Raw genomic sequence first — 115,343 nt, forward strand, 5'->3', positions numbered from 1 at the left:
GCCCCTCGCGGCGCGCCCCCCCCCGCCGCGCCCCCGCCCGCCTCCGCACGCCCCCGCCGCCCCCTCCCGCGCGCGCGCCGCGCGTAACCCCTGCAGATCGAATCGGCCGGGGCCGCGCATCGGCGGAACGACGCCGAAGTGTCTGGCGACCGTCACGGAATTGCAGGAGTTATGCTCGGCGGCCGGCTGAGAGCGCCGATTCAGTGGCAAAGTTCGGTCTCAGAACAGGCCGGTGGCGGATTCAGGAGGTCCTCACGCCGGCGAATGCCGCATCGCTCACCAGCGCGGGGTGCTGCCGGATGACGGCGGATCTCCGGAGTTGGCCACGGAGAGGCGCGGTCGAGGTGACCCGGACATTCGAAAACTGGCTCACTGGCGCGGTGATACGCCCATCATGCGGTGCAAGCCCGACGAATAGGGTCGGCATTCAACTTGTGTCACCTGAGCGCGTGAAATCAACGTAACGTTGATAGATGGACTTCGCGCGTCCGTTCCAGAGGCGCGAAGCCAGCACACGAAAGGTTTCGCGTTGAGCGACGAATGCATTCACGGCCTGGCCAACGGGCTCTGCGCCAGCTGTTTCCCGAAGGCTGCTCCCGAGCCGAGCACCGCAAGCAGGGTGACCAAGCCCCGCGCCAGCCGCGCCCGCGAGGCGGCGACTCCCACCGCGCTGCGCAGCGCACCCGTCGCCACGGCGCCCGCGGTCAAGGCGGTCCGATCCGCCACGAGCTCCGGCGGCAATGTCGCTGAGCAGCGCATCTACCACGTCACCCACATCAGCAACCTCCCCGGCATCCTGGCGTCGGGCGCCCTGCTCCCGGATGCGAGCGAGGCCAGGGACGCCCCGGTTCTCGACATCGCGTCCGAGGGCTACCGCGAGGCCCGGCGCAGCGTCGTCGTGACGAGCGCGGAACGTGAGCGCACCGCCGCCGAATTCGTGCCCTTCTTCCTGTCGCCGGACTCGCTGCTGTGGGAGAGCATCCGTTCGCACGAGGCCGATCCTCGTCTGGCGCCCACCGCCGACGACTGGGTCTCGTTCGATTTCGTCGTTCTGGTGAGCACGGTCGGCAAGGCCGGCGAGGCCGCGGGGGCCGCTGTGGCCGACGGCGACGCGGCCGGGCCGCTGACCCGGTTCGGTACGACGACCGAAGCGCGCGAACGGATGCTGCGCGCCCTGCGGGCAGACAAGGACTCAGACGCCATCCTGGCCGCCGAGTTCCTCGTTGAGGAATCATTCCCGTTCGAGTTGGTCACACTGATCGGTGTCGCAAACGACAAGGTGCGCGACGCGGTCAAGGAGATCCTGTCGGCATCCGGCTTCCGTCCCAAGGTGGCGGTCTACCCGCCGTGGTTCCGGCCGTCCGAAGACCTCGCATAGGTCGAGCGTCGGCCCGGGCTGGTGCCGCATCCGCGCGCACCAGCCCGCACCCTGTGACCCCTCACGGCGCGGGACCGCGGCGTCACCATGCGCGGCAAACGCCGCGGGGCTGGGTACTTGCTGCTGCGGTGCTGGCTGCTGCGGTGCCCGGTGCCGGTGGGGGTGCTGGCGGGGTTACTCGGCGTCCAGGTCGGTCTCGAGCAACGCGACGAGGGATGCGAGCGCGTCGTCGGCGCCCTCACCCTCCGCCCGGAGCACGACGGTGTCGCCGTTTGCGGCACCCAGGCTGATCAGCGACAGGATGCTGGTGGCATCCATGGCGTCGTCGGCCGGCTCACCCTCGAGGCCGATGGTGACTTTCACTCCCGCCTTCCGGGCAGCAGCGACGAAGATTCCAGCGGGGCGTGCGTGCAAGCCGACTCGGCTGGCGATGGTTGCGGTTCGTTCAGTCATGATGGTTCCTTGTACTCGGGCGGAAACGGCTATCGGATATGGGCCGGGCATCGGATGCCGGCGTGCCTGGTCGATGGGTCAGCGACGACGGTGAGCTGCCCCGTCACGCGGTCACCAATGCGGACTCGGATTCGGATTCGGATTCCGTCCGCCGCACGGCGTAGCGCTTGAGTGCGATGACGGACAGGGCCGACACGATGACGCCGATGATGATCGCGAGGACGAACAGCAGCACGTTGTCGATCGCGAAGAACACGAAGATCCCGCCGTGCGGCGCCTTGGACGTGACATGCCACGCCATCGAGAGCGCACCGGTGGTGGCGGCGCCGAGCATGCTGGCCGGGATGACCCGCAGAGGATCCGCCGCAGCGAAGGGGATCGCACCCTCGGAGATGAAGGATGCCCCGAGCAGCCACGCCGCCTTGCCGTTCTCCCGCTCGGCCAGGCTGAACAGCCGGCGGTCGAGCGTGGTCGCCAGCGCCATGGCCAGCGGCGGCACCATCCCGGCCGCCATCACGGCGGCCATGATCTCCCACGGCGCCTGGTTGGTGATCGACGCCGCCCCGAGGCCCGCGACAGCGAACGAGTAGGCGACCTTGTTCACGGGGCCGCCGAGATCGAACGCCATCATCAGGCCGAGGATGATGCCGAGGACGATCGCCGACGCGCCGGTCATGCCGGTCAGCCAGGTGTTCAGCGCCGTCGTCAGCCACGCGATCGGCCCGCCCAGTACGAGGAACATGAGTCCGGATGCCACGATCGAGGCCACCAGCGGGATGATCACCACGGGCATCAGGCTCCGCAGCCAGCGCGGAACGGTGAGCTTCTCGAAGCTGGCCGCGGTGAAGCCGGCCAGAAGCCCGCCGACGATTCCGCCGAGGAACCCGGCGCCCATGAAGCCGGCAACCGCGCCGGCCACGAAACCGGGGGCGATGCCGGGCCGGTCAGCGATGCCGTAGGCGATGTACCCGGCCAGGGCCGGCACCAGGAACCCGAGCGACAGGGCGCCGATCTTGAACAGCACGGCGCCAAGGTAGATGCCCAGGCCGCCATCCGGCAGGTCGAACAGGCTGTTCTGCAGCACCACGGTGTCGGCGACCTTGGTGATCTCATATCCACCGAGCAGGAAGCCGAGCGCGATCAGGAGTCCGCCGCCGGCGACGAAGGGGATCATGTAGCTGACACCGGTGAGCAGTGCACGCTTGAGCTTCTGGCCGATGTGATCGCTGGACTCGCTCGCCCCTTCGGCTGCGGGGTCGAAGCTGCCGCTCACCCGCCGGGCGTTCGGGTTGTCGGCTGCGGCAATGGCCTCCTCGATCATCTTCGCCGGCTCGTCGATTCCCCGTTTGACGGGCGCGTTGATCACGGGTTTCCCGGCGAACCGTTCCCGGCCCCGCACGTCGACGTCTACCGCGAAGATGACGGCATCCGCTGCCGCGATGATGGCCGGGTCGAGCGGCGTCGCGCCGGCGGACCCCTGCGTTTCAACCTGGAGGTCGACTCCGGCATGCTTCGCGGCCGCCACGAGCGCATCGGCGGCCATGTAGGTGTGCGCGATCCCGGTGGGGCAGGCGGTCACGGCGACCAGTCGCCGGGTTGCGGTCATCGTCGAAGCGGATGTCCCGGTGCCGGTTCCTCCGGACGGAGCCGCCGGCGACAGCGCCGGCTCCCCGGCCGAATCGGCGGGCACCGCGACCGGCGAGACGACGGCTGTGACGATGGCCACGATTTCCTGGTCGGACTGAGCTGCCCGCAGCGACGCGGTGAACTCGGGCTTCATCAGGGAACGCGCCAGCTTGGAGAGCAGTTTCAGGTGCGACTGGTCTGCACCCTCCGGCGCAGCGATGAAGAACACCAGGTCGGCGGGGGCGTCGGGTTCGCCGAAGTCCACGGGCGGTGCCAGCCTGGCAAAAGCGAGGGTGGGCTCGTTCACGGCGGCCGAACGGCAATGCGGTATCGCCAGTCCGCCGGGGATTCCGGTGGACGTCTTGTTCTCGCGAGTGATCGCATCCGTGTACAGGCCGTCGACTTCGGTGGCGCGGCCGGCGGCGACCACGAGTTCGGCGAGGTGCCGGATGACGCCGGCCGGGGTGGCGCCGAGGTCCGCGTCCAGCGCGACGAGCTGCGGGGTGATCAACGTGCTCATGTCATCCTCCTATGGATGAGAGGGTCAATGCCGTCACGATGATGGCATCGGGGTGAGTCTGGTGGAGCGCCGGGACGGTGGACCCGGGCAGGGAGGCGGCGGCCGCGCCGTGGGCGGCGGCCTGCCGGAGGCTTTCAGGGGCGGATGCACCGGTAAGGGTTTTCAGAAGGTAACCGGCCAGTGCCGAGTCACCAGCGCCCACGGTGCTGCGGGCTACGATGGGGGGTCCGACGGCCAGCCAGCATCCGTCGGCGGTGACCAGCGCGGCGCCGTGGGAGCCGAGGGTGGCAAGGACGGCGCCGACGCCGGCGTCGACGAGGGTGCGCGCCACCGTGGCGGCGAGCGCCGGATCCGCTTCGAGGGCGGCGGCGTCGGGGAAGCCGGTGAGCTCGGCGAGCTCCTCGGCGTTGGGCTTGATCAGGTCGGGCCCGGCCGGGATGGCGGCGGCCAGCGGCGCGCCGGACGAGTCGATGGCCACCCGGGGTGCCCGGTCGCCGAACCGGCGCCGGAGTTCGCGGGTGATATCGCCGTAAAACGTGGCGGGCACGCCGGGCGGGAGGGAACCGGCGAGCACCAGCCAGTCGGCACCGTCGGCCTCTCGCACGGTGAGCTCGATCAGGGCGCCCTGCTGCTCCTGGCTGAGTTCCGGGCCGGGCTCGTTGAGCTTGGTGGTCGCGCCGTCGGGTTCGGTGATCGCGATGTTACTGCGGAGGGTCGCGCCGATCGGCAGGGCGAGGTGCGGGATGCCCTGAGCCCGCAGCGCGACCAGCACCGGGTCGCTGTCGTCGCCCGGGAGGATCGCGAGGCTCGGCACACCGGAGGCGGTGAGGGCGAGGCAGATATTCACGCCCTTGCCGCCGGGTTCCTGATGGGCGGCAACGGCACGCTGGACGGCGCCGCGGGTGAGCGGCTCGGCCAGTTCGACCGTGCGGTCGAGGCTCGGGTTGGGGGTGAGGGTGACGATCACGCGATCACGACCTCGACGTCGGCCGCCTCGAGGGCGGCGGCGAGGACGGGGGAGGGCGCCGCGTCCGTGATGAGGGTGTCGATGTCGGCGAGGTGGGCGAAGCGCACGAGGGTCTCCTCGCCGAGTTTCGAGGAATCCGCCAGGGCGACGACCCGGCGGGCTGACCGGACGAGAGCGGTCTTGACGGCAGCTTCGACGGCATCCGGTGTGCTGAGCCCGAATTCGGCGTCCACCCCGTTGGTGCCGATGAAGGCGATATCGGGGCGGAGGTCGTCGAGCTGGCTGATGGTACTCGCCCCCACGACGGCCCCGGTGAGGCCGCGCACCCGGCCGCCGAGAATGTGCAACTGCAGTTCGGCGTTCATCGCGAGGATCGAGGCGATCGGGAGCGCGTTGGTGATCACCAGGAGCTGGTCGCCGGGGCTGGCGGGACTCCAGCGAGCAAGGTGGTCGGCCAAGAGGCCCGTGGTCGACCCCGAGTCAAGCAGCACCGACCCCGTCGGGCTCGCGGGGATCATCTTCGCTGCCGCCGCCGCAATGCGTGACTTCTCGGCCTGCCGGGTGGTGCGGCGTTCCGCAAGGCTCGGCTCCGACATGCTGAGCCGGTCGAGGGCGACCGCGCCGCCATGCACGCGGCGCAGCATGCGGCCGATTTCGAGCGAGTCGAGGTCGCGGCGCACGGTCTCTGGCGTGATCTCGAAGCGGGCGGCGAGATCGGCCACCGTCACTCGTTTGCGGCTGGAAACCAGATTGGCGATCAACGCCTGGCGTTCCTCGGCGAACATCCTGTCTCCATCGTCTCGGCTGTGAGTCCCGCATGTGCGAGTTGGTTTGAATGAGATTACGTTTGGTTGTCTGTGTTTGTCAAGGGAAAAGAAGACAAATAAAGAAACAGATGCCTGCACCGGCTGGGCGGCCCCGGGCGAGACTCTGTTCTCCCGACCTCTCACGGGTGGGGAGGGATACCGGGGCTACAGTCGCCACCCGTCCGATGGGCGAGGCTGCCCGATGCGCGGCACCGCCCTGATGTGGGTACGCATCCCGATGGGCGGCAGGTGCGCCGCTACGCGGCAGGCACGCCAACCGCATAGCGGCGCAACTGCCGCGCGACGCCGAGCCGGCTAGCGGTCGCGGCCGTCGGTGCCGACCAGCACGGGAAGGTCGAGCGCCGACGTGGCTGGTTCGTAGCTCGCGTCGAACGGCATCTCGTCGGTGTCGAGCAGCGGGTTCTCGTCCTGCCCGGCAACCAGCTCACGGGCTTCGGCCACCGTGTCGACGCTCGGCATCGACCCGTTCAGCGGTCGCTGCGCGGTCTCCTTGAGGAAGAAGATCGCGGCGCCGCCGATGATCGAGGTGCCGACCAGGTAATACGCCGGCGCCATGTCGTCGCCGGTCCCGGCGATCAGCGCGGCGATGATGAACGGCGTCGTGCCGCCGAAGATCGCCACGGCGAAGTTGTAGGCGATACCCATCGCTCCGTAACGGCTGGCGGTGGGGAACAACGCCGGAAGCGCCGACGCCAGGTTCGCCACGTAGAAGGTGACCGGGAACGCGATCAGGGCGAGGCCGAGCAGGGTGGCCCAGATCGATCCCTCTCCGATCAGCAGGAACGCGGGAATCGCGAACAGAATCGTGCTGCCGGCGCCGATCCACAGCACGGGGCGGCGTCCGATCCGGTCGGAGAGGCGCCCGGCCAGCGGGATGCACAGCGACATCGCCACGAGAATCGGAATCGTCAGCAGCGTGCCGTGCAGCTCGTCGTAACCCTTGGTCTCGGTGAGGTAGGTGGGCATATACGAGGTGAGGGCGTAGCCGACGGTGTTCGCCGCCGCCACCAGCACCATGGCCAGCACGATCTGGCGCCAGTGCGCCTTGACGATGGCCAGGGGGCCGGCGGGAGAAACCGCGGTGACCGACCCGCCGTCGCCGGCTGCGGCATCCGCTGTGGCGAGGGTCTGGGCGTCGAGGGTGGCCTGGAACGCGGGCGACTCCTCCACCTTCATCCGGAAATAGATGGCGATCAGGCCGAGCGGCCCGGCGATGAGGAACGGCACGCGCCAGCCCCACTCCTCCATGGCGCCCTGACCGAGGGTGACCTGCAGGATCGACACGACGGATGCGCCGATCGCGAAACCGAGATAACTCCCCATGTCGAGGAGGCTGGCGAAGAAGCCGCGACGCTTGTCGGGCGCGTGCTCACTGACGAACGTGGTCGCCCCTGCGTACTCGCCGCCGGTGGAGAAGCCCTGCACCAGCTTGGTCAGCACCAGGAGCACAGACGCCCACATGCCGATGGCGGCATATCCGGGCAGGAGCCCGACGGCGAGTGTGGATGCGGCCATCAGGATCAGGGTGGCGGAGAGCACCTTCTGGCGCCCGACGCGGTCGCCGAGCCAGCCGAAGAACACGCCGCCCAGCGGGCGGGCGAGGAAGGTGGCGGCGAAGGTGCCGAGGAGGAACAGGGTCTGCACCGTCGTGTCGGCCTCGGGGAGGAACACCGGACCCATTGTGGTGATGAGATAACCGAAGACCCCGACGTCGTACCATTCCATCGTATTGCCGACGATGGTGCCCCCGACGGCCTTCTTGAGGGTCGGCTGGTCGACGACGTTGACGTCGGACACGGTGAGGCGACGGCGGAGGAGCGGCTTGCGGGCACGGCCGAGATTCGGCGTAGTGCGGGTGGAATTGGAACGAGTGCTGGTGTCTCTGGGCATTTGCTCTTCTCTCGTGGAGATCATTTGCTTGCGACGGAAACGTGCCCGGGTGCGGACAGAATCGCCCAGCCTACCCCGAACGGGGGGTATCTCTGATTCGAGGTTCGCAAATCGCGGGGCGCGCAAACGGGAGTGTCGGTGGTCGCGGCTAGCGTTGAAGACATGAAAATCCTGCACACCTCGGACTGGCACATCGGGCGCACCTTCCACGGTCACTCGACGCTCGAGCACCTGCGGACCGTGCTCGGTGCGCTGGTCGACATCGTGCGCGAACGCCAGGTCGACGTGGTGGCGGTCGCCGGTGACGTGTTTGATTCGTCCACTCCCGCGGCGGAGGCGTACACGGTGTTGACGGATGCGCTGGCTGCGATCCGCGAGGCGGGCGCGAAGGTCGTGATGACCAGCGGCAACCACGATTCCGCCACCCGGCTTGGCTACCTCTCCGACTTCGCCGGACTGGCCGGCATCCATATCCTCACCCGGCACGAGCAACACGACAAGCCGATCACGCTCTCAGACGAGCACGGGCCGGTGCAGTTCTACGGCATCCCCTACCTGGAGCCGGCGCTGATCCGGCATCACTACCCCGAGACCGAGCTGCGCAACCACGAGCAGGCGCTCACCTTCGCGATGGACCGGATCCGTGCCGATCTCTCGGTGCGTGGCGGCCGTTCGGTGGTGCTCTCGCACTGCTTCGCGGTAGGCGTTGGTGCCGGACAGAACGGTGCCGGCGGCGCTGCCAGCGCCGCCGGCAGGGATGGGGAACGGGACATCACCGCCGGTGGCCTCGACTACGTACCGCTCGGCGTGTTCGACGGTCCGGATTATGTCGCCCTCGGCCACATCCACGGGCGCTCCACACTCTCGGTGCCGGTGCGCTACTCCGGTGCCCCGCTGCACTACTCCTTCTCCGAAGCGGGAAAGCCGCGCGGTGGCTGGCTGGTCGAACTCGGTGAGTCCGGCCTGGCATCCGTCGAATGGGTCGACCTGCCGGTGCCGCGCGCGCTCCGCGTGATCAGCGGCAGCATCGACGAACTACTGGCGGATGCCGCGCTGGCCGACCACGAGACCGCCTGGGTTTCCGCGATCCTTACCGACCAGGTGCGACCGATGGACTCGATGCGCCGCCTTCAGCAGCGCTTCCCCTTCTGCGTCACCCTTGAGCACCGCCCGGCCGTCACCGCCGCCACAGTCGTCGCCTCCTACGCCGAGCGGGTCAACAAGAAGACCGATCGGCAGATCTTCGCCGGGTTCCTGGAGCATGTGCGCAACGGCGTCGGCCCGAACGAGAGGGAGCTGGACCTGATCGGCGAAGTCATCGCCGAGGTCTCTGCATCCACCGACGGCGCGGCCACCGACGGCGACGGCGCCGCGGCTCCGTCGGCACAACCTGCCGCCGCCCGGGTCGCCGGAGGACTGTCCGACTCCGAAGCGATCGTCGGGGGAGCCGCAGCGTGAGGATCAAGCACCTCACCGTGTGCGGTTTCGGCCCCTACAAGGCCGAGCAGACGGTCGACTTCGAGGGGTTCCGCGACGACGGCCTGTTCCTGATCAGCGGCAAGACGGGAGCCGGGAAGTCGAGCATCCTCGACGCCATCTGTTATGCCCTCTACGGCAGTATCCCGCGCTTCGAAACCACCCAGCAGAAGCTTCGCAGCGACTATTGCGACGTCGACGACCCCACCTTCGTCGAACTCGAATTCGCGGTCAACGGGACCGACTACCGGGTGCGGCGCACCCCGGAATACGCACGACCCAAAGCCCGCGGAGACGGCACCACCCTGCAGAAGCCGACGGCGGAACTGTACCGCCGGGTGGACGGCGACTGGGAGGGCGTTGCGGCGCGGCCCGTCGACGTCGGCAACGAACTCGACCAGATCCTCGGACTGTCGAAGGACCAGTTCCTCCAGGTGATCCTCCTCGCCCAGAACCGATTCCAGGAGTTCCTGCTCGCCCGCAACGACGACCGTCAGGCCGTGTTGCGCAGCCTGTTCGGTACCCGGCGATTCGAACAGATGGAAGAGGCCCTGATCGAACGCCGGAAGTCCGTGGAGGCCGAGCTGGGGTTCGCTCGCCAGAAGCTGGCCCAGCATGCGGTGCACGCGGCCAGCCTGCTGCCCGGCCAGGAACACGAGCCCGAGGCGCCCGATCTCGCCTGGTTCACCGCTGCGCTCGCCGGGCTGCGGCACGAGTTGGATGCCGCATCGGAATCGGCGGGGCTCGCCGATGCCGCCGTCACCGCGGCGGAGATCGTTCACCAGTCCCTCGCCGACCGGCGGAAGCTTCAACAGCGTCGGGACGGCGCTGCCGCCCGACTCCGGGAGCTGGAGACGGAGCAGCCCGATGTCGACGCCGACCGGGTGACACTCGCCACCGCATTGCGTGCCGCGGCCGTGTGGCCGCACGTGCTCGCGCGGCAGGAGGCGCAGGCCGACCGGGACGAGGCGGCATCTGTCGAGGTGGCCGCACGCGAGGCCTACCGCCCGTTCGAACCGGCGAACGTCGCCGCGATCACCGGTGCTGCCCTCAAGTCCAGCATCGACCGCACGACCAAGACCCTCGGCGGCCTCGAATCGGTGCTCGCCGATGAACTGCAGCTGCCGGCGCTGGCAGTCGAGATCAGGGCCCTCCAGTCGTCGTTCGACGAGTGCGATGCCGCCGTCACCGACGCCGCCGAACGAATCCAGGCGCTCCCGGGCCGCATTGAAGACGTCGGTGTGCGCCTGGCGCACGCGCAGGCGCGAGCCGGCGGCGAGGCCGACATTTCCGATGTGGTGAAGCGGTTGACGGATGCCCGTACCGCGGCGAAGCAAGCCGAAGCCCTCGCGCCACGCCACGATGCCGCCCTGCGCGCCGAGACTCGTGCCAGCGGCGACTACGCGGCGGCCGCGGCCCGGATCCATGAGCTGATGCAGCGGCGGCTGGCCGGTCATGCGGGCGAACTGGCCGCGGGCCTGCTCGAGGGCGAACCGTGTGCGGTGTGCGGGTCCCCCGACCACCCGGCGCCCGCGAGACCGAGCGGCAACCCCGTCACCGGTGACGACATCGAGCGGGCACGTGTGGCGGCCGACGCGTGCAAGGCGACGATGGATTCCGCCCATAGCGAGGCGCGGACTCTCGGCACCCAACTCGCCGAAGCGCGCACCCTGGCAGGCGAGAAGACGTTCCGGCAGCTGGACGACGAGCTCGATGCCGCGAAGGCGACGTTGGAGGACGCCCGCGCGGCCGGGCGTGAGGTCACCACGCTCGCGGATGAGCAGGCGCGCCTGCGCGGCGAACTCTCCACAGCCCAGACCGGCCTGGAGAAATTGCGCGCCGACCGCGATGCCGCCGCCGCCGAACACGCCGCCCGGCAGTCCGCCCGCTCGGCCATCGAGCAGCGAATTGCGAATCACCTCGCCGGCCATGACACCGTCTCCGACCACGTGCGTCACCTTCTGCAGCATCTTGACGCCGCGAACGCACTCGCGGACGCCATCACCGAAAGCCGCGCCCAGGCGAAGACCCTGGCCGCAGCCGTGGTCGGCCTCGCCGCCCAACTGCGAGAGTTCGACTTCGACGACGAGGTGGCAGTGCGGGCCGCCCGCCTGGAAGCCGGCGATGTGACCGCGCTCGAAGCCAGGATCCGCGCCCACGAGCAGGCAGTGGGCACCGCCAGGTTCACGCTCGCCGAGCCCGAACTTACCGGTCTCCCCGCCACGCCCATCGACCTTGCCGAAAGCCAGGATGCGCTGGGTGACGCCCGGGACCGGCGTGACCAGGCGCTGGCGGCGCAGGGTTCCCTCGCGGAACGCCATACCCAGCTCACGGCAGTGGTGCGGTCAGCGCGCGCACAACTCACGGAATCCGCGGGGCTGCACGAGGCATACGCGCACCTGCGCCAACTGGCCGGCGTCGTGCAGGGCAACGAGCCCAACACCAAGCGGATGCGCCTGGAAACCTACGTGCTCGCCGCGCAGCTCGAGGAGATCGTCGCGGCGGCCAACACCCGACTGCGAATGATGACGAGCGGGCGCTACCTCCTCGAACACGACGATTCGGTGCAGTACCGCAACACCCGCTCGGGCCTGGGGCTCTCCATTCTCGACCAGCACACCGGTCGCGCGCGGCCCACGCACTCGCTCTCCGGCGGGGAGACGTTCCTCGCGTCGCTGGCCCTTGCCCTCGGGCTGGCGGAGGTGGTGACCAACCAGGCGGGCGGAATCACCCTCGACACCCTCTTCATCGATGAGGGCTTCGGGTCGCTCGACAGCGACACGCTGGAGATCGCGATGGGCACGCTGGACAGCTTGCGCGCCGGCGGGCGCACCATCGGCCTGATCAGCCACGTCGACGCGATGAAGGAACAGATCCCCGCGAAGCTGCGCATCACCGTCACCGACCAAGGCTGGAGCGAGATCGAACCCGCTTACGAGCTGGCCTGACCGACAGCTGGGACGTCGCGCGCCCCGTGCCGGACGCCCGGAGACAAGGACGAACCCGGCGGCCTGCACGGTGGACCGCCGGGTTCCGGGTGGGGATCACCCACGCTTCCAGTTCAATCTATCGAAAGCGGTGCCTACCCGACAGAGTTGAGCAGTCGGCTCGACCCGCTCAGGGAGAGTGTCACGACCGACAGCTTTCCGGGTTCCGGACCGGTCGGACCGAAGATGGCGGCGTTGTGGGTCACGTAGACCTTCCCGTTGCGCAATTCGATCGCGGCAGGTGAGGTCACCGGGATCGACGACGCAGCCACGCTGGTGTTCGGCAGGATCACGGACACCTGGCCGGTGCCCTTCGGGCCGCCGAACATCTCATTCACGGCGATGGTGCCCGTGATGTTGTCGACCGCCAGTCCGGTGGCTCCGACGAGCCCGGTGGCGACAGTGATGATCTCACCGGTTGCCGGGTTGATCTTCACGATGCTGCCGCGTGCGCCCAGGCTGGCGTCTTCGGGGCCTCCCGGAAGGGAAGTCACGTACAGCCATCCGCCGGGGCCGATCTCAACGTCAGTCGGAACGGCCTCGAACGCGTAGCCGTGCCCGGCCGCGCACGCGGGCCAGCCGAGACCCGCCGCCATTTCGGCGGAGACGGTCACCGGCGCGGTGGGCGGCAGTACCGCAACCGTGGAGACGGTGCCGTCCATGCCGACGCGGAGAATGTCGTTACCGCCGGCGTCCGCGACGTACACCGCGTTGCTGGTCGCGGCCGACGCATACACATGGGTGTCAACGACACCGGTGTAGAACCCCTGCGGAGGCGTGTCGGGTCCGGGAGGGCCCGACGGAGGCGGCGGGAACTCCGCCATGCACTCGGGGGTCAGGTCGGTGAAACCGTAGTGGTTCACCTGGTCCGGATTGTTGGTCGCCTCATACAGTCCGAGGTCGGCCAGCTGCGTCGGGGTACCGCCCGGAGTCAGCTTCATCAACGAGAACACCGCTGTCGGCTGGTCGCCCTGGGAGAAGTAGACCACGCCGCCGAGCGACGACACCGCACCGATCTCCATTCCCGGTGCGGAGGCAACCGTCGTGCGCTTACCGCCCGGAGTGATCCGTTCGAGTGTGCCGGCGAAATTCTGCGAGACGTAGACGTTGCTGGTTGCGTCAATCGCGAGGCTCAGCGGTCCCACGAGGTTGTTCGCGATGGTCGAGACCTTGCCGATCGAAATGGACGGTGCTGCCGACGCCGGGGACGCCACGGCCAGCGTGACGAGCGCGGCCGAACAGGCGACCGCGACGAAGATCCGTTTTTTCACCACGTGCTCCTTTGCTACCGAGATGGCCGGGCGGCGTGCCGATCGGTCGGGGTCGCCTGATCGATGAAACCCGTCGGGTCGAGCCACCATGGCGACCGGTCGACGTGTCGCCCGGTGCGACGGAAAACATGTCGCGACGGCACCCTAGTACGGGGGACACGGGTTTGTCGAGGTTTACTCAGGTATTCCCGCCATCAGTCCTCGAGCAGGCCGCGGATGTCGTCCGCGGTCAACGCCGAACTGAACATGGCGTCATCGTCCATCACCGAGCGGAACAGTTTCGCCTTCTTGTCCTTGAGCGCCATGACCTTCTCCTCGATGGTTCCGGTGGCAATCATCCGGTACACCATGACGTTCCGGGTCTGGCCGATGCGGTGGGTGCGGTCGACGGCCTGCGCCTCGGTCGCGGGGTTCCACCACGGGTCGAGCAGGAAGACGTAGTCCGCCTCGGTGAGGTTCAGGCCGAACCCGCCGGCTTTCAGGCTGATCAGGAAGACCGGCGCGGTGCCGCTCTTGAACCGGTCGATGACATCAGACCGGTGGAGAGTCGAGCCGTCCAGGTAACAGTAGGCGATGCCTTGCGCGTCGAGTCGCTCCGCCGCTTTTTTCAGGAACGACGTGAACTGGCTGAAGATGAGTGCGCGGTGACCCTCGGCAACCACGTCGTCCAACTGCTCGAGCAGCGCATCGAGCTTGCTCGAGGGCACGTGTGCGTACTTCTCGTCGACGAGGGAGGCGTCGAGGCTCAGCATCCGCAGAAGGGTCAGTGAACGGAAGACGATGAACCGGTTCTTGTCCATATCGTCGATCAGCCCGAGCAGTTTCTGCCGCTCGCGCTGCAGGAACGTGTCATACAGCTTCCGGTGCCGTGGCTCGAGGTCGATCTGCAGCAACTGTTCCTGCTTGGCCGGGAGGTCGCCGGCGACAAGTTCTTTGCTGCGCCGCATCATCAGCGGGCGGATGCGTCGGCGCAGCTTGGCGAGCAACTCGGCGCTGTTCGGGGTGGTCGCCCGCGACGCTTCGCCGTTGTTGCGCACTCCCTTATCGGCGCCTTCGATCGGGCGCTGGTAGACCTCGGTGAATTTGCGGGCCGACGGGAACAGGCCGGGGGCGACGATGGAGAACAGCGAGTGAAGCTCGAGGAGGTTGTTTTCCATCGGAGTACCCGTGATGGCCAGCTTGAACGGGGCATTCAGATCGCGGGCGCTGATGTGCACGCGTGCCGCGCGGTTCTTCACGAACTGCGCTTCGTCGAGGATCAGGCCGGCCCATCCGTGCGCCTGGTAGGAGTCGAAATCGAGGCGGAACAACGCGTACGACGTGACCACCACGTCGGCGCCGAGCGCCGCATCCGTCAGCGGGGTGCCGCTCTTCGCCGCGGTGGCGGCGATGCCGACGACGGTCAATCCCGGGGCGAAACGCGCGGCCTCGGTGAGCCAGTTCGAGACGACGGAGGTGGGGGCGACCACCAGGAAGGGGCGCCTGTCATCTCCCTGCTCCCTGGCGTGCAGGATCAGGGCAAGGGTCTGCAGCGTCTTGCCCAGCCCCATGTCGTCGGCGAGAATGCCCCCGAGTTCATGCCGCCACAGGAATGTGAGCCAGTTGAAGCCGTCGCGCTGGTACGGGCGGAGAGTCGCCCGCAAACCAGTGGGCAGGGGAGTGGGAGTGGCGAGGGTGTCGAGTGCGGCCAGTTCATTCAATCCGCTGACCGCTGCACGCCAACCCTCCGCCTGCTCGGTCGAGTCGGCGAGATCTTCGAACTCGGCCCAGAGGCCGGCCTGGTAGCGGCTGATGCGAAGCCCGGTCTCCCACTCCGCGAGCGATTGGGCCTCGTCGATCAGCTCGCGCAGCTGCTCGAACGCGGGGTGCTGGAGCGACAGGTAGGAGTGGTCGATCAGCAGCAGTTTCGTCTGCCCGGTGGCCAACGCCTTGAACAGCGGCCCGAATGGCACCTGTTTGCCGTCGATGGTGACGATGACGCCGAGGTCGAACCAATCCCGCTGGTCGGTTTCAACCGTGGTGACAGTGAGCGTGGGCGGCGCGGTCAGTTCCCGGTAGTCCGGCTTGTCTCCGACGACGTCGACCCGCACGCCGTCGAGCGCCTCGATCCGCGGCAGGTCTTTCTCGGTGAACTCGGCTGCCGTCACTCCCTGCACGGTCAACGTCGGCTGCAGCAGCTCGGGGCGGAGCAGGGCGGTCACCCGGGCCAGGGCCTCCTGCTCGACGGTCTCGTCGCGGCCGTGCTGGTCGGCAATGGTGGCACGCAACGGCTTGCGGCTCGGGACCGGGGTGTCGTGGTACTCCCATTCCCAGTCCAGCCGCACGGTGTGCTTCGGCAGGAACGTGGCAGTGAGCACGAGCTCGGGTGGCGCGATCTCGGGGAATTCGACCGAGGCATCCGTGCTGGTGACCGGGATCGTCTTGCGGAGTGCCGGGTAGAAATCGGCGAAGAACTCCGGCACGTCGGGGGCAGGGACGGTCACCAGCGGCGGCTGGCCGAGGAGGCGGTGCTGCTCGGCGCTGAGCGTGTCAGCGGTGGGGGCCAGGGTGATGGTGGACGGAGTTGCCAGGTCGTAGCTGTAGACCCCGTGGTCGGCGATCGCGCCGGCCCGGTCGGAGGGGTGCGCGGTCCCGTCGATGATGAGCGTCGTCGTGAGCCGAAGGCCGGCGCCGGGTTGTGTGGAGGCGTCGAGGCTCACGTCCGCGCGGTGGCCGATGACGACGGTGGTGTCCTTCTTGCTGCCGACGAAGCCGATGCCGAGGCGCACCGCCTCGGCGAACAGCGGCCACAGCAGCGGACTGTTGAATTCGTCGAGGTAGCACCAGTCGGGGTCCTGCCCGGCGTACGCCTGCGGGGTGGCCCGGTGGAGTGCGGCGAGCTGGCAGAACCAGCGGTGCTGGGCCGGGTTGAGGTTCATCCGGTTGACGCCGTATATGAGGTTGTTCCAGGTGAGTCCGGCGCGCACCCACTTGCCGGAGGCCCCCAGCGTCACCGGCCGCACCCCGAGCCGTATCTGGCCGGACGCCCCATCGGCCGCTCCGGCCGCACGGATCTGCGGACCGCGCCAGCGTTCCTCGGTGCGCGGGGCTTCCTCACGAACCTCGAACTGCAGGCTCATGGTCACGGGGGGCTTGAGAAGTGCCGGGGCGAAGGTGGCCGGGTTGGCGAAGCCGGGAATCCTGCGGCTCGCGGCCGTGGGCGGCGGCTCGGTCACAACGCCGACCACTCGCTTCCACTCGGGGGCGCGTGCGGTCTCGGTGGGGGGCCGCCCGCCGCCGACCCCGGCGGCCTGCTTCAGGTGGGCGGCATTGCTGCTCAGGAGGGTGGCGGCGACGTGCTTGCAATCCCAGTCCATGGGGCAGGTGCACGTGCTGTCCACCGGCTTGCTGTACCCATTCCGAGTGGCGTGCAGCTCGATTTCGCAGTGGTACGGGCGAGGTTCGCTGCCCTGCACGGTGGCACGGAGCACGCCTTCGCCGGCGTCCCATTCGAGGGCGGTGACCGCGCCGTTCCGGGCATACGCCTGGGCCCGGTCGAACGATGCCTTGCCGACCAGGCGGATGATGTCGCCCATGTCCACGAGCGGGAACGCGTCTGAGGACATTCATAAATGCTCTCATGAACGAGGGTGCAGAATCTGGTGCTCTGGTGTTCCTAGGCCGCCGGGGTCTGGCTGGCCGGCGCCGGCGCATCCGTTGTCTGGTCGGAGGCCCTCGGCAGGGTCCGGCCGAGGAAGTAGTCCGGCCGCCGCGCCCACCAGATCAGCATCAGCACCACCCCGAGCAGCAGCCCGCCGATTCCGACCACCGCCTCGGCGCCGATGCCGAAGATGGTCACGTTGTTGCCGTTGTCGTCGGTCAGCCAGTCGGGGGCAGCGAACTGGATGGTGCCGTAGATGAATACCGCCAAGAGCATCAGCCCGCCGGCCAGCGGGAAGATGCCGCGCATGACGAGGTTGCGGAACGACGAGGTGAGCGTCTTGCGGTAGTACCAGACGCAGGTGAAGCCGGTGAGCCCGTAGTAGAACGCGATCATCAGGCCGATCGACCCGATCAGCGCGTTGAGCAGGTTCGAACTGATCAGGGTGAAGATGAGGTAGAACGCCATCGAGGCCAGTCCCATGCCGATCGTCGACCAGGTCGGTGTGAGAAAACGCGGGTGGATGCGCGCGAATTGCTCGGGAATCGCCTTGAAAACAGCCATCGACAGCGTGGTGCGGGCGGTGGGCAGGATGGTGGTCTGGGTCGAAGCGGATGCCGACGTGAGGATCGACGCCGCCAGGAACAAGATACAGATGTGGCCGATCACGCTGTCGCCGAAGAGTGCCGGGCCGATGGCTGTGAACACGTCGTTGGCGTTCGCCTCGTTGCCGAGCCCGATTCCCTTGGTATCGACCCCGGCGAAGGCGACGGCCGCGACGGTGACCAGTGCGTAGGTGACCAGCAGCAGGATGGTGCTGATGACGGCAGCGCGTCCGGGGGTCTTGCCCGGGTCGCTGGTTTCCTCGTTCACCGAGACGGCGGTGTCCCAGCCCCAGTAGATGAAAATCGCGGTGAGCAGGGCCGGAGCGATGATGCTGCCGAAATCCAGCCCGAACGGGTTGAACCAGTCGAGCGCGGGAACGATCGAGTAGCTCTCACCGGTGCCGGTGTAGACCCGTACCAGCGCGAACGCCGCGAACAGGATCAGCACGATCACCTCGATGCTGAGCAACACCATCTGGATGCGTGCGGACAATTCGATGCCGCGGTAACAGATGTAGGTCATGATCGCGATCCACGCGAGCCCCGCCACCGTGGACCAGAGCACGCTGTCGGCGAGGTCGGCGACGGCGGGGAGGCCGAATCCGCCGATGAATGTGAACGAGTACGAGCCGGCGACCGCAGCGAGGTTGGCCATCACGATGACGTCGGCGACGATGATTCCCCACCCGCCCATCCAGCCGGTGACGGGACCGAATGCCCGGGTCGCCCAGGTGAAGGTGGTGCCGCAGTCGGGTTCGGCCCGATTGAGCTCCTGGTAGGCCACCGCGATGAAGTACATCGGGATGAAGGCGAGCAGCACAATCCCGGGGGCATGAACGCCCGAGAGGAGTGCGCCGCCACTGGCGACGATGAATCCCAGGCTGGCGGCGAGGCTGTAGGCCGGGGCCGTCGAGGACACGCCGACCACGACGCTTGAGATCAGCCCGAGGGCGCCGTCTTTGAGCCCTTTGCTCTCGACCCGGTCTGAACGAGGTGGCACGGTGGACGTCATCAGCGGATTCCCAACGCAGCAACCGTCACGCAGGGCGGCTGGTTCGAATCATCGCGGTCGTTCGGTGGCGAGCGATCTGAATACCGGAATGGTAACGCGTCCGCTGCTTCCGGTAAACCGGGTGGAGCAGCGAATCCTCGAAGCCACTCCGCGCTGCTATTCCGCCATGTACGACTCAGTCGTCTCGCACATGCCGTCCGCGCTGCTGCCCGGTTTCGGTTGCGCCAGGAACGGCACGGGCTCCCGTGCCGGCTGATGCGTCGGTGGAGGGGTTGGTAGCGACGTGTGTTGACGCGTCCGTCGAGGCGTCGGGTGTTCCGTTGGCATCAGTTCCGGCGTCCTCGATCGTGTAGGCATGCGGGTCGTCTGCGGCCACGCCCGGTTGGCCGACTGCCTCTGCGCTCTGCTCGCTCTCCGCGTCGACCATCCCGCCCTGTCCGGTGTCCGGCCGTGATTCGGCGAGCGCGGTGTCGGCGTTCGGTCGCTGGTACTGCTGGAGTCGGCTGCGGCCGGGAGCCGGCGATTCCTCGTGGCTTCCATGCGCGGCCACGGGCATTACACCGTCGTTACCGTTATCACCGCCGTTACCGGCGGCGTCCGTTGCCTGCGCGGTGTAGTAGCGGTACAGGGCTGCTTCGTTCTCCGGGGTGAGTGGTTCGCCGGCGTCGATCCGGGGAGCGTCCTTGATGATGTCCTTGTCGATCGCGACGCGGATGACCTCGTTGTCCCAGGTCGCACCGTCGAGCGGAACGAACGATTCACGGCGGCCGAACAGGCCGGTGTGAACGGTGATCCAGTTGGGCATCCCGGTTTCCGGGTCGACGAACACTTGGCCAACTGTGCCGATCTTGCGGTCGTCAGGGCCGTTCACGGGTGCGCCGGACATGCCGCCGATGTTGCTGTCGTTGATCAATTCGACTCCTTGTCGTAGTGGATGCGGTTTCCCGGGAGGATGCGGTTACCGGCCGAGGCCGACGCGGTCGACGCGGCGGTGGAACCGCATTCCGGCGAGTCCGCCGAGGATGGCGCCGCCGAGGCTGGCGAGTGCGACAAGAATCGCTGTGACCACACCGGCCGTGGTGAGGTCTCCCTCATTGATCGGAAGCCTCGGGAACGCGTTGACGTCGGCGAGGATGTTGAATTGCGCCCCGGCGATGGCGCCGATCACGGCGACGACGATGGCGATCACGACCGCCCAGAGCCACACGGCGATGCCCTGCTTGGCGCCGTTGAAGCGGGCCATCCGGCCGGCGACATAGCCGCCGGAGTAGTAGGCGATGAGGGCAATGACGATGAGCGCGATCGCGCCCACGAGGCCGACCGTGGTGGCGTTCTCATTGGCGGCCTGTCCGGCCTCCTCGGCGCTGCCGGTGACGCCGAGTCCGACGGCCGCGCCGGCCGCGGCCACCAGGGCAGTGAGGAGCACCGCGGTGCCGGTTGCCGTCAGCCAGCCGAAGAATGCCGAGCCGACCTTCACCCCGCCGAAGCGTTCCTGCTCGCGGGCGAGAACATCTTCACGCAGCGAGGGCTGTGAGTCGGCGGGAACGGCTGCCGGTGCAGGTTCCGGCATGGACGATGCCGGCACCGCAGCGGGCTCCCGGTAGTCAACCCGTTCGGTGGGCTGGTCGCTCACGCTGTCGTGGCGTTCTGGGTAGTCCGGTGTACTCATGGTGAATCCTTTCCATCGGTACTTCCAGTGAAGGCCGGTCTTGCACCTGCCACAAGGGGGAGCCCACGACCGATTGATCGCTGCCAGTATTGATGCGTGACGTACATTCCCGCAGAGCTCCGATATGACTCCATGCCCTACCGCCGCACCGGAAAGAGCGGCCTCAAGCTGCCGGCTATCTCCCTGGGCTTGTGGCAGAACTTCGGCCACGACAAGCCGTTCGAAACCCAGCGGGACATCCTTCGCCGCGCGTTCGACCTGGGCATCACGCACTTTGACCTGGCGAACAACTACGGCCCGCCATACGGGAGCGCCGAGTCGAACTTCGGCGAGCACATGCTCAAGGACTTCGCTCGGCACCGCGACGAACTCGTCATCTCGACCAAGGCCGGGTACGACATGTGGCCCGGGCCGTACGGAAACTTCGGATCGCGCAAGTACCTGCTCTCAAGCCTCGACCAGTCGCTGGAACGGATGGGACTGGACTACGTCGACATCTTCTACTCCCACCGCGCCGATCCCGACACCCCGCTCGAAGAGACAATGGGCGCCCTGCACACGGCCGTGACCAGTGGGCGTGCGCTCTACGCCGGCATCTCGTCCTACTCGCCTGAGCGAACCCGCCGGGCGGCTGAGATCCTGGCGGACCTCGGCACGCCGTTGCTGATCCACCAGCCGTCGTATTCGATGTTCAACCGTTGGGTCGAGGACGGGCTGCTGGACACCCTGGACGACCTCGGCGTCGGGTGCATCGCCTTTTCCCCGTTGGCGCAGGGGCTGCTCACCGACCGCTACCTTCGTGGGATCCCCGATGACTCGCGGGTGGCGCGCGAGGGTTCGGCCCGCAAGGACATGGTGAACGATGACACTCTGGCCGCGATCAGGGCACTCACCGGCATCGCCGAATCGCGTGGCCAGTCCCTCGCCCAGCTGGCGCTGGCCTGGGTCTTGCGGAACCGGGAGGTGACGACGGCGCTGATCGGCGCATCATCCGTTGCCCAGCTGGAAACGAACGTGGCGGCGCTGCAGAACCTTTCGTTCACGGATGCCGAGTTGGCCGAGATCGACAAACACGCCACCGACCAGGGCATCAACCTCTGGGCGTCATCCAGCGCAGTCGCTTAGGAACCACCCAGCCGCCGAATCGCCCAGCCGCAAAGTCGCCCGGCCGCGGAGTCGCGGAGTCGCCCATTCGCCCACTTCTGCTGTCCTGATCCGTCTGTGACAGCAGAAGTGGGCGACTCGATGCCTTCTCTCCGTGGATGGCGTGCTACAGGCCCTCGGTAAGCCCGCCGGCCGCGATTTCGTTCTGCGTCGCGGGGTCGAGTCCGTCGCGCAGGTTTTCGTCGAGATCGGCGCGGTAGGCCGATTCCTCTTCGGCTTCCTGGCGGGCGTCGGCGTCTTCCTCAGCGTCCTCCTCGTCGGCCCGAGCTGCCGCTTCGGCATCCTTACGTCCGCCCGCGGCGTTGTCGCGGTCGACCGAAAAGTCCGGGTCGCTGCCCGACGCAGAGCCGGTCCCGGCTCCCAGCCCGGTGGCTGATTCGTCGTCTGTGGGGTCGCTCATCAGGTGTCTCCTTCGATCGTTACACCTGACGCTAAGCCGAATGCGATGGATCACCAAGGGGTGATAGCCATCGCGCCACGGATGCCGTCGCGCCACGGATGCGGGTGGGTGACGGATGCCGTCGCGCTGAGGATTTTTCCACGCGCGGCGGGCGTGCCATGCGCGCGTGGCGAAAACCTCAGCGCGAAGGAATCCGCAGGGCGGTTGGTGCAGCGCGGGCGGCGGTGGCGGTTGGCGCGGTGCGGGCGGAGGTCAGGGCGGTAGGCGCGGTGCGCGGGGCGGCGGCGGGCGACGGCAGCGCGGGTGGCGACCGGCGGGCGCGATGCGGCGGCGGGCGCGCCGCGGATCGGGTGACGGAGACCCGCCAGCGAGACCAGCGAGAGAGGATGGCCGTCGTCCCGCGGGACGACGGCCACCCTCTCAGTGCGGTGTGTTACTCGATACTGTGCTTGGCGTCCTGCGCCTGGCCCTTGAGGTCTTGGGCGGCACCGGTGCCTTCGTCCTTGACCGTCTCAGCGGCATCCGTTGCGGTGTCCTTCACTGCGGCGAACGCCTCCTGGGCGGGCTCACGAAGGTGGTCAGCAGATTCCTTCGCCACGTCCTTCAATTCGGAGACGAGCGGGGCGGCGGCGTCCTTCACCTTCTCCGCGGCGCGCTTCTCCGGGTCAGTGGCCGGAAGGAAGGACGACGCGAGCCATCCGGCTCCGAAGGCGATCAGGCCGACCGCGAGCGGGTTGCCCTTCGCCACCCGGGCCGCCGACTTCGGCGCGTTGGCCACGGCCTCGCCGGCAGAGCCGACGGCCGATCCCACGGATGCCTTGGCGTCGTCAGCGGTTCCCATCACGCGATCCTTCACGCTGGACAAGGCGCCCTTCACTTTGTCGGTCTGCCGCTGGGCGATCTTCGACGGGCTGACCTTGTCGGCCAGGGCGTCGACGTCTTCACTCAGCTCGGACCGGGTCCGTTCGATGTCGGAACGGATCACGTTGGGGTCAGTCATCGGTTTTCCTCATTTCGTGTCACTACGTCGGGTATCTTCTTGAGGCTGTCTACCGTCTTCGGCATGCCTCGCATCTGGTCGATCTCCTTCTTGCCCACCATTGCCAGGATTGCGGCAACGATGCCCCAGATCACGGCGACGACCAGTGCGGACCAGGCGTTGCCGATCAGGTAGCCCAGCGCCCACCAGACAGTGATGGACAGGAACAGGAGCGCCATGATGGCCGCGATTCCTGCGCCGCTGAACATTCCGGCGCCCTTCCCGGCGCGCGTGGCGGACTGCTTGAGTTCGGCCTTGGCCAGCTCGACCTCCTGCCGCATCAAGGTTGAGACGTCACGGCTGACTTCGGCGAGCAACTCGCCCAGCGACTCGGAGGACGCCCGTTGTTCGGATTCAGAGCGGAACTCGTCGGCCATCACAGGCCGCCTGTCGGGTTCACGCCTGGCGCTCCGCTCTCAGGGGCAGAGAGGTCTCCGCTGAGGCTGCCGTAGACCGGTAGATCTGTCGCGGGCACGCCGCCGACGGGGGCGTTGCTGCCGTAGACCGGCGCACCGTTGGCCGGTGTCGACGAGGGCCGGGAGGCCGCGTCGGAATCTGAATCGGAGTGCTCGGTCAGTGCGCGCGTCAGCCGACCGGCCAGGATGCCGGCGCCCGCGGCCAGTGCGATGAAGACGCCGGGCCGCTGCCGGGCGAATCCCTTCACTTCCTCGAGGATCGAGCCGGGTTCGCGGGCGTCAAGCCAGTCCGCGACCGAGCTGGCCCTGGCCGAGACTTGGTGTACCAGGTCGGTGGCCATCCCGGGGTTCTCGGCCTTTTCGGCCATGCTGGAGAGTTCCGTGCCGACCGAACGGAGACCATTAGCCACGCGTGCCTGCTGGGCGGCGGCCTGGTCCTTGAGCTCGGTTCCGGCCTCGCGCACGAGGTTCTTCACTTGTGTTCCGGTCTCGGCCGCGACCTTCTTGGTCTCCTCCTTGGCGACCTGCGCCACGTGCTGGCCGGCGTCGGCGGCCTGGCCGGCCAGCTTCGACGCCTCGTCCTTCACCTCGCCGGCGGAGGTACCGGCGCCGGAGCTCATGTCGGTGCCGCCAACGGTCTCGACAGCAAAGTCGTCGTCGAGGTCTGCGCTCGACAGTCCGGTGCTGGAGCCCATTCCGGTGGATGAATCTTGGGGCGGAATGTCCGAGGGATAGTTGTTCGTCATGTCAACCCTGTTCGTCGTGAGGGGTGCGGTGGAAGCCGCAGCCCGATGGACACACCGGTCGTCCGATCGATGTTTGGGCCCAACGTAAGCCCGGCGTTCAAACCCGCCAACCCCCTTGCGCCGACGAAAAAGATCCGTAAGTTGGAGCGTTTACCGGCGTGTTATTCCGCGGCCGGAACGCCTTCACCCGACGGATGCGCCCCGGCGACGTCGATCACCCAGGCGTAGTCGAACGCCCGCTCGCGCCAGGCCGAGTACCGGCCGGACACCCCGCCGTGGCCGGCCGACATCTCCGTCTTCAGCAGGGCATCGGCGCCGACCTCGCGCAACCTGGCCACCCACTTTGCCGGTTCGACGTAGAGCACCCGGGTGTCGTTCAGGCTGGTCACGGCCAGGATCCGCGGATAGTGGGTGGCGTGCACGTTCTCGACCGGTGAGTACGACTTGATGCAGGCATACGCCTCGGGGTCGTGCAGCGGATCGCCCCACTCGTCCCACTCGATCACTGTCAGCGGCAGGGACGGGTCCAGGATAGACGTCAGCGGATCGACGAACGGCACGTCGGCGAGGATCCCCGCGAACAGTCTCGGCGCCATGTTCGCGACCGCGCCCATCAGCAGGCCACCGGCGCTCCCGCCGTGCGCAACCAGTCGGTCGGGGGCGGTGTAGTCGTTGTCGATCAGGAACTCGGCGCACGCCACGAAATCGGTGAAGCTGTTGCGCTTGTGGTGTTTCTTTCCGCCCTCGTACCAGAGCCGGCCGAGCTCGCCCCCGCCGCGCACGTGCGCCACCGCGAAGATCATGCCCCGATCCAGCAAGCTCAGCCGCGGGATTCCGAACCCCGGGTCGATGCTGTGCTCGTAGGAGCCATAGCCGTACAGGAGCGTGGGAGCCGGCCGACCCGGCGCAACCAGGTCCTTCCGGTACACCAGTGAGATCGGGATGCGCGTACCGTCATCGGCGACGGCCCATTCCCGACGCTGCTCGAACAGGTCTGGGTCATATCCGCCCAGTACCGGCTGCTGTTTGCGCAGGTGCAGTTCCCCGGTGGCGACCACGTAGTCGTACACGGTTGAGGGTGTGACGAAGCTGGTGTAGCCGAGCCGGATCGTCGGCTGCTCCCATTCCGGGTTACCGGCGAGGCCGACCGTGAACAGGGGCTCGGAGAACTTCAGCTCGGTCAGCCCGTCGTCGTGCTTGGCGCCCCTGCGGGCCACGGCCACCCGGGAGAGGCCTTCCTTGCGGTACTCCACCACCACGAAATCCCGGAAGGCGTCGACGCTCTCCAGTCGGATCTCCTCGTGGTGGGGCAGCACCGTGCGTCGCTCGCCCTGCGGATCCGCCGCGGCGACGCTCACCAGTTCGAAGTTCATCGCGTCGTCATTGTGCACGATCAGCAGCCGGTCCTCGCCGCTGATGACGGCGTGCTCCACGTCGTATTCGACGTTGTCCTTACGCGGCCAGACCACCCGGAACTCGCCGGTCGGATCGTCGGCGTCGAGCAGCCAGCTCTCACTGGTCACGCTCGAACCGGCCCCGACCAGGATGAACTTGCGGCTGCGGGTGGTGCCGACGCCGACCCAGAACCGTTCATCCGGTTCGTGAAAAACCGAGAAGTCGGCGGATGCCGGAGCGCCGTGGGCAGGACCGGTTCCCACCTCGTGACGCCAGATGGTGTCCGGGCGCCAGGCTTCGTCGACGGTCGCGTAGAAGATGAACCGCCCGCTGGGGTCGAAGATCGCGCCGCCGCCGGTGTTCGGGATCTCGTCGGGGAGGTTCTGCCCGGAGGCGAGGTCGCGAACCCGGATGGTATATCGCTCATCGCCGGCCGTGTCGACGGCATACAGCAGCAGGTTGCCATCGGTGCTGAGGTCGAAACTGCCGAGGGCGTAGAACTCGTGATCGGCAGCCTCGACGTTGTCGTCCAGGATCACCTGTTCGCCGGCGAGCGAGGTGACGGCGCCCTCGTCGATCACCGGGGGAGTCCAATCATCCGGCGCCGCGATCGGTGCGCGGCAGTGGATGCCGTACTGCTTGCCCTCGACAGTGCGGGTGTAGTACCACCACTCCCCGCGGCGCACCGGGACGCTCAGGTCAGTCTCCTGGGTGCGGCCCTTGATTTCTTCGAAGATCTGTTCCTGCAGTAGTTCCAGGTGCCCGGTGCGGGCATCGGTGTAGGCGTTCTCGGCCTCGAGGTGGGTGACGACCTCCGGGTTGTCCTTGTCGCGCAGCCACTCGTAGTTGTCGACGTAGACGTCGTTGTGGTGGATGCGCTCCACCGGCTTCTTCGCGGCGACGGGAGGAAGAGTCATGCTCTTCAGCGTAGTTCGCCGAGACGACCGGTGCGCTGTCGGAACTGTTGCGTTGTGTGACGGCTCGGGGCGAGATTCAGAGCTTCGGAATCTACACTCCTGAGAACGCAATCCCGCACGCAAATCGGACAGGAGGTCAGGATGACGAATCTCACACCAGGAGTGGCGGCAGTCATGCAGTGCACACACGCCCACGGCGAGTCCTGCGCGAGCAGCGCCCCCGGCCACACCCTGTCCGCACTGCAGGAGCGAGTCGCCGCCGCCACACCGAGCAAGTGGCGGGACGGACTGGTCAGCCACGTCAGCGCGGGCGGCTGGGTCGGGGTTGAACTGCTGCAGCCCAACGAGGCGGGCGCGGGCGAGACGGTCGGGGGCGAAACCGTGTGGGTGTGGAGCCATTCCGACCTGACGGCATCCGTTTCACCGGGACTGCCGGTCGCCGTGCACGCGATTTACCACACGCTCGCGGTCGGCCGTGAGCGGTTCAACGTTCTGGTGGCTGCGCTGGGCTGAGCGCCTTCGAATTCTTAGCTGGTTGGCATCATGCTCTTCATGGCGTCCATCATCTTCTGACACGCCATCGCGCACTGGCGGCAGGTCTCCGCGCACATGCGGCAGTCCTCGTTCATGTCGGCGTGCTTCATGCATTCCTCGGCGCAGGCGGTGCACATCATCATGGTGGCGTCAAGCATCGCCATCATGCTCTGCATGTGCATACCGTTCGGGCGCATCATCGACCGCATCATGGTGTTGGTCATGTCCGCGGTGTTCATGCACATGCCCGAGCACATCGCCATGTCCTCACCCATCATTGAACCGGCGCACATCGTGCACGCCTGCTCACAGGCCGAACACGCCTCGATACACTCCTGCATCATCGTCATGTCCATGCCCGAATCGGGCATCATCTTGGCGTGATTCTCCATCATCTGCATTGCCATATTCATCGGTTGCGACTCTCAGCCCCGGGCTGCCGAGCACCAGCGGGTACCGGCGCTTGAAATGCGACAACCCGTTCTGCCACGGATGCTACGCCTGACGGACACCAATGTCAGCCGTCAGTACGAATCAGGATTGAATGGAGGCATGAGTTCTGTGATCCCCGAAAAATACGTCCACCTGCTGACCGAACCGAATTTCGGCAGTCTCGGCACGATCCGGCCCGACAACACGGTGCAGGTGAACCCGATGTGGTTCGAATACGACGGTGACGTCATCCGTTTCACGCACACCACCAAGCGGGCCAAGTTCCGGAACCTCAAGCAGAACCCCTCGATGGCGATCGCCGTGATGGATCCGGACAAGCCCACCTCGTACCTCGAGGTGCGCGGGAAGCTCATCGACACCATCCCCGACCCGGAGGGCGCGTTCTACGTACGCCTCGGCCAGCGGTACGGCAACGCCGCGCAGCAGGCGCCGGCGGACAAGGCCGACCGGGTCATCCTGGTGATGAGCGTGGAGAAGACCACGCACCAGTAACGCCCGGGCCTAGAACGGGAACAGCAGCCGGTGCAGGAACTGCTTGGTGCGTTCGTGCTGCGGATTCCGCAGCAACTGAGACGGATGCCCGCGCTCGATGATGCTTCCGCCGTCGACGAATGCCACCTCGTGCGCGACCTCGCGGGCGAACTCGAGTTCGTGGGTGACGATCACCATGCTCCAGCCCTCGAGCGCCAGTTCCTTGATCAGCCGCAGCACATCGCCGACCAGCTCAGGGTCAAGCGCCGACGTCGGCTCGTCGAACAGCAGCAGTTGCGGCTTGAGGGCCAGCGCCCGAACGATGCCGACCCGCTGCTGCTGGCCGCCGGAGAGTTCGAACGGGTAGCTGTCCCGCTTCTCGGACAGCCCCACCCGGGCCAGCAGGGCGAGCGCTTCCTCGGTCACCTCGGCACGTGGGCGGCGTTGCACGCCGACCGGCCCCTCGATCACGTTCTCCAGCACGGTCATGTGCGGGAACAGGTTGTAGTGCTGGAAGACCATCGCCGACCGGTCACGGAGCGCGGCGAGTTCCTTCTTCGACGGATGCCCCCCGAAGTCCACCCGCACCTCGCCGGCCACATCGACCACGCCGCCGTCCGCGATCTCCAGACCGTTCAGGCAGCGGAGGATCGTGGTCTTGCCCGAACCGGACGACCCGATCAGCACCAGCACCTCGCCGCGGTCGACCGCGAGGTCGATCGAGTGCAGCACCCGGTTGGCGCCGAAGCTCTTCTCCAGCCCGGTCACCGTGAGCAAAGCGGATGCCGCAGCGCCGGCGGAGGCACCGGCCGCGTCGGGTCCGGTGGGCTGGCCGGGTCCGGTGGGCAGGTCGGGTCCGGTGGGCAGGTCGGGTCCGGTGGGATGGTCAGTGGGCGACATAACGGTCCAATCGCTTCTCGAGCACGCTCTGGCCGCTGGAGAGCACCAGGCAGATCAGCCAGTAGATCAGCGCCGCCTCGAGGTAGAGCAGCATGAATTCCTGGCTGAAGGCAGCCACCTGCTGTGCCTGCCGAAACAGCTCGGTGACCAGGATCAACGACGCCAGCGACGTGTCCTTGACCAGGCTGATGAAGGTGTTCGACAGCGGCGGCACCGAGACCCGTGCGGCCTGCGGCAGGATGATCCGGCCGAGCGCGCGACGGTGCGACATGCCCACCATGTACGCGGCTTCCCATTGCCCGCGGGGCACCGACAGGATCGCAGCCCGGATCACTTCGGCCGCATACCCGCCGACGTTGATCGAGAACGCAACGATCGCGCTCGGCCATGGGTCGATGAGCACCCCGACCGACGGCAGCCCGTAGAAGATCACGAACAACTGCACCAGCAGGGGAGTGCCGCGCACGATGGAGATGTACACCCGGGCGATCCCGGACACCCAGGCCCGCTTGGACAGGCGCATCAGCGCCAGCGCGAGCGCCAGCACCAACCCGATCGCGAAGGAGATCAGGGCGAGCGGGATGGTGCCCTGCACCGCGCCGGAGAGGATCGGCCACAGCGAACTCAGGAACAGGTCCCACGGGGACTGGGTCATGGAGGCGACTCTACTGCGTCGTCACGGGCGCCGACGCGCGGGCCAACCCGCCGGTCACTTCACGTGCCCGGCGCCGCGTGACCCGCCGAGCTCGCCTCACTCTGAGACGTCTTCGCCGAAGTACTTCTTCGAGATCGTCGCGAGGGTGCCGTCGGCGCGGAGGTCGTCGAGTGCGGTATTGACGGCATCCGTCAGCGTGGTGCTGCCCTTCTTGAAAGCGAACGCGCTCTCGGACTTCTCATCGGTCTCTGCGGCGACCTTCAGGCCGTTGGCGCCTTTGTCGTTCTTGTAGTCGAGCCAGGTGAGCTTGTCGTTGATGGTCGCGTCGACGCGGCCCTGCTTGACCAGGTCGACCGCCTGCGCCCAGCCTTCGACGCCTTCCACGGTCGCGCCGCTGTCCTTGGCGAGGGTGTACCAGTTGCTGGTGAGCGACTGGGCGGTGGTCTTGCCGGCGAGCGACTTGAACGAGGTGATGCTGGTGTCGCCGTCGGGAACCACGACCACGCCCGTGGAAACGGTGTAGGGCTTGGAGAACTCGTACTTCGCGCTGCGCTCCGCGTTGATCGTGACCTGGTTGCCGATCACGTCGAAACGGCCGGCCTCGAGGCCCGCGAAGATGCCGTCCCACTGGGTCTCTTCGAAGGTGGCCTTGACGCCGAGCTTGCCGGCGACAGCCTGGGCGACCTCGACGTCGTAGCCGGTGAGATCGCCGGATCCGCCGGCATGGAAGGAGAACGGCCGGTAGGTGCCCTCGGTGCCGATCGTCAATACGCCGGCCTTCTGCACGGCGGCCAGCGAGTCATCGCCCGTTGCACTCGAGGAGCGTGCGGCGCCGCCACCGGATGTTGCGCAGCCGGTGAGCGACACGGCGACAGCCGTCAGGAGTGCAGCAGCGATGAACTTAGCTTTCATGGGGGAGCCTTTACCGAGAGATCGTATGCGCACGCATGAAGATGCGTGCTGGTCTTTCAGCGTAACAACGGGAGTTGCCCGACTTATTCCGTTTACCGCGGGTTACGTGTCGGCCTGGTTGGGTCATGGCATGCTGGTCGCTGTGACCACCCCGACAGCGGATGCGACGCGAACCAGACCACGGTTCAGTTGGGGCCTGGTGCCGGCGGCCGGTGTCGCGGCATCCGCTGTGCTGTTGTTCTGGGTCCAGAATCCGCTGGCCGGCTACGTGACGCTGGTGGCGAGCCTGTCCCTCGCCTTCGTGACCGACCGGCCGCTGTTCCGCAGCCTGCTGCTGATCGCGCTCGGCCTCGCCATCATCAGCACGGTGTCGCTCGAGGCCGATATCAGTTACGGGCATATCGCCGTGATGGGGGTCGCGCTCGCGCTCGCCGTGGTGGTGCCCTACCTGCTTGACCGGTTCGCGTTCCGGGACCGGTTCATCCGCTTCCCGATCCGGACCGGCAACCGCTGGACCACTCTCGAGCGGGCCTGGCTGGGCATCGCGGTCGTGCTGGCCTGGGGGCTGCTGCCGACGTACTTCATCAGGTCGGGGTCGTACCAGAACTGGCCGGCGATCCACGAGCCCGACGAAATCGGCCGCCTGTTCGTGGGCGTGAACGCGGTCGGCATCTGGGATGAGCTGTTCTTCATCTGCACGGTATTCGCGCTGCTCCGACCGCACTTCCCGCTCTGGCAGGCGAACCTGCTGCAGGCGGTGATGTTCGTGTCGTTCCTGTGGGAGCTCGGCTATCGCAGCTGGGCCCCGGCGTTCACGATCCCGTTCGCGCTGGTGCAGGGCTGGATATTCGCCAAGGTGAAGTCGCTCACCTATGTGGTGTGCGTGCACCTGTTGTTCGACCTCGTGGTGTTCCTGGTGTTGTTGCACGCGCACAACCCGGAGTGGCTGCCGATCTTCCTGTATTGAGCCGGGTGCGCCGCTGGGCCTTGCGCTCGTGGCGCTTAGTGGGACGCTGGAACGAAACGAAGGTGCCGAGGGAGGCGTTCCGATGTCGGATCCAGAAGGTCAGAAGTCCGAGGGCGGTCTCGGCAAGGACGGCACGATCCCGAATTCTGACACCGGAGTCGCTGCCGGTTACCAGCCCGGCGGGTCCCATTTCGAGCCGGAGGAAGACGGCCCACTCGAAGACGCCGGTGACGGCGCGGTCGGCGACCACACGGCCGCCGACGGGGCCGCCCACACGGCCGACGCCCTGGATGCCGACGCTGACGCAGATGCGGTCGATGAGAATCCCGTCCGGAACGACGTGGACGCCGACGACGACATTCCGTCGCACGACCCCGAGGCCCCCGGGGACCCGAGTCTCGACGACCTGTAGGCCCCGGAATTGGCTGGTTGCTACGACCGCAGTGCGAGGGTGAACGGCAGCACAGCGGACGCCCCGGCGCGGCGCAGCAGGCGCGCGGCCACGGTCAGGGTCCAGCGGCTGTCGGCGATGTCGTCCACGAGGAGCACCGGGCGGTCGCCGAGTTCCTGCAGTGCCTGGGCGAGTTCGGGCCCGACCGCGAACCGGTCCCAGACGTTCGACAGCCGGTAGGCGCTGTTGCCGCCCGGCTCCCCGGTCGGGCCGCCGTTGGCGAGTTCGAGTGAACCGACCCACGAAAGCCGGCCCACCTCAGCGAAGGTGCGGGCGACCGAGTCGACCAGCAGCGGATGCTTCCGGCTGGGCATGCTCACCACCGCCGCGGGCCGCTCCTCCCACTTCCATTCGGCGAGCACCCGGATACAGGCCTGCACCATGGCCGGGGTCGCCGGTGCGTCGGCAGCGGTAGGCGCGAAGATGTCCCGCAGCGGTCCGCCCCAGCCGAGGTCGGTGAGCCGCGCGAGCGCCCGTCCCGGTGCGGCGCGTTCGGCGGGGGCGATGTTGCCGCGGACCGGTATGCCCAGGTTTGCCACGCCCGTCGGCCACTGGGCGCGAGGTTCGACGACCACTCCCACCCGATCGAGCGAACTCGCGGCGGCGGATGCGGCATCCGCTGCCACCGAGGTCGGGAACCAGGCGCCGGCGCAGTTGTCGCAGCGGCCGCACCGGGCGGCGGTCTCGTCGTCGAGGGAATGCTGAAGGTACTCCATGCGGCAACCGGCGCTGCGTTCATAGTCGATCATGTGCTGCTGCTCGGCAACGCGGGCGGCGGCGATCCGGTCGTAGCGTTCGGCGTCGTAAAACCAGTCCTGGCCGGTGGCGACCCAGCCGCCCTTCACCCGGCGGACGGCGCCGTCGACGTCGAGCACCTTCAGCAGCAGCTCCAGCGGGCTGCGGCGGATGTCGACCCTGGCCTCCAGGGCCGGCGTCGACATCGGCTGGTCACCGTTGGCGCGGAGGGCGCTGATCACGGAGGTGGCGCGGGACTCGCTGGGCATCGACGATGTGGCGAAGTACTGCCAGATGGCTTCGTCCTCGGGGCCGGGGAGCAGCAGCACCTCGGCGTTGGCGGTGGCGCGGCCGGCGCGGCCGACCTGCTGGTAGTAGGCGACCGGGGAGCTGGGCGCGCCGAGGTGCAGGACGAACCCGAGGTCGGGCTTGTCGAAGCCCATGCCGAGGGCGCTGGTGGCCACGAGCGCCTTGACCTGGTTGTCCTTGAGGAGTTGCTCGCTCTCTTCGCGTTCGGTGGTGTCGGTCTGGCCGGTGTAGGCGCGCACGGCGTGGCCGGCCTCGCGGAGAAGCCGCGCGGTGTCTTCGGCGGCGGACACGGTGAGGGTGTAGATGATTCCGCTGCCGGGCAGCTCGGCGACGTGGCTGAGCAACCAGGCCAGACGTTCCTTGGCATCGGGCAGCCGCAGCACGCCCAGGCGGAGGGAGGCGCGGGCGAGCGGCCCGCGGATGGTGATGACGTCGGTGGTCGAAGCCGCCCCGGTGGTCGAGCCTGTCGAGGCCACGTCCCGTTCGGTGGTCGAGCCTGTCGAGACCACGTCGCGTTCGGTGGTCGAGCCTGTCGAGACCACGTCCCGTTCGGTGGTCGAGCCTGTCGAGACCACCGCCCGCGGCGCCAACTGCTCCGCGACATCCGTCACCACCCGGCTGTTCGCCGTGGCTGTAGTGGCGAGCACCGGAACCCCGGCCGGCATCTCGGCGATGAGGTCGCGGAGCCGCCGGTAGTCGGGCCGGAAGTCGTGGCCCCAGTCGGAGATACAGTGCGCCTCGTCGACTACAAGCAGCCCGATCCGCTTGATCAGGGTGGGCAGCTGCTCGTCGCGGAAGCTGGGGTTGTTGAGTCGCTCGGGGGAGACCAGAAGCACGTCGACCTCGTCGCGCTGCAGCTTGCCGAGGACCTCGCCCCACTCGTGCGCGTTAGAGGAGTTGATGGACACGGCGCGCACGCCGGCGCGCGCAGCCGCGGCGACCTGGTCGCGCATCAGGGCGAGGAGCGGCGACACCAAGATGGTCGGGCCCGCCCCGCGCTGCCTGAGCAGGAGGGTCGCCACAAAGTAGACCGCGGACTTCCCCCAGCCGGTCCGTTGCACCACCAGCGCCCGACGTCGGTGCTCGACGAGGGTCTCGATCGCCTCGTACTGGCCCTCGTGGAAGTCGGCGTCGTCCCGGCCGACCAGGGTGCGCAGGATCTGAAGAGCGGACGCGCGGGTGTCGGTCATGGTCTCGGTCATGCGCCCAGCTTGGCAGGTGCCGCTGACAGTGTCGTCTGCGCCTGGCGCCGTCGTCTGGTGCCCCAGCCTGGTGCCTGCCGTTCCCGCCGCTACCCGTTTCAGAAGTTGACCACAGGGCGTGTGCCATAACTCCTGCAATCCGCACGATGGCACCGGGAGCAACGCCGTGTTCACGCGGATCCGCCTCCGACGCCCAACGGATTGCAGGAGTTATGCCAGCCGGAGTGCTGGCAGGGGCTGCCAGGGCGCCGCAAGGCGCGTGGTTGGATGGATGGATGGATGCTTCGAGTGACCGAATAGGCGACTACATCGATGATTTCGGGCGGTACATCGCGGCATCGCCCTCCTCGTACCACGCTGCAGCTGAGGCCGCCCGGCGCCTGGACGCGGCGGGTTTCACCGCCCTGGCCGAGATCGACGACTGGGACGACACCGGGGGCCGGCACTACGTGGTGCGCGATGGGGCGATCATCGCGTGGGTGAAGCCCGCTGTGTCCGGCCCGACCACCCCGTTCCGGATTCTCGGCGCACACACCGATTCCCCCGCGTTCAAGCTCAAGCCGAAGCCGACCGTCGGGTCGAATGGCTGGCTGCAGGCCGGGGTTGAAGTCTACGGCGGGCCCCTGCTGAACTCCTGGCTCGACCGTGAACTCGAGCTCGCCGGCCGGCTGGTCACCCGCGACGGAACCGAGCACCTCGTGCGCACCGGCCCGTTCCTGCGCATCCCGCAGCTTGCGCTGCACCTTGACCGCAGCGCCAACAACGGCCTCACGCTGGACAAGCAGCGCCACACCACTCCGGTCTGGGGCGCCGGCGACGCCAGCCAGGCCGACCTGATCGGGCACATCGCAGGGCTCGCCGGACTCGACGGTGCGGACGTCACCGGCTACGACCTGCTGACCGCCGACACTGCCGCTCCCGCCCGGTTCGGTCTCGACTCCAGCCTGTTCGCGGCGGGCCGTATGGACAACCTGTCCTCCGTTCACGCAGGGCTCTGCGCCCTGATCGACGCCGCGGTGCACGTCGACGACACCGACCACATCAGCGTGCTTGCCGCCTTCGACCACGAGGAGTTGGGATCGCAGTCGCGCTCGGGCGCGAGCGGGCCGTTCCTGAGCGACGTCCTGGGTCGTCTCGGGGACGGGCTGGGGGCATCCGTTTCACAGCGACTGCGGGCCTACGCCGCGTCGTGGTGCATCTCGGCCGACGCCGGCCACGCCGTGCACCCGAACTACCCGGAGCAGCACGACCCGGCGAACCGGCCGGTGCCGGGCGGCGGTCCACTGCTGAAGATCAACGCGAGCCAGAAGTATGCGACCGACGCGCACGGGGCCGCGCTCTGGCAACGTATATGCGCAGACGCGGGGGCTCTGTACCAGGAGTTCGTCTCGAACAACTCGGTGCCCTGCGGCTCGACGATCGGACCGCTCACGGCGACCCGCCTGGGCATCCGCGTGGTCGATGTGGGCGTGCCGCTGCTCTCGATGCACTCCGCCCGGGAGCTCGTGCACGTGAACGACCCGGTGGCGCTGTCCGCTGCGGTCGGCGCGTTCTTCCGCGGCGCCTAGCCACCCTCCCTCGCCGAGAACGCACTTGTTGGGGTTATGAGGGCGTTATAACCCCAACAAGTGCAGGCTCGCGGAGAAAAGCACCAAGTGCAGGCTCGCGGAGAAAAGCACCAAGTGCAGGCTCGCGGGGAAAAGCACCAAGTGCAGGCTCGCGGGGGAAACAGAGAGGAAACGGAGAGGGGAGCGCAGGGCGCGAAACGGGGCTAGAGGCGCCCGGTGAGCCGCCGGTGCAGGGCGGTGCTCCGCGCGTCGAGACCCTCGAACACGACGCTGGCGCCGTGGTCGCGGTACTTCGCCTCCACCGAATCGAGCACAGCGACCGTGGAAGCGTCCCAGACCTGCGACTTGCTGAAGTCGACGATCACGTCGGCGGGGTCCAGGGCGTAGGAGAACTGCTCGACCAGGTCGTTGCTGCTGCCGAAGAACAGCGGCCCGGTGACCGTGTACCGAGCGGATGCCCCGTCGCCGGCAAGCGCGCGGGTCACGGTGATCACGTGCGCGACCCGCCGAGCGAACAGCACCATCGCGAGCACGACGCCGGCCATCACGCCGATGGCCAGGTTGCCGGTGGCGACGACCACGGCAACCGTCGCGAGCATCACGATCGTCTCCGGCAGCGGCATCCGTTTCAGGGTGGATGGGCGCACGCTGTGCCAGTTCACCGTGGTGATCGCGACGATCATCATCACCGCGGCCAGGGCAACCATGGGGATTTGCGCCATGACGTCGCTCAGCACCGTGACCAGCAGGAGCAGGAACGCACCGGCGACGAAGGTCGAGATGCGCGTGCGGGCCCGGCCGAGCTTCACGTTGACGATGGTCTGGCCGATCATGGCGCAGCCGGCGATGCCGCCGTAGAGGCCGGCGAGGATGTTCGCGATGCCGAGGGCCCACGATTCGCGGCCCTTCGCCGACCGGGTGTCGGTGATGTCGTCCACGAGTTTCGCGGTGAGCAGCGTCTCCATCAGGCCGACGAAGGCGACGCTGAGCGCGGTCGGCCAGATGATTCCGAGGGTCTCCAGGTTCAGCGGAACCAGCAGCGGGGTGATGCCGGGCAGGGCGCCGGAGACGTCGCCCTGGTCGCCGACCGTCGGCACCGCCAGGTGCGCGATCATCGTGATGGCGGTCGCCACGACGATGGCCACGAGCGGCGCGGGCACGGCCGTGGTCACCCTCGGCAGCCCCACGACGATGAGCACCGTGAGCACGAACAACGGGTAGACCAGCCACGGCACTCCGAGCAGGTGCGGAACCTGCGCGACGAAAATGAGGATGCCGAGCGCGTTGACGAAGCCGATCATCACGGACCGGGGGATGAACCGCATCAGCCGTGCCAGGCCGGTCACCCCGAACAGGATCTGGATCAGCCCGGCCATCACGACGGCGGGCAGCAGGTACTCGACGCCCTGCTCCTTGACCAGCGGCGCCACCACGAGCGCGACGGCGCCGGCCGCCGCGGTGATCATGGCGGGTCGTCCGCCGAGGATCGACATCGAGATGGCCAGCACAACGGATGCGATCAGACTGACCTTGGGATCCACTCCGGCGATCACGGAGAACGAGATCACCTCGGGGATCAGGGCGAGCGTGGTCACCACGCCAGCCAACACTTCGACGCTGAACGCGCGCGGGTTACGAAGGGTGGACCGGACGGTCGGGGCGAGGAAAGACTGCACCGGCTCGACGGGGGCGGATTTCAGGCTGCGGGGCACCGTGTAACTGTAATCGGCATCCGCTGTCCGGCTCGGCCGGCCCGGCCGGCGAGGCCGGCTTGGTCGGGAGGCCGGCTTGATCTGGAGGACGGCGTGATCTGGAGGACGGCGTCGCCAGGCGGCTAGCCCTGGCGCCATTCGTCGCTGGTGAGGTGTGAACCGGCCTGCGGGCCCATCTGGAGCATTCCGCCGTCCACCACCCACGAGGCCCCGGTGACGAAAGAGGACTCCGTCGACGCGAGGAAGGCGATCACTGCCGCCACCTCGCGCGCGTCGCCGGGGCGGCCCAGCGGAACGCCGGGGCGGTCGATGGTGTGGGAGTCCTGATTCGCGTCGGCATTCATATGGGTGGCAATTTCGCCCGGGGCGACGGCATTGACGGTGATGCCGTATTCGCCCAGTTCCAGGGCGGCGGTCTTGATCAGGCCGCCGAGGCCGTGCTTGGCGGCGTCGTAGGCGGAGAAGCCGACACGCGGCTGGTGCTCGTGCACGCTGGTAACGGCGATGATCCGGCCGCCTCGACGGGCGTCGATCATACGGCGGGCGGCGCGCTGGATGCAGATAAAAGCGCCGTCGAGGTCGGTGGCGATGACGCGGCGCCAATCCTCCCAGGTGGTCTCGAGAAAGGGAATGCTGGCGCCGGCCCCGGCATTGTTCACGAACACATCGAGTCCACCGAGTTGGTCGGCCAGGCTCTCCACCACGTCTCCGCACCCGGGCAGATCGGTCGTATCGAGTCGGGCAACCACCGCCCGGCGCCCGAGTGCCCGAACCTCGTCGGCGGTTTCGTGGGCGCCGGCCTCATTCCGGTGCCAGGTGATTCCGACGTCGAGCCCCGCCGCAGCAAGCCCCACCGCGCTCGATCGACCGATACCGGAGTTTGAACCCGTGACGATTGCCGTTCTCGGTTCGAACGCCATGACTTGTCCTTTCGCTGCCCGTTCGGCGAGACATGCGGCTCGCTGTGCCGCCAGAGTAGGCCCCGTTTTACGCGACAGGGAAGAGGGCGGCGAAGAGAGTGATGGGACGCTGGCCCTCCCGCAGCCGCTGGAGGCCGCAGTGGAGTAGGGGGTGGAATAGGGCGGTGTGGATCGGGCGGCGCAATTGCGCGGTTTTGAATCACGGTATGGAATAGCACCGTTCTGAATCGCGCGGCGGAATTGCGGCGTAGCGTGTGAAGCAGTCGGGGACGCGTATCCGGCTCGGCGGAGCCCCGCCGGAAGCGCCGCCCGGTCAACGACAGCGGATGGAGCCGGCCATGACCGTGACCAAGCAAATGCTCGACAGCCACCCTGACACGTCCGGAGCAACCGACCTGCTCGTCGCCGCCATCGACGCATGCTACGAATGCGCCCAGGCTTGTACCTCGTGCGCGGATGCCTGCCTCAGCGAAGAGAACGTTGCGGACCTGGTGCGCTGCATTGGCACCGACCACGACTGCGCCGATGTGTGCGTCGCGACCGGGGCGGTGTTGACGCGGCAGGCGGCGTCCGATGACAACCTCACCGCGGCGGTCCTCGCCGCCTGTGTGACTGCGTGCTCCACCTGCGCCGACGAGTGCGAGAGCCACGCCGACATGCACGAGCACTGCCGCATCTGCGGGGAGGCATGCCGCCGCTGCCAGCGGGCGTGCCGGGCACTCCTGTCCGAAATCAGGTAGCAAGCCGACCGCCGGGCAGGCGCGAAAACACACGTTGGCCGGATGAGAGCGCGATCTGTGATGTTTTGGCGCACCTTAGGCCGATTCACGATGTTTTCGCGTTGATGCGCGAGCCAGCGCGGGCGCCCTGCGCGAGCGAACCCGATCCGGGTCGGCTAACGACTGAGCGGGAAGAACAGCGGCTTGTCGTCGTCCTCACTGTCGACGCCGTGGCGGCCGTCGCGCGGTCCCGGGTCCGGCAGCTCGGGGAGCTGGTCGCCCTCATCGGGGAACACCTTGGTGCGCGACTTGGTGCGGGACCGCGAGGTGGTGACCGTTTCAACTGTCCCGTCGGCGGCATCCGCTACCGAGACCGTGTCGACGACGGTCTCGGAGACACTGATCGAGTCGGCACGCATCGAGCCGCCCGCGGGGCCGCTCGAGCGAATCCGGGCCGACCGCAGGGAGCCGCTCAGCGAGGTGCTCAGCGACGTGCTCACCGCGTGCGCGACGCGGCGCCGGCGGCGGGGCTGCACCAGCATGGCGACCGGATGTCCGTGCCGCATCACGACGATCTCCTCGCCCGCCTGCACCCGGTCGAGCAGGAAGTCGAGGTGCCACTTGGCGTCGGGGACGGACACGGCCAGGTCGCCGCCGGTGTCCGGGCCGAAGTGCACCGGCGGGTACGGGTTGAACTCGGTGTCGCGGTCGACGCCATGTCGGCCGTCGCGGGGGCCGGGGTCTGGCAGTTCGGGCAACTGGTCGGGGTCGTCAATGTAGTACATGAGCGGGCCTCCTCTCCATCGACGGATGCCTGAACCTGACGGTACGCCGATCGCGGCCGAAACGCCATCACCGGGCGGCCATGACCGGCCGTGCGGTCCACTTGAAAGGGCGGATCCCGGAGGAATAATCTGGCGGCAGCGGACGCGTGCTCGATCGACAAGCGCGGCCCCGGATCAAAGGAGAACGTCATGGCCGACAACGTTGTGACAAGCCTTGAAGTCAAGTCGAACGATTCACCGGACGAAACACGCACCCCCGACAAGACGAGGGTGACCGTGAACAAGCTCGGAAGCTACACCGTCGGACGTTTCACCTTCGAGCCGGGATGGAGCTGGTCCGACTGCATCAAACCGGTCGTGCAGACCGAGTCCTGCCAGGTCAACCATGTTGGCTACTGCGTCTCAGGCACCCTCGAGGTCGAGACCATCGACGGCGCCACAGCCACGATCACGGCCGGGGACTCCTTTGCCATACCGCCTGGCCACAACGCGCACGTTGTCGGCAGCGAGCCGTACGTCGGGATTGAGTTCGTCGGCGCAGCGACCTACGCCACCTGAATTGCCGATCCTGAATCAGGCGCCGCTGCCGCATACGCTGGACGGATGCCCTCGTTCCGCGTGACCATGACCCTCGGTGCGCTGCGATCCGGCGTCGCACCCGAGGCGGTCGTGCCGCACGCGGCGTCGGCGGCCGCCGAGCTGACCACGGTCGAAGCGTCGGACCTGGCCGTGGTCGCCGGCCACGCCCGGGTCACCGTGCGCTTCACCGCTGACGACCCCGAACTGGCGTTGCAGATCGCCGACCACGTGGTCGCAGCGACGGATGCCGTTGCCCGGCCACTCGACCACGCCGTCACCGAGCGCGTCAAGGGTCGCTGGTTCCGGGTGGGGTGAGAAGACCGTCGGCTGCGAACGATGCGGCGGCGACCAGGCGGCGACCCCGCGCGAACCTGTGACGTTGCTGCCAGAGCGGCCCACGGCATCCGCTGCGACGTACTGTGAGAACAGGTGCCCCAGACCCCGGTGTCCGGCAGATATTCGGTCCGTCATTCGGGAGCCACCATGACCGAGGCACATGTCGTCATCGTCAGTCACCCGGTCGCCCCGGGCGCCAGGACACGGCAGCGAGAACCCGGTCGTGAGGTGAACGACTACGTCGCCTTGTCGTGGCGGATCCAGGACGCCGGGCTGATGCGCCGCCGCTACGGCTACTACTGGATCAAGCTCATCGCGGTGCCGGTGGTCTTCGCCCTGTGCGTCGGGTTGTTCCTGCTGGTCGGTGACTCGTGGTGGCAACTCGGCGTCGCCGCCCTGTTCGCGGTCGTCTTCACCCAGACCGCGTTCCTCGGGCACGATGCGGCACACCGGCAGATCTTCCGCTCCGGCAAGTGGAACGACTGGACCAGCCTGGTGCTCGGCAACCTATTCGTGGGCATGAGTTATGGCTGGTGGCAGCACAAGCACACCCGTCACCATGCGAACCCGAACAAGGAAGGCGCGGACCCCGACATCGACCTGCCGGTGATCGCTTTCACCCCGGCCCAGGTCGCCGCCCGCCGCCCCCCGATCGCCGCATGGCTGATCGCCCACCAGGGATGGTTCTTCTTCCCGGTCCTGCTGCTCGAGGGCGTCTCGCTGCACGCGTCCAGCGTGCACCGCGTGTTCATGAGGGAGAAGCTCACCCGGCGCTGGGTGGAGGCCGGTTTCCTGCTGGTGCGGATCACCGGCTACCTCGTTCTCGTCTTCCTGGTGCTCTCACCCGGCACGGCCGCGGCGTTCCTCGCCGTGCAACTGGGCCTGTTCGGGCTCTACATGGGCATGTCGTTCGCGCCCAACCACAAGGGGATGCCGCTGGTTCCGCCCGGTCTCAAACTCGATTTCCTCCGACGACAGGTGCTGACGAGCCGCAACATCCGTGGCGGTCGCGTGCTCGATTTCGCGATGGGAGGGCTGAATTACCAGATCGAGCACCACCTGTTCCCGTCAATGCCGCGCCCGCACCTGCGGAGCGCGGCACCGATCATCCACTCCGCGTGTGTCGACCTCGGTGTGCCATACACGCAGGCCGGCCTGTTCGAGTCGTACGGCATCGTGCTGCGCTACATCAACCGGGTCGGGCTGGGGGAGAAGGACCCCTTCGAGTGCCCGCTCGTGGCCGCGAGGCAGGCCGGCGAAGGGCTGTAAATCCTAGCGGCGGGCCTCGAGCTCGCGGGCGCAGTCGATGCAGAGTTCCGCGGCGGGACGCGCTTCGAGGCGGTCAGCGCTGATCGGCTCGCCCTTGCGGACGCAGATGCCGTAAGTTCCGTCTTTGATGCGTTGCAGGGCCCGGTCTATCGCCGCCGACTTCTGGGTCAGTTCGGTGTGCACCCCGGCGATACGCGACCATTCGGCCGACAGCGTCGGGCCCTCCGGGTCGTGCTCGTCGTCGGCCGAGGCGTCGCTCCGGGCATCGCGCACGGAGTCGAGGGTGCCGGTGAGCTGCTTCACCTCGGCGTCGATGTCGGCACGTTCGGTACGGAGGCGGCGCTCCAGGCGTCGTCGCGTCGAGTCCGTCAGCTCTGCATTAGGCATATCCCATGATGGCACTCGACGGTGCGCGGTGTGCGGCGGCGCGCGTGGCCGCGCCGCCGGGCGTCGTAGGTGTGGGGCCGCGCGGGGCTCCCCACGGCTGGGGGGCTGGGCGCCGCCGGGCGGCCGGGCGCCGCCGGGTGGGGTCCCGCAGCCGGGACGAGGGCGATGTGCGGCAGTTGAGCCGTTATGCGCCAGGCGTGCCACCCGCATAGCGGCGCAAGTGCCGCACAGGTGCGAAACTCCCGCATAGGGTGCGGGGTGCCGGGTGCCGGGCGAGCGGCTGCGGGACGAGGGCGATGTGCGGCAGTTGGGCCGTTATGCGCCAGGCGTGGCACCCGCATAGCGGCGCAAGTGCCGCGCAACGGCGCAACTCACGCATGTGGGCGCAAGTGCCGCACCGGCGCACTCTCGCCTCGCGGCGAGCGCACCGACCGAGACATCGCGAATCGCCCCTTGCGCCAAGCCGGCACGAGGATTAGAGTCGCTGTAAACGTTCTTGTAAACGTTTACGACCGGTCCACCGAAGACGCAGGGAGCACGATGACAGAGACGAAGAAGTCGACATTGGTACTCGTCGCCGAACGCGCCGGGGTATCGATCGCCTCCGTCTCCCGCGTGCTGAACGGCCTCTCGGCCTCGGCCCACGTCACCGAGCGGGTGCAGCGCGCCGCGAACGACCTCGGCTACGTCGCCGACGCCACCGCGCGATCGCTCAAGGTCGGCAAGACCGAACAGATAGCCCTCGCCGTGGCCGACGTGGGCAACCCGGTGTACGTGGAGATGATGCACGAGGTGTCCCGGGTGGTAGCGGATGCCGGCTATCGCCTGGTCGTGTCGTCCACCGGAAGCGAGGCGGCCGACCAGATCGGGCTCCTCAACAGCCTCAACCGCGGCTTCGCCGACGGGCTCATCCTCAGCCCGCTGCGGGTGACCGAAGAGCTCATCGACACCCTCCGCACCAGTCGGCTGCCGATTGTGGTGATCGGGTCACTGCCCGCGGACGTCGAGCTGGACAGCGTTCGCGCCGACTCGGAGGCCGGCATGGAGCTGGCGGTCAAGCACCTGGTGAAACAGGGCCGCCAGCGCATCGCATTCATCAATGGCCCGGTCGACACGGTTCCGGGCGCCGCCCGTTTGCGCGGGTACGCCAAGGCCATGACCAACCGGGACCTTCCGATGCACGGTGACCTGCAGGTCACGGCCGACGACTTCACCTTCAAGGCGGGCCTTGCCGCCGCCGGGGCCCTCCTCGACCAGGCCACGCCCGACGCGATCGTGTGTGCGAACGACCTCCTCGCCGTAGCCGCCCTCAAGGTCCTCACCCGGCGCGGCATATCGGTGCCCGACGACGTCGCCCTGGTGGGTATGGACGACACCGACATCGCCGAGCTCACCACACCGTCCATAACGAGCGTCGACCTACGCTCCGCCAAGCGCGCCCGCACGGCCGCCCGTTTGTTGGTCCGCCGGCTCGAGAACCCGGATGCGCCGGTGCAGCGACGGGTCATCGAACCCCGGCTCACAATCCGCGAATCATCGGCGCGCCGGGCCGAAAGCACCAAGGGAGGCGATCCGGAATGACCAGTACAGTCCAGGCGCAACCGGCGCGGATGCCGGCCAAGCCGCCAACCCGGCCGGGGCGCAAGCATAGCTCCACCGGACCCGCCGGCTCCGGCGGCCGCGAGGCGTGGCTGCTCGTGCTTCCCGCCCTGATTCCGGTGGTGCTGTTCAGCGTCTACCCGTTGGTGCAGGGAATCCTGCTCGGTTTCACGGATGCCAAGGCGGGCCTCGGCGCCGTCGTCACCTTCAACGGCCTCGACAACTACAGCCGGCTCCTCAGCAACGAACTGTTCTGGAACTCCTTCCGGATCGGCCTGGTCTGGGCGTTCGGTGTCACGATCCTGCAATTCCTGGCCTCCCTCGGGCTGGCCCTGCTGCTCAACCTGGACCTCAAGCTCCGCTGGATCGCCCGCACCCTCGCCCTGGTCCCGTGGGCGATGCCGCCGGTCGTCATCGCGATCATGTGGCGCCTGATGCTGAACCCGAGCTACGGCCCGATCAACAACGCGATGGAGTTCCTGGGACTTCCCGGCGACACCAACTGGCTGGGCAGCTTCTCCACCGCCCTTCCCGCCGTCATCGTCGTCGGCGTCTGGGCCGGAATGCCGCAGACCACCATCACCCTGCTGGCCGGGCTGCAGAATGTGCCCACCGAGCTGCACGAGGCCGCGGCCATCGACGGCGCCGGGGTGCTGCACCGGTTCTGGCACGTGACACTCCCGGCCCTTCGCCCGATCATCATCGCGATCACCACGCTCGACCTGATCTGGAACTTCAACTCGTTCGCCCTGGTGTTCGTGCTGACCGCGGGCGGCCCGGGCGGGCAAACCATGCTGCCCATGCTGTTCGCCTACAACGAGGCGTTCCGCTACGGCAACTTCGGCTACGCGGCGGCGATGGGCAACGTGATGGTCATCGTGATCTCCGTGTTCTTGTTCCTGTACCTCCGCAGCCAGTCACGGAGCAGATTGTCATGAGCCAGACCATCACCGCCAAGTCCGCGCCGATGGCCACCAGCCGTGCGGCCCGTCGCATCGGCCGACCGCTGCAGTACCTCGCGCTCGCCGCCTATGTCGTCTTCCTCGGTTTCCCGTTGCTGTTCCTGCTGCTCACCGCGTTCAAGACCCCCCAGGAACTGCTGTCACCGAACCCGGCCTTCCTGCCGGCCCAGTTCAACTTCGACAACTTCGGCCAGGCCATCGTGAAGGCCAACCTCCTGCAATCGGCCGCCAACAGCCTGTTCGTGGCGGTGGCCACCACCCTGATCGTCACTGTGATCTCGCTGCCGGCGGCCTACGCGTTGGCGCGATTCCGCACCAAGCTGCGCACGGTGGCGACCGGCTGGATCCTGCTCAGCCAGGTGTTCCCGTTCATCCTGATCATCATCCCGCTGTTCCTGGTGTTGAAGCAGGTCGGCCTGATCAACAACCTCGTCGGCCTGGTGCTGGTGTACACGGTCTGGTCCCTGCCGTTCGCGCTGTGGATGCTGCAGGGTTACGTCGCCGGCATCCCGGTCGAGCTCGAGGAGGCCGGCGCGATGGACGGCGGGTCCCGTCTTCTGATCCTGCGCCGGATAGTCCTGCCGCTCCTGGCCCCCGGCCTTGTCGCCACCAGCCTGTTCACGTTCATTGGAAGCTGGAACGAATTCTTCTTCGCGCTGGTCTTGATCCAGGATCCGGCACTGCAGACCCTTCCGCTCACGCTGGCCCGCTTCGTGGGAGCTGAGGGGCAGGTGCAGCTCGGACAACTCGCTGCCGCCTCCCTCCTGGCCACCATTCCCAGCCTGGTCTTCTTCGCTCTCATCCAGCGGCGTCTCACGTCGGGCCTGCTGAGCGGAGCGGTCAAGGGATAATGCCCAGCGCCAAGAGAACACCACCCTGTAATCACACGCAATCACACACAAAGGAGTAGTGACATGAAAAGACGGGCTGCACTAGCCGCCGGCGCGATCGCGGTCGCAACGGTCATGACAGGCTGCGCATTCGGAGGAGGAGGCGCCGCCAATACGGCTGCACCTGCGGAGGGAAAAGTCACCCTCACGTTCCAAAGCCTGGCTTTCCAGGATTCGACCATCGCCGCCACCAAGGACATCGTCGACTCGTGGAACAAGGATAACCCCGACATCACGGTCAAACTCCAGCAGGGCAGCTGGGACAACGTGCACGACCAGCTGGTCACGCAGTTCCAGGGCGGCACCGCGCCGGACATCATCCACGACGAGTCGGCCGACATCATGGGCTTCGCCAACCAGGGCTACCTGGCCGACCTGACCAAATACCTCAGCGACGACGTCAAGAAGGACGTCTCCAAGGACGTCTGGAGCACCGTCACCGCGCAGGATGGCAGCATTGTCGCCGCACCGACCCTGATGCAGTCGTACGTGGTGTTCGCCAACGCGGATGCCTTCAAAACGGCAGGCGTCGAGGTTCCGGCTGGTGACAAACTGAGTTGGGATGACTTCCAGGCCGTCTCCAAGAAGCTGACCGCGGGCGGGAAGTTCGGCGTCGGCTGGGGCTTGAAGTCTCCGACCGCGACCGTGATGAACCTGGCCCTCGGTTTCGACGGCAAGTTCTTCACCAACAAGGGCGACACCTCCACGATCAAAGTCGGCGACGCCGAACTCCAGGTGCCGAAGCGAATCAACGAGATGGCCTACACCGACGGTTCGCTCGACCCGGTCTCGCTGACCCAGAGCGGCACCGACGTGCTGCCCGGGTTCTTCGACGGAACCTATGCCATGTACGTCGGCGGCAATTACGTCGCCCAGCAGATCACCGAGTCCGCGCCCAGCGGATTCAACTGGGTGGTTCTGCCGCCGCTGGCCGGCTCCGCCGGGACCACGCAGGCTGCGAACCCGCAGACCATGTCGGTTGCTGCTGAGAGCAAGCACATCCCGCAGGCGGCCAAGTTCATCGACTACTTCATGAAGGCGTCGAACCAGGCGAAGCTTGCCGAGGGTGACTGGCTGATCCCCGCCTCGTCGTCGGCACGCGACCAGGTCGCCAAGGACACAAAGGGCCAGAACGGCTGGGAGGCGATGCTGAAGTCCGGTGAGAGCCTCTCCGCCGCGCCCTTCCAGGCCGCAACCAACTACCCGCAGTGGAAAGACCAGTTCGCGACGCCTGCCCTGCAGCAGTACCTGGCCAACTCGATCAGCCTGGACGACCTGAAGAAGCAGCTGACCGACGGCTGGGCTTCGGTCGGCGGCTAGCCGACGCGCGGTGGTCGAGCCTGCCGAGACCGGGTTTCGACAGACTCAACCACCGCCAGGCTCGACCACTGACACGCACAATCACGGAATCACAAAAGGAGAACACCAGGATGGATCTGCTCGAGGACAAAGCAACCGGAGCCCTGGCCGGAGCAGCCGTCGGCGACGCGCTCGGCGGCGCCGCGGAAGGCAACACGCCGGAGGCCATCCAGGAGCGGTACGACGGATTCATCACCGGAATCGTCGGCCCGTTCCTTCCGGACTGGCAGACCGCCAGGCCGATCGCCCCGTACCACAAGGGTGACGGCCACGTCACAGATGACACGTTGATGACCAACGCGCTGGTCGATGTCTACGCCACGGTGCGCGACCACCTCGACGCCTACTCGGTCGCGGACCACCTCGTACCGTTGCTGATCGGCGACAAGCGGTGGATCCCCGAGCTGGAAAGCGAGGCGCTGCTCCTGCACCGCATCTTCCTCGCCGAGAAGTGGCTGGTCGCGCGACTCCACTACGGGCACATCGACCCGCGTGAGGCCGGGGTCGGCAACATCGTCAACTGCGGCGCCACCATGTACGTCGCACCGATCGGCATCGTCAACGCCGGGGCGCCGGAGGCGGCATACGCTGAGGCGATCGACGTGGCCGGCGCACACCAGTCCAGCTACGGGCGCGAGGCGGCCGGGGTCTATGCGGCGGCGGTCGCCGCCGCGATGCGGCCCGGCACCACACCGTCACAGGTGGTGGACGTCGCGCTGGGGCTGGCGAAGGACGGAACGCGCGACGCCATCGACGCGGTGGCGAACGCCGCGGCATCCGTCACGGACTGGCGGGGCGGACTGGCCACCCTGCGTGCTGCTGTTGAACCGTTCGACACCGTCGGCCCCCACTACCGGGCGCCGGCGCGCGATGCCCGCATCCCCAGCCGCACCAAGTCGATCGAGGAACTGCCGATCGCGCTCGGCATGCTGCTCGCCGCTGACGGCGACTACTCGGAGTCGGTGCTGGGCGCGGTGAACTACGGCCGCGACTCCGACTCGATCGCGGTGATGGCCGGGTCCATCGCCGGGGCGCTCAGCGGGCTGGCCGGCGTGCCACGGCACTGGATCGAGGACATCAACACCGGAAGCCGGATGGACATCACCGCGTCCGGTCCGACCATGGCTACCGTCGCACGGGAGGTCTGGGCGAAAGACCAGGCCAGGGTCGAGGCGCGCCGTGACACCCTCGAGGCGCTTGGCGCAGCACCGGTCCCTTCCGGACGCAACTGATGCTGCGGCTCAGCTGGACCCAACCCGAAGACCTGGTGCCCCACGCCCTCGTCGCCGCCGAGCTCGACGGCCGCGACGTCGGCGACATCCGTCGCCGCTGGCAGCAGGCCGGCGGCGGCGAGGCGGCGGTCAGCGGCGCCTCCCCGAACCCGGCCACCCCCTCCGTGCAACGGCTGGCCCGGGACCTGCTCGCCGAGATCGACACGCTGCCCACGCCCCTGGACCTGCTGGCCCTCGAACCCGACGACTTCGACGCCATCCTCGCGCTCAGCCCGGAAACCGTCACCCTGCCGGTCGCGGGCAGTGCTGACGACCTCCGGGGCCGGGTGCATGGCGCCTGGCTCGGCCGCGCTGCCGGCTGCCTGCTCGGAAAACCGGTGGAGAAGATACCGCGGGAGGGCATCCGCGCGATTGCGGAGTCCACCGGCAATTGGCCGGTCGGCTCGTATTTCACCGAAATCGGCCTCGACCCGGAGGTGGCTGAACAGTATCCGTGGAACCGCCGCAGCCGCCCCACCAGCCTGGTCGAGAACATCGACGGCATGCCGGAAGACGATGACCTCAACTTTCCGCTGATCGCCCTGGACCTGCTCGAACGAGTCGGCCACGGCTTCAGCACGGACGATGTCGCCCAGTCCTGGCTGGCCAACCTGCCCGGCGGCCGAGTCTTCACGGCCGAACGCATCACCTACCGCAACCTCCTCGACGGCTACGAACCCGACGTCGCCGGCCTGGCGCAGAACCCGTTCCGCGACTGGATCGGCGCCCAGATCAGAACGGATGTCTACGGCTGGGCGTCCCCCAGCAACCCCCGCTCGGCCGCGCGGCTCGCCTACACCGACGCGCGCCTCAGCCACGGCCGCAACGGGCTCTACGGCGCGTTGTTCGCGGCCGCCGCCTGCTCGGCGGCGGTCGTCGCAGACACCGTGGACGAGGTCATCGACGCCGGGCTGTCCGTCGTGCCACCGGGCAGCAGGTACGCCGCCGCCATCGCCCGTGGCCGGGAACTCGGAACGGGCGACCTTCCGGTCGGGGCGGCGCTCGATGCCGTGTACGCCGACTACGGGCACCTGCACTGGGTGCACGTGCTGAACAACGCCGCGCTGCTCGCTTTCGCCCTCACCCGCAGCCGTGGGGACTTCGAGACGGCGATCACCCTCGCCGTCACGGGCGGCTGGGACACCGACTCGACCGGCGCTACGGCCGGATCGATCTGTGGTGCGCTGGCCGGGGCATCCGCTCTGCCCGATCGCTGGACCGGCCCCTTGCAGAACCGGTTGGCCTCCAGCGTGCCGGGATTCGACGGCCGCGCCTTCGACGAACTCGCCCGGCGCACGGTGGCGGTGGCCGAGGTGGGGGTCGGCGCATGAGCACTCACACGCACAAGCCGGATACCGACACCGGCTCGGACGCGGGTTCGGGCGCCGGCTCAGACGCGGTTCTGGACGCCGTTGTTGACGCCGACGAAGCCAACACCAACCAGATCAATCCGCTGGTGCCGCGGGCCATCGACCTGCCGACCGTGCTGCCGCTGCCCGGCAGCCCGACCCTCGACCCTGCGGTGGGTGACATCGCCAAGATCTTCGCCGCGCCGGAGGACCCGGACGACTGGCCCGCATGGCGTGCGGCCCTCGCCGACTGGCGCGCCTCAGCCCAGGCCCGGCTCCAGTACAGCGGCGCAGCCTACGAGCTCGAGCACTCCCGCTGGACCCGCTCCTGCTACAGCGTCGCCCTCACCTGGCTCTGGGACGAGCGGCTGTTCGACCACAGGGCGCAGCGCTTCACGGTGGACTCCTTCCTCGACGCAACCAGCGGTTACGGCGGTTTCGACGGCATCGTGCTGTGGCACGCCTACCCGATCATCGGCATCGACGACCGCAACCAGTTCGACTTCTACCGCGACGTTCCGGGCCTCGCCGACGTGATCGCCCGCCTGCACGAACGCGGCCTCAAGGTCTTCATCGACTACAACCCGTGGGACACCGGCACCCGCCGCGCACCGCACGCAGACCCGGAGGAGCTCGCGCTCCTGGTGGGCGAGCTCGGCGTCGACGGGGTGTTCCTCGACACCATGAAGGAGGGAGACTCCGCCCTCATCGACGCGCTGTTGCACGCCGATCCGCCGCAGGTGCTGGAGGGGGAGTCACGGGTGCCCAACCTGCGCATCGAAGACCACCAGCTCAGCTGGGCGCAGTGGTTCGCCGACAGCGAGGCCCCGGGCGTGATGCGTGCGCACTGGTACGAGCGCCGTCACATGATGCACTCCACGCGACGCTGGAATCGCGACCATAGCGACGAGTTGCAGTCGGCGTGGATGAACGGCACCGGCATCCTGGTGTGGGACGCCGTGTTCGGGGTCTGGGTCGGCTGGAACTCCCGTGACCGGGGAACGCTGCGACGGATGCTGCGGGTGCAGCGGGCGCTCAGCCCGGTTCTGGTCGACGGCGACTGGGCCCCGCTGGTCGATGCTGCGCCGGAGGCGCTCGCCGCCCGGGTCTATGTTTCCCGGTTCAGGCTCGGCGGTACGACGCTCTGGACGGTCGTCAACCGGGGGACGACCGACTACAGCGGGCCGGTGCTCGACGACGGGGTGGTTCCGGCGGGTGCCCGGCTGTTCGACGTGACCGCCGGAGTCACCCTGCCGACAGGCGGAGCGACCGGCTTCACTGCCGCCGTCCGCGTGACAATTCCCGCCCGTGGTGTCGCCGGCATCCTCGCCGTGGCGGACGCTGCCCCGGCACCGGACCCGGAGTGGCTCTCCGGGCTGCTGGCCGGTGGCGGTGCCGATGCCGACGGCGGCGACAACTCGATCGAGGTCCCGCCCGCCGCCGCATTCGATGCTGACGCCATCTTCCCGGCGCGGGTCGCCCGCCGCCGCCCGCCGGGGAACTCGGCCGTCACATCGCCGGCTCCCGGCGCCATTCTGGTCGAGCCGGGCGCCCGGCAGCTCGTCGTCGCGCACCGCCGGCGCGAGACCGGCATGTACCAGGGGGCGCCATACGTGGAGGAGTGGAAGCCGTTGCCGCCGCGCCTGCACGATCACCGCACCGAGACCGTGACCGTGACGCTCGGACGGGTCGCCGTCGCCGCGACCGAGGTCACCCGAGCCGAGTTCGACGCTTTCCTGGCGGCGACCGGGTACGCGCCGGTGTCGGCGCATCGGTTCCTGGCGGCGGACTCCCGAGCGGCGGACACCGGAGCGGCGGACTTCGACGGTCGGCCGGTCGATCCTGACGCGCCGGTCAGCCTGGTCGACCTGGCCGACGCCCGCGCCTATGCGGCCTGGGCAGGCGCCCGGCTGCCGACCGAGTTCGAGTGGCAGGTCGCCGCCGCCGACCCGGCCTTCCGGCGTGGTTCGCCCCTCGTCTGGAACTGGACGGAGAGCGAACACAGCGACGGCATCACCCGGTTCGTGATGCTGAAGGGCGGGAGCGCCCACGCGTCGGTGGGATCGGACTGGTACGTCGACGGCGGCGCACGTGCACCTGAGTTCAGTCTCAAATACCTGCTCGCGGGCCTGGGTGTCGAGCGCTCCACAAGCATCGGTTTCCGCCTTGCGTGGGACAGGACGGACCCGGAGGTGGAAACCCGATGAGCGAGCACACCATCAGCCCGGCGGGTGGGGTCGGACCTCTCACAGGCGTCCGGGTACTGGACGTCTCGACCCTGTTCGCGGGGCCGCTTGCCGCCACCTTCCTCGGCGATTTCGGTGCCGACGTGATCAAGATCGAGCATCCCGCCAAACCGGATGCGTCGCGCGGGCACGGCCCCGCGAAGAACGGCGTGAACCTGTGGTGGAAGACGCTCGGGCGCAACAAGCGCACCGCGACCCTCAACCTCGGCACCCCGACCGGCGCTGAACTGCTGCTGAAGCTGGCGGCGGACGCCGACGTGCTGGTCGAGAACTTCCGGCCCGGCACGCTTGAGCGGTGGGGGATCGGACCCCAGCAGCTGCACGAGGTGAATCCGCGCCTGGTGATCGCGCGGGTCACCGCCTTCGGGCAGGTCGGGCCGTATTCCGGCCGACCCGGCTTCGGCAGCCTGGCCGAGGCGATGAGCGGGTTCGCGGCTCTGACGGGTGAACCTGATGGTCCGCCGACGCTGCCGCCCTTCGGCCTCGCCGACGGCATCGCGGCCCTCGCCACGAGCTACGCCATCATGGTCGCGCTGCATGCGGTCGAGCAGGGCGGCTCCGGCCAGGTCGTCGACATGGCGATCATCGAGCCGATCCTGATGCTGCTGGGCGGTCAGATCACGACCTACGACCAGCTCGGCACGGTGCAGAAACGTACCGGCAACCGGTCGGTGAACAACGCGCCGCGCAACGTCTACCGGACCGCGGACCGCGACTGGGTGGCGGTCTCGACGAGTTCGCAGTCCATCGCCGAGCGCGTGTTGCGGCTGGTCGGCCGGCCGGAACTGGTGACCGAGCCGTGGTTCGCGTCCGGGCACACCCGGGCCGAGCACGCCGACGAGCTGGACGATGCAGTGTCGAGCTGGATCGGATTGCGCAGCACCGCCGACGTCCTGGCCGCGTTCGAGGAGGCGCAGGCTGCGGTCGCGCCGGTGTACGACGTGCGCGGGATCCTCGCTGACCCACAGTACAGGGCGATCGGTACCATCCAGACGGTGGACGACGAGGAGCTGGGACCGCTGAAAATGCAGAACGTGCTGTTCCGGTTGTCCGGGACCCCCGGCGGCATCCGCTGGGCCGGGCGGCCACACGGCCGCGACACCGACGCGGTGCTCGAGGAGATCGGCGTGAGCCGGGAACAGCTGACGGCGCTCAAAGAACAGGGCATCGTGTGAACTCGCTCGATCACCCGTTGATCACCGGGCTGTATGTGCCCGGAGACCGTCCCGACCGTTTCGACAAGGCGGTCGCCAGCGGTGCGCACCTGGTGATCCTCGATCTTGAGGATGCCGTGGCCGCCGACCGGAAGCAGGCTGCCCGGGACGCCGTGGCGGGGTGGCTGTCTGCCCGCGGGTCGCCCTCCCTGTCCGTCGCGCGGGGCCCGGTCATCCAGGTGCGGGTGAACGCGGACAGCGACGCCGACCTGGCCGCACTCGCCGGGTCTGACGCCTCGTTCGAGCTGCGGGTGCCGAAGGTGGAGGCGGCGTCTGACCTCGACCGGATCGTGCGGGCCGCGCCGGGCCGTGCCCTCACCCCGCTTCTCGAGACCGCGCGGGGTGTCGAGAACGCTGCGCTGATCGCGCGGCATCCGGCGGTCACCCGGCTGGCCCTCGGCCAGTCCGACCTGGCCAGTGACCTCGGCACCCCGGCCGCCGCGGTGATGGACTACGCCCGGATCCGGGTGCTCTACGCGGCCCGCGCGGCCGGGCTGCCGGCACCGATGCTGTCTGCGTTCACCGACATCCGCAACCTGGACGGCCTGCGAGCCGACACCGAACGTGGACGCGCCCTGGGCTGGGTCGGCCGAACCGCGGTGCACCCGAGCCAGCTGGCGGTGATCATCGACGTGTTCCGCCCCACCGCGGCCGAGGAGGATTGGGCACGGCAGGTCCTGGCCGCGCTGGACCAGGGCGGGGCGGCGTTGGCCGGGGTGGCGACCCTGGAGTCGGGCGAGATGGTGGACGCGGCGATGCTCGGGCGGGCGCGGTCGACCCTGGCGCTCGCGGAAGCCAGCGGGCTGCCGACCCGGCCACCCGCGGAATCGGAGGCACCGGAACGATGACCGCCCGCGGCCGGCTGGTGAGGGAATCGGCGCCGAGCGCCGCGGTGGCCGGGACCATCGACTGCACCATCTACCTGCCGCCGGGGTATGACGGCGGCGAGGGACGGCATCCGTCGCTCTATCTGCTGCATGGTCGCGGCGGGTCGGAGGCGGACTGGAGCGCGCTCCGCGGCGACTTCGACGAACTCATCGGCGAGGGTGTGGTCCCGCCGCTGATCGTGGTGATGCCGGACGCGCCGTGGAACGACCGCGGCGGGTACTACGTGGACTCGCTGTACACCGGGCCACCCGCGCCCGGGGTGGCGGTGGAGACGGCGTTGACATCGGATCTGGTGCGGTTCGTCGACGGCCGGTTCCGTACGGTCACCGACCGGTCGGCGCGGGGCGTCGGTGGTAATTCGATGGGCGGGGCCGGAGCGCTCCGGTACGCGCTCGCCCACCAGGAGCTGTTCTCGGCCGCCTTGCTGCTGAGCCCGGCCCTGTACGTGCCGGTGCCGCCGGAGGGATCGTCGGCGCGGGAGTTCGGCGGGTACGGCGTGGGCGCGAGCCGGTTCGAGCCGGAACGGTATCGGGCGCTGAGCTATCCGGCCGGATTCGCGGCTTTCGACCCGCGGTTGCCGCTTCGGATGTTCATCGCCGTCGGCGACCAGGAGTACGCGAACCGCGCCGGGAACGCCAGGCACGACCTCGACTACGAGGCCGCCACGTTGTACAACCGGGCGAAACGCGTGCCAGGGGTGACGGCGGAATTCCGCGTCTACGGCGGTGGCCACGACTGGACGCTCTGGCGTCGCGGACTGCGCGAGGGTGCGGCCGCGCTGGTCGCCGCGGGGTGGGCGCACGACGCTGCGCAGTCGTCCTGAGGCGCCCTCCCCCCGTCCGTCCGCCCGTCCGTCCCGCCCTCCGCGAACCTGCACTTGTTGGGGTTATGAGCGCCGGATAACCCCAACAAGTGCGTTTTCGGCGAAGGGAGGGAGACCTCGGCGGGAACGTGAAAGCGGATGCCTACCCTCGGACGCAACTCCCGGATGAGACCTCGGCGTTCAGGGCCGCGGCCCGGGCGGCCACCGGCTGCACCTCGTCCATCCCGAGGGCGTAGCCGACATTCGCCGTGTTCGCGGACTTCGCGAAGACGACCCCGGCCACCTGGCCGGCCTCGCTGAGGAGCGGACCGCCGGACTCGCCGTGCTGCACATCCGCTGCCAGCGTGTACACCTGCCGCGGGGTGGGATTCTGGCCGTAGATGTCGGCGACGCCCTGGCTGCTGACGGAAATCACCTGCGCGGGCCCCGAGTCGAACGGTCCGCCGAACGGGTAGCCGTCGCTGACGGCGTTGGTGCCCGGGGCAAGGTTGGTCGTGAGTTGCAGCGGGGCAGCGGACAGCCGGTCGACGGCGATCACCGCGAGGTCGTCGACCGGGTCGAAGTACACCACCTTGCCCTGCACGGCGTCGCCGCCGGGCGACTCCACGACCGGCGCGCTCACTCCCGCGACGACGTGGGCGTTCGTGACGACCCGGCCCGGGGCGACCACGAATCCGCTGCCGGACTGGTTCTGCCCGCAGGCGTACGCGTTGCCGGTGATCCGCACCACCGAGCGGGCCGCGACGTCCAGCGCCGGGCTGCCGGTGACGACGCTCGGAATCTCCGGGCTCGGGCCGTTGAACGCGTCGACGATCTGCGGGAGCCCCTCCTCGATCGCCACCGAACGCAGCTGGGCGAGGAACTTCTGCGCCGGATCCGGTGTGAGCGCATCGATCGTGCCGATCACACGCGAGGAGGCGATCGCCGACGAGAGGAACGGAATCCCCAGCGTTCCGACGCTGAACGCCAGCATCGACGTCACGAGTGCGGCCGCGACGGCCGTGACCACGGCGCCGAGCACTCGATCGAGTAGCTTCAGCCGGCTGCGACTGGTGCGCCGCCGCACGACGTGGCCGACCGTCTCACCGAGCGACAGGCCGGCCAGCACGAGTACCACCGCCGCGCCCAGCGTCGCAGCGGTGCGCCATTCCGGTGCGGTCACCCATCCACCGACGAGCGGCACCACGAAGTACGCGGCGATCCCGCCGAGGACCACACCGACGATCACCGACAGGCTCCGGAGCAGGCCGCTGCGGTAGCCCGAGATGACGCAGCCGAGCAGCAGCAACAGCAGCAGGAGGTCCAGAATCAACGAGCTAGGCATCCGTTCACGACCCTCAGATCAGAGCACGCAGCAGGTCTTCGACGCTCACACCGCGCACGCGGGCGCGTTGCAGCAGCCTGGCGTGCTCGTCGTCGCTGAGCGTGAGGGTGACCGTGTGATCACGAGCAGCGGGTGCGTCGTCATCGAACATGAACAACTCAGGTTGGCTGACGGTCGCGGTCGGGGTGCGCGCCGCGGGCGCCGGGGTTGTCGCTGCTCCCCGGGCCGCGGGGGCCTTGGCGGCTGCCTGGGCTGCGCGCGCAGCATCGCCGGCGCGAACCCAGCCCGGTCCGGAGGGGACCGGAGCGCGGCGCTGGAAGGCTTCGGCCGCCGCACGGGCGCGGGCATCCGCTGCTTCATTCAGGGGATGGTTGGCGTGTCCCTTGACCCACTCGAACTTGTAGCGGCGACCGACCAGTGCGTCGTCGATCTCCTTGAGCAGCTCGAGGTTCAGCACCGGTTTGCCGTCGCCTTTTCGCCAGCCCTTCTTCTTCCAGCCCGGCATCCACTTGGTGACCGAGTTGATCACGTACTGGCTGTCGCAGAGCACCAGGAGGTCCTCATCCAGGTGAGCCGTCGCCGTGAACAGCTCGAGCACGGCCTTCAGCTCGCCCTGGTTGTTCGTGGCGTGAGGCCAGCCGCCGGCCGCCCAGCAGGAGTCGTTGACGTACCACGCCCATCCGGCCGGGCCGGGGTTTCCCAGGGCGGAGCCGTCCGCGGCAGCGATGATCGTCATGTGTCCAGTCTTTCATCCGCAGCAGCCAGCGATGACCGGCCGGGGTCTGGGTTCGCCCGACCCCGACCCAGCCGCCCCTGTACCAACTCGCCGGACTGCGACGTGTCATGCCTGGGTCGAAAAAGTTCACAACTCCTGCAATCTGCGGCTACGACAGCGACAGGCTGCGTGATTCCGGGGGCAGGGTGCACCGACGGCTATGTTTTGCAGGAGTTATGCACCGAGCGGCCGGGTCACTCGCGGTCGCGGCCGGGAGCTACGCAGTCGACACGGGTTGAGGCAGAAGCGTCCCCGCTGCTCGTGGAGGGCCGCCGCCTGCAACGGCGTGCCGCGCACCGCGTGCTCATAACTCCTGCAATCCGCAGCCACGACAGCGACAGGCTGCGTGATTTCCGGAGCGGGGTGCACCGCCGCCACGTTTTGCAGGAGTTGTGCACCGAGGCCAACGGGGAACGACGTAGACGCGTGGGTGCGGCTACTCGGCGGACAAGGCGATCGCCGCCTCGGGCGTGGCGACACGGAAGCTGAAGCTCTGCTCGAGGTACAAGTGCACGTCTTCGCCGTCGTGGTAGTCGTAGCCGACCGAGAGGTCCTCGCCGGACTCGAACAGGAAGTCACCGCCCCGGAGGCTGAGCACCACCCCGCCGCGCACCCCCGGTGCCCAGACGATCGGCCCGTCGAGAATCTTCCGCAGGTGGTCGAACAGAGGGTAACCGCCGTGCTCGGCGGTCTCGATGATGGCGGTGTAGTCGGCCGGCCCGACGGCCAGCCCGTACGGTCCGCTCACTCCACTGGCCAGCAGCACCTCAACGGCCTTCGCCACCCGCCGCGGGTAGTCGTTGAAGTCTGTCACCCGCGGCACCGACTCATGCGGGGACGCCTCGGTGATGCCGGTGATCCCGGCCGCCTGCCAGCCGTGGAAGACGGCGACGTTCTCCGTGCGCGCCATCAACATGGCCGCATCGTCGAGGTCGTCGAGGTTGGTGTCGGCAGCGCCGCGGTCGAAGTCGAGCAGTTCGGAGCGGGAGACGGTGAACTCGGCGCGCACCTCGGTGACCGGCAGCACCACGCGGCGGCGGGCCTTCACCGAGTCCACCGGTGTGTGCAGCACAGGTTCGGTGCGGCCCAGGTTCGTGGCCGAATAGGTCCAGCCGAACGGCCCGGCGAAGTCGACGAGTTTGCGTGCGCCGAGCGCCGCGACCAGCCGTTGTTTCGCCTCGCCGTCGAGGAGCGCCCATCCCGCGTCGGAGACCGGCGCGTGTCCGCGCAGCAGGTGGTCCATGGTCACAGCCCCTTTCCCTTCAAGCTGCCGATGCCGAGCGACGACGCCGAAACCGAGCCGCCGGCATCCGCCGCACCGCCGGAACCACAGCCGGACCCGGCGGCCGCCTCCGCCGCCTCGCCGTTCTCGACGATGTCACCGTCCTGGAAGAGGATGCCCCGGGCGGTTTCACGCCACAGCGGCTTCTTCCGCAGCAGGAACTCCAGGTCCATGCTGAAGTGTTTGAACTCCTCGCCGAGGGAGTCGGCCATGATCGCCTTCGACGTCTCATCCGGCTCGAGCGACATCCGCTGCTCGTACCAGCCGATCGCCTCCGCCTCCTCCGTGAGATTGGCGCACATGCGTGCGAAGGTGCGGGTCTCGGCCGAGAGCTCGTCGGCCGGCTCGTGGTACTGGTCGAAACCCATCAGATTCCTCCTTCATGCAGGCCCTGTCACGCGCGGCCGCCTCCGACACTACGCCCGGGGCATCCGGCTGTCACTGGGATAAGGCAGGATCAAAGGACCATGCCATCACTTGAAGCGCTCCCGCACGTCACCGATCCCGACGTGCTGTTCGAGGCGTTCGAGCTGTGGGCGGGCCGGCAGGGCCTGCAGCTCTACCCGGCGCAGGAGGAGGCGCTGATCGAGATCGTCTCCGGCGCCAACCTGATCCTCTCCACTCCAACCGGCACCGGGAAGTCGCTGGTCGCCGTCGGAGCGCATTTCGCTGCGCTCTCCGCGGGCAAGCGCAGCTTCTACACCGCGCCGATCAAGGCGCTGGTGAGCGAGAAATTCTTCGCCCTGGTCGAGACCTTCGGCGCCGAGAACGTGGGCATGATGACCGGCGACTCCTCGGTGAACTCCGACGCCCCGATCATCTGTTGCACCGCCGAGATCCTTGCCAACCTCACGCTCCGGAACGGCGAGGACACCCCGGTCGACCTGGTGGTGATGGACGAGTTCCACTTCTATTCCGACCCGGATCGCGGCTGGGCCTGGCAGGTGCCGCTGCTCGGGTTGCCGCGCGTGCAGTTCGTGCTGATGTCCGCCACGCTCGGAGACGTCACCTCGATCGCCGACGACCTCACCCGCCGCACCGAACGGCCGACTGCCGTCGTCACGGGCGTGGAACGGCCGGTTCCCCTCCACTATTACTACGAGACCACGCCGGTGCACGAGACGGTCGAGGAACTGCTGAACACCGGCCAGGCCCCCGTCTACATCGTCCACTTCTCGCAGGCCGCCGCGCTGGAGCGAGCGCAGGCGCTCGCCAGCGCCAAGGTCGCCACCCGGGAGCAGCGCGACGCGATCGCCGCGCTGATCGGCGAATTCCGGTTCACCACCAGCTTCGGCAAGACCCTGTCCCGGCTGATCCGGATGGGGATCGGGGTGCACCACGCCGGGATGCTGCCGAAATACCGCCGGCTGGTGGAGCAGCTGGCCCAGCGCGGCCTGCTCCGGGTGATCTGCGGCACCGACACCCTCGGCGTCGGAATCAACGTGCCGATCCGCACCGTGCTGCTGACCGCGCTCACGAAATACGACGGCACCAAAATGCGGCAGCTGAACGCCCGGGAGTTCCACCAGATCGCCGGCCGCGCCGGCCGGGCCGGCTACGACACCGCCGGCACCGTGGTGGTGCAGGCCCCCGAACACGAGACCGACAACCTCAAGGCGATCGAGAAGGCCGGCGACGACGCGAAGAAGAAGCGCAAGATCATCCGCAAGAAGGCGCCGGAGGGCTTCGTGTCCTGGGGCGAGCCGTCGTTCCGGCGCCTGGTCGAGGCCGAACCGGAGACCCTGACCTCGAGCATGCAGATGACCAGCGCGATGCTGATCAACCTGATCGCGCGCGGCTCGGGGTCGGCGCACTCCGATGCCTACGCCAACGCGCACGCGCTGGTCTTCGACAACCACGAACCGTGGAAGCGCCAGCTCGCGCTGGCCCGGCGCGCCCTCGGCATCTACAAGACCTTGCGCGAGGCGGGGATCGTGGAACAGACGCCGGTTCCCGGGCAGGCAGATCGCATCCGCTTGACCGTCGACCTGCAGCCCAACTTCGCGCTCAACCAGCCGCTGTCGCCGTTCGCGCTCGCCGCGTTCGAGCTGCTCGACCCCGGCCCTTCCACAGGCCCAGGGACCGACCCTTCGACAGGCCCAGGCACCGGCGCCTACGCGCTCGACATGATCTCCATCGTCGAAGCCACCCTGGACGACCCCCGCCCGGTGCTGAGCGGTCAGCAGTTCCTGGCAAGGGGTGAGGCCGTCGCGGCGATGAAACGCGACGGGATCGAATACGACGAGCGGATGACCCTGCTCGAGGAGGTCACGCATCCCAAGCCGCTCGACGAGCTTCTGACCTACGCGTTCAACACCTACAAGCTCTCGCAGCCCTGGATCGCCGATTTCGAGCTGCGGCCGAAGTCGGTGGTGCGGGACATGTACGAACGGGCGATGTCGTTCGGCGAGTTCATAGCGTTCTACAAGCTGGCCCGGAGCGAGGGCGTGGTGCTGCGGTACCTCTCCGATGCGTATAGGGCCGCAAGGCAGACCATTCCCGACGAGGCGAAGACCGAGGACCTGCTCGACCTGATCGAGTGGCTCGGCGAGCTGGTGCGGCAGGTGGACTCCAGCCTCCTCGACGAGTGGGAGGAGATGATCCACCCCGACCTCGCCGCGCACGAGGCCGGTGCGCATGCGGTGCTGCCGCCCGCGCCGAAGCGGCTCACCACGAACGTGCGTGCCTTCCGGGTCCTGGTGCGGAACGAACTGTTCCGCCGGGTGCAGCTGGCCGCCCTCGAGCAGTACGACGCCCTCGGCGAACTGGACGCGGGGTCCGGTTTCGACGCCGGTGCGTGGGCGGATGCCATGGACGGCTATTTCGCCGAACATGACCAGGTGCTCACCGGAGCGGATGCGCGCGGCTCGGGCCTCCTCATCCTGGATGAGGGGGCATCCGTCTGGACCGCTCGCCAGATCTTCGACGACCCGGCCGGCGACCACGACTGGGGCATCAGCGCCACGGTCGATCTGGCCGCGTCGGACGAGGCCGGCGAGGCGGTGCTGCAGGTGACCGCGGTGAACCGGCTTTAGCCGGCACTCGATGAGCGCGGCGGTCAGGACTGGACGGGCAGGCTCGCCGTCTTGTACTGCGGCTGGCGGCGCGGCAGCAGCAGCGTGAGCACTGCGCCGATGATCGCCGCGGCGGCACAGACGGCGAAGCAGAGTTGGAAGGCGGACGCCGTTGGCGTGGTCACCCCGCCGACTGTGACGACATTCCCGGCCAGGATCAGGCCGATCACGGCGCTCGCCGCGGTGGATCCCAGGGTGCGCATCACCGAGTTCAGGCCGTTCGATGCTGCGGTCTCGCTGGAGGGGACCGCCGCCATGATCAGCGTCGGCATCGCCGCGTAGGCGAATCCCACGCCGAACCCGACCAGCGTTGCCACCAGCACGGTGTGCCAGACCTCGGTCATCAGGCCCACCGCGACGGCATAACCGATGGCGATGATGACGATTCCGAGCAGCAGGCTGGTGCGTGCGCCGCGGCGGGCCGTGAGCCGGGCTGCGGTGCCCGACAGCGCCCACATCACCAGGCCGCTGGGCATCAGGCAGAGACTCGCGACCAGCATGCTCTGGCCCAGCCCCACCCCGGTGTCGACCGGCGCTTCGAGCAGGAGCGGCAGGGCGACCGCGGTGGCGAAGAAGGCGAAGCCGACGGTCACCGACGCCAGGTTCGTCAAGAGCACGCTGCGACGCGTCGCCACCCGCAGGTCGATCAGCGGATGCGTGATGCGCAGTTCGAACAACGCCCACAGTCCGAGGACGATGACGCCGCCGAGACCCACCCCCAGGGTGAGCGGGCTGGTCCAGCCCCACTCGTTGCCCTTGGACACCGCGAGCAGGATGCCGACCAGGCCGACCGCGAATCCAGCGGCGCCGGCGTAGTCGAAGCGTCCGGCACTGCGGAGGGTGCTCACCGGGACCAGGGTGAGCACCAGAATGAATCCGATCGCGCCGAGAGCGCCAGACACCCAGAACAGGAAGTGCCAGTCGAGGTACTGCGAGATGAGGGCCGAGATCGGCAGCCCGACGGCACCGCCGATGCCCAGTGTCGCGCTGACCAGGGCCACCGCCTTTCCGAGCTTGTCCCGGTGCAGGACGTCGCGGAGGATGCTGATGCCGAGGGCGATCACACCGAGACCCGCGCCTTGCAGGGAGCGCCCGATCACCAGGGGGATCAGGCTCGACGAGAAGGCCGCGATCACGGAACCGATGATCAGGCTGCCCAGCAGGACGAGCAGCATCCGCCTCTTCCCGTACAGGTCGCCGAGGCTGCCGCCGATCGGGGTCGCGACCGCTGCCGCGAGCAGTGTGGCCGTGACCACCCAGAGCGAATCCGCGGTGGAGACGCCGAGCAGGCCGGGCAACTCGGGAAGCAACGGAGTGACCAGCGTCATCATGAACGACGCCACGAGCCCGGTGAACGCCAGGGATGCCACGAGCGCCCGGTCGTTCTGTGCACGACTCAGCCTGCGGCGTTCAGCGTCGCTGAGCCAGTGTTCGGAATCGTCGGGGGTCGCGTTGTCTGGCATCACTGACAACGATACGCACGCCGACCGACATTCGGGGCCGGGGCATCCGCTCGTGATCACCGGCCCGCCCCGACTGCGCTGCCGGTCGGCGGATAAAGTGAGTGGATGAGTGAGTCAACTACCCAGTCCCCGATCCGCACCGGCCTGATCGGTTTCGGCCTGGCCGGCCGGGTATTCCACGCGCCGTTCCTCGCGGCCGATCCCGACTACTCGCTCGACGTGATCGCCACCGGGAACCCCGACCGACAGGGGCAGGCCGCCGCCCAGCACCCGGGCGCGCGCGTGGTGGCGACGGCCGAGGACCTGCTCGCCGCGGCCTCCGACCTCGACCTCGTCATCGTCGCGACTCCGCCGGTGAGCCACGCCGACCTCGCCGACGCCGCCCTCGATGCAGGCGTGGCCGTCGTGGTGGACAAGCCCTTCGCCGCCACGGCGGACGCCGCGCGTGCGTTGATCGAGAAGGCAGAGCGGATGCGCCTGCCGCTGACCGTCTTCCAGAACCGCCGATGGGACGCCGACTTCCTCACCCTGCGGAAACTGATCGGCGATGGCGCCCTAGGCGACGTGCGCCGCTTCGAATCCCGGTTCGAGGTGTGGAAGCCGGTGCAGACCAAGGCCTGGAAGGCCGAGGCGACGGTCGCCGAAGCCGGAGGAACGCTGTTCGACTTCGGGGCCCACCTGATCGACCAGGCCCTGCAGCTGTTCGGCCCGGTCGAGAGCCTGGATGCCGAGGTCGAGACCCGGCGATCAGGCGGCGGCGCCGACGATGACGTGTTCGTGGCGCTCCGCCACGCCTCGGGCGTGCGCTCGCACCTGTGGATGAACACCCTTGCCGCCCAGCCAGGGCCGCGGTTCCGGGTGCTCGGCTCGGACTCCGCCTACACCAAGTGGGGGTTTGACGGGCAGGAGGCGGCCTTGGCCGGGGGCGCCCTGCCGAGCGACCCGGACTATGGTGTCGAACCCGAATCCGCGTGGGGGAACCTTGGAATCGACGGCTCGCTCACGCCGGTTCCCGCCGAACGCGGGAGCTACGACAGGTTCTACTCCGGCCTGGCGGACGCGATCCTGCGCGGCGCCGACCTGCCGGTCGACCCTCGCGACTCACTGCGCGTGGTCGAGATCATCGAGCAGGTGCACCGCGAATTCGGGCGCACCTAAGCCGTTCCCGTCCGATAAATAGGGCATTGGCCCCATGCTGCCGCCCCTCCTTAGAAACCACGATGGAGACATCGAAGGTTCACAGGAGAAGGACATCATGCAGTACACGACGGACTATGTAGTCAGCATCATTCAGCAGCAGACCGAGCGCGAGTTCGAGCGTGACCTGGAACGCCGTCGGATCGCGCGGGAGCGAGCCGACGAGTGGCGGGCTGCGACGCGGGCGACGGCGATCGCGCCCGCCACGGACGTCTCCCACGCTGATCGCCGGTCACGCGACGGGCACGCAGGGCGGATGCCGTGGGCCGGCCAGGTCGCGCGGCTCCGGTCCCTGCTGGCCGGGTCCCGGGATGGCGCCGAGCAGGAGCCCGCTCAGCGGTGAGCCGGCCGCCGCTGAGCCACCCGGTCACACCGGTTCGGGCAGCAGCCGGCGGCGGTCGCGGCGTGGGATCCCATGGGGTCATTGTCGGTGGCCCGTGGGACGATGAAGTAGTGAAATCATCCGCGTCGAGCGCAGCAATGATCGGCCGTGAAAGCGACCTGGCCGACCTCCACGCCGTGCTCGCTGACAGCCTGCTCGGGATTCAGCGGTGCGTTGTCATCGCGGGCGAGGCCGGTATCGGCAAGTCGCGCCTGCTCGAGGAATTTCAAGCCGAGACCCGTGACCGGGTGCTCGCCCTGGTCGGTCAATGCGTCGACCTGGGGACGGTCGGAGCGCCGTACGCGCCGATCATGGGCGTGCTTCGCGACTTGGTTTCAGTCATGGGCGCGGAAGCAGTCAATCGGGCGGCCGGTCCCGGCCGCGCGGCGTTGTGGGCGCTGCTTCCTGAGTTGAAAGAGGCGGCGTTGAAAGAGGCGGCGTTGAAAGAGGCGGCGCTGAGCGAGGCAACCGGATTTCCTGAGCCGGCCGCGGGAACACCGGTGCAGGAGACCGGCCTCAACCACCTCCATGAGGTGGTGGCGGTGCTCCTGGAAAACTTCTCCCGGCAGACACCGCTCCTGGTCGTGATCGAAGACCTGCACTGGGCAGACGGCGCCACCCTCAACCTGTTGCGATTCCTGCTGAAGGTCGTCACCCGGGGTCGCATGATGTTCGTGCTGAGCTACCGCAGCGACGACGTGCCCCGAGGGCACCCGTTGCGCGGGTTCCTCAGCGAACTCGAACGCAGCCGGCGCATCGTGCGCTCCGAGCTGGGCCGGCTGACTCGCGCCCAGGTGCTGCGACAGGCGCAGGCGATTCTCGGTTCGCCGCCCGGCGCCGAGGCGTTCGAGAGCGTATTCGAGCGCAGCGAAGGTGTGCCGTTCTTCGTGGAGGAGTTGCTTGGCATTGACGACTGCGACGACGGCGGGGTGCTTCCCGAGACCCTCCGGGAGTTGCTTCTGGCCCGCTACGAACGGTTGAGCCCGCCCACCCAGCACCTGTTGCGGCTCATCTCCGCCGGCGGAGTCCGCGTGCGGCACGACCTTCTCAGCGTGGTGTTCGAGGGAGACGCCGACGCCCTGGATGTGGGCGCCCGCGAGGCTGTGCTCGCGAACGTGCTGGTGGCCGACGTGGACAGTTACGCATTCCGGCACGCGCTGGTGCGGGAGGCGATCCAGGCTGACCTGCTCCCGGGTGAGCGCACTCGGTTCCACACCCGCTTCGCCGAGGCGCTCGAAGCGCTTCCACAGGACCGGCGGGTGGCCGTCGAGATCGCATACCACTGGACCGCAGCCCACAATGTGAGCCGGGCCTTTCCTGCGTCGCTGACGGCGATGGCCGAGGCGAAGGCGTCGTATGCGTACAGCACCGCCGCGCAAATGGGCGAGCGGGCGCTGGAACTCTGGGACCAGGTGCCGCATCCCGACCACGTCGCCACGCGCACCAAAATCGACCTGATGGGCCAGACCGCCTCCGCGCTCCGGAACGCGGGCAAAGGTGAGCGGTCGCTCGCCATGGTCAACCAGGCGCTGGCGGAGTGCCCACCCGATGACGGCTTCCGCTACGCGCGGCTTCTCCGCGACAAGGCCTACTACCTCGCCACCTCCGGCTCGCTGGGTTCGATCGAACTCCTGAAGGAGGCACTCGCCCTCGTTCCTGAGGGCTCGCCCGGTGACCTTCGCTCAACGATCCTCACCGGCCTGGCCGCCCGATTCATGATCGAGGCACGCCCGGCGGAAGCAATCGCGTTCGGCGAGGAGGGACTGGCCGAGGCCCAGCGGGTGGGCTCCGCACGGTACTCGTCTGTGGCCGCGAACATGATCGGGATTGCCTCCATCAACCGCGGCCAGGTTGATCACGGCATGGCGCAGCTGGAACGCGCCCGGCAACTGGCGGAGGGTGACGGTTCGGCGTTGCTCCGCTATCGGGTGAACTATTCGGACATGCTCCACCTGCTGGGCCGCTACCGCGAGGCGGTGACAGTGGCGGAGCGCGGGCTCGTGCGTGCGCGGGAACTCGGTCTCGAGCGCAGCTCCGGCGTCATTCTCGCGTCCAACGCCGTCGACCCGCTGTTCGCGTTGGGCGAGTGGGACCGCGCCGACACATTGATTCAACGCGGCCTCGATCTGGACCCGCCGCTGGCTTTCGCGGTGTACATGCACCGCGCCCGGCTGCGTTCGATCCTCTGGCGGGGCGACTCAGAGGCCGCTGCGCAGCAATTGCGCGCTGTGCGGTCGATGATGTCCAACCTCTCCGAGGTCGAAATGCAGACGCGTCTCGGCACCGCGCAGATGGCCGGAGAAATCGCCCTCGCCTGCGGTGACCTCGACCGGGCGTGGGCGGAGGCCAGCGTTCTCCTGTCTCCGGAGTCCCGGCAGCTCCCGGGCTACGACCTGCCGCTGGCCGCACTTGCAGCCCGTGTGTTGGCGGCCCGCCGGGCGGCGGAGGCCGGCGACGTCGGCCTGGCCGAACCGGGCACCCGGGCCGACCAGGGCACTCGGGCGGAACCCGGCTCCGGGTCGAGTTCCGCGTCCGATTTCGACCTCGCTGAACGGCAGCTTCGGGAGGTGCTCGCCCACGACTCGTTCTGGCCGACGTTCCCGCTCTGGAATGGGCTGTTCGAGGCGGAGCTCGGCGGTCCACGCGGCACCGGAACCGACCCCACCGCCTGGCAGGAGGCCGTGGACGAGATCCGCCGGTCCGCGTCGCCGGTCTACCTTCTGCCTTACGCCCAGCTCCGGCTCGGCATCGCGCAGATCGAGGTGGGGGAACGCCAGGCGGCGCTGGAGACCCTGCGGGCGGCATCCGTTCAGGCGACCGAGATCGGGGCCGGACTGGTGACGCACGCGCTGGCGCGGGTGGCGTCCCGGGCCGGCCTGGTGCTCGAGGGCGGTGCGGCGGCGCACCGTCGCACCGCCGAAGCGCCGGATCTCACCACCCGCGAACGCCAGGTACTCGAACTGATCGCGCAGGGGCTGAGCAATCGGCAGATCGGCGAGCAACTTTTCATCAGTGCGAAGACCGCGAGCGTGCACGTGTCGGCGATCCTGCGGAAACTCGGGGCGTCGTCGCGTACCGAGGCTGTGTTCCTGGCCCGCTCGCCGGCGAACCACTGAGGGGCACGCCTGCGAACCACTGAGCGTTGGCGCGGGCGGCACTGCGGGAACCCCCGGGCTAGCGCTTGGTGGTCCAGTCCAGGTTGATGACCTGGTTGATGTAGATGTCCTCGCCGAGCCCGGGCACGGAGGGATTCATGTGCAGGAACTGCTGCACCGGAACGTCGAACCGTTGCGCGATGTCGAAGAACGTGTCGCCTTCGACGACGGTGTAGGTCATCAGGTTGCCTCCGGCGCTGGTGGTGCTGCCCCTGGCGCCCACGGTCGAGCCGAGGTCGGTGGCGGGTCCGGGTTCCACGAGCGGTGCGGGTGCGTTCGGAACCACTTGACCGACCGGGGGGTTCGGCACCAGCGGCGGCTCCTCAGCCTGCGGCGGCGGTGTGGGTGCGGGCGTCGGGGTCGGCGTGGGCGTCGGCGTCGGCGTCGCTGTGGGTGCCGGCGAGACCGTGACCGTCACGACCGGGGATGGCGCGCCGGCGCACCCCACCAACCCCACGACACAAGCGGATGCCACGGCAACAGCCAGGCCGTGGCGCATGAATCCAGATGCAACGATGATGGTTCCCCCGAACAGTCCTCATGATGAGACGCGACATGATGAGACGCGACATGGACGCGCACTGGCGCAGACCGTCGCCAGCTTAGGGGACGAACTCCGGGACCGCACCTGCCGGCATCCGTCGCCCGCCAGCCGCACTCAGCACTCGATGACGTTGACCGCCAGGCCGCCTTCGCTGGTTTCCTTGTACTTCGTCATCATGTCGATGCCGGTCTGCCGCATCGTCTCGATCACGGCGTCGAGCGAGACCAGGTGGGTGCCGTCGCCGTGCAGCGCGAGCCGGGCCGCCGACACCGCCGTCGACGAGGCAATCGCGTTCCGCTCGATGCACGGCACCTGCACCAATCCGCCGACCGGGTCGCAGGTGAGCCCAAGATGGTGTTCCATCGCGATCTCCGCCGCGTTCTCCACCTGCCGCGGAGTGCCGCCGAGGACGGCGCACAGGGCGCCGGACGCCATCGCGCAGGCCGACCCGACCTCGGCCTGGCAGCCCCCCTCCGCACCGGAGATCGAGGCGTTGGCCTTGACCAGGGAACCGATTGCCGCGGCGGTGAGCAGGTATCGGCGGATGCCCGCGGCATCAGCCCCGGGGACGAAGCGCAGGTAGTAGTGGCCGACCGCGGGGATGATCCCGGCAGCGCCGTTGGTGGGAGCGGTGACGACCCGCCCGCCTGACGCGTTCTCTTCGTTGACGGCCAGGGCGAAGGCGTGCAGCCATTCGGTGGAGGTGTCGCGTTCCCGCAGCGGCAGGCTGTCGTACTCCTCGAGCTGCGCCCGGATCGACGCCGCACGGCGTTTGACTTTAAGGCCGCCGGGCAGGATCCCGCCGCCCTGCAGGCCGGCGTCCACGCAGGAGTGCATGGCGTCCCAGATCGCGTCGAGGCCGGCATCGAGGGCCTCAGCGCCGTGGACCGCTTCTTCGTTGGCGCGGGCGATGTCGCAAATGCCCAAGCCGGTCATGTCGCAGAGGGCCAGCATCTCCGCGCTCGAGGAGTACGGCATCGGCGGGGCGACCGCGGGCGTGGGCGCGACGACCGGGTCTCCGTCGCGGCGGATGAAGCCACCACCGATCGAGTACCAGGTCTCTTCGAACAGCGGGAGCGCATCCGTCTCGCCCCACGCGGTGAGAGTGAGGGCGTTAGGGTGGCCGGGCAGCCGGGTGCGCGGCTCGAACGTGACGTCGTCGCGGCTGACCGGGATCCGGTGGGTGCCGGCAAGGAGGAGGGTGGCGCCGTCGGCGAGTCCCGACCAGGCGGCCCGCACGTCGTCGGGGTCGCAGGCCTCCGGCCGGAGGCCTGCGAGTCCCGCCAGCACCGCGTCCGGGGTGCCGTGGCCGAGGCCCGTGGAACCGAGGGACCCGTACAGCGAGCAGCTCACCCGTCGCACCTCGGCCAGCCGACCACTGTCGGCGAGGTGTTCGGCGAACGCCAGGGCGGCCCGCATCGGACCCACCGTGTGGGAACTGGACGGACCGATTCCGATCGAGAACAGGTCGAGAGCCGAGACGTATGCTGTCACGTTCCCCATGCTACGGCGAAGCATACGCAGCTATCTTGCCCCAGCCGCGCGAATCCTGCGGTCCCGTCCCGCGAACCTGCACTTGTTGGGGTTATCAGGCGCTTATAAGCCCAACAAGTGCGTTTTCGCGGGGGAGGTGAGCGAAAGCGAGGCTAGCGAATGGTCTTCCGCGCGGTGATCTGCCCGGTGTCGAAGCCGAGGAGGTGCAGCCCGCCGTGGAAGCGGGCGTGCTCGATCTTGATGCACCGGTCCATCACCACGGTGAGGCCCTTCGATTCGCCGTAGACCGCCGCGTCCTGGTTCCAGATGCCCAGTTGCACCCAGACAGTGGGCGCACCGATCGCCACCACATCGTCGATCACCGCCGGGATGTCGCTGGCGCGGCGGAACACGTCGACGATGTCCGGCACCTCGGGCAGCGACGCCAGGTCGGGGTACGCCTTCTCGCCGAGGATGGTGTCGGCGTTCGGGTTCACGAAGTACACCCGGTAGTCGCTGGACTGCTGCAGGTAGGTGCCGACGAAGTAGCTCGAGCGCGCCGGATTCGGCGACGCGCCCACGATCGCCACCGACTTCGCCTCGCGCAGCAGCTTCAGGCGCGCCTTGGCGTCAGGGCCGACCCAGGTGCGCTGCGTGCGCAGCAGCTTCGCGAGCGGCGAGTCCGCGGGAACGTCGCAACTGAGCCCGTTGGCCAGCTGCACGGTCTCAGAAGCGGATGCCGCAGCATCCGTTCCCGCGTTTGTCACGTGCACGTCAGTCACGCTCATTTCGCACCTCCGGCGGCCTTGTCGAGGGCCTGGTCGAGATCGTAGATGATGTCTTCAACGTCTTCGATGCCAACACTAATCCGCACCAGGCCGGGCAAGGCGCCCGCTGCGACAAGCTGCTCCTCAGTGAGTTGGGCGTGGGTGGTCGAGGCGGGGTGGATCACGAGCGTCTTGGCGTCGCCGATGTTGGCGAGGTGGCTGGCCAGGTCGACCGATTCGATGAAGGTGCGACCGGCGTCACGGCCGCCCTTCACACCGAAGGTGAACACCGAACCGGGGCCCTTCGGCAGGTACTTGAGGCCGCGCTCGTAGTGCTGGTGGGTGGGGAGCCCGGCCCAGTTGACGTACTCGACCCGGGGGTCTGCGTCGAGCCACTCGGCGACGGCACGTGCGTTCTCGAGGTGCGCCCGCATCCGCAGCGGCAGGGTCTCGACGCCCTGCGCCAGCAGGAACGCGGAATGCGGCGCCAGCGTTGGCCCGATGTCGCGCAACTGCTCGGCGCGGAGCCGGGTGAGGAACGCGTACTCGCCGAAGTTGCCCGACCATTCCAGGCCGCCGTAGCTCGGAACGGGCTGGCCGAACAGCGGGAACTTGTCGCTGTGCCAGTCGAACCGGCCGCTCTCGACGACGACGCCGCCGAGCGTGGTGCCGTGACCGCCGAGGAACTTCGTCGCCGAGTGGATCACCACGTCGGCGCCCCATTCGAACGGGCGGTTCCCCCACGGCGTGGCGATGGTCGAATCGATGATCAGCGGGATGCCGGCGGCGTGGGCCACGTCCGCGAGCCCGGCGATGTCGGCGACCTCGCCGGACGGATTCGCCACGGTCTCGGCGAAGAGCAGCTTGGTCTTGTCGGTGATCGCCGCGGCGTAGTCGGCCGGATCGGAGCTCTGCACGAAGGTGGTGTCGACGCCGAACCGGCGCAGCGTCACGTCGAGTTGGGTGATCGAGCCACCGTAGAGCTGGGCGCTCGAGACGATGTGGTCGTCGGCCCCGGCGAGGCTGGCGAAGGTGATGTACTGCGCGGAGAGTCCGCTGGAGGTGGCGACGGCGCCGAGCCCGCCCTCGAGGCTCGCGATCCGCTCCTCGAACGCGGCCACGGTGGGGTTCGACAGGCGCGAGTACACGTTCCCGTACTTCTGCAGGGCGAAGCGGGCGGCCGCATCCGCTGTGTCGTCGAAGACGAACGCGCTCGACTGGTAGATCGGCAGTGCCCGCGCCCCGGTGACCTGGTCTGGGATGTTGCCCGCGTGAATTGCACGCGTGGTGAAGCCATATTCGCGATCTGCCATACAGCCACGCTATCGGTGCCCGGTCGTGCCCGGGGCGCCGCCGCGTAACACCACGCAACGCGCGAGCGGATGCCGTCGGTGCGGCAGGATGGATCGCATGGTGGAACAGGTGGAGACGGTGGTTGTCGGCGGCGGAGCAATGGGCTCGGCGACGGCCTGGCAGCTGGCCCGGCGCGGCCTGAGCGTCACCCTGCTGGAGCGTTTCGCGCCCGGCCACGCCAACGGCGCCTCGCATGGCGCCTCACGGAACTTCAACACCGCATACTCCGAGCCCACCTACGTGGCGATGCTCGCCGAGTCGCTCCGACTCTGGCGGGACCTGGAAGCAGAGACCGCCACCCGGCTGCTGTACCAGGTCGGCATCGTCAACCACGGTCCGAACCCCGGGTTCGACGCCGTCGCCGAGGCGCTGCTGGAAGCCGGGCTCGGGGCGTCGTTCGTCACCCCGGAGCTCGCGGGGGAGCGGTGGCCGGGCATCCGCTTCGACGGTCGGGTGCTGTACACGCCGGACGCCGGCCGGTTGAATGCGGATGCGTCGGTGGCGGCCATGCAAGCCGCGGCGACGGCGGCCGGGGCCGAGGTTCGCCACGGCGCGCGGGTGCTGCGGCTCGAGGTGCTCGGTGACGACCGGGTGCGCCTCACCACCGAGGACGAGGCCGGGACCGGGGTGATGGAGGCCAAGCGGGTCGTGGTCACGGTCGGTGCCTGGACCGGCAAGCTCCTGACCGGCGTGCTCCCGGTGCCGCGCCTGGTCGTCACCCAGGAGCAGCCTGCGCACTTCGCGCTGCGCGACCCGTCCGCGGATGCCGCGGCGCAAGCCGTCACGGGCTGGCCGGGCTTCAACCATTCCTTCGACCCGGCCGACCCGCGCTATTCCTGGTGGTATTCACCCGTCTACGGCATGTACACGCCGGGGCAGGGCGTGAAGGCAGGCTGGCACGGTGTCGGCCCGGTTACCGACCCCGACGCTCGTACCTTCCAGCCGGAGCCCGCTCAGCTGGCCGCCCTGCAACGCTACGTGGGGGACTGGCTGCCCGGCGCCGACCCGGACGCCCTCACCCCGGTCAGCTGCACGTACACCACGACCGCCGACGAGAACTTCGTGCTCGACCGGGTCGGACCGGTCGTGGTCGGCGCCGGCTTCAGCGGCCACGGGTTCAAGTTCACGCCGGCCGTCGGGCGTATCCTGGCCGACCTGGCGACGGATGCCGGTCCGGCCCAGGCGCTGTTCGCGCTGTCCCGCACGCCCAGCGCCGGGTCGCCAAGCTGGCTCACCCGCCGGTAACGGCAGGCTCCGGGCGGTACGGCTCTCTCCCGGCGGTACGCCTTGCGCTCGGCTCTGGCGCGGCCCCGGCGTGGCGCGGTGCTACCGCGGGGGCGGGCGCCGCCCGCCGTTTGGGTGGCGCGCCCCGCGTTTCGGCGCCCGGCGCGCCCGTATTGGCGCGGCGCTACCGCCGGGGCGGGTGCCCCGCGCCGTTTGGGTGGCGTGTTCCGCACGAGTGACTCCTGAGCGGATGCCCACCGCCTGCACAGAACGCACCGGTACCCTTGCAGTAGGCCGCCTCACACGGCCCCGGACGAGGGATCAGTACCCGGAACGCGACAAGACTGGCCACGGGAGTGACTCATGTCGTGGATCGTACTCATTGTGTCCGGGCTGCTCGAGGCCGTCTGGGCAACCGCCCTCGGAAAATCCGAAGGCTTCACGAAGCTGTGGCCATCTGTCGTCTTCGGCGTCGCGCTGATCGCCAGCATGGGCGGGCTCGCCTTCGCCATGCGCGACATCCCGACCGGAACCGCGTACGCCGTCTGGGTCGGAATCGGCGCCGCGCTCACGGTGGCCTATGCCATGATCTTCGGCGGTGAACCGGCCTCGCTCATCAAAGTGCTGCTCATCCTCGGACTCGTCGGCTGCATCGTCGGGCTGAAGCTGGTGGACGGCAGTCACTGACCGTCCCGTCCCGCCGCTAGGCGAGCTGAACCGCGCCGAAAGCCAACGCGGCAATGAGCACCCATGAGAGCAGCCCGACCACGAGCGCGCGCCAACCGGTGCGCAGCAGCGCCCCGAGCCGCACGGCCGTGCCCAGCCCGAACAGTGCCATCGCCAGAAGCGCGGTCTGCGCGGCGTCGGTGGTCTGCAGTACAACGGGAGGTACGGGAAGGGAGGTGCGCACCACGACAGCGACAATGAATCCCGCCACGAACAGCGGAACGATCGGCGGGCGCTTGGTGACGACATCCGCGTCAGGGTCGAGCAGGCCGTTGCGGCCGTTGCGACCGGTCCGGTCCCGCTCGACCCGGCGGGCTGCGCTCCGCCGGTGCTCGACGACGGATGCTCCGAACACGATCGGCGCCAGCATCAGCACCCGAGTGAGCTTGACCACGACGGCGACTGCCAACGCGGCTGAGCCGGCGATCTGCGCGGTCGCGACCACCTGCCCGACATCGTGGACGCCGGCGCCGACCCAGTGACCGAACTGCAGGGTGGTCAGGCCCAGCGGATGCCAGAGCGCGGGCAAGACTCCGATGGCGAGGGTTCCGCAGAGGGTGACCAGCGCGACCGGGGTCGCGGTTTCCTCGTCCCTGGCCTTGACCACCCCGCTCATGGCGCCGATCGCCGAGGCGCCGCAGATCGAGAATCCGGTTGCGATCAGGAGCGGCTGGTGCCCCGGCAGGCGAAACCAGCGGCCGAGCCAGTAGGTGCCCCCGAAAGTGAGGAGCACGATCGCCACGGTGCTGGCGATCGCCACCGCGCCCAGCCCGGCGATGTCGACCAGGCTGAGCTTCAGCCCGAGCAGTACGATGCCGATCCGCATGAACCGCTTGGAGGCCACCGAGAGACCAGACGCCAAAACGCCGGTGAGCGCCGCGCGGGCGGCCGGGAGCTGTGCCACCAGGATGCCGAGCACCACCGCCGCGGTGAGCAGCGGAACCGCGGGGAACAACGCGTGGATACCCCAGGCCGCCAACGCGGCCGCCGCCGCGACGCTCACGCCCGGCAGCCACATGGTGTCCAGCCTAAGCGCCACGCTGCTGCCCCCGGGTGCACGCGCGCGCTCTTAACGCAAGCGGATGCGCGGCCAGAAGGCCACGCATCCGCTTCACTGAAGCTCAGATCAAGTGTGTACCCGGAAACGCTGGGTCATCGGGCAGTCGAATGGGTCGCGGGCGGCCAGGCCCACCTTGTTCAAGTAGTCGATGACGATCCCGTAGGACTGCAGGAGCCCGGTCTCGGTGTAGAGGATGTTGTTCGTCTCGCAGTATTCCTTGGTGACTTCCTGCGCCTTGCGCAGGTGCGGGCGAGCCATGTTCGGGAACAGGTGGTGCTCGACCTGGTAGTTGAGGCCCCCCATGAAGGTGTCCATGACGGTGCCGCCACGGATGTTGCGCGAGGTGAGCACCTGGCGGCGGAGGAAGTCCACCTTGCTCTCGTGCGGCAGCTGCGGCATGCCTTTGTGGTTCGGGGCGAACGAGGCGCCCATGTACACGCCGAACACGGCCAGCTGCACGCCGATGAAGGCGAACGCCATGCCGAGCGGCAGGAAGTAGAAGATCGCCGCGACGTAGAGCACGATGCGCGTGGTCAGCATGGTGATCTCGAGCCAGCGCTTGTCGACCTTGCCCTTGCCGAACACGGTGCGGAAGCCGTGCATGTGCAGGTTGAGGCCCTCGAGGGTCAGCAGCGGGAAGAACAGGTAGCCCTGCTTCCGGGTGATGAACGAGGTGATCCAGTTGACCTCGGAGGCGTCCTTCTCGTTGAAGCGGATGACGTCGGGGTCGATGTCGGGGTCCTTGCCGACGACGTTCGGGTTGGCGTGGTGACGGCTGTGCTTGGTCATCCACCAGGAGTAGCTGATGCCGACGAACAGGTTGGCGAGCACGCGGCCGGCGGCGTCGTTGGCCTTGCCCGACTCGAACACCTGGCGGTGTGAGGCTTCATGGGCGAGGAACGCGAACTGGGTGAGGATGATGCCGAGGGCCCCGGCGATGAGCAGCTGGTACCAGCTCTCGCCGAGCAGGATGAAGCCGGTGACGGCGCCGGCGGTGGCGAGCGTCAGGATGCCGAACATCATCCAGTAGAACCCGGTGCGCCGACGGAGCAGGCCGAGGTTGCGCACGGTGTGCAGCAGGGCCGAATACTCGGTGGTGGGGTTCTTGGTGTCGCCGCCGCGACGCGTCTTGACAATGCGAACGGTGGGGGCGGCAGAAATTACTTCTGACATGAAGCCTCCGGAAGTTTCCGTGTGACTTCTCAGCCAGGGATTGAGCAATTACTCGTGAAGCAGATGCTCGCCATACTACGGCCGGTTACTGAAGAAACGGGGTGTATTCACATGCGTTTCCCAGTGATCATATGCCGAAAAAGGAATATGTCAAGCTCACTATCGCCAGCTCGGAAGCCAAATATGCAGTTGCCAGAAAGCGAAGGGCGTCAGGATCCCCGTCCACAGCGGGTAGAAGAACGCGCTCACGATCGTGGCCACAACCAGGAAGATCACCACCACCCGGGTGCCGCTGAGCCGGAGACCGGAAACGGTCCAGTCGGCGACGGCATCCAAGTCGGCGTCGGCATCGAAATCGGTGTCAGCGTCGACGTCGGCATCCGGTGCGGTGTCGATCGTCGTCACCGGCCGGGCGGGCACCCACCGCCCGAGGATTACCCCGATCACCACTGTCAGCCCGAGCAGAAGGTAGGGCTCGAAGGCGATCGTGTAGAACTGGAAAACGGTGCGGTGCAGGTACAGGAGCCACGGCAGGTAGCCGGCGGCGATGCCCATCAGGATCAGCCCGACCTGCCATTCCCGGTAGCGGGCGAGCCGGTAGGCCAGGTACAGCAGGGCCGCTGTGGCCGCCCACCAGATGATCGGATTTCCGATCGAGGTGATCGCCTCTGAGCAGCTGTTGAATCCACAGCCGCCCTGGCCGAGTTCGGTGCCGCGGTAGTACATGCTGGTCGGGCGGATCATCAGCAGCCAGGTCAGTGGGTTCGCCTGGTAGGGGTGCGGTGTCGAGACGCCGACGTGGTAGTTGTAGATGGCCACCTGGTAGTGCCAGAAGCTCTGCAGGGTGTGCGGCACCCAGGCCAGCGGGCCGGTCCACGCGGCGCCGGGCTCGTTCGCCCAGCCGCGATAGAAACCGTTGCCGGTGACGAACCAGCCGGTCCACGACGCCAGGAACGTGGCAGCGGCGATCGGGACCATCAGGAGGAACGTCGCCGGCGCCTGCTTGAGGATGGCCGCGCTCATCCAGAACGGAACACCCGCTCGGCGGCGGGCGAGGGCGTCAACGACGACGACGTACACGGCGAAACCGGCGAGGAAGTAGAAACCCGACCACTTCACCGAACTGCAGAGGCCGAAGGCGAGGCCCGCCGCCAGCAGCCAGGGCCGCCACCACAGCGTCGGCCCCCAGCCCGGATCATCCCCGCTCGCCCGGCGGGCGGCGAGCCAGGCCGCCAGCCGGGACGCATGCCAGTCCCGGTCGAGCAGCACGGCGCCGAAGCCGAGCAGGGCGAAGAACATCACCGAATTGTCAAGCAGGGCCACGCGGGACATCACGATGGCATGCCCGTCGATGGCCATCAGGAATCCCGCGATCGTGGCCAGCAGCGCCGAGCCGAAGAGCTTCCGCGCGATCACCATGATCAGCACGACGGCGAGGACACCCACGAGTGCCGTGGAAACGCGCCAACCCCAGCTGTTCTCGGCGCCCAGCGCGGCCATGCCGAGTGCGATCATCCACTTGCCGAGCGGCGGGTGCACGACGAATGAGGGGTCGCTCAGGAAAATATTGGTCTGCCCGGCCTCGAACAGCGGGTTGGGCTTGTCGGGCCACGCCGACTCGTAGCCGTTGCGGAACAGCGTCCACGCGTCTTTGACGTAGTAGGTCTCGTCGAAGACGAGGGTGTGCGGCGAGCCGAGGTTCCAGAGCCGCACGCATGCCGCCAGCACGACAACGGCGAGGGGCCCGGCCCAGCGGACCCAGCGGCGAGTAGCGAGCACCAGACCATCGTAGTGAGCGGGAAGCCGGCCCCGGCTGCGAGACTGGGGGGATGATCATCCTGGCAGCGACACCGATTGGAAACCTCGGGGATGCGTCGGCGCGCCTGGTCGAGGCGCTGGGCACCGCCACCGTCATCGCCGCCGAGGACACCCGCGTCACCGTGCACCTGCTGAGGGCGCTCGGCATCGATAATCGGCCGCAACTGATCAGCCTGCACGACCACAACGAGCGGGGCAAGGCCGCCGAACTGGTCGAGCTGGCCCGCGACACCAACCTGCTGGTGCTCAGTGACGCCGGGATGCCGACCGTCTCCGATCCGGGCTTCCACCTGGTCGAGGCCGCGATCAACGCCGGCGTGGTGGTCTCGGCGCTCCCCGGGCCGAGCGCCGTCCTCACCGCCCTGGCTGTGTCGGGACTGCCCACCGACCGGTTTACGTTCGAGGGCTTTCTGCCCCGCAAGCCCGGAGACCGGCGCGGCGCCCTCCGTGAGCTGGCCGGCGAGCGTCGGACCATGGTGTTCTTCGAGTCGCCGAACCGCCTGGCCGCGTCGCTTGCGGATGTCGCATCGACGCTGGGTGCGGATCGCCGGGTCGTGGTCTGCCGCGAGCTCACGAAATTCTATGAAGAGGTCAAACGCGGCACGGCCACCGAACTGGCCGAGTGGGCCGCCGGGGGAGTGAAGGGCGAGATCGTCGTCATCGTCGCCGGCGCTGAACTCCGGGTGGTGGACCTGGACACCGGCGTCGCCGAGGTGCTTGCGCTCGTGGCGGGCGGCATCCGCTTGAAGGATGCGGCGTCGGACGTCGCCGCGGCGACGGGCCTCGGCAAGCGCGACCTCTACGAGGCCGCCCTCAAGCTCAAGCCCTCCACCCCGCGCCCCGCCCCCTCCGCGAACCCGCAGTAGTTGGGGTTATGAGCCCCGAATAAACCCAACTACTGCAGGCTCGCGGGGGCAGGAAGGGGAATAGTGAGCGCGGCTCAGCGTTAATGGTCGTAGAGGCGCGACTCGGAGGTGGGTCATGGCGCAGGCAGTGATGTATTCCCGGTATGGCGGTCCTGAAGTCCTCGAGCTGGTCGACGTGGCCAAGCCCGTCGCAGGCGCCGGCGAAGTGGTCGTCGAGGTCATGGCCGCTGGCCTGAACCCAATCGAGACCGGCATTCGGGAAGGCCGCTTCGCAAGCGAGCGACCTGCTCGCTTCCCTGTGGGACAGGGAAGCGACTTCGCCGGCTTTGTCGCCGATGTGGGGCCGGGCGTCACCGGCTGGAATCCGAACGATTCCGTTCTCGGGCACATCACGCAGGGAGCCCAATCCGGGTACGTCGTGGTGCCGGCCGGCAACCTGATTCGCAAACCCGAACACCTTTCGTGGGAGGTGGCAGGGAGCCTCTACGTAGCGGCGTCGCTCGCGGTCGACGCCGTGCAGGCGGCCAACCCCGGCCCCGGGAAGACCGTGCTCGTGCACGCGGCCGCCGGGGGCGTCGGCAGCATCGCCGCGCAACTCGCCAAGCTCCGCGGCGCCACCGTGATCGGTACGGCCAGCCCGGCCAGCTTCGACTATCTGCGCTCCTGGGGAGTGATTCCTGTCGAATACGGGCCGGGGCTTGAGGAACGCCTGGCAGCGATCGCCCCCGACGGCATCGACACGGAGCTTGAGCACGTCGGCGACCACGTCCTGCCGAACCTTGACTCGGCCGACAATCAGGCGCTGACCCGGGTCGCCGCCCTGGTGGCCAACCGGCAGATCGTCATGCCGGTCGCCGCGATCTACCCGCTGTCGAATGTGCAGGACGCCTACCGGGAGCTCGAAGCCGGCCACGCCCACGGGAAGATCGTGCTCAGCATGGTCCCGGTCGAGTACGCCAGGCAGAAGGTGCACGGCATCGACATGCGTGAAACCGAAGCCACCCGCGACGACCCGAACCGCGCGCCGATCCCTCCCGCCCACGAAGTGCTGCCGCCGGTGTTCGGTCACCGCCACCACACCACGCACGAGACACCGTCGGCCGAGTCACGAACCCGCTACATGTGAGGCGCCGATCGGCATCCGCTCGTCCCAATAAGATGTACAGCATGTCCGATGGCTCTTCTTTCTACATCACCACGCCGATTTTCTACGTGAATGATGTGCCGCACATCGGGCACGCCTACACGGAGGTGGCCACCGACGTACTCGCCCGCTGGCACCGGCAGGCCGGCGACGACGCCTGGCTGCTCACCGGCACTGACGAGCACGGCCAGAAGATCCTCCGCACCGCGCTCGCCAACGGCACCACTCCCAAGGAGTGGGCAGACCGCCTGGTGGAGACCGCGTGGAAGCCGCTGCTGTCCACCGTCAACATCGCCAACGACGACTTCATCCGCACCACCGACCCCCGCCACGAGGTCAACGCCGCCAAGTTCCTGCAGCACCTGCACGACCGCGGCCACATCTACACCGGCGAATACGAGGGCTACTACTGCGTGGGGTGTGAGGAGTACAAGCAGCCCAGCGACCTCGTCGACGGCACCGGCGAGTACGAGGGCCAGCAGGTCTGCGCCATCCACTCCAAGCCGGTCGAACTGCTGCACGAGAAGAACTACTTCTTCCGGATGAGCGCCTTCGCCGACCAGCTGCTGGCGCTCTACGAGGAGAACCCGCTTTTCGTGCAGCCCGAGTCCGCCCGCAACGAGGTCGTCTCCTTTGTGAAGAAAGGCCTGGCCGACCTGTCGATCTCACGGTCCAGCTTCGACTGGGGCATCAAGGTGCCGTGGGATGAAAGCCACGTCGTCTACGTCTGGTTCGACGCCCTGCTCAACTACATCACCGCCGCCGGCTACGGCCACGACGAGGAGAAGTTCGCCCGCCTCTGGCCGGCGACGCACATCATCGGCAAGGACATCCTTCGCTTCCACGCCGCGATCTGGCCGGCGATGCTGATGGCGGCCGGCATCGAGGTGCCCAAGCAGGTCTTCGGGCACGGCTGGCTCCTCGTCGGTGGCGAGAAGATGTCCAAGTCCAAGCTCACCGGCATCGCCCCCAACCAGATCACCGACACCTTCGGCTCCGACGCGTTCCGGTATTACTTCATGCGCGCGATCAGCTTCGGCCAGGACGGCTCCTTCTCCTGGGAAGACCTCTCCGCCCGCTACCAGTCCGAACTGGCCAATGGTTTCGGCAACCTGGCCTCCCGGGTGATCGCGATGGTCACCCGCTACTGCGACGGCGAGATCCCCGCCGCCGGCACGAACACCCCGGCCGACGAACAGATCAGAGCGACCGAGAAGCGCGCAACGGATGCCGCTGGCGCGGCCATCGACCGGCTCGCGATCCACGAGGCGATCGCCGCGATCTGGGAACTGGTCGACGAGCTCAACGGGTACATCACGGTGCAGGAACCGTGGGGCCTGGCCAAGGATCCCGCTAACCGGGAACGCCTGGAGACCGTGCTGCACACCGCGGTACGCGGCCTGGGCACCCTCGCCGTGCTGCTGTCCCCGGTGGTCCCAGAGGCCACCGCGAAGCTGTGGACCGCCCTCGGCGGCGACGGCCTCGTCACCGACCAGCGCATCGACCGGGCCTGGGAATGGACCGGCGGAACCCACGTCTCGCCGCTGGAGGCGCTGTTCCCGCGCATCGAGGCGACCGTTGGCTAGCGACGGCCCGGAGCCCGGCGACGCCGGCGCGATCCGCAAGCGCGAGCAGACCGACGGCCGCGACCTGAGTTACCCGCCGCTGCCGGAGCCCCTCACGGTCGGCGTCTACGACAACCACACCCACCTGGAGATCGCCGACGGCGACGACCCGCTCAGCGTCGCCGAGCAACTCGACCGGGCCTCCAGCGTCGGCGTGCGCGGCGTGATCCAGGTCGGTGGCGACCTGGAGACCTCCCGCTGGTCGGCCGAGACCGCCGCGTTCGAGCCCCGGATGCTCGCGGCCGTCGCCATCCACCCCAATGAGGTGCCGGGCTACGAGGCCGCGGGCACGCTCGATGACGCGCTCCGCGAGATCGCCCAGCTCGCCGGCCGCCCCCGCGTGGTGGCCATCGGCGAAACCGGCCTGGACTTCTTCCGCACCGACGAAGACGGGCGGCCCGCCCAGTACCGCTCGTTCGAAGCGCACATCGAGATCGCCAGGCAGAACAACCTGGCCCTCCAGATTCACGACCGCGACGCCCATGCCGAGGTCATCGCCACCCTGCACCGGGTCGGCGCCCCCGAGCGCACGGTGTTCCACTGCTTCTCCGGCGACGCCGACATGGCTCTCATCTGCGCGAAGAACGGCTGGTACATGTCGTTCGCCGGAAACGTGACCTTCAAGAACGCCCACAACCTGCGCGAGGCGCTCGCCGTCGCGCCTCGCAACCTGTTGCTGGTCGAGACCGACGCCCCGTTCCTCACCCCGGCGCCGTTCCGCGGCCGGCCGAACGCGCCGTACCAACTGCCCAACACCTTGCGGGCGATGGCCGACTTCCTCGAAACGGATGTCTCGGTGCTCGCCGCCCAGATCTCCTCCAACACCGAACTCGTCTACGGACGATGGGACGCGGAGCCGGTGACGTCGCCGCACGGTGCCATGCGACAGGGCGAGGGCCCGGACGGCGGCGTCGCATGAGCGGCCCCGACTCCCCGGACGTCGAGCCCCCGGCGGTCGAGCCTGTCGAGACCGAGCCCCCGGTGGTCGAGCCTGTCGAGACCGAGCCTGTCGAGACCGAGCCTGTCGAGACCCCGATCACCGCGCACGGCCGCCACGCATCCCCCTCGCCGGCCGCACCCAGCGCCCTCCTGGGGCCGGCCGAGATCCGCGACCTGGCGGAGATGCTCGGGGTCAACCCGACCAAGAAGCTCGGCCAGAACTTCGTCATCGACGGCAACACCGTGCGGCGCATCGTCCGGTCCGCCGAAGTCGCCGCCGGCGACACCGTCGTCGAGGTCGGCCCGGGTCTCGGCTCGCTGACCCTTGGCCTGCTGGAGACCGGCGCCGGCGTGGTGGCCGTGGAGATCGACGACCGGCTGGCCGAGCAGTTGCCGCTGACCGTGGAACTGATGCAGCCGGGGGCACCGCTCACCGTCATCCGTGCCGACGCCCTGCGCATCACCGAACTGCCCGGCGCCCCCACGCGGCTGGTCGCAAACCTGCCGTACAACGTCTCGGTGCCGGTGCTGCTGCACCTGCTCGAGCACTTCGACTCCATCCGCGCCGGCGTGGTCATGGTGCAGGCCGAAGTCGGCGAACGCCTCGCAGCGCCGCCCGGCTCCAAGGTCTACGGCAGCCCGAGCGTCAAGGCGGCCTGGTACGGCGCCTTCCGCACCGTCGGAAAGGTGAGCAGGCAGGTGTTCTGGCCGGTGCCGAACGTCGATTCCATCCTCGTCGGCTTCCACCGCCGGGATCAGCCGCTGGAGTCCGAGGAGCTGCGGCTGGCCACCTTCGCCCTCGTCGACGCGGCGTTCCAGCAGCGCCGGAAGATGCTGCGGCAATCACTCTCGGTGGTCCTCGGTGGCTCGACCAGCGCATCCGCTGTCATCACAGCGGCCGGGGTCGACCCGACGGCTCGCGGCGAGCAGCTCACTGTGGACGACTTCCTCGCGATCGCGCGCGCCTGGCCTTCTGAGTAGCGGATCCGGTCGGGTAGCGTGGGCGTCATGGCAGCCAGGACCGTCACCAGCCGCACCGACGGTATGAGCGACGACGCCCTCACCGACGCAACCGGGAAGGGCTGGGCCGAATGGTTCGCCCTGCTCGACGCCACCGACGCCACGACCTGGACGCACCCGCAGATCGCCGCCTGGCTGTACACCGAACACCAGGTGCCGCGGTGGTGGTGCCAGACCGTCACGGTCGGATTCGAGCAGGCGCGCGGGATGCGCCTGCCGGGCCAGCGCGCCGACGGGACCTTCGAAGTGAGTACCTCCGCCACGCTGTCGGCCGACCAGCCGGGCGCGCTGGACGCGGTGGTCGCCGTCGTCACCGATGCGCTCGGTGCGCCGGCCAGCGAGAACCGTGAGGCGAAGTACGCCACCGCCCGGTGGAAGCTCGACGGGCGTGAGTCCCTGCTGGTGACGTCCAACCCGGCCAACGGCGGGAAGACATCCGTTTCACTGACCCACCAGCGGATGTCGACGCCCGAGCAGGTCGCGCCGGCCAAGGCCGCGATGGTGCTGTGGCTGGCGGCGGCGCGCGATCGGTGCAGTGGGCTGGGCTAGGTTAGGAACATGACCATCCCGGCCAGCTCGCAGGTAGTCCATACCAGAGCGCCGGGGAAGGTGAACGTCTTCCTCAAGGTCGGCGCGGTCATGGACGACGGGTACCACGACGTCGCGACCGCGTACCAGGCGGTATCGCTGTACGAGGACGTGCGGGCGTATCCGGCGGACGACTTCTCGGTCGAGTTCACCGGCAGCATCGACACGTCGGGGCTCAGCACCAACGGAAGCAACCTCGCGATCAAGGCCGCCAGGACCCTGGCCAGGCGAGCGGGCTACCGGGGCGGGGTGCGGCTCGAAATAGAGAAGAATGTGCCGATCGCCGGCGGAATGGGCGGCGGATCGGCGGATGCCGCAGCCACCCTGCTCGCCTGCGACACGCTGTGGGGCACCGAGGCGACCAAGGACGAGTTGCTCGCGATCGCCGCCAAACTGGGCGCCGACGTGCCCTTCTCGTTCACCGGCGGCACCGCCGTCGGGACCGGCCGCGGCGATCAGCTGAGTCCGGCGCTGGCCAAGGGGCAGTTCCACTGGGTGTTCGCCATCGCCGAGTTCGGCATGTCCACTCCTGGCGTGTACACGGAACTCGACCGGCACCGCGACCGCCACGCCCAGGACATTTTCCCCGCGTCGCACCAACCCACGGTTGACGCCAATGTGCTGCAGGCGCTCCGCGCGGGCGACCCGGTCATGCTCGCCGAGTCGCTGCACAACGACCTGCAGGCCCCCGCGCTGCACCTGGCGCCGGGGCTCGGACGCGTGCTCGAGCTCGGTGAGGAGAACGGCGCCCTGGCCGGCATCATCTCCGGGTCCGGCCCGACGGTGGCGTTCCTGGTCGCCGACGCCGACAGCGCCCTTGAGCTGCAGGTGGCGCTCTCCGCGTCGCGCCTGAGGGCGGTGCGCGCCACCGGCCCGGTGCACGGCGCCCGCCTCGTCCACGACTAGGCGCACCCCGCATCCGCTCCCGCATCCGCTCCCGCTCCCGCGAACCTGCACTTGTTGGGGTTATGAGGGCGTCTTAAGCCCAACAAGTGCGTTCTCGCGTAACGGGGGTCTCGAGTAATTGGAGGCGCAGCGTAACGGGAGAGGGCGCGACGCGCAAAAGGAACGCACAGGCGCGCCCGGTAAGCTCGGAGGCAATGGCACACTTGCTCGGGGCTGAAGCCCTGCACCTCGAATTCCCCACCCGCGTCATCTTCGACAATGTCACCACCGGCATCGACGAGGGCGACAGGATCGGCGTCGTCGGTCGCAACGGCGACGGAAAGTCGACCCTGCTGAACCTCCTCGCCGGCCGCATGGAACCCGACTCCGGCCGCGTCACGCGCCGCCGGGGGGTGACACTGGGCATCCTCGACCAGGCCGACGACCTCGTCCAGGGCGTCACCGTCGGGCAGGCCATCGTCGGCGGCATCGAGGAACACGTCTGGGCCGGCGATTCCAAGGTGCGCGACGTCATCGCCGGCCTGGTCCGCGACATCCCCTGGGACGCCCTGGTCGACGACCTCTCCGGTGGCCAGCGCCGCCGGGTGGCTCTCGCCGCTGTGCTCACCGGCGACCACGACGTCATCTTCCTCGACGAGCCCACCAACCACCTCGACGTGGAGGGGATCGCCTGGCTGGCCGGGCACCTGAAGACCCGCTGGGCCCCGCGCGACGGCGGCCTCGTGGTCGTCACCCACGACCGCTGGTTCCTCGACGAGGTCTGCACCGCGACCTGGGAGGTGCACGACCGCATGATCGAGCCCTTCGAGGGCGGCTACGCGGCGTACATCCTGCAGCGCGTCGAACGAGACCGGATGTCATCCGTCACCGAAGCGAAACGCCAGAACCTGATGAAGAAGGAGCTGGCCTGGCTCCGCCGCGGCGCCCCGGCCCGCACCGCCAAGCCGAAGTTCCGCATCGACGCCGCCAACGTGCTGATCGAGAACGAGCCGCCGCCCCGCGACACCGTCACGATGCAGTCGATGGCGATGCAGCGCCTCGGCAAGGATGTCGTTGACCTGCTCGACGTCTCCGTCACCTTCCCCGCCTCGGCGAAGACGCCGGAGAAGCACGTGCTGCACGACATCACCTGGCGAATCGCGCCGGGCGAGCGCACCGGCATCATGGGCGTCAACGGCGCCGGCAAGTCCACACTGCTCAGCCTGGTGGCCGGCACGCTGCAGCCCACCAGCGGCAAGGTCAAGCGCGGCAAGACCATCAAGGTCGCCGTGCTCACCCAGCAGCTGTTCGAGCTCGAGCACATCCAGAACGACCGGGTCAGCGAAGTCATCGGCCGGCAGAAGTCGTCCTACGCCGTCGCCGGCAAGGAGATCACCCCCGGGCAGATGCTCGAGCGGATGGGCTTTATGAGCGCCCAGCTGCAGACCCAGGTCAAGGACCTCTCCGGCGGCCAGAAACGCCGCCTGCAGCTGCTCCTGATCGTGCTCGACGAGCCGAACGTCCTGATCCTCGACGAGCCCACCAACGACCTCGACACCGACATGCTCGCCGCCATGGAAGACCTGCTCGACTCCTTCCCCGGCACCCTGCTCGTGGTCTCCCACGACCGGTACCTCATCGAGCGTGTCACCGACAACCAGTACGCGGTCATGAACGGCGGTTTCCGGCACCTGCCCGGCGGCGTCGACCAGTACCTCGAGCTGCGTCGTCTAGCGGATGCCGGCGCCGGCGCCGCGCAGACCGGGTCACCCACCGAAGGCATCGGCGGCGGTGGCACCGCAACACGCACGCGCAAGCTCGCCATCGGCGGCGCCGAACTCCGGAACGCCCAGAAGGAACTCGCATCGATCGACCGCAAGGTCGCCAAGATGCAGGCCAGGGTGGCGGAACTCCACGAGAAGCTGGCCGTGCACGACCAGTCGGATTACGACGGCCTCGGGACGCTCACCCGCGAGATCGCCGACCTGGACGCATCCGTCGCCGGCTTCGAAACCCGCTGGATCGAACTTTCCGAACTGATCGAGGGCTGACCCCGCAGATGCTGTGACGGAGTGTGACGTTGCGGCCAGCGGGTCGCAGCATCCGCCGGTAACGTAGAACTGTGCCTCGCAGGGTTGCGGCACAGCCCCCACTGAACACTCCGTGGGCCCACTGTGCCCACATTCGCTCTCGCGTGAACCCGCCAGGCCCACACAGCGAAAGGGAATCACACAGTGAAGAAGAAGTTTTTGGCCGCCCTCGCGGTCGTACCGCTGGTTGCGTTGCTGGCCGGCTGCGCCGGAGCCAGCGGCTCAGGCGACAGCGCCGACAACGTGGTCAAGATCGGCGTCGTCGGCGCCAGCGACCCGTACTGGGCCGACTACAAGCAGGCCGCAGCGGATGAGGGAATCAAGGTCGACATCGTCGACTTCTCCGACTACCCGCAGCCCAACCCGGCGCTGACCGAGGGCGAGATCGACCTCAACCAGTTCCAGCACATCGTTTACCTGGCCGACTACAACGTGTCAACCAAGCAGGACCTGGTCCCGATCGGCGCCACCGCCATCTACCCGCTCGCCCTGTACTCCACGAAGGTGAAGAGCGTCGACGGCATCAAGAAGGGCGACACGGTCGCCGTTCCGAACGACCCCAGCAACCTGTCGCGCTCACTGCTGGTGCTGCAGTCGGCAAAGCTGATCGTGCTGAAAGACGGCGGAAGCATCTTCTCCACCCTGGACGACATCGACACCGGCAAGTCCAAGGTCACCGTGAAGGCGCTCGAGGCCTCCCTCACGCCGACTTCGCTTCCGGACGTCGCGGCGGCGATCATCAATAACGACTTCGTCGAGAAGGCCGGGCTGAAGTTCGAGGACGCCATCGCGAAGGACGACCCCTCCGACCCCAACGCGCTGCCGTACGTGAACATCTTCGCCGCCCGCGCCAAGGACAAGGACAACGCGACCTACAAGAAACTTGTCGAGATCTACCAGAACAACAAGAAGGTCCAGGACGGCGTTCGCGCGATCTCCGGCGGATCCGCCATCCTGGTGAAGACCCCGGTCGCCGATCTCGAGAAGTCGCTGAAGACCGTCGAGAAGGACACCGCAGCCCAGAAGTAGACCCGTCTTTCCCGTCCGCGAGTGCGGGCAAATGGCCGCCTCCGAGCACCGGTAGCCGGCCCTTTGACCGCACTCGCGGACTTCTTCACGCAGGTCCGGAAGGATTATCCCATGCCCGTCGTCAGCCTCCGCGGCGTCTCCAAGGTGTACCCGCCCACGACCAAGGGTGGCAACCCGGTCGTGGCGATCGACGACGTGAGCCTCGACGTCGAAGCCGGCGACGTGTACGGCATCATCGGCTACTCCGGCGCCGGCAAGAGCACGCTGGTGCGACTGGTCAATGCCCTCGAACGTTCCACGAACGGCGCCATCCTGGTCAACGGGCAGGACATCGCGCGGCTCCCCGAGCGGGCGTTGCGGCCGGTGCGCCTCGGCATCGGCATGATCTTCCAGCAGTTCAACCTGTTCAGCTCGCGCACGGTTGCCGGCAACATCGCCTACCCGCTCGAGGTGGCCGGACGTTCCAAGGAGGAGCGGGACACCCGGGTGGCTGAGCTCCTGGACTTCGTCGGGCTAGCGGACAAGGCGCGCGCCTACCCCGACCAGCTCTCCGGCGGCCAGAAGCAGCGGGTGGGCATCGCCCGGGCACTCGCGACCCAGCCCAGCATCCTCCTCGCCGACGAGGCCACCAGTGCCCTCGACCCGGAGACCACGCACGAGGTCCTCGCCCTGCTCAAGCGGGTGAACCAGGAGTTCGGCGTCACCATCATCGTGATCACCCACGAGATGGACGTCATCCAGACCATCGCCACCAAGGTCGCGGTGATGGACCAGGGCCGCGTGATCGAACGCGGCGACGTCTTCGACGTGTTCTCGAATCCGCAGCACGCGGCATCGGCTCGTTTCGTCGGCACTGTCGTGAAGGGCGTGCCGAGCGCCGCAGAGCTCGCGGTGCTCCGCGAGCGCCACCCGGGGCGCATCGTCACCTTGTCGTTCCGCGACGCCGACGTCGACCAGAAGGCGGTCTTCGGCGAATTCACCTCCGCCGGCGTTGCCTTCGAGGTTATCTACGGCGGCATCAACGAAATCCAGGGCCGGCCGTTCGGTCACCTCACCCTGTCGCTGAGCTCGGGAACATCCCGAGCGGATGCCGCGGTGGTCGACGCCGCGCTCGACCGGGTCCGAAGACTGACCACCGTGACGGAGGTGCGCTGATGGATGCCCTGATCGAACTGCTGCCCCTGCTCTGGACCTCCGCCGTTGAGACCCTGTACATCGTCGCGCTCACCCTGTTCTTCGGCGGCATCGGTGGCCTGATCGTGGGTCTCGGCCTGTACCTGTCCCGGGCGGGCAACATCCTGGAGAACCGCCCGGTGTTCCTGGTGCTCAACGTGCTGGTCAACTTCGTCAGGCCCATCCCGTTCATCATCTTCCTGGCCGCAGCGCAACCACTGGCGCGGCTGGTGGTGGGAACCGGCATCGGAAACCCGGCCATCATCTTCACGATCTCGCTCGCGGCGTCCTTCGCGATGGGACGGATCGTCGAGCAGAACCTGCTCACCGTCTCACCCGGGGTGATCGAGGCGGCCAGGTCCGTGGGCGCCGGCCCGGTGCGGATCATCTTCACCGTGCTGCTGCCGGAGGCCCTCGGCCCGCTGATCCTCGGCTACACCTTCATCTTCGTGGCGCTGGTGGACATGTCGGCTGTCGCCGGTTATGTCGGCGGCGGCGGACTCGGTAACTTCGCATTGCTCTACGGATATCGCCAGTTCAACCCGATCGTCACCTGGGCGGCCGTGCTGCTGATCATCGTGCTGGTGCAGGCCGTGCAATTCCTGGGCAACTGGCTGGCCCGGAAGGCATTCCGGCGCTGACCGGGTCCGGGCGGGCTCGACCACCGGGTCTCGACGGTCTCTACCAGCCGGTGATCGAGCCCGTCGAGATCACACCACCCGGTAGCGCAGGAACACCGTCCCGCTGCCGAAGCGGCGCTCGTCGACCAGCTCCAGCGGCACGCGCACCCCGTCCGGCAGCGCCGCGGTGCCGCCGCCGACCAGGATCGGCGTGACGAACAGCTGGATCTCGTCGACCAGTCCGGCCGTGATCGCCTGCGCGGCGAGGTGCGCTCCACCCACACCGAGGTCGCGCGACGACTCTGCCTTGAGCCGCCGAACCTCGGTCGGGTCGAACGCCCGCTCGATCCTGGTTCGGGCGCTGGAGGGGGCTTGAAGCGTGGTGGAGAACACCACCTTGTCTGCCGCCTGCCAGATCCCGGCGAAGTCCCGCTCCACCGAGGCCTCCCCGGGTTCGGCCCCGGCGGTTTCCCAGTAGACCATCGTTTCGTACATCCGGCGGCCGTACAGGTAGGTGCCGATCGGGCGCTCCACATCGTTGACGAACCCGTGCACCGCGGGGTCAGGAGCTGCCCAATCGAAGGTGCCGGCGGCATCCGCTGTGTAACCGTCGAGGGAGGTGATCGCCGAGTAGATCAGCCTGGCCATGTGGACCTCCGCGGTGAGTGTCGAGGCGTGCTCGCCGTTCGTCCAGTCGAAGGCGAGCGTTCAGTCGAAGTCGAGCGACAGCTTACGCAACAACCCGGCCAGGCGCTCCTGGTCGGCCGCCGAAAGTGTGGAGAGCAGGTCGGCCTCCGCATCGACCAGCCGGGTGATGGCGGCATCGACCCGGGCGAGGCCGTTCGGGGTCATACTGACCAGCACGCCGCGGCCGTCGCCGGGGTCGGCGCGACGGGTGACGAGGCCACGTTCGACCAGGCGGTCGATGCGATTGGTCATGGTTCCGCTGGAGACCAGGGTCTGCTGCAGCAGGGACTTCGGGCTGAGTTCGTACGGCGTGCCGGCGCGGCGGAGCGCGGAGAGCACATCGAACTCCCACACCTCCAGCTCAGAGCGGGAGAAGGCGGTACGGCGCGCCCGGTCCAGGTGTTTCGCCAGCCGGCCCACGCGGGAGAGCACCTGGAGCGGCGCGAAATCGAGGTCGGGGCGTTCCCGCAGCCAGGCGCCGACAATGCGGTCGACTTCATCATGTGCGGGCATCCGTCCATTATCCCGGCTCCGGTGGCATTCTCCCGGCCGCACCGATGGATACGCACCCCACGCCAGCGAGGAGCTGTTCGAGACGGGTTCGACATCTGGCAGACTTGACTGCGGCGCCGGTTCATAGCCGGCGTGATCCGCCGTAGTGTAACGGCAGCACGGCAACCTTTGGAGTTGTTCGGTCCAGGTTCGAATCCTGGCGGCGGAGCACACGCTTCTAATCTGCGCAGCCAATCTGCGCAGCCATCGCGTTCCAGGGGAGACCAGTTGACAGACCGACACCTTGCCATCATCGTCCTGGCCGCGGGGCAGGGCACCCGCATGAAGTCCAGCCTGCCGAAGCTGCTGCATCCGCTGGCCGGTGTTCCCATCGTCAGTCACGTGCTGGCCACGGCGCGTGCCCTCGATGCCGCCCACGTCGTCACCGTCGTGCGCCACGAGCGTGACCGGCTCGCTGCCGTCATCGCCCAAGACCTGCCGGAGAGCGTGATCGTCGACCAGGACGAGGTCCCCGGCACGGGACGCGCGGTCGAGCAGGCCGTCGCGGCCCTCCCCGACGACTTCACCGGCGACGTGCTCGTGATCAACGGCGACGTCCCGCTGTTGAACGCGCAGACCCTCGCCTCCTTCATCACCAAGCACCGCGCCAGCGCGGCCTCCGCCACCGTGCTGTCGGCCCGTCCCGCCGACGTGAACGGGTACGGCAGGATCGTGCGAAACGGCACCGGCGCGTTCGACCGCATCGTCGAGCAGAAGGACGCCACCGCCGACGAACTCGGGATCGACGAGATCAACGCCGGCGTGTACCTGTTCGGCCTGAACGCGCTGCGTGACCAGCTCGCGAACCTCACCACCGACAATTCACAGGGCGAGAAGTACCTCACCGATGTGATCGAACTGCTGCGCGGGGCCGGCTCAGAGGTCACCGCGGTGCCGGTCGCCGAGCCCTGGGTCGTCGCCGGCATCAACGACCGCGCGCAGCTCAGCGAGACCGCGGCCATCCTCAACGCCCTGATCGTGCGCGGATGGCAGCTCGCCGGGGTGACCGTGCAGGACCCGGCCAGCACCTGGATCGACCTCCGCGCGACGCTCGCCCCCGACGTCACGATCCTGCCCGGCACCCAGATCCTGGGTTCCACAGTGATCGAGACCGGTGCGACGGTGGGTCCGGACACCACAGTCCTCGACTGCGAAATCGGAGCGGATGCGACGGTGAAACGCACCGACGCGACCCTCGCGGTGATCGGCTCCGGGGCATCCGTCGGCCCGTTCGCCTACCTCCGCCCGGGCACGCATCTCAGCGCGGATGGCAAGATCGGCACCTTCGTGGAGACCAAGAACGCCGTCATCGGCGTCGGCAGCAAGGTGCCGCACCTCAGCTATGTCGGCGACGCGACGATCGGGGAGGGCGCCAATATCGGCGCCGGAACCATCTTCGCCAACTACGACGGGGTGAACAAGCACCGCTCTGAGATCGGGTCGCACGTGCGCACCGGGTCGCACAACGTGTTCGTCGCGCCGATTAGGATTGGTGACGGAGCCTACACAGGGGCCGGGACCGTGGTCCGCAAGGACGTGCCCGCCGGGTCGCTCGCTATCAACGTGGCTCCGCAGCGCAACATGGACGGCTGGGTTCAGGCCAACCGCCCCGGAACCGATGCGGCGAACGCCGCAGCTAAGAGCGGAGACTGAGTGTCTGGAATCAAGAGCAGCGGCGAAAAACGACTTGTATTGATTTCCGGCCGGGCGCATCCGCAGCTCGCGCTCGACATCGCCGATGAACTTGGTTCCGAATTGGTGCCGACCGATGCTCGCACCTTCGCCAATGGTGAGATCTACGCCCGGTTCGACGAGAGCGTGCGGGGCAGCGACGCCTTCGTGATCCAGTCCCACACCCAGCCGATCAACGAGTGGCTGATGGAACAGCTGATCATGGTCGACGCCCTCAAGCGCGCCTCCGCCAAGCGCATCACCGTGGTCGCGCCGTTCTACCCGTACGCCCGCCAGGACAAGAAGGGCCGCGGCCGCGAGCCGATCTCCGCGCGCCTGGTCGCCGACCTGTTCAAGGTCGCCGGCGCTGACCGGATCATGTCAGTTGACCTGCACGCGGCGCAGATCCAGGGCTTCTTCGACGGCCCGGTCGACCACCTGTTCGCGATGCCGGTGCTCCTGGCGCATGTGCGCGAGACCATGGATGTGTCCAACCTCACCGTCGTGTCGCCGGACATGGGCCGGGTGCGGGTGGCCGACATCTGGAGCGACAAGCTCGGTGCGCCGCTGGCCATCATCCACAAGCGTCGCGACCCGCTGGTGCCGAACCAGGTTTCGGTGCACGAGATCGTCGGCGAGGTCAAGGGCCGCGTCTGCCTACTCGTCGACGACCTGATCGACACCGGCCGCACCATCGTGAAGGCGGCGGAGGCCCTGCACGCGGCCGGCGCCCTCGGCGTCGTCGTCGCCGCAACACACGGCGTCTTCAGCGATCCCGCGGTCGAGCTCCTGCAGAGCAACGCGATCACTTCAGTCGTGGTCACCGACACCCTGCCGGTCCCCGAGGACAAGCGATTCCCGACGCTGACCGTGCTCCCGATCGCCCCGCTGCTGGCCCGCGCCATCCGCGCCGTGTTCGAGGACGACTCGGTCACGTCGATGTTCGACGGCGCCGCGTAGCCCACGCCTTCACGCGGCATCCGCTGCTCACCCATGCGCGTGAGCGAACGGTCGGCCCCGGAGCTATGAGCGGATGCCGCGCGTCTCCAGCCCCGGTGCCGCCGGAATGATTCCGAGCGGCTCGACAAAGGTCTGCCGTTCGTTCTGGTCGATGGAGTAGCACTGCCAGCCGAACCCGCCAGCACCGGAGAACTCGAACCGCGCGTCCGACGCCTCCGCGAACGGGTAGTACCGCGCCACGGCGACCCGGCAGGCGTTGGCGGCGGTGTTCGACGCCAACTGCATCGTGGTGAGGATGCCGGGCACCACCAAGGCCACCAGCCCGAGCACCACCACGACGCGCATCATTGTCGTCACACGCTTGCTGCGCAGTGGGCGTGACTCATCGCTCGGTTCGTAGCCGGAGAGTTCGGGGTGGTAGTCGCTCATGGTTGTTCCTACACCCAGTATCGGCCATGACCGCGCCGCTCGCACGCCGGACCCGCACCCTCACCGGCCACGGCGGTGGACGCAAGCGTTGCCGGCGCGGCGCGCCCCCGCGACGCGGCCCCGAATGTTCACCCGCCGTGGTTAGTGTTCCTCTATGGCGGCACTGCAGCGACACCTCGGCGTCGGTCGCGCCATGATCGTCGGCCTGGCCGCCATGATCGGCGCGGGCGTCTTCTACGTGTGGGCGCCGGCTGCCGCGGCTGCGGGAACCGGGCTCCTGATCGGCGTGGTCGTCGCCGGACTGATAGCCTCCCTCAACGCCCTCAGCTCCACCCAGCTCGCCATGGCCTACCCGGTGTCCGGGGGCGCTTACGCCTACGGCCGGGCCACTCTCGGCCCGTGGTGGGGATTCACGGCGGGCTGGCTCTTCATGGCCGGCAAGACTGCGTCCGCCGGTGCGATCGCCCTGATCGTGGGCGGTTACCTCTGGCCGGACGCCGCCCGTCCGGTCGCCGTGGCGGCCATCGTTGCGCTCGGCCTGGTCAACGCGGCCGGCATCCGCAGCACCGCCGGCGTCAGCGCAGTCATCGTGGCAGTGGTGATCAGCGGGCTGCTGGTGCTGTTCACCATGATCGGCCTCCGGGGCGGGGGAGACCCCGCCCACCTCGACCTCTCCACCATCGCGGATGCCGGCTGGTACGGCATCCTCCAATCGGCAGGCCTGCTGTTCTTCTGTTTCGCCGGGTACGCCCGGATGGCCACGCTCGGTGAGGAGGCGAAGGACCCGCGTCGGACGCTGCCGCGGGCGATCCTCAGCGCACTCGGGATCACCCTGGTGCTGTACGCCGTGATCGGCCTGCTCTGCGTGACGATCCTCGGGCCGGAAGCACTGGCCCGGTCGGTGTCGCCGCTGGCCGACGTGCTGACCACGGTCGTCGGGGGCGCAACCGACGACGGCACGGCCGCGGCCAACCCGTGGGTGGTGCTCGCCCGCATCGTCGCGGCCGTTGCCGGACTCGGATCGCTGCTCGGGATCCTCGCCGGCCTCAGCCGTACCGGCCTGGCGATGGCTCGCAATCGTGACCTGCCCGGCCCGCTCAGCCGCATCTCGAACCGCACCCACGCCCCGGTCGTCGCTGAGGCGGCCATCGGCCTGATTGCGATCGCCTCGGTGCTGCTGCTCGACCCGGCGCAACTCGTCGGGTTCTCCGCGTGTTCCGTGCTGGTCTACTACGCGATCGCGCACCTGGCGGCACTGCGCCAGGGCGGCGCCGACCGCTGGCTTCCGCGCGTCGTGCAGTACGCCGGCGTGAGCGGATGCCTGCTCCTCGCCTTCACCCTGCCCTGGCAGGGGATCGTGGTGGCAGCGGCGTGGCTCGCCGTCGGACTTGCCGCGCGCGGCATCCGCGTGGTGACGACCCGTCACGCCACGTAAGGGGCCAGGAAATCCTAGTCAACGGCATCCGCGACTGGCCTTTCCTGGCCCCTCACGGGCGCAGGTGGGCTTGCCACCCGAGGAGAAACCCTAGAAGAGGTCGGCGTAGCCGAGTGCGACGAGGTTGTCGTACGAGGTCTGCAGGCACTCCAGCGGGGTGCGGCCGTACTGCTCGTCCTGCTCGACGAGGAGGTACTGGGCGCCGATCTCCTTGCTGGTCTCGATGATCGAGGCGAAGTCGAGGTTGCCCTCGCCGACCTCGGCGAACTGCACGACGTCCTTGAACGCGGCCATGAACCCCGGGAAGTCGCCCTTGGTCAGCGCCTCGAAGCCCTCGGGTGCGATCTGGCCGATGCGGTAGTCCTTGAGGTGCACCATGGCGACGCGGTCGCTGTACTTCTTCAGGGTGGTGACCGGGTCGAGTCCACCACGCTGCACCCAGTGCACGTCGACCTCCAGGCCCATCAGCGGGGCGCGGTCGGCGATGATGTCGAGCAGGAACGTGCCGTCATACTTCGCGAACTCGATGTGGTGGTTGTGGTAGTACAGCGCGATGCCGTGCTCCCGCAGGCGGGCGGCCATATCGTTGCTCGCGTCGCAGAACTCGAGCACCTTGTCGAGCGAGGCCATTGCATCGAACGGCAACATGCCCATGCGGATCATGGTCGCGCCCAGCGTCTTCGCGTCGGCGACGATCTTGTCGAAGTCGCCGGTGAGCGATTCCCCGCCCACCGGGCCCGGCGTCAGTCCCGCCGACAGCGAGGCGATCTCCATGCCCAGTTCGTCCCGTGCCCGGACGAGCTCGGCGACGTTCTCCGGCGTCATCGGGATCTGCGAGATCTCCACGGCGTGGTAGCCGATCTCGCTCACCTGCCGGAGCGTCTCGAAGGGTCCCATCTTCGCGAAGTTGTCCTTGAGCATCATTGCCTGTACGCCGATTTTCGCCATTGATTCGTCCTCCTCGGGCAGGGGTTCCGCGTTTTGGAAACCGGTTGCCATTCCGTCCTATTATTGCACTGTCTTTCTCCCGATGCCACAGCCCCGTTCCAAGCCGGAAGGCGTATAAACGAGAAGACACAGACGACACCCGCTGTGAGACGAGGAAGGCGCACATGGTTCGCTGGAGGCAGGCCGCAGCGCGACGTCGCCGGGCACCGGTCAGGCCCGCGGACTGGATCCCCGCCATCCTGAACGGAACCGATGAGGGGTTTTTCGGCCCGGGCAGCGCGGTCTGGGCGGTCAACGGCGCCATTCCGACCACGGTCGCCGGCATCCGTGCCCTGCTGATCCAGACACTCCACCCGGGCGCGATGGCGGGCGTGCACGATCACTCCCGCTTCCAGGAGGATGCGATGGGTCGCCTGAACGGCACCATTCGCTGGGTCGCGACCACGACTTTCGGTGATACCGAGACGGCTCGCGCCGGCGCACGGGCGGTCCAGCGTGTCCACCGTGGAATCGTCGGCGAATACACCGATGGTTCCGGAGTGGAACGCGGGTATGCGGCGAACGATCCCGACCTCGCCAGGTGGGTGCACAACGCCTTCACCGAGGCGTTCCTGGGCGCCCATCTGATCTGGGGCGGCCCCATCCCGGGCGGCCCGGACCGCTACGTCCGCGAATGGGCGCGAGCCGGCGAGCTGATGGGCGTGGAGAACCCGCCCACCAGCCGGCGCGAACTGACCGAGCAGTTGGATGCGTTCCTCCCGGAGTTGCGCGCCGATGAACGCGTGGCCGCTGCGGTGCAGTTCATCCGGCGGCCCTCGGTGTCGCCCGCGATCCGGCGCATCTACCCGACCCTGTTCGCCGGGGCGGTCGCCTCGCTGCCCGAGCGCTATCGCCAGCTCCTCGGGTTGCGGCGCCCGCGGTGGCCCGCGGTCACGGCAACCCGCGTGTTGCTGTGGGGAATGACACTCGTCCTCGGCCGCACCTCACCCAGCGAACGCGCCGCTATGCACCGGCACGCGCGCCTCACAGACGGCGGCTCGACGGCGGCGATGCCAGACGCAGACACCTGACGATTGCGTGAAGCGAAAACCGGACGAATCGCTCAAGCGTCGCCCTACGCCGGAAGAATCGGGGCATATTCGACGAGCACTCCGGTTTTCGCGACAAGCCCGAATCAGGTCGGTGCCGCGCCGTGCTCGCCGCGCAAAACGGATCCCTACCGGCGAGCGTTACAGTCCCGGTCGAGAGTGACCCGCGGAACTGGCACTCTCGACCGGGAAGGTAACTGTCGGGCCGATGGGGCCGCGGCCGCGTCTAGTGCGACGACCCCTCGGTCTCGATCTCGCTGCGGTCCCCGGACCACAGGGTGTGGAACACGCCGGGCATGTCGACGCGCTTATACGTGTGCGCACCGAAGAAGTCGCGCTGCCCCTGTACGAGGGCGGCGGGCAGGCGTTCCGCGGCGAGGGAGTCGAAGTAGCTCAGCGCCGATGAGAACCCCGGAACCGGGATGCCGGACAGCGCCGCGGTCGAGACCACTCGTCGCCACGCCGTCTCGCCGTCGGCCACGGCCGCCTTGAAGTACGGGTCGACCAGCAGCGTCGGAATGGTGGCGTCGTTGGCGTAGGCGTCGACGATGCGGTTCAGGAACTGGGCGCGGATGATGCAGCCGCCGCGCCAGATCGTGGCGATCGCGCCCTTGTCGATGTTCCAGCCGTACTTCACGGCGCCCGCGATGATGGCGTCGAAGCCCTGCGCGTAGGCGATGATCTTCGAGGCGTAGAGCGCCTGGCGCACGTCTTCCTGGAAGCTGTCCTCCACGTCGGTGCCGACGACCGCGATCTCCGGGCGGGCGTCGATGCCGGCGCGTACCGGTCCACGCTGCTCCGGGTGGCTGGAGACGGCGCGCGCGAACACGGCCTCGGCGATGCCGCCGACGGGAACGCCCAGGTCCAGGGCGTTCTGCACGGTCCAGACGCCGGTGCCCTTCGAGCCGGCCTCGTCGAGCACGATGTCGACGAACGGCTTGCCGGTCTTCGCGTCGACCTGGCGGAGTACCTCGGCGGTGATCTCGATCAGGTAGCTCTCGAGCTCGCCCGTGTTCCACTCGGCGAAGATGTCGGCGATGGCCACGGGGGAGTGCCCGCCGACCTGGCGGAGCAGATCGTACGCCTCGCCGATGAGCTGCATGTCGGCGTATTCGATGCCGTTGTGGATCATCTTGACGAAGTGTCCGGCGCCGTCGGTGCCCACGTGGGTCACGCATGGCACACCGTCGACGACGGCGGCGATCGATTCCAGGATCGGGCCGAGGGTCACATACGCCTCGGCGGAGCCGCCGGGCATGATCGACGGGCCCTTGAGCGCGCCCTCTTCACCGCCGGAGATCCCGGCGCCGACGAAGTTCACGCCGGTGGCGCTGACCGCCTTCTCGCGGCGGATGGTGTCGTGGAAGTCGGCGTTTCCGCCGTCGACGATGATGTCACCCGGCTCAAACAGTTCGGTGAGCTGGTCGATGACGGCATCTGTTCCCTTGCCGGCCTGCACCATGATGATCGCGGTGCGCGGCTTCTGCAGGGAGGCGACGAAGGCTTCGATGGTCTCGGATGGGACGAAGCCGGCCTCCGGGTGCTCGCTGGTGAGCAGGCGGGTGCGCTCCGGCGAGCGGTTGTACACCGCGACCGTGTTTCCCTCGCGGCTGGCGAGGTTGCGGGCGAGGTTCGAGCCCATCACCGCTAATCCGACGACTCCGATGTTTGCTGCTGCCGTGTCGCTTGTGGACATGGATACTCCCTGCTCGTGATCTATCGGTATGAGTTACAGGCTAGTAGCCTCGCGCTACAGCCGGGTGCCCCAGGTGTCGCACCAGACGTTCTCATTGAAGGTGCCGTGGAACTCCGAAGCCCCGGTGATCTTCTCGATGGCGGCGTGGATCGCCTCCCGGCTCGGGTTGTGCGCGTGCACCATGGTCTTGACCATCGGCACATCGATGAGGTGGTTCGGCTGGTTCAGTGAGACGAAGACCGTCGGCACCTCGGTCACGTACCAGGGAATCTCCGCTGCCATCGGCGTGGACCAGCGGATGCGCACGCTCGCCTCCTGCGCGAAGCCGGCGACGTTCGCGAACACGATCGCGGCGTCGTACTTGTCCGGGTACGCGGCATTGGCCTCGTCGGCCATCACGGTGTGGAAGTAGACGCCTTCTTCCCCCTCGGCCTTGCGCTGGGCGGCGTCCTTGAACACGTGCACCTCGAAGCCGGCCTTCTCGAGTTCGTCCTTGGCGATGACCAGGTATCCGCTCGGGTCGACGCCGGTGAAGTCCGCCTGGCCGGAGACGCCGTAGAGGCGGATGCGCTTGTGCTTCTCGGGCGTCAGCGGCAGGTTGCCCTGGGTGTCCTTGATAAGCGTGACGGTCTTGTCGGCGATGTCGGCGGCCACGGCGTGGTGCGCAGCGCTGCCGATGACGGCGAGCGCGTCCGGCGAGGGAACCACCCGATCGCGCGGCGTCGCGTGCAGGCCCAGGACCGCCTTCAGGCCGAGGATGCGCTCCAGCGCCTCCTGCAGGCGGGCCTCGGTGATGACGCCGGTGCGGTATCCGCTCAGCATGTACTCGAAGTCTTCGGCCGGATCGCGGAAGAAGAGGAACATATCGCAGCCGGCGGCGACGGCCGCGGGAACCAGGTCCTTGCGCTTCATCGCCTGGGTCATGCCGATCATCATCGAGGCGTCAGTCAGGATCAGGCCGTTGAACCCGAGCTCGCCGCGCAGCAGGTCCTGCAGCAGCTCAGGGGCGAGGGTGGCCGGCATGATCTCGCTGTCGGCGATGCCGGGACGGAACTTGCGGGACAACTCGGGGGCGCCGATGTGGCCGACCATGATCGACTGCACGCCGTGGTCGATCAGCTCGCAGTAGACCCGGCCGTAACTGGCTTCCCACTCGTCGACGCCGAGCGTGTTGTAGCTGGTCACCACGTGCTGGTCGCGCTCGTCCATGCCGTCGCCGGGGAAGTGCTTCATCGCGGCGACCGTGTTCGACTCCGAGAGGCCGTCGAAGTACTCCTTCGCCCGTTCGATGACGACCTCCGGGGTGTTGCCGAACGATCGGGTGCTGATCACGGTGTTGCGCCAGTTGTAGTGGATGTCGACGATCGGGGCGAACGCCCAGTTGCACCCCATCGCTGCGGTTTCAACGCCGGCCACCCGGCCCATGTCGCGCGCGATCGATTTGTCGGGGTGTGAGCCGGCCTGCAGGTGGGTCGACACGAGGGTTCCGTCGTCGGCGCTTCCGAAGCCGCCCATTTCCGGGTTGGACGCGACGAGCAGCGGGACCTTCGTCTTCGACTGGGCGTAGCGGATGTGCTCTTGTACGGTCGCAGAGTCGGCGCCCATGTAGCGAATGCCGCCGACGTGGTAGTTGTCGAGCACATTGTCCAGGTACTCGGGCGTGAAACTGGTGTTGAGGTTGATGAAGAGCTGGCCGATCTTCTCTTCGAGGCTGAGCGAGTCGATGGTGCGGTGCACCCAGTCGATAGCGTCGGCATCGAGGTTGAACGGTGTGGCGGTGAGGTCGACCATGGCACTTCCTTGTGTTCGAAACGGATGACGTGAGCGCGCGCGCAAAGACGCCGACGTCACCATATGACACTATTCCGGGGGTTTTTGTCAACCGGTTGCCAAAATGGCAATGCAGCGCATAGAGTGAGGAGATGCCTGCGGACTCCACGTCTGTCAGGCTCTCAAAGACGCGAGCGCAGCGAAAGGCCCACATATGTCGGAAATCACCCAACCGGTTACCTGGACCCTGTCCGGTTTCGGAGACGAAATCGACCCGGACCCGGCCGTGCAGGTCGCGGTGCTCAAGGCGCTCGGCGCCCGCTTCATCGAGGTGCGCAGCGCCTGGGGCGTGAACGTCGTCGACCTCGATGACGACCAGCTCGAGAAGCTCCGCCGCCACCTTGCCGGCCAGGAGATGGGCGTCTCAGCCGTTGCCTCGCCGATCGGCAAGGTCGACGTCTCGCTCGACCCGGAGCTCGAAGTCGACCGCCTGCGTCGCATCATTCGCGTCGCTCACGCACTCGAGTCCCCGAACATCCGGGTCTTTTCCTTCTTCCGTGGCGAGGGGGTCTCGGTGGAGAGCACCCGTGACGATGTGATGAAGCGGATGCGCCTGCTCGCCGACCTGGCTGAAAAAGAAGACGTGGTCCTGCTTCACGAGAACGAGAAAGACATTTACGGCGACACCCCGGAGCGGGTTCTCGACCTGGTGGAGACGGTTGGCTCGCCGGCGCTGCGGCTGGCCTGGGACAACGCGAACTTCGTGCAGGTCGGCGCACGTCCGTTCAGCGACGGCTACGCGAAGCTCCGCCCCTACCTCGACTACCTCCAGGTCAAGGATGCCGTCGCCGCCACCGGCGAAGTCGTTCCGGCCGGCCTGGGCGATGGCGAACTCATCGAAACCCTCACCGCGTTGCGCGACGACGGCTACTCCGGTTTCGCCTCGCTGGAGCCGCACCTGGCCGACCAGCACGCGCTCGGCGGTTTCTCCGGTCCGACCGCGTTCGGTGAGGCCGCCCGTGCGTTCGCCGGCCTGCTTGACCGCATCGGCGTAGCCACGAGATGACCTCGGCAGTGGCAGCGTCACGGCCAATGAAGGTCGTGATTGTCGGGTCCGGGGTCGCCGCGACGGCGCACGCCCGGGTCGCTGTCGCGCATCCCGGACTGCAGCTGGTCGGCAACGTTGAGACCAGGCGCAGTGCCTCACGAGACAGCACGAAAACTCGTCTGGCCGACTACGTCGAGGAGACGCTGAAAGGCGAGCGGCCGGAGACCTTCAGCACCCTGGCCGGCGCCCTGGCCGGATCCGACGTCGACATGGTGGCCATCTGCACGCCGAGCGGCACCCACGCCGATCTCGCGGAGCAGGCGCTCGCCGCCGGGAAGCACGTCGTCATTGAGAAGCCGATCGATGTGGACCTGGCTCGCGCGCGTCGGTTGGCCGCGCTCGCTGACGAGGCCCACACCCGGGGCATCGTGGTGTCGGTGATCAGCCAGCACCGCTTCGACCCCGCCAATGCCGCCATCTCACGCGCCATCTCGGCCGGACGGTTCGGACAGATCACATCCGCAACGGCAAGCGTCGCCTGGTGGCGGGACCAGGACTACTACGACTCGGGTGACTGGCGCGGTACCTGGCGGTTTGACGGCGGTGCGCTGCTGAACCAAGGCGTGCAGACGGTCGACTTGCTCGTGCACTTCCTCGGCATGCCGGTCGAGGTGTTCGGCCGCACCGCGCGCCTCACGCACACCGGCATCGAGGCGGAAGACGTTGGCGGCGCCGTGATCACGTTCGAAAGCGGTGCGATCGCCACCCTCCTCGCCACGACCAGCGCCCGCCCGCACGTCGGCGCCCGGGTGCAGGTGCACGGCACCGAGGGCTCGGCCATCAGCGCCAGGGACCAGCTGGAGTACTTCTTCGCGGCCGACGCTCACCCTGCCGGGTCCAGTGTGTACCAGGGCGCCAACCAGGCGCTCAACGAGGTCTCCGCCAACGACGTTCCCGGCGGTTACGTCGACCTCGACCTGTTCTCCGGCCACCTCCGCCAGTACGAAGACATCCTCGAAGCCATCCACACCGGCCGGGAGCCGGGCGTGACGGTCTCTGACGCGCTCACGGTGCTCGCCCTGGTGCGCGCGGTGTACGTCTCGCAGACCCTGGGCGTGCAGATCGGCTTCGCTGACGTCGTCGCCGGCGTCTACGACGACGTCGTGGCCGTGACCGACGCGAAGGTCGCCCCCGCGCCTGTCGACCCAACGGTGGTCGAGCCAGCGGTGGTCGAGCCTGTCGAGACCCCGGTGGTCGAGCCTGTCGAAGGGACCACACCCTCCGCCCAACGAACCACCGCATCCCGCACCACCGACAGTGAGGTCGCCGTATGACTCCTTCCGCCCGCCGCGTCGCCGTCATCGGCTGCGGGGACATCTCCATCGTCCATTTCGCCGCCATCGCCGGCCTGCCCGATGCCGAACTGGTCGGCGTCGCCGACCCCGACGTGGAACGCCTGGCCGCGGCATCCGTCGCCCACGACGTGCCCGGATTCGCCAGCCACCTCGAGTTGTTCGAAGCCGTGCAGCCTGACGTCGTGCACATTTGCACACCGCACCACCTGCACGCCTCGATTGCCATCGACGCGCTCGAGCGCGGCATCAACGTCATCGTCGAGAAGCCGCTGGCCCACACCCGTGAAGAGGGTGCCCGGGTCGTGGAAGCGGCCGAGCGCGGCAACGCCAAGATCGCCGTCTGCTTCCAGAACCGCTACAACCTTCCGGTGCAGGCCGCCCACGACCTCTTGCAGTCAGGAGAACTGGGGGCGGTGCTCGGCGCATCCGCCACCGTCATGTGGCACCGCACCGCCGCCTACTACGAGAGCCGGCCCTGGCGTGGCCAGTGGGCCACCGGCGGCGGCGGGCTGTTGATGAACCAGGCCATTCACACCCTTGACCTGCTGCAGTGGCTGGTCGGACCCGTGACCCAGGTGCGGGGCAACGCGAGCACCCGGGCCCTCGACGACGTGATCGAAGTAGAGGACACCGCGGAAATGACGCTGACCCACGAGGGCGGTGCACGCAGCGTCTTCTATGCCACCCTCGCCAATGCGGTCAACGCCCCGATCACGGTTGACATCGTGGCCGAGCGCGGGACGATCAGCCTCAGTGGGGACCTCACGGTGACCCACGCCGACGGCCGGGTCGACGTGGTGAAGGAGCGGGAGATCGCCGCCGGGGGCCGAGCCTACTGGGGCATCTCCCACGAACTCCTGATCCAGGACTTCTACAACCGGATCGACGACGACGACCCGTTCTGGATCGATCCCCTCGAAGCGCAGAAGACCCTGGAGATCATCCAGGACGTCTACGACCAGTCGTACCCGGAGCGGGTAAGACACACCATCGCCACAACAGAACGGAATGCAGTTTCATGACCGATAAAGTTCGTCTCGGAATCATTGGGCTCGGCACGCAGGGCGGAATGTATGCCAAGTTCATCACCGACGGCCTCGTGCCCAACATGGTGGTCGCAGCCATCGCCGACACCGACCCGGCGAAAGCCGACGTCGTCGCATCCGCTTACCCCGGTGCCAAGTTCTACGACAACTACATCGAGCTGCTGGACAGCGGCGAGGTCGACGCCATCATCACCGCGGTGCCGCACTTCCTTCACCCGCAGATGGGCATCGACGCCCTCTCCCGTGGCATCCACGCGCTGGTCGAGAAGCCGGCCGGCGTGTACACCAAGCAGGTGAAGGAGCTCAACACCTTCGCCGAGGCGCACCCGGAACTGAGCTTCGGCATCATGTTCAACCAGCGCAACAACCCGCTCTACATCCGTCTGAAGGAGATCGTCGACAACGGCGAGATCGGCAACATCCTGCGCTCCAACTGGATCATCACCAACTGGTGGCGCCCCCAGGGCTACTACGACCAGAGCGAGTGGCGCGCCACCTGGGGCGGCGAGGGCGGCGGGGTGCTGGTCAACCAGGCCCCCCACCAGCTCGACCTCTGGCAGTGGATCTGCGGCGTGCCCGAGAAGGTGTTCGCCAAGGTCGCCTATGGGTTCCGGCGCAACATCGCGGTGGAGGATGAGGTCACGGCGCTCGTCGACTACGGCAACGGCGTCACGGGCGTCTTCGTCACGGCCACGCACGACCTGGTCGGAACCGACCGGTTCGAGATCCTCGGCGACCAGGGCAAGATCGTGGTCGAGGGCAGCAAGACGGCAACCGTCACCCGCCTGAAGAAGCCGGAGCGTGAGCTCAGCGAAAGCATGGACATGGCCGACGTGATGAAGCTGTTCATGGGCCAGCTCAACGCAGACGACCTGTACACAACCGAGACGATCGAGTTCGATTCCGCCTGGGGCGCGCAGCACTCCGGCGTGCTGGAGAACTTCGCTGCGAACATCCTCGACGGCACGCCACTGCTCGCCCCCGGATCAGACGGGATCAAGGGCGTGCGCCTGGCGAACGCCATCCACCTCTCGAGCTGGACCGGCAAGGAAGTCTCGCTGGACTTCGACGAAGATGAGTTCCTCGCCGAGCTGAACAACCGCATCCGCTCAGAAGGCAAATTCCCCGAGCGGAATTAGCGACCGGGCGAACCACCGGGAGAGGCTCCTGCGTACCGATTCGATGGTCGCAGGAGCCATTCTCCTGCCCCCGGTCGGCGGCAGGATCACGCTTCAGGAAATGTTTTGACAATCGGTTGCCAAATGTCGTCGACCTGATATATCGTTGCCACAACACTCGGAGAAACGCCTTCGCCTTTTGGTTGGCAACCGATTGCACCGCGAGCAGTACCAACAGAACAGCACAAGGAGAAAACAATGAAGTTTCGTTCCCGGGTGACAGCCGTCGCCCTCGTCACGGCGGCAGCCCTCGCGCTGACCGCCTGCTCAGCCGGTGGATCGGGCTCTGGCTCTGGCTCCACCGACGGTGCGGCTCCCAAGGGCGGCACGCTCACGATCGGCGCCCTCGTCGACGTCAAGTCATTCGACCCGGCGCAGGCGCACATCGGCCACTATGTGCAGTACTACCAGCCTGTCTACGACTCCTTGCTCCGCCGTGAAGCCGACGGCACGCTGGTTCCGATGCTCGCCACCAAGTGGGCGTACAACAAGGACAACACCGTTCTCACGCTCACCCTGCGCGATGACGTGACCTTCACGGACGGCACGAAGCTCGACGCCGAGGCCGTCAAGACGAACCTCGACCGCTTCCGCAGCGGCAACGGCCCGGACGCGTCGACACTCGCCCAGGTTTCCGACGTCGCGGCGAATGACGCCACCACCGTCGTGATCACGCTGAAGGCTGCCGACCCGGCACTGCTCGACTACCTCGGCAACGCCGACGGCTTCATCGCCAGCCCCAAGGCGGTTGAGGGCGGCAAGCTGGCCACCGACCCGGTCGGCAGCGGACCGTACACTCTCGACAAGTCAGCGACTGTCGCGGCATCGCAGTACACCTTCGTGAAGAACCCGAAGTACTGGGACAAGTCGCTGCAGGTCTACGACACGATCGTCGTCAAGCCCATCACCGATAACACCGCCATGGTGAACGCGGTCGTCTCCGGCCAGCTGAACGCGGCGCTCCTGACCGCGAAGACCGAGGCTCAGGCCAAGGGCGCCGGCCTCACCGAGTACCAGTACCCGACGGACTGGCAGGGGCTGCTCATCTTCGACCGTGACGGCAAGATGGTTCCCGAGCTCGCCAACGTCAAGGTCCGCCAGGCGATCAACTACGCGATCGACAAGGACACCTTGCTCGCCCAGGTCGGCAAGGGCCTCGGCACTGTCACCAGCCAGCCGTTCGGCGAGGGCACCGACGCCTTCGACAAGGCGCTGGAGAAGGCCTACCCGTACGACGTTGCCAAGGCCAAGAAGCTGATGAAGGATTCCGGCGTCAGTGACTTCACCGTCACCATGCCGACCGTCCCCGGGTTCCTCGACCCAGCACTGGTTGCGGGGGTCGGCCAGAACCTTGCCGATATCGGCATCACCGTGAACTGGGAGAACGTGGCTCCCGCCGACTTCATCTCCAGCTTGGTTCAGGGCAAGTACGCGATGAGCTGGTTCTCGCTCTTCCAGGGTTCGCCCTGGGTCGCCGCCAACCAGATCATCACGCCTAACGCCACCTACAACCCGTTCCACACGACGGATACCAAGGTGGAGCAGTTCGTCAACACGATCCAGACCGGGACGGCTGACGAGCAGAAGACCGCAGCCAAGGCCTTGAACAAGTACATCGTCGACGAGGCCTGGTTCGCTCCGTTCTACCGTCCCTCCCAGATCTTCTTCACCGACAAGAAGACCACGACCAAGCCGCAACTGCAGCAGGCCGTGCCATCGATCTACTCCTACGCTCCGGCGAAGTAATAGACCCAGGGCCCCCGTCGCCGTGCGGCGGGGGCCCACCCCCAGCAACTAGCTGACACGCATAACCAGCTGACAATGGAGCAGAAATGGTTTCCTTCATCTTCCGACGCCTGATTTCAGGTGTGGTGGTGCTGTTCGTGGTTTCGTCGCTGACGTTCTTCATGTTGTACTTCTCGGCGACGAGCGTCGCCCGCAACATCCTGGGCGAGACGGCGACGCAGGACCAGGTCCACCTCAAAGAGGTTGAGCTCGGTCTCGACCAGCCCCTGCTCTCGCGTTACTTCGGCTGGCTGGGCGGTGTGCTCCACGGGGACTTCGGTGTCTCCTGGTTCACCAGCCAGCCGGTGGTCGACAGTATCCTCGGCCGCCTCCCTACAACCTTGTCGATCGTGCTCGTCACGATCGTGATCGCCGCCGTGCTGGCCACCCTGTTCGGGGTTGCCGCCGCGGTCCGACGCGGCTGGGTCGACCGGGTGTTGCAGATCGTCTCGATCGGGGCATCCGCTATTCCCCAGTTCGTGGTCGCGATCATCCTGGTCACGGCCTTCGCGATCGGGCTGCGGTGGTTCCCGGCGACCGGTTACGTGCCGATCGGGGACAGCGTCGCCGGTTGGGCGGCTTCGATCACCCTGCCGATCATCGCCCTGGCCATCGGCACGGTCGCCTCAACCGCGCAACAGGTGCGGAGCGCCGTGATCAACGTGCTCAGCCGCGACTACGTGCGCACGCTCCGCAGCCGCGGGCTCGCTCCGCGGGAGATCCTGTTCCGCCACGTGCTGCGGGGGGCCGCCCCGGCCGGGTTGACCGTGCTGTCGCTGCAATTCATCGGAATGCTCGGCGGCGTCGTCGTGATCGAGCAGATCTTCGCCCTCCCCGGGCTGGGATTCCTGGCGTTGCAGTCCACCACCCAGGGCGATATGCCCGTTCTGATGGGCGTTGTGGTCTACATCGTCATCATCGTTGTTGTAGTCAACTTGCTCGTCGACCTCGCTGTCGGCTGGCTCAACCCGAAGGCGCGTGTGTCATGACCGAAACACTTGCTGAAGAAACCCTCGCTCCGATCGAGACGCCGGACCAGGCCGCTCGCTCCGGGGTGTTCAAGCGGTTGCTGAAGAACCCGCTCGGCGTGGTGGCGCTCGTGATTCTGGCCATCGTTGTCCTGGCCGGGATTTTCGGACCCTTGATCGCCCCGTTCGATCCGAACAAGGCCGACCTGGTGAACGCCCTGACCGGTCCGGGCGCTGCCGGTCATTTCCTTGGCACTGACAGCGCGGGCCGCGACGTGTTCAGCCGACTGTTGGTCGGTGCGCAGAGCACCCTGCTGGCGGCCGCCCTGGCGGCGATCGTCGCCCTGGTGATCGGCCTCCCGACCGGCTTGATGGCCGGGTACTTCGGCGGTTGGTTCGATTCGGTCGCGAGTTGGTGCACCAACGTGCTGATGTCGCTGCCGGCGATCATCATCCTGCTGGCCGCCAGCGCGGCACTGGGCCGCTCGGTCTGGATCTCGATGACCGTATTCGGCATCCTGATGTCGCCGGGGATCTTCCGGCTCACTCGCACCTCGGTGCAGGCCGTGCGCAACGAACTCTACGTCGACGCGGCGCGTGTTGCCGGGCTCAGCACGGGAAGCATCATCGGCCGCCACATCCTGTTCGTGGTGCGGGCGCCGCTGATCATCCAGACCTCCATCGTCTGCGGCATCGCCATCGCGATCCAGGCCGCGCTGGAGTTCCTCGGCCTCGGTGACCCGCTCACCCCGACCTGGGGTGTGATGCTGAACGAGGGCTTCATCAACATCTACAGCTCGCCGATCCTGGCGTTCTGGCCGGGCCTGGCGATCTCCCTGACCGTGGGTTCCTTCGTGGTCCTCGGCAACGCGCTGCGTGACGCGCTGGAGGACTCCCCGAAGGTGAGGCGGGCCAAGCCGGCCAAGTTGACACCGCCGAAAACCGAGTCGATCTCCGCGGTCGAGCTGGCGGCATCCGACCACCTGCTCAGCGTCTCCGGCCTCGGGGTGGGATACCCGCAGGAGGGCGGCAAGACCAAGATCGTCGTCTCCGACGTGTCGTTCCACCTGGACCGCGGGGAGGTGCTCGGGATCGTCGGCGAGTCAGGGTCCGGTAAGTCCCAGACCGCGTTCTCCATTCTCGGGCTTCTGCCCGCAGAGGCGGAGATCACCGGCGGCAGCATCACCTTCGATGCGATCCCGCTGGTCTCGGCGGAGGGGCACCGGCTCTCGCAGGGGCGTCTGTCCGAACTGCGGGGCAAGCGCATCGCGTACATCCCGCAGGAACCGATGTCGAACCTCGACCCGAACTTCACCATCGGCTACCAGCTGGTGCGTCCGCTCACCCGGGTGCTCGGCCTCTCCAAAGACGACGCGACCAAGCGCGCCCTGGAACTGCTCACCATCGTGGGCATCACCAACCCGCAGCGCACCTTCGACGCCTATCCGCACGAGGTCTCCGGCGGCATGGCGCAGCGGGTGCTGATCGCCGGCGCTGTCAGCTGCAACCCCGACCTGTTGATCGCCGACGAACCCACCACCGCCCTCGATGTGACCGTGCAGGCCGAGGTGCTCGACCTCCTCCGCGACCTGCAGGCCCGCTTCAACATGGGCGTTGTCCTCGTCACGCACAACTTCGGCGTCGTCGCGGACCTCTGCGACCGGGTCGTGGTGATGCAGAACGGCCGGGTCGTCGAATCCGGAGACGTGCGCGAGATCCTCCGCAACCCGCGCGAGAAGTACACCCAGACCTTGCTCAGCGCGATGCTCGAAGGCAAGACCCCGATGAGTATGCTCACCGCGGCCCGCCCCGGTTCCGACCCGACAGCCTCTGGAACGACCACGAAAGTTGGCCTGTGATGAACGCAACCACCAGCCCCGCGACCCCCACCGGCGACCTCCTCCGGGTTGACAACCTCGTCGTCGAATACCCCGGCAAGGGATTCCGGGCCAAGCCGTTCCGCGCCCTGGACAACGTGTCGATCCACATCGGCGCGGGGGAGACCCTCGGCCTGGTCGGCGAGTCCGGCTCCGGCAAGACCACCCTCGGTCGGGCCCTCCTCGGCCTCGCTCCGGTGACCGAGGGCACCATCCTGTTCAACGGCGATGACATCGGCCACGCCGGCCGTGGCAAGCGCCGCGCGCTCAGCCGCGACCTGCAGGTCGTGTTCCAGGACCCGTACACCTCGCTGAACCCGTCCATGACCGTCGGCGACATCCTCTCCGAGCCGCTCACGGTCCAGGGGCGTACCAAAGCGGATGCCCGCAAGCGGGTTCGTGAGGTCCTCGACGAGGTCGGCCTGCCGCAGGACACCATCGGCCGGCTGCCCCGGGAGTTCAGCGGCGGGCAAAGGCAACGCGTGGCCATCGCCCGGGCGCTCGCGCTCTCGCCCAAGCTCATCGTCTGTGACGAACCCGTCAGCGCACTGGACCTCACCACCCAGGCCCGCGTGCTCGACCTGTTCCTGCAGATCCAACGCGACACGGGCGTCTCCTACCTGTTCGTCTCCCACGACCTCGACGTGGTACGCCACATCAGCCACCGCGTCGCCGTCATGTACCACGGGCAGATCGTCGAGCAGGGGCCGGCCGAACAGGTCACCGTCACCCCGCAGCATCCGTACACCCAACGGCTGCTCCTGGCCTCGCCGGTCCCCGACCCCGACCGGCAGCAGCAACGCCGCACCAACCGGCGCCGGCTGATCGAGGAGCAGCGGGTCGCAGCCGCCGAGGGCGTCGCCGCCTAGGCGAAGCCCGAGGATGTGGCACGATACAGGCGGGGGAAAATCCGATGGATACCACTGCAGGGGAATCGAGAGGCGACAGCGTGACGAGTGACGAGGCTCCGGCTCCGGTTCGCGCCGGCCGCCGCCCCAACGCGCCCGCGACGATCTACGACATCGCAAAGCTCGCCGGCGTCAACCCGTCCACGGTCTCCCGCGCCCTGAGCAAGCCTGGACGCATCAACATCAAGACCGAGGAACGCATCCAGGCCGCCGCGAAGGAGCTCAACTACCGGCTGAACCCGATGGCCAGGGCGCTTCCGACCGGGCGCACCCACACCCTCGGACTGCTCCTCGCTGACATCACCAACCCGATGTTCTTCGACGTGGTGCGCGGTGCGGAACGCGCCGCCCGGCTGCGCGGCTACACGCTGATCCTGGCGGAATCGCAGGAGTCAGGGGAACGCGAGGCCGAAGCGGCCGAGCGGGTTGCGCCCTCCGTCGACGGGTTGATCCTGGTGACAACCCGTCTCGGCGACGACCAGATCCGGGAGCTTGCCAGCCGGAAGCCCCTGGTGGTGATCAACCGCAAGGTGGACGGCGTGCACGGCATCGTGCCGCAACTCGAGCCAGGGATCGGACAGGCGCTCTCGCACCTGGCGGACCTGGGACACACCTCGATCGCATTCCTCTCCGGGCCAGCGAACTCCTGGATGAACCGCGCCCGCTGGGACGTGCTCCTGGCCGAGGCGCCCGCCAGAGGCTTGAACATCGTCGAGATCGGCCCTGGCGTGCCGACCCTGGACGGTGGGCGGGCGGCACTGTCGCGGGTCGTGGCATCCGGTGTCACCGCGGTGATGGCGTACAACGACCTGATGGCCATCGGGCTGATGCGCGCGGCGCAGGAACGCGGGCTCAGTATCCCCGGCGACCTGAGCATCATCGGGTTCGACGACATCTTCGGTTCGGACTTCACCTCGCCGCAACTCAGCACCATCCGCACGCCGCTCGGCCAGATCGGGGAACGCGCGATCCGGCGGACGCTGGAGCTGATGACCGACGTCAACGGCGAGAAGCCGGCTCCCGCCGCGTTGCCGGCGCTGCCCACGGAGCTCGTCGTCCGCGGGTCGACCGGTCGGATCAGTCGGGCCTGAACCCGTCTCCCGTTCACGCTCTCGCGCATCGCGCCCAGTTTGGCAACCGGTTGTCGGACGCGTAGAGTCACTGTTCACCAGCGAAGTGCCATGAAGGAGTGCCAATGAAGCTGCAGCTCGACCCCGCCCGTCTTTTCCCCGTCGACCCCGCCACCCGTGAGGTGGCCAGGGGCCTCTACAACGGTGTCGCGCAGCTTCCCATCCTGTCGCCGCACGGGCACGTCGACCCGCGCTTGCTCCTCGAGGACACGCCGTTCGGCAACCCGGCCGAGCTGTTCATCCGCTACGACCACTACGTCACCCGGCTGATGCACGCCGCAGGTGTGCAGCTGAGCGAGCTCGGCATCCCCGACCGCACGGGCGTCGCCGCCACTGCCGGCCCGCGCGAGGTGTGGCGCACCTTTAGTGCGCACTGGCACCTCTACGCCGGTACGGCGTCCGGTTACTGGCTGCAGCACGCGTTCGGCGAGCAGTTCGGTATCACCGAGCAGCCGGACGCCGACAACGCCGACGCTCTGTTCGACCGCATCGAGGCCACGCTGGCGACGGATGCCTACCGTCCCCGTGCGCTGTTCGACCAGTTCAAGATCGAGGTGCTCGCCACCACCGACGACCCCATGGACGACCTCGCCGCTCACGCGGCGCTGGCCGCCGACCCGTCGTTCTCCGGACGGGTCCTGCCCACCTTCCGCCCCGACGCGTACCTCAACCCCGCCACGCCCGGCTTCGCCGACAATGTTGAGAAGCTCGCGCACTGGAACGGCACGCCCGCGTCGAGCTACCAGGGCTACATCGAGGCACTCGCCGGCCGCCGCCGCCACTTCGTCGACCACGGGGGAGTCTCCGCGGACCACGGAGTCTTCCAGCCGCTCGCCGTCGACCTCAACCGGAGCGACGCCGCGACCCTGTTCGAGGGGGCCATGGCCGGAACCCTCACCGATGCCGAGCAGCGTGCCTTCGCGGGGCACATGCTCCTCGAAATGGCCCGCATGAGTGTCGACGACGGCCTGGTCATGACCGTGCACCCCGGCGTGTTCCGCAACCACAACACCGACACCTTCACCCGGTTCGGGCCCGACACCGGCCACGACATCCCGGCGACCACCACGTACGTGGATTCGATCCGCCCGCTGCTGCAGAAATACGGCAACGACCCCGACTTCCACCTCGTTCTGTTCGCCGTCGACGAGACCGTGTACTCCCGCGAGATCGCGCCGCTGGCCGGTTTCTACCCGAGCGTCTACATCGGCGCGCCGTGGTGGTTCCTCGACGCGCCGGATGCCGTGCTCCGGTTCCGCGCAGCCGTCACCGAGACCGCGGGCTTCTACCGCAGCTCGGGCTTCATCGACGACACCCGGGCCTTTCTCTCCATTCCGGCCCGCCACGACATGGCACGCCGCCTCGACTCTGCGTTCCTCGCTCGCCTCGTTCGTGAAGGTCGTGTCGACCTCGCCTCGGCCGAGCGCATTAGTGTCGATCTGGTCGACACCCTTCCACGAAAGGTCTTCAAACTGTGAGTTCAACCACCGACGCCGTGCAGACGCCCCTGCTCACCCGCGAGTCCCTCGCACGCCGCACCGGAGTGCCGGTGCCCACCCCAGGCGTACGGATCGTGCACCTCGGCCTCGGCGCGTTCCACCGGGCGCACCAGGCCTGGTACACCGCGCAGGTCGACGAGACGGCCGAATGGGGAATCGCATCCTTCACCGGACGCAATCCGACGGCAGCTGAGGAACTCATCCCGCAGGACGGCCTCTACACGCTGATCGAACGAAGCGAGCGGGGCGACTCCGCCGCGGTTATCACCAGCATCGTCGAAGCCGTCTCCGGCGCCGACCTGGACCGGCTGGTCGAACTGCTCGCCGCGCCCGAGACCGCCATTGTCACCACCACCATCACCGAGGCCGGCTACCGCCTCACCGCTGACGGGCAGCCGAACCTCGGCGACCCCGCCGTGGCCGCCGACGCGGCCTGGGTGAAGGCCGCCTTCGCCGAGGACGCACTGCCAGATGCGCTGTACGACGGCCCCACGACCTCGCTGGCCCGGCTGCTCCTGGGGCTGGAAGCCCGCCGCCGCGCCGGTGCCGGCCCCATCGCCGTTGTGCCCTGTGACAACATGCCGGACAACGGCGCGTTCGTCGCCGCCGGGATCGCGGCCATGGCTCGCGCCGCCAGCGCCGCCACGGCCGAGTGGATCGCGGAGAACGTGTCGTTCGTGTCGACATCCGTTGACCGGATCACCCCGCGCACCACGCCGGCGGACCTCGCCAGCGCGACCGAGCTCACCGGCTGGACGGACAACGCCGCCGTCGTCACCGAGCCGTTCACCGACTGGGTGCTGAGCGGCGACTTCCCGGCCGGCCGACCCGACTGGGAGAAGGCAGGCGCGCGCTTCGTCGAGGACATCGAACCGTTCGAACGCCGGAAGCTCTGGCTGCTCAATGGCGCCCACAGCCTGCTCGCCTATGCGGGCCTGCTGCGCGGCCACCAGACGGTGGCCGCCGCCATGCGGGACGCCCTCTGTCGCGGTTGGGTCGACGAGTTCTGGAACGAAGCGGTGCGCCATCTGCCCGCCGAGGGCCTGGACCTCGACGCGTACCGCGCCGCGCTGGTTGAGCGCTTCGACAACGCCCGCATCGAGCACAAACTCGCGCAGATCTCGTCAGAAGGCGTCACCAAGCTCCGCGTGCGGGTTGCGCCGACGGTGCTCTCCGAGCGCGCTGCCGGCCGGAGCGGGGCTGCCGGCATCCGCGCGATCGGGTCGTGGGTCGCGCTGGCGCTGTCCGGCTACGAACTGGTCGATGGCGAATCGGGCGGGATCGCTGCCGCCCTTGCTCAGCCGCACGAGCAGGCCATCGACGCACTGGTGACCCTGGTCGACGCCAAGCTGACCGCTGACTCCGCCGTGATGGCCGGCATCCGCTCGGTCGTCGAGGAGAACGCCGCCGCGTAGAGCGCCGCCGGTGGTGCGCCCGCCCGCCCGGCGCGCCGCCGCCGGTGGTGCGACGCCACCGGCGTACTGCGCTGCCCTCGTGGTGCGCCGCCGGCGTACTGCGCTGCCCTCGTCGTGCGCCGCCGGCGTACTGCGCCGCCCGCCCGGCGCGTCGCCCGCCCGGCGCGCCGCCGGTTCGTCAGGCGGATGCCCGCCGCAGCGGTCCGCGCCTCGGCGTGCTGCTGCCGGGCGTGGGAAAACCCGCGGGGCACCCGAAATCGCGCGCG

The 115,343-nt window shown here is 68.2% G+C and carries 97 protein-coding genes, 1 tRNA gene and 1 riboswitch; of the genes, 56 read left to right on the forward strand and 42 right to left on the reverse strand.

Annotated features, from left to right (window positions below; translation table 11 throughout):
• Positions 1-529: 529 nt before the first annotated feature.
• On the forward strand, positions 530-1,378 hold the full coding sequence (locus tag AB4Y94_RS08255; RefSeq protein ID WP_441727204.1) for a DarT ssDNA thymidine ADP-ribosyltransferase family protein: 849 nt from the start codon (positions 530-532) through the stop codon (positions 1,376-1,378).
• Between the two features lie 174 nt (positions 1,379-1,552).
• On the opposite strand, the gene AB4Y94_RS08260 is transcribed toward AB4Y94_RS08255, so the two are convergent.
• The 5 genes from AB4Y94_RS08260 to AB4Y94_RS08280 form a co-directional block, all read right to left on the reverse strand.
• Positions 1,553-1,831 (reverse strand): HPr family phosphocarrier protein, encoded by a 279-nt coding sequence (locus AB4Y94_RS08260; protein WP_441727206.1) that lies wholly within the window; start codon positions 1,829-1,831, stop codon positions 1,553-1,555.
• A 103-nt stretch (positions 1,832-1,934) separates the two neighbouring features.
• The gene (locus AB4Y94_RS08265) at positions 1,935-3,977 is read right to left on the reverse strand and encodes a PTS fructose transporter subunit IIABC (protein WP_441727208.1); all 2,043 of its coding nucleotides are present in this window, start codon (positions 3,975-3,977) and stop codon (positions 1,935-1,937) included.
• Between the two features lies 1 nt (position 3,978).
• The gene (locus tag AB4Y94_RS08270; protein ID WP_441727210.1) at positions 3,979-4,944 is read right to left on the reverse strand and encodes a 1-phosphofructokinase family hexose kinase; all 966 of its coding nucleotides are present in this window, start codon (positions 4,942-4,944) and stop codon (positions 3,979-3,981) included.
• Positions 4,941-5,729 carry a DeoR/GlpR family DNA-binding transcription regulator gene (locus tag AB4Y94_RS08275; protein ID WP_441727212.1) on the reverse strand — a complete coding sequence of 263 codons (789 nt, stop codon included), beginning with the start codon at positions 5,727-5,729 and terminating at the stop codon, positions 4,941-4,943. Before AB4Y94_RS08275 ends, AB4Y94_RS08270 begins: the two co-directional genes overlap by 4 nt.
• A 336-nt stretch (positions 5,730-6,065) precedes the next feature.
• On the reverse strand, positions 6,066-7,661 hold the full coding sequence (locus tag AB4Y94_RS08280; RefSeq protein WP_441727213.1) for an MFS transporter: 1,596 nt from the start codon (positions 7,659-7,661) through the stop codon (positions 6,066-6,068).
• A 162-nt stretch (positions 7,662-7,823) separates the two neighbouring features.
• Here AB4Y94_RS08280 and AB4Y94_RS08285 point away from each other — a divergent pair, with 162 nt between their 5' ends.
• On the forward strand, positions 7,824-9,119 hold the full coding sequence (locus AB4Y94_RS08285) for an exonuclease SbcCD subunit D (RefSeq protein WP_441727215.1): 1,296 nt from the start codon (positions 7,824-7,826) through the stop codon (positions 9,117-9,119).
• Positions 9,116-12,085: an AAA family ATPase gene (locus AB4Y94_RS08290; protein ID WP_441727217.1), complete on the forward strand. Its 2,970-nt coding sequence runs from the start codon at positions 9,116-9,118 to the stop codon at positions 12,083-12,085. Before AB4Y94_RS08285 ends, AB4Y94_RS08290 begins: the two co-directional genes overlap by 4 nt.
• A gap of 134 nt (positions 12,086-12,219) precedes the next feature.
• Here AB4Y94_RS08290 and AB4Y94_RS08295 read toward each other — a convergent pair whose 3' ends face one another.
• The 5 genes from AB4Y94_RS08295 to AB4Y94_RS08315 all read right to left on the reverse strand — a co-directional run bounded on the left by AB4Y94_RS08295 (position 12,220) and on the right by AB4Y94_RS08315 (position 20,321).
• The gene (locus tag AB4Y94_RS08295) at positions 12,220-13,395 is read right to left on the reverse strand and encodes a ScyD/ScyE family protein (protein ID WP_441727219.1); all 1,176 of its coding nucleotides are present in this window, start codon (positions 13,393-13,395) and stop codon (positions 12,220-12,222) included.
• A 194-nt stretch (positions 13,396-13,589) separates the two neighbouring features.
• Positions 13,590-17,000: a DEAD/DEAH box helicase gene (locus AB4Y94_RS08300; RefSeq protein ID WP_441727220.1), complete on the reverse strand. Its 3,411-nt coding sequence runs from the start codon at positions 16,998-17,000 to the stop codon at positions 13,590-13,592.
• A 50-nt stretch (positions 17,001-17,050) separates the two neighbouring features.
• Entirely contained in the window at positions 17,051-18,652 is a 1,602-nt protein-coding gene (locus tag AB4Y94_RS08305; protein ID WP_441727222.1) for an APC family permease, read from the reverse strand.
• Positions 18,653-18,827: 175 nt separating this feature from the next.
• Positions 18,828-19,565, reverse strand: a complete 738-nt coding sequence (locus AB4Y94_RS08310) for a PRC-barrel domain-containing protein (protein ID WP_441727224.1) — start codon at positions 19,563-19,565, stop codon at positions 18,828-18,830.
• Between the two features lie 45 nt (positions 19,566-19,610).
• Positions 19,611-20,321 (reverse strand): hypothetical protein, encoded by a 711-nt coding sequence (locus AB4Y94_RS08315; RefSeq protein ID WP_441727226.1) that lies wholly within the window; start codon positions 20,319-20,321, stop codon positions 19,611-19,613.
• Positions 20,322-20,417: 96 nt separating this feature from the next.
• Between AB4Y94_RS08315 and mgrA the strand changes: the two genes are divergently transcribed.
• Entirely contained in the window at positions 20,418-21,446 is a 1,029-nt protein-coding gene (gene mgrA, locus AB4Y94_RS08320; protein WP_441727228.1) for an L-glyceraldehyde 3-phosphate reductase, read from the forward strand.
• A gap of 145 nt (positions 21,447-21,591) precedes the next feature.
• Here the strand turns inward: mgrA and AB4Y94_RS08325 are convergent, their stop codons facing one another.
• From AB4Y94_RS08325 to AB4Y94_RS08345, 5 genes are all read right to left on the reverse strand, one after another.
• Positions 21,592-21,885, reverse strand: a complete 294-nt coding sequence (locus AB4Y94_RS08325) for a hypothetical protein (protein WP_441727230.1) — start codon at positions 21,883-21,885, stop codon at positions 21,592-21,594.
• Between the two features lie 433 nt (positions 21,886-22,318).
• Positions 22,319-22,885, reverse strand: coding sequence for a DUF3618 domain-containing protein (locus AB4Y94_RS08330; RefSeq protein WP_441727232.1), 567 nt, complete (start codon positions 22,883-22,885; stop codon positions 22,319-22,321).
• Complete coding sequence (locus tag AB4Y94_RS08335) at positions 22,882-23,301, reverse strand: phage holin family protein (RefSeq protein ID WP_441727234.1); 420 nt, start codon at positions 23,299-23,301, stop codon at positions 22,882-22,884. Before AB4Y94_RS08335 ends, AB4Y94_RS08330 begins: the two co-directional genes overlap by 4 nt.
• Complete coding sequence (locus AB4Y94_RS08340; protein ID WP_441727236.1) at positions 23,301-24,035, reverse strand: hypothetical protein; 735 nt, start codon at positions 24,033-24,035, stop codon at positions 23,301-23,303. Before AB4Y94_RS08340 ends, AB4Y94_RS08335 begins: the two co-directional genes overlap by 1 nt.
• Positions 24,036-24,247: 212 nt before the next feature.
• Positions 24,248-26,398, reverse strand: a complete 2,151-nt coding sequence (locus AB4Y94_RS08345) for a S9 family peptidase (RefSeq protein WP_441727238.1) — start codon at positions 26,396-26,398, stop codon at positions 24,248-24,250.
• Positions 26,399-26,539: 141 nt separating this feature from the next.
• Between AB4Y94_RS08345 and AB4Y94_RS08350 the strand changes: the two genes are divergently transcribed.
• Positions 26,540-26,911, forward strand: coding sequence for a hypothetical protein (locus tag AB4Y94_RS08350; RefSeq protein WP_441727240.1), 372 nt, complete (start codon positions 26,540-26,542; stop codon positions 26,909-26,911).
• 14 nt (positions 26,912-26,925) lie between these two features.
• Here AB4Y94_RS08350 and AB4Y94_RS08355 read toward each other — a convergent pair whose 3' ends face one another.
• Complete coding sequence (locus AB4Y94_RS08355; protein WP_441727242.1) at positions 26,926-27,333, reverse strand: hypothetical protein; 408 nt, start codon at positions 27,331-27,333, stop codon at positions 26,926-26,928.
• A 151-nt stretch (positions 27,334-27,484) separates the two neighbouring features.
• On the opposite strand from AB4Y94_RS08355, the gene AB4Y94_RS08360 reads away from it, so the two are divergent.
• Positions 27,485-27,877 carry a PPOX class F420-dependent oxidoreductase gene (locus AB4Y94_RS08360; RefSeq protein ID WP_441727244.1) on the forward strand — a complete coding sequence of 131 codons (393 nt, stop codon included), beginning with the start codon at positions 27,485-27,487 and terminating at the stop codon, positions 27,875-27,877.
• Between the two features lie 9 nt (positions 27,878-27,886).
• On the opposite strand, the gene AB4Y94_RS08365 is transcribed toward AB4Y94_RS08360, so the two are convergent.
• The 3 genes from AB4Y94_RS08365 to AB4Y94_RS08375 form a co-directional block, all read right to left on the reverse strand.
• Complete coding sequence (locus AB4Y94_RS08365) at positions 27,887-28,756, reverse strand: amino acid ABC transporter ATP-binding protein (RefSeq protein ID WP_441727246.1); 870 nt, start codon at positions 28,754-28,756, stop codon at positions 27,887-27,889.
• Positions 28,743-29,411 carry an amino acid ABC transporter permease gene (locus AB4Y94_RS08370; protein WP_441727248.1) on the reverse strand — a complete coding sequence of 223 codons (669 nt, stop codon included), beginning with the start codon at positions 29,409-29,411 and terminating at the stop codon, positions 28,743-28,745. Before AB4Y94_RS08370 ends, AB4Y94_RS08365 begins: the two co-directional genes overlap by 14 nt.
• Before the next feature lie 96 nt (positions 29,412-29,507).
• Entirely contained in the window at positions 29,508-30,323 is an 816-nt protein-coding gene (locus AB4Y94_RS08375; protein WP_441727250.1) for an amino acid ABC transporter substrate-binding protein, read from the reverse strand.
• 130 nt (positions 30,324-30,453) lie between these two features.
• Between AB4Y94_RS08375 and AB4Y94_RS08380 the strand changes: the two genes are divergently transcribed.
• Both AB4Y94_RS08380 and AB4Y94_RS08385 read left to right on the forward strand, forming a co-directional pair.
• Positions 30,454-31,290, forward strand: coding sequence for a CPBP family glutamic-type intramembrane protease (locus AB4Y94_RS08380; RefSeq protein WP_441727252.1), 837 nt, complete (start codon positions 30,454-30,456; stop codon positions 31,288-31,290).
• A gap of 82 nt (positions 31,291-31,372) precedes the next feature.
• Positions 31,373-31,702, forward strand: coding sequence for a hypothetical protein (locus AB4Y94_RS08385; protein WP_441727254.1), 330 nt, complete (start codon positions 31,373-31,375; stop codon positions 31,700-31,702).
• 20 nt (positions 31,703-31,722) lie between these two features.
• Here AB4Y94_RS08385 and AB4Y94_RS08390 read toward each other — a convergent pair whose 3' ends face one another.
• The gene (locus AB4Y94_RS08390; protein ID WP_441727256.1) at positions 31,723-33,987 is read right to left on the reverse strand and encodes a DEAD/DEAH box helicase; all 2,265 of its coding nucleotides are present in this window, start codon (positions 33,985-33,987) and stop codon (positions 31,723-31,725) included.
• Between the two features lie 275 nt (positions 33,988-34,262).
• Here AB4Y94_RS08390 and AB4Y94_RS08395 point away from each other — a divergent pair, with 275 nt between their 5' ends.
• On the forward strand, positions 34,263-35,555 hold the full coding sequence (locus AB4Y94_RS08395) for a M18 family aminopeptidase (RefSeq protein WP_441727258.1): 1,293 nt from the start codon (positions 34,263-34,265) through the stop codon (positions 35,553-35,555).
• 203 nt (positions 35,556-35,758) lie between these two features.
• Here the strand turns inward: AB4Y94_RS08395 and AB4Y94_RS08400 are convergent, their stop codons facing one another.
• On the reverse strand, positions 35,759-37,267 hold the full coding sequence (locus AB4Y94_RS08400) for a SulP family inorganic anion transporter (RefSeq protein ID WP_441727260.1): 1,509 nt from the start codon (positions 37,265-37,267) through the stop codon (positions 35,759-35,761).
• Between the two features lie 122 nt (positions 37,268-37,389).
• On the reverse strand, positions 37,390-38,187 hold the full coding sequence (locus tag AB4Y94_RS08405; protein ID WP_441727262.1) for an SDR family oxidoreductase: 798 nt from the start codon (positions 38,185-38,187) through the stop codon (positions 37,390-37,392).
• Positions 38,188-38,525: 338 nt separating this feature from the next.
• On the opposite strand from AB4Y94_RS08405, the gene AB4Y94_RS08410 reads away from it, so the two are divergent.
• Positions 38,526-38,927 (forward strand): four-helix bundle copper-binding protein, encoded by a 402-nt coding sequence (locus AB4Y94_RS08410; RefSeq protein ID WP_441727264.1) that lies wholly within the window; start codon positions 38,526-38,528, stop codon positions 38,925-38,927.
• Positions 38,928-39,082: 155 nt separating this feature from the next.
• On the opposite strand, the gene AB4Y94_RS08415 is transcribed toward AB4Y94_RS08410, so the two are convergent.
• Positions 39,083-39,691, reverse strand: a complete 609-nt coding sequence (locus AB4Y94_RS08415; RefSeq protein ID WP_441727266.1) for a type II toxin-antitoxin system Phd/YefM family antitoxin — start codon at positions 39,689-39,691, stop codon at positions 39,083-39,085.
• Between the two features lie 189 nt (positions 39,692-39,880).
• On the opposite strand from AB4Y94_RS08415, the gene AB4Y94_RS08420 reads away from it, so the two are divergent.
• The 3 genes from AB4Y94_RS08420 (at position 39,881) to AB4Y94_RS08430 (ending at position 41,875) form a co-directional block, all read left to right on the forward strand.
• Positions 39,881-40,249 (forward strand): cupin domain-containing protein, encoded by a 369-nt coding sequence (locus AB4Y94_RS08420; RefSeq protein WP_441727268.1) that lies wholly within the window; start codon positions 39,881-39,883, stop codon positions 40,247-40,249.
• Between the two features lie 45 nt (positions 40,250-40,294).
• Positions 40,295-40,585 carry a hypothetical protein gene (locus AB4Y94_RS08425; protein ID WP_441727270.1) on the forward strand — a complete coding sequence of 97 codons (291 nt, stop codon included), beginning with the start codon at positions 40,295-40,297 and terminating at the stop codon, positions 40,583-40,585.
• A 168-nt stretch (positions 40,586-40,753) separates the two neighbouring features.
• Positions 40,754-41,875, forward strand: coding sequence for a fatty acid desaturase family protein (locus AB4Y94_RS08430; RefSeq protein WP_441727272.1), 1,122 nt, complete (start codon positions 40,754-40,756; stop codon positions 41,873-41,875).
• A 3-nt stretch (positions 41,876-41,878) separates the two neighbouring features.
• On the opposite strand, the gene AB4Y94_RS08435 is transcribed toward AB4Y94_RS08430, so the two are convergent.
• Positions 41,879-42,262: a TraR/DksA family transcriptional regulator gene (locus AB4Y94_RS08435; RefSeq protein ID WP_441727274.1), complete on the reverse strand. Its 384-nt coding sequence runs from the start codon at positions 42,260-42,262 to the stop codon at positions 41,879-41,881.
• Positions 42,263-42,802: 540 nt separating this feature from the next.
• Between AB4Y94_RS08435 and AB4Y94_RS08440 the strand changes: the two genes are divergently transcribed.
• The 10 genes from AB4Y94_RS08440 to AB4Y94_RS08485 all read left to right on the forward strand — a co-directional run bounded on the left by AB4Y94_RS08440 (position 42,803) and on the right by AB4Y94_RS08485 (position 54,863).
• Complete coding sequence (locus AB4Y94_RS08440) at positions 42,803-43,843, forward strand: LacI family DNA-binding transcriptional regulator (RefSeq protein WP_441727276.1); 1,041 nt, start codon at positions 42,803-42,805, stop codon at positions 43,841-43,843.
• On the forward strand, positions 43,840-44,799 hold the full coding sequence (locus tag AB4Y94_RS08445; RefSeq protein WP_441727278.1) for a carbohydrate ABC transporter permease: 960 nt from the start codon (positions 43,840-43,842) through the stop codon (positions 44,797-44,799). Before AB4Y94_RS08440 ends, AB4Y94_RS08445 begins: the two co-directional genes overlap by 4 nt.
• Entirely contained in the window at positions 44,796-45,674 is an 879-nt protein-coding gene (locus AB4Y94_RS08450; RefSeq protein ID WP_441727280.1) for a carbohydrate ABC transporter permease, read from the forward strand. The genes AB4Y94_RS08445 and AB4Y94_RS08450 overlap by 4 nt, the downstream gene beginning before the upstream one ends.
• Positions 45,675-45,737: 63 nt before the next feature.
• Positions 45,738-47,033 (forward strand): ABC transporter substrate-binding protein, encoded by a 1,296-nt coding sequence (locus AB4Y94_RS08455; RefSeq protein WP_441727282.1) that lies wholly within the window; start codon positions 45,738-45,740, stop codon positions 47,031-47,033.
• A 110-nt stretch (positions 47,034-47,143) separates the two neighbouring features.
• On the forward strand, positions 47,144-48,304 hold the full coding sequence (locus AB4Y94_RS08460; protein ID WP_441727284.1) for an ADP-ribosylglycohydrolase family protein: 1,161 nt from the start codon (positions 47,144-47,146) through the stop codon (positions 48,302-48,304).
• Positions 48,304-49,674, forward strand: coding sequence for an ADP-ribosylglycohydrolase family protein (locus tag AB4Y94_RS08465; RefSeq protein WP_441727286.1), 1,371 nt, complete (start codon positions 48,304-48,306; stop codon positions 49,672-49,674). Before AB4Y94_RS08460 ends, AB4Y94_RS08465 begins: the two co-directional genes overlap by 1 nt.
• Entirely contained in the window at positions 49,671-51,899 is a 2,229-nt protein-coding gene (locus AB4Y94_RS08470; RefSeq protein ID WP_441727288.1) for an SUMF1/EgtB/PvdO family nonheme iron enzyme, read from the forward strand. Before AB4Y94_RS08465 ends, AB4Y94_RS08470 begins: the two co-directional genes overlap by 4 nt.
• Complete coding sequence (locus AB4Y94_RS08475) at positions 51,896-53,113, forward strand: CaiB/BaiF CoA transferase family protein (RefSeq protein WP_441727290.1); 1,218 nt, start codon at positions 51,896-51,898, stop codon at positions 53,111-53,113. The genes AB4Y94_RS08470 and AB4Y94_RS08475 overlap by 4 nt, the downstream gene beginning before the upstream one ends.
• Positions 53,110-54,000, forward strand: coding sequence for an HpcH/HpaI aldolase/citrate lyase family protein (locus tag AB4Y94_RS08480; RefSeq protein WP_441727292.1), 891 nt, complete (start codon positions 53,110-53,112; stop codon positions 53,998-54,000). The genes AB4Y94_RS08475 and AB4Y94_RS08480 overlap by 4 nt, the downstream gene beginning before the upstream one ends.
• On the forward strand, positions 53,997-54,863 hold the full coding sequence (locus AB4Y94_RS08485) for an alpha/beta hydrolase (protein WP_441727294.1): 867 nt from the start codon (positions 53,997-53,999) through the stop codon (positions 54,861-54,863). Before AB4Y94_RS08480 ends, AB4Y94_RS08485 begins: the two co-directional genes overlap by 4 nt.
• Positions 54,864-55,005: 142 nt before the next feature.
• On the opposite strand, the gene AB4Y94_RS08490 is transcribed toward AB4Y94_RS08485, so the two are convergent.
• The 4 genes from AB4Y94_RS08490 to AB4Y94_RS08505 form a co-directional block, all read right to left on the reverse strand.
• Positions 55,006-56,187, reverse strand: a complete 1,182-nt coding sequence (locus tag AB4Y94_RS08490; protein ID WP_441727296.1) for a MarP family serine protease — start codon at positions 56,185-56,187, stop codon at positions 55,006-55,008.
• Positions 56,188-56,200: 13 nt separating this feature from the next.
• Entirely contained in the window at positions 56,201-56,923 is a 723-nt protein-coding gene (locus tag AB4Y94_RS08495; protein ID WP_441727298.1) for an RNase H family protein, read from the reverse strand.
• A 475-nt stretch (positions 56,924-57,398) separates the two neighbouring features.
• Complete coding sequence (locus AB4Y94_RS08500) at positions 57,399-58,205, reverse strand: family 1 encapsulin nanocompartment shell protein (protein WP_441727444.1); 807 nt, start codon at positions 58,203-58,205, stop codon at positions 57,399-57,401.
• A gap of 2 nt (positions 58,206-58,207) precedes the next feature.
• Positions 58,208-58,612 carry a ferritin family protein gene (locus AB4Y94_RS08505; RefSeq protein WP_441727300.1) on the reverse strand — a complete coding sequence of 135 codons (405 nt, stop codon included), beginning with the start codon at positions 58,610-58,612 and terminating at the stop codon, positions 58,208-58,210.
• 99 nt (positions 58,613-58,711) lie between these two features.
• Here AB4Y94_RS08505 and AB4Y94_RS08510 point away from each other — a divergent pair, with 99 nt between their 5' ends.
• Positions 58,712-61,279, forward strand: a complete 2,568-nt coding sequence (locus AB4Y94_RS08510) for a DEAD/DEAH box helicase (RefSeq protein ID WP_441727301.1) — start codon at positions 58,712-58,714, stop codon at positions 61,277-61,279.
• A 23-nt stretch (positions 61,280-61,302) separates the two neighbouring features.
• On the opposite strand, the gene AB4Y94_RS08515 is transcribed toward AB4Y94_RS08510, so the two are convergent.
• Positions 61,303-62,781, reverse strand: coding sequence for an MFS transporter (locus AB4Y94_RS08515; RefSeq protein WP_441727302.1), 1,479 nt, complete (start codon positions 62,779-62,781; stop codon positions 61,303-61,305).
• Positions 62,782-62,886: 105 nt separating this feature from the next.
• Between AB4Y94_RS08515 and AB4Y94_RS08520 the strand changes: the two genes are divergently transcribed.
• The 3 genes from AB4Y94_RS08520 to AB4Y94_RS08530 all read left to right on the forward strand — a co-directional run bounded on the left by AB4Y94_RS08520 (position 62,887) and on the right by AB4Y94_RS08530 (position 67,476).
• A complete protein-coding gene (locus tag AB4Y94_RS08520; RefSeq protein WP_441727303.1) occupies positions 62,887-63,939 on the forward strand; it encodes a Gfo/Idh/MocA family protein in 1,053 nt (350 codons plus the stop codon).
• 97 nt (positions 63,940-64,036) lie between these two features.
• The gene (locus AB4Y94_RS08525) at positions 64,037-64,321 is read left to right on the forward strand and encodes a hypothetical protein (RefSeq protein ID WP_441727304.1); all 285 of its coding nucleotides are present in this window, start codon (positions 64,037-64,039) and stop codon (positions 64,319-64,321) included.
• Positions 64,322-64,431: 110 nt separating this feature from the next.
• Positions 64,432-67,476, forward strand: a complete 3,045-nt coding sequence (locus tag AB4Y94_RS08530; protein ID WP_441727305.1) for a helix-turn-helix transcriptional regulator — start codon at positions 64,432-64,434, stop codon at positions 67,474-67,476.
• 58 nt (positions 67,477-67,534) lie between these two features.
• Here AB4Y94_RS08530 and AB4Y94_RS08535 read toward each other — a convergent pair whose 3' ends face one another.
• The 4 genes from AB4Y94_RS08535 to AB4Y94_RS08550 form a co-directional block, all read right to left on the reverse strand.
• The gene (locus tag AB4Y94_RS08535; RefSeq protein ID WP_441727306.1) at positions 67,535-67,825 is read right to left on the reverse strand and encodes a LysM peptidoglycan-binding domain-containing protein; all 291 of its coding nucleotides are present in this window, start codon (positions 67,823-67,825) and stop codon (positions 67,535-67,537) included.
• Positions 67,826-68,173: 348 nt separating this feature from the next.
• Complete coding sequence (locus AB4Y94_RS08540) at positions 68,174-69,553, reverse strand: L-serine ammonia-lyase (RefSeq protein WP_441727307.1); 1,380 nt, start codon at positions 69,551-69,553, stop codon at positions 68,174-68,176.
• 152 nt (positions 69,554-69,705) lie between these two features.
• Complete coding sequence (locus tag AB4Y94_RS08545) at positions 69,706-70,320, reverse strand: CoA-binding protein (RefSeq protein ID WP_441727308.1); 615 nt, start codon at positions 70,318-70,320, stop codon at positions 69,706-69,708.
• Entirely contained in the window at positions 70,317-71,612 is a 1,296-nt protein-coding gene (locus AB4Y94_RS08550) for an O-acetylhomoserine aminocarboxypropyltransferase/cysteine synthase family protein (RefSeq protein WP_441727309.1), read from the reverse strand. Before AB4Y94_RS08550 ends, AB4Y94_RS08545 begins: the two co-directional genes overlap by 4 nt.
• A gap of 97 nt (positions 71,613-71,709) precedes the next feature.
• On the opposite strand from AB4Y94_RS08550, the gene AB4Y94_RS08555 reads away from it, so the two are divergent.
• On the forward strand, positions 71,710-72,897 hold the full coding sequence (locus AB4Y94_RS08555) for an FAD-dependent oxidoreductase (protein WP_441727310.1): 1,188 nt from the start codon (positions 71,710-71,712) through the stop codon (positions 72,895-72,897).
• A gap of 267 nt (positions 72,898-73,164) precedes the next feature.
• Positions 73,165-73,229, forward strand: a riboswitch (guanidine-III (ykkC-III) riboswitch).
• A 10-nt stretch (positions 73,230-73,239) separates the two neighbouring features.
• Positions 73,240-73,563, forward strand: a complete 324-nt coding sequence (locus AB4Y94_RS08560) for a DMT family transporter (RefSeq protein WP_441727311.1) — start codon at positions 73,240-73,242, stop codon at positions 73,561-73,563.
• Positions 73,564-73,579: 16 nt separating this feature from the next.
• Here the strand turns inward: AB4Y94_RS08560 and AB4Y94_RS08565 are convergent, their stop codons facing one another.
• From AB4Y94_RS08565 to AB4Y94_RS08575, 3 genes are all read right to left on the reverse strand, one after another.
• Positions 73,580-74,620, reverse strand: a complete 1,041-nt coding sequence (locus AB4Y94_RS08565; RefSeq protein WP_441727312.1) for a YeiH family protein — start codon at positions 74,618-74,620, stop codon at positions 73,580-73,582.
• Between the two features lie 108 nt (positions 74,621-74,728).
• A complete protein-coding gene (locus AB4Y94_RS08570; RefSeq protein WP_441727313.1) occupies positions 74,729-75,835 on the reverse strand; it encodes a fatty acid desaturase family protein in 1,107 nt (368 codons plus the stop codon).
• Between the two features lie 159 nt (positions 75,836-75,994).
• Positions 75,995-77,614, reverse strand: a complete 1,620-nt coding sequence (locus AB4Y94_RS08575) for a dolichyl-phosphate-mannose--protein mannosyltransferase (protein ID WP_441727314.1) — start codon at positions 77,612-77,614, stop codon at positions 75,995-75,997.
• A 50-nt stretch (positions 77,615-77,664) separates the two neighbouring features.
• Here AB4Y94_RS08575 and rsmI point away from each other — a divergent pair, with 50 nt between their 5' ends.
• The 11 genes from rsmI (at position 77,665) to AB4Y94_RS08630 (ending at position 89,653) form a co-directional block, all read left to right on the forward strand.
• A complete protein-coding gene (gene rsmI / locus AB4Y94_RS08580; protein ID WP_441727315.1) occupies positions 77,665-78,519 on the forward strand; it encodes a 16S rRNA (cytidine(1402)-2'-O)-methyltransferase in 855 nt (284 codons plus the stop codon).
• Between the two features lie 115 nt (positions 78,520-78,634).
• Positions 78,635-79,645, forward strand: coding sequence for an NADP-dependent oxidoreductase (locus AB4Y94_RS08585; protein ID WP_441727316.1), 1,011 nt, complete (start codon positions 78,635-78,637; stop codon positions 79,643-79,645).
• 41 nt (positions 79,646-79,686) lie between these two features.
• Positions 79,687-81,249 (forward strand): methionine--tRNA ligase, encoded by a 1,563-nt coding sequence (gene metG, locus AB4Y94_RS08590; RefSeq protein ID WP_441727317.1) that lies wholly within the window; start codon positions 79,687-79,689, stop codon positions 81,247-81,249.
• Entirely contained in the window at positions 81,242-82,207 is a 966-nt protein-coding gene (locus tag AB4Y94_RS08595; RefSeq protein ID WP_441727318.1) for a TatD family hydrolase, read from the forward strand. The genes metG and AB4Y94_RS08595 overlap by 8 nt, the downstream gene beginning before the upstream one ends.
• A gap of 203 nt (positions 82,208-82,410) precedes the next feature.
• Positions 82,411-83,208, forward strand: a complete 798-nt coding sequence (gene rsmA / locus AB4Y94_RS08600) for a 16S rRNA (adenine(1518)-N(6)/adenine(1519)-N(6))-dimethyltransferase RsmA (protein WP_441727446.1) — start codon at positions 82,411-82,413, stop codon at positions 83,206-83,208.
• A 27-nt stretch (positions 83,209-83,235) separates the two neighbouring features.
• Positions 83,236-83,796: a DUF4287 domain-containing protein gene (locus AB4Y94_RS08605; protein WP_441727319.1), complete on the forward strand. Its 561-nt coding sequence runs from the start codon at positions 83,236-83,238 to the stop codon at positions 83,794-83,796.
• Between the two features lie 9 nt (positions 83,797-83,805).
• Positions 83,806-84,741 (forward strand): 4-(cytidine 5'-diphospho)-2-C-methyl-D-erythritol kinase, encoded by a 936-nt coding sequence (locus tag AB4Y94_RS08610; RefSeq protein WP_441727320.1) that lies wholly within the window; start codon positions 83,806-83,808, stop codon positions 84,739-84,741.
• Between the two features lie 194 nt (positions 84,742-84,935).
• Complete coding sequence (locus AB4Y94_RS08615; protein ID WP_441727321.1) at positions 84,936-86,771, forward strand: ABC-F family ATP-binding cassette domain-containing protein; 1,836 nt, start codon at positions 84,936-84,938, stop codon at positions 86,769-86,771.
• Positions 86,772-86,954: 183 nt separating this feature from the next.
• Entirely contained in the window at positions 86,955-87,839 is an 885-nt protein-coding gene (locus AB4Y94_RS08620) for a MetQ/NlpA family ABC transporter substrate-binding protein (RefSeq protein WP_441727322.1), read from the forward strand.
• Between the two features lie 111 nt (positions 87,840-87,950).
• Positions 87,951-88,994: a methionine ABC transporter ATP-binding protein gene (locus AB4Y94_RS08625; RefSeq protein ID WP_441727323.1), complete on the forward strand. Its 1,044-nt coding sequence runs from the start codon at positions 87,951-87,953 to the stop codon at positions 88,992-88,994.
• Positions 88,994-89,653, forward strand: coding sequence for a methionine ABC transporter permease (locus tag AB4Y94_RS08630; protein WP_441727324.1), 660 nt, complete (start codon positions 88,994-88,996; stop codon positions 89,651-89,653). The genes AB4Y94_RS08625 and AB4Y94_RS08630 overlap by 1 nt, the downstream gene beginning before the upstream one ends.
• 69 nt (positions 89,654-89,722) lie before the next feature.
• Here AB4Y94_RS08630 and AB4Y94_RS08635 read toward each other — a convergent pair whose 3' ends face one another.
• Together AB4Y94_RS08635 and AB4Y94_RS08640 are read right to left on the reverse strand one after the other, a co-directional pair.
• On the reverse strand, positions 89,723-90,280 hold the full coding sequence (locus AB4Y94_RS08635; RefSeq protein ID WP_441727325.1) for a dihydrofolate reductase family protein: 558 nt from the start codon (positions 90,278-90,280) through the stop codon (positions 89,723-89,725).
• A 60-nt stretch (positions 90,281-90,340) separates the two neighbouring features.
• Positions 90,341-90,832, reverse strand: a complete 492-nt coding sequence (locus AB4Y94_RS08640) for a MarR family winged helix-turn-helix transcriptional regulator (RefSeq protein ID WP_441727326.1) — start codon at positions 90,830-90,832, stop codon at positions 90,341-90,343.
• 136 nt (positions 90,833-90,968) lie between these two features.
• On the opposite strand from AB4Y94_RS08640, the gene AB4Y94_RS08645 reads away from it, so the two are divergent.
• From AB4Y94_RS08645 to AB4Y94_RS08655, 3 genes are all read left to right on the forward strand, one after another.
• Positions 90,969-91,040: transfer RNA gene (locus tag AB4Y94_RS08645), tRNA-Gln, on the forward strand.
• 59 nt (positions 91,041-91,099) lie between these two features.
• Complete coding sequence (gene glmU, locus AB4Y94_RS08650) at positions 91,100-92,524, forward strand: bifunctional UDP-N-acetylglucosamine diphosphorylase/glucosamine-1-phosphate N-acetyltransferase GlmU (protein ID WP_441727327.1); 1,425 nt, start codon at positions 91,100-91,102, stop codon at positions 92,522-92,524.
• On the forward strand, positions 92,525-93,502 hold the full coding sequence (locus AB4Y94_RS08655; protein WP_441727328.1) for a ribose-phosphate diphosphokinase: 978 nt from the start codon (positions 92,525-92,527) through the stop codon (positions 93,500-93,502).
• A gap of 63 nt (positions 93,503-93,565) precedes the next feature.
• Here the strand turns inward: AB4Y94_RS08655 and AB4Y94_RS08660 are convergent, their stop codons facing one another.
• Positions 93,566-93,931 carry a hypothetical protein gene (locus AB4Y94_RS08660; RefSeq protein WP_441727329.1) on the reverse strand — a complete coding sequence of 122 codons (366 nt, stop codon included), beginning with the start codon at positions 93,929-93,931 and terminating at the stop codon, positions 93,566-93,568.
• Between the two features lie 154 nt (positions 93,932-94,085).
• On the opposite strand from AB4Y94_RS08660, the gene AB4Y94_RS08665 reads away from it, so the two are divergent.
• Positions 94,086-95,366: an APC family permease gene (locus tag AB4Y94_RS08665; protein WP_441727330.1), complete on the forward strand. Its 1,281-nt coding sequence runs from the start codon at positions 94,086-94,088 to the stop codon at positions 95,364-95,366.
• Positions 95,367-95,456: 90 nt separating this feature from the next.
• Here the strand turns inward: AB4Y94_RS08665 and AB4Y94_RS08670 are convergent, their stop codons facing one another.
• Entirely contained in the window at positions 95,457-96,314 is an 858-nt protein-coding gene (locus AB4Y94_RS08670; protein WP_441727331.1) for a sugar phosphate isomerase/epimerase family protein, read from the reverse strand.
• 164 nt (positions 96,315-96,478) lie between these two features.
• Here AB4Y94_RS08670 and AB4Y94_RS08675 point away from each other — a divergent pair, with 164 nt between their 5' ends.
• Positions 96,479-97,384, forward strand: coding sequence for an oxygenase MpaB family protein (locus AB4Y94_RS08675; RefSeq protein WP_441727332.1), 906 nt, complete (start codon positions 96,479-96,481; stop codon positions 97,382-97,384).
• Positions 97,385-97,628: 244 nt separating this feature from the next.
• Here the strand turns inward: AB4Y94_RS08675 and gndA are convergent, their stop codons facing one another.
• Both gndA and AB4Y94_RS08685 read right to left on the reverse strand, forming a co-directional pair.
• On the reverse strand, positions 97,629-99,098 hold the full coding sequence (gene gndA, locus AB4Y94_RS08680; RefSeq protein WP_441727333.1) for an NADP-dependent phosphogluconate dehydrogenase: 1,470 nt from the start codon (positions 99,096-99,098) through the stop codon (positions 97,629-97,631).
• A gap of 54 nt (positions 99,099-99,152) precedes the next feature.
• Entirely contained in the window at positions 99,153-100,889 is a 1,737-nt protein-coding gene (locus AB4Y94_RS08685; protein WP_441727334.1) for a glycoside hydrolase family 3 protein, read from the reverse strand.
• 193 nt (positions 100,890-101,082) lie between these two features.
• Here AB4Y94_RS08685 and AB4Y94_RS08690 point away from each other — a divergent pair, with 193 nt between their 5' ends.
• The 11 genes from AB4Y94_RS08690 to AB4Y94_RS08740 all read left to right on the forward strand — a co-directional run bounded on the left by AB4Y94_RS08690 (position 101,083) and on the right by AB4Y94_RS08740 (position 115,077).
• Positions 101,083-101,934, forward strand: a complete 852-nt coding sequence (locus AB4Y94_RS08690; protein ID WP_441727335.1) for a sugar phosphate isomerase/epimerase family protein — start codon at positions 101,083-101,085, stop codon at positions 101,932-101,934.
• 26 nt (positions 101,935-101,960) lie between these two features.
• The gene (locus tag AB4Y94_RS08695; protein WP_441727336.1) at positions 101,961-103,250 is read left to right on the forward strand and encodes a Gfo/Idh/MocA family protein; all 1,290 of its coding nucleotides are present in this window, start codon (positions 101,961-101,963) and stop codon (positions 103,248-103,250) included.
• Positions 103,247-104,293 carry a Gfo/Idh/MocA family protein gene (locus AB4Y94_RS08700; RefSeq protein WP_441727337.1) on the forward strand — a complete coding sequence of 349 codons (1,047 nt, stop codon included), beginning with the start codon at positions 103,247-103,249 and terminating at the stop codon, positions 104,291-104,293. Before AB4Y94_RS08695 ends, AB4Y94_RS08700 begins: the two co-directional genes overlap by 4 nt.
• On the forward strand, positions 104,290-105,456 hold the full coding sequence (locus AB4Y94_RS08705) for a Gfo/Idh/MocA family protein (RefSeq protein ID WP_441727338.1): 1,167 nt from the start codon (positions 104,290-104,292) through the stop codon (positions 105,454-105,456). Before AB4Y94_RS08700 ends, AB4Y94_RS08705 begins: the two co-directional genes overlap by 4 nt.
• A gap of 237 nt (positions 105,457-105,693) precedes the next feature.
• Positions 105,694-107,241, forward strand: a complete 1,548-nt coding sequence (locus tag AB4Y94_RS08710) for an ABC transporter substrate-binding protein (RefSeq protein ID WP_441727339.1) — start codon at positions 105,694-105,696, stop codon at positions 107,239-107,241.
• Between the two features lie 86 nt (positions 107,242-107,327).
• A complete protein-coding gene (locus tag AB4Y94_RS08715) occupies positions 107,328-108,269 on the forward strand; it encodes an ABC transporter permease (protein ID WP_441727340.1) in 942 nt (313 codons plus the stop codon).
• Positions 108,266-110,107 carry a dipeptide/oligopeptide/nickel ABC transporter permease/ATP-binding protein gene (locus AB4Y94_RS08720; protein WP_441727341.1) on the forward strand — a complete coding sequence of 614 codons (1,842 nt, stop codon included), beginning with the start codon at positions 108,266-108,268 and terminating at the stop codon, positions 110,105-110,107. Before AB4Y94_RS08715 ends, AB4Y94_RS08720 begins: the two co-directional genes overlap by 4 nt.
• On the forward strand, positions 110,107-110,994 hold the full coding sequence (locus AB4Y94_RS08725) for an ATP-binding cassette domain-containing protein (RefSeq protein ID WP_441727448.1): 888 nt from the start codon (positions 110,107-110,109) through the stop codon (positions 110,992-110,994). The genes AB4Y94_RS08720 and AB4Y94_RS08725 overlap by 1 nt, the downstream gene beginning before the upstream one ends.
• Before the next feature lie 80 nt (positions 110,995-111,074).
• Positions 111,075-112,124, forward strand: a complete 1,050-nt coding sequence (locus AB4Y94_RS08730; RefSeq protein WP_441727342.1) for a LacI family DNA-binding transcriptional regulator — start codon at positions 111,075-111,077, stop codon at positions 112,122-112,124.
• 104 nt (positions 112,125-112,228) lie between these two features.
• A complete protein-coding gene (gene uxaC / locus AB4Y94_RS08735) occupies positions 112,229-113,641 on the forward strand; it encodes a glucuronate isomerase (protein WP_441727343.1) in 1,413 nt (470 codons plus the stop codon).
• The gene (locus AB4Y94_RS08740; protein ID WP_441727344.1) at positions 113,638-115,077 is read left to right on the forward strand and encodes a mannitol dehydrogenase family protein; all 1,440 of its coding nucleotides are present in this window, start codon (positions 113,638-113,640) and stop codon (positions 115,075-115,077) included. Before uxaC ends, AB4Y94_RS08740 begins: the two co-directional genes overlap by 4 nt.
• The last annotated feature ends 266 nt before the right edge of the window (positions 115,078-115,343 follow it).

The sequence above is a fragment of the Glaciibacter sp. 2TAF33 genome (assembly GCF_052114945.1).
Classification (GTDB): Bacteria; Actinomycetota; Actinomycetes; order Actinomycetales; family Microbacteriaceae; genus Cryobacterium.

Coding starts and splice junctions, on each gene's coding strand:
- AB4Y94_RS08260 (WP_441727206.1), bottom strand. CDS start 1,831: ATGACTGAACGAACCGCAACCATCGCCAGCCGAGTCGGCTTGCACGCA.
- AB4Y94_RS08265 (WP_441727208.1), bottom strand. CDS start 3,977: ATGAGCACGTTGATCACCCCGCAGCTCGTCGCGCTGGACGCGGACCTC.
- AB4Y94_RS08275 (WP_441727212.1), bottom strand. CDS start 5,729: ATGTTCGCCGAGGAACGCCAGGCGTTGATCGCCAATCTGGTTTCCAGC.
- AB4Y94_RS08280 (WP_441727213.1), bottom strand. CDS start 7,661: ATGCCCAGAGACACCAGCACTCGTTCCAATTCCACCCGCACTACGCCG.
- AB4Y94_RS08285 (WP_441727215.1), top strand. CDS start 7,824: ATGAAAATCCTGCACACCTCGGACTGGCACATCGGGCGCACCTTCCAC.
- AB4Y94_RS08300 (WP_441727220.1), bottom strand. CDS start 17,000: ATGTCCTCAGACGCGTTCCCGCTCGTGGACATGGGCGACATCATCCGC.
- AB4Y94_RS08305 (WP_441727222.1), bottom strand. CDS start 18,652: ATGACGTCCACCGTGCCACCTCGTTCAGACCGGGTCGAGAGCAAAGGG.
- AB4Y94_RS08315 (WP_441727226.1), bottom strand. CDS start 20,321: ATGAGTACACCGGACTACCCAGAACGCCACGACAGCGTGAGCGACCAG.
- AB4Y94_RS08325 (WP_441727230.1), bottom strand. CDS start 21,885: ATGAGCGACCCCACAGACGACGAATCAGCCACCGGGCTGGGAGCCGGG.
- AB4Y94_RS08330 (WP_441727232.1), bottom strand. CDS start 22,885: ATGACTGACCCCAACGTGATCCGTTCCGACATCGAACGGACCCGGTCC.
- AB4Y94_RS08335 (WP_441727234.1), bottom strand. CDS start 23,301: ATGGCCGACGAGTTCCGCTCTGAATCCGAACAACGGGCGTCCTCCGAG.
- AB4Y94_RS08340 (WP_441727236.1), bottom strand. CDS start 24,035: ATGGGCTCCAGCACCGGACTGTCGAGCGCAGACCTCGACGACGACTTT.
- AB4Y94_RS08345 (WP_441727238.1), bottom strand. CDS start 26,398: ATGACTCTTCCTCCCGTCGCCGCGAAGAAGCCGGTGGAGCGCATCCAC.
- AB4Y94_RS08350 (WP_441727240.1), top strand. CDS start 26,540: ATGACGAATCTCACACCAGGAGTGGCGGCAGTCATGCAGTGCACACAC.
- AB4Y94_RS08355 (WP_441727242.1), bottom strand. CDS start 27,333: ATGCAGATGATGGAGAATCACGCCAAGATGATGCCCGATTCGGGCATG.
- AB4Y94_RS08360 (WP_441727244.1), top strand. CDS start 27,485: ATGAGTTCTGTGATCCCCGAAAAATACGTCCACCTGCTGACCGAACCG.
- AB4Y94_RS08365 (WP_441727246.1), bottom strand. CDS start 28,756: ATGTCGCCCACTGACCATCCCACCGGACCCGACCTGCCCACCGGACCC.
- AB4Y94_RS08370 (WP_441727248.1), bottom strand. CDS start 29,411: ATGACCCAGTCCCCGTGGGACCTGTTCCTGAGTTCGCTGTGGCCGATC.
- AB4Y94_RS08375 (WP_441727250.1), bottom strand. CDS start 30,323: ATGAAAGCTAAGTTCATCGCTGCTGCACTCCTGACGGCTGTCGCCGTG.
- AB4Y94_RS08380 (WP_441727252.1), top strand. CDS start 30,454: ATGCTGGTCGCTGTGACCACCCCGACAGCGGATGCGACGCGAACCAGA.
- AB4Y94_RS08385 (WP_441727254.1), top strand. CDS start 31,373: ATGTCGGATCCAGAAGGTCAGAAGTCCGAGGGCGGTCTCGGCAAGGAC.
- AB4Y94_RS08390 (WP_441727256.1), bottom strand. CDS start 33,987: ATGACCGAGACCATGACCGACACCCGCGCGTCCGCTCTTCAGATCCTG.
- AB4Y94_RS08395 (WP_441727258.1), top strand. CDS start 34,263: ATGGATGCTTCGAGTGACCGAATAGGCGACTACATCGATGATTTCGGG.
- AB4Y94_RS08405 (WP_441727262.1), bottom strand. CDS start 38,187: ATGGCGTTCGAACCGAGAACGGCAATCGTCACGGGTTCAAACTCCGGT.
- AB4Y94_RS08410 (WP_441727264.1), top strand. CDS start 38,526: ATGACCGTGACCAAGCAAATGCTCGACAGCCACCCTGACACGTCCGGA.
- AB4Y94_RS08415 (WP_441727266.1), bottom strand. CDS start 39,691: ATGTACTACATTGACGACCCCGACCAGTTGCCCGAACTGCCAGACCCC.
- AB4Y94_RS08420 (WP_441727268.1), top strand. CDS start 39,881: ATGGCCGACAACGTTGTGACAAGCCTTGAAGTCAAGTCGAACGATTCA.
- AB4Y94_RS08425 (WP_441727270.1), top strand. CDS start 40,295: ATGCCCTCGTTCCGCGTGACCATGACCCTCGGTGCGCTGCGATCCGGC.
- AB4Y94_RS08430 (WP_441727272.1), top strand. CDS start 40,754: ATGACCGAGGCACATGTCGTCATCGTCAGTCACCCGGTCGCCCCGGGC.
- AB4Y94_RS08435 (WP_441727274.1), bottom strand. CDS start 42,262: ATGCCTAATGCAGAGCTGACGGACTCGACGCGACGACGCCTGGAGCGC.
- AB4Y94_RS08440 (WP_441727276.1), top strand. CDS start 42,803: ATGACAGAGACGAAGAAGTCGACATTGGTACTCGTCGCCGAACGCGCC.
- AB4Y94_RS08445 (WP_441727278.1), top strand. CDS start 43,840: ATGACCAGTACAGTCCAGGCGCAACCGGCGCGGATGCCGGCCAAGCCG.
- AB4Y94_RS08450 (WP_441727280.1), top strand. CDS start 44,796: ATGAGCCAGACCATCACCGCCAAGTCCGCGCCGATGGCCACCAGCCGT.
- AB4Y94_RS08455 (WP_441727282.1), top strand. CDS start 45,738: ATGAAAAGACGGGCTGCACTAGCCGCCGGCGCGATCGCGGTCGCAACG.
- AB4Y94_RS08460 (WP_441727284.1), top strand. CDS start 47,144: ATGGATCTGCTCGAGGACAAAGCAACCGGAGCCCTGGCCGGAGCAGCC.
- AB4Y94_RS08465 (WP_441727286.1), top strand. CDS start 48,304: ATGCTGCGGCTCAGCTGGACCCAACCCGAAGACCTGGTGCCCCACGCC.
- AB4Y94_RS08470 (WP_441727288.1), top strand. CDS start 49,671: ATGAGCACTCACACGCACAAGCCGGATACCGACACCGGCTCGGACGCG.
- AB4Y94_RS08475 (WP_441727290.1), top strand. CDS start 51,896: ATGAGCGAGCACACCATCAGCCCGGCGGGTGGGGTCGGACCTCTCACA.
- AB4Y94_RS08485 (WP_441727294.1), top strand. CDS start 53,997: ATGACCGCCCGCGGCCGGCTGGTGAGGGAATCGGCGCCGAGCGCCGCG.
- AB4Y94_RS08490 (WP_441727296.1), bottom strand. CDS start 56,187: ATGCCTAGCTCGTTGATTCTGGACCTCCTGCTGCTGTTGCTGCTGCTC.
- AB4Y94_RS08495 (WP_441727298.1), bottom strand. CDS start 56,923: ATGACGATCATCGCTGCCGCGGACGGCTCCGCCCTGGGAAACCCCGGC.
- AB4Y94_RS08500 (WP_441727444.1), bottom strand. CDS start 58,205: ATGGACCACCTGCTGCGCGGACACGCGCCGGTCTCCGACGCGGGATGG.
- AB4Y94_RS08505 (WP_441727300.1), bottom strand. CDS start 58,612: ATGGGTTTCGACCAGTACCACGAGCCGGCCGACGAGCTCTCGGCCGAG.
- AB4Y94_RS08510 (WP_441727301.1), top strand. CDS start 58,712: ATGCCATCACTTGAAGCGCTCCCGCACGTCACCGATCCCGACGTGCTG.
- AB4Y94_RS08515 (WP_441727302.1), bottom strand. CDS start 62,781: ATGCCAGACAACGCGACCCCCGACGATTCCGAACACTGGCTCAGCGAC.
- AB4Y94_RS08520 (WP_441727303.1), top strand. CDS start 62,887: ATGAGTGAGTCAACTACCCAGTCCCCGATCCGCACCGGCCTGATCGGT.
- AB4Y94_RS08525 (WP_441727304.1), top strand. CDS start 64,037: ATGCAGTACACGACGGACTATGTAGTCAGCATCATTCAGCAGCAGACC.
- AB4Y94_RS08545 (WP_441727308.1), bottom strand. CDS start 70,320: ATGAGCGTGACTGACGTGCACGTGACAAACGCGGGAACGGATGCTGCG.
- AB4Y94_RS08550 (WP_441727309.1), bottom strand. CDS start 71,612: ATGGCAGATCGCGAATATGGCTTCACCACGCGTGCAATTCACGCGGGC.
- AB4Y94_RS08555 (WP_441727310.1), top strand. CDS start 71,710: ATGGTGGAACAGGTGGAGACGGTGGTTGTCGGCGGCGGAGCAATGGGC.
- AB4Y94_RS08560 (WP_441727311.1), top strand. CDS start 73,240: ATGTCGTGGATCGTACTCATTGTGTCCGGGCTGCTCGAGGCCGTCTGG.
- AB4Y94_RS08565 (WP_441727312.1), bottom strand. CDS start 74,620: ATGTGGCTGCCGGGCGTGAGCGTCGCGGCGGCGGCCGCGTTGGCGGCC.
- AB4Y94_RS08570 (WP_441727313.1), bottom strand. CDS start 75,835: ATGTCAGAAGTAATTTCTGCCGCCCCCACCGTTCGCATTGTCAAGACG.
- rsmI (WP_441727315.1), top strand. CDS start 77,665: ATGATCATCCTGGCAGCGACACCGATTGGAAACCTCGGGGATGCGTCG.
- AB4Y94_RS08585 (WP_441727316.1), top strand. CDS start 78,635: ATGGCGCAGGCAGTGATGTATTCCCGGTATGGCGGTCCTGAAGTCCTC.
- metG (WP_441727317.1), top strand. CDS start 79,687: ATGTCCGATGGCTCTTCTTTCTACATCACCACGCCGATTTTCTACGTG.
- rsmA (WP_441727446.1), top strand. CDS start 82,411: ATGCTCGGGGTCAACCCGACCAAGAAGCTCGGCCAGAACTTCGTCATC.
- AB4Y94_RS08605 (WP_441727319.1), top strand. CDS start 83,236: ATGGCAGCCAGGACCGTCACCAGCCGCACCGACGGTATGAGCGACGAC.
- AB4Y94_RS08610 (WP_441727320.1), top strand. CDS start 83,806: ATGACCATCCCGGCCAGCTCGCAGGTAGTCCATACCAGAGCGCCGGGG.
- AB4Y94_RS08615 (WP_441727321.1), top strand. CDS start 84,936: ATGGCACACTTGCTCGGGGCTGAAGCCCTGCACCTCGAATTCCCCACC.
- AB4Y94_RS08625 (WP_441727323.1), top strand. CDS start 87,951: ATGCCCGTCGTCAGCCTCCGCGGCGTCTCCAAGGTGTACCCGCCCACG.
- AB4Y94_RS08630 (WP_441727324.1), top strand. CDS start 88,994: ATGGATGCCCTGATCGAACTGCTGCCCCTGCTCTGGACCTCCGCCGTT.
- AB4Y94_RS08635 (WP_441727325.1), bottom strand. CDS start 90,280: ATGGCCAGGCTGATCTACTCGGCGATCACCTCCCTCGACGGTTACACA.
- AB4Y94_RS08640 (WP_441727326.1), bottom strand. CDS start 90,832: ATGCCCGCACATGATGAAGTCGACCGCATTGTCGGCGCCTGGCTGCGG.
- AB4Y94_RS08660 (WP_441727329.1), bottom strand. CDS start 93,931: ATGAGCGACTACCACCCCGAACTCTCCGGCTACGAACCGAGCGATGAG.
- AB4Y94_RS08665 (WP_441727330.1), top strand. CDS start 94,086: ATGGCGGCACTGCAGCGACACCTCGGCGTCGGTCGCGCCATGATCGTC.
- AB4Y94_RS08670 (WP_441727331.1), bottom strand. CDS start 96,314: ATGGCGAAAATCGGCGTACAGGCAATGATGCTCAAGGACAACTTCGCG.
- AB4Y94_RS08675 (WP_441727332.1), top strand. CDS start 96,479: ATGGTTCGCTGGAGGCAGGCCGCAGCGCGACGTCGCCGGGCACCGGTC.
- gndA (WP_441727333.1), bottom strand. CDS start 99,098: ATGTCCACAAGCGACACGGCAGCAGCAAACATCGGAGTCGTCGGATTA.
- AB4Y94_RS08685 (WP_441727334.1), bottom strand. CDS start 100,889: ATGGTCGACCTCACCGCCACACCGTTCAACCTCGATGCCGACGCTATC.
- AB4Y94_RS08690 (WP_441727335.1), top strand. CDS start 101,083: ATGTCGGAAATCACCCAACCGGTTACCTGGACCCTGTCCGGTTTCGGA.
- AB4Y94_RS08695 (WP_441727336.1), top strand. CDS start 101,961: ATGAAGGTCGTGATTGTCGGGTCCGGGGTCGCCGCGACGGCGCACGCC.
- AB4Y94_RS08700 (WP_441727337.1), top strand. CDS start 103,247: ATGACTCCTTCCGCCCGCCGCGTCGCCGTCATCGGCTGCGGGGACATC.
- AB4Y94_RS08705 (WP_441727338.1), top strand. CDS start 104,290: ATGACCGATAAAGTTCGTCTCGGAATCATTGGGCTCGGCACGCAGGGC.
- AB4Y94_RS08710 (WP_441727339.1), top strand. CDS start 105,694: ATGAAGTTTCGTTCCCGGGTGACAGCCGTCGCCCTCGTCACGGCGGCA.
- AB4Y94_RS08715 (WP_441727340.1), top strand. CDS start 107,328: ATGGTTTCCTTCATCTTCCGACGCCTGATTTCAGGTGTGGTGGTGCTG.
- AB4Y94_RS08720 (WP_441727341.1), top strand. CDS start 108,266: ATGACCGAAACACTTGCTGAAGAAACCCTCGCTCCGATCGAGACGCCG.
- AB4Y94_RS08725 (WP_441727448.1), top strand. CDS start 110,107: ATGAACGCAACCACCAGCCCCGCGACCCCCACCGGCGACCTCCTCCGG.
- uxaC (WP_441727343.1), top strand. CDS start 112,229: ATGAAGCTGCAGCTCGACCCCGCCCGTCTTTTCCCCGTCGACCCCGCC.